At 56.9% G+C, this 112673-nt stretch carries 114 protein-coding genes and 15 pseudogenes (2 of these 129 cut by a window edge); 72 read left to right on the forward strand and 57 right to left on the reverse strand.

Features of this window, described 5'->3' with window-relative positions; translation table 11 throughout:
- The 4 genes in view from HYG81_RS40505 to HYG81_RS40520 are tightly spaced (at most 27 nt apart) and all read left to right on the forward strand, a layout consistent with a single transcriptional unit that may run on beyond the window.
- Window positions 1–257 carry the end of a single stranded DNA-binding domain-containing protein gene (locus HYG81_RS40505; protein ID WP_226778226.1) on the forward strand. 310 nt of this gene lie to the left of the window's left edge, so 257 of the gene's 567 nt are visible here — the last part of the coding sequence; its start codon lies beyond the left edge, outside the window; the stop codon is at window positions 255–257.
- A complete protein-coding gene (locus HYG81_RS40510; protein WP_226778227.1) occupies window positions 254–1321 on the forward strand; it encodes a TIGR00341 family protein in 1068 nt (355 codons plus the stop codon). Before HYG81_RS40505 ends, HYG81_RS40510 begins: the two co-directional genes overlap by 4 nt.
- Window positions 1322–1348: 27 nt before the next feature.
- The gene (locus tag HYG81_RS40515) at window positions 1349–2824 is read left to right on the forward strand and encodes a cbb3-type cytochrome c oxidase subunit I (RefSeq protein WP_226778228.1); all 1476 of its coding nucleotides are present in this window, start codon (window positions 1349–1351) and stop codon (window positions 2822–2824) included.
- On the forward strand, window positions 2821–3792 hold the full coding sequence (locus tag HYG81_RS40520) for a WD40/YVTN/BNR-like repeat-containing protein (protein WP_226778229.1): 972 nt from the start codon (window positions 2821–2823) through the stop codon (window positions 3790–3792). Before HYG81_RS40515 ends, HYG81_RS40520 begins: the two co-directional genes overlap by 4 nt.
- A 307-nt stretch (window positions 3793–4099) precedes the next feature.
- Here the strand turns inward: HYG81_RS40520 and HYG81_RS40525 are convergent, their stop codons facing one another.
- Window positions 4100–4396 carry a hypothetical protein gene (locus HYG81_RS40525; protein ID WP_226778230.1) on the reverse strand — a complete coding sequence of 99 codons (297 nt, stop codon included), beginning with the start codon at window positions 4394–4396 and terminating at the stop codon, window positions 4100–4102.
- Window positions 4397–4637: 241 nt separating this feature from the next.
- Between HYG81_RS40525 and HYG81_RS40530 the strand changes: the two genes are divergently transcribed.
- Window positions 4638–5813 carry a beta propeller repeat protein gene (locus tag HYG81_RS40530; protein WP_226778231.1) on the forward strand — a complete coding sequence of 392 codons (1176 nt, stop codon included), beginning with the start codon at window positions 4638–4640 and terminating at the stop codon, window positions 5811–5813.
- Window positions 5814–5824: 11 nt separating this feature from the next.
- On the opposite strand, the gene HYG81_RS40535 is transcribed toward HYG81_RS40530, so the two are convergent.
- The 3 genes from HYG81_RS40535 to HYG81_RS45495 all read right to left on the reverse strand — a co-directional run bounded on the left by HYG81_RS40535 (window position 5825) and on the right by HYG81_RS45495 (window position 7514).
- A complete protein-coding gene (locus HYG81_RS40535) occupies window positions 5825–7048 on the reverse strand; it encodes an RNA-guided endonuclease InsQ/TnpB family protein (RefSeq protein WP_226778232.1) in 1224 nt (407 codons plus the stop codon).
- A 9-nt stretch (window positions 7049–7057) separates the two neighbouring features.
- Window positions 7058–7198: a DUF2080 family transposase-associated protein gene (locus HYG81_RS40540; protein WP_226778233.1), complete on the reverse strand. Its 141-nt coding sequence runs from the start codon at window positions 7196–7198 to the stop codon at window positions 7058–7060.
- Between the two features lie 190 nt (window positions 7199–7388).
- Window positions 7389–7514, reverse strand: a complete 126-nt coding sequence (locus tag HYG81_RS45495; RefSeq protein ID WP_255647797.1) for a hypothetical protein — start codon at window positions 7512–7514, stop codon at window positions 7389–7391.
- On the opposite strand from HYG81_RS45495, the pseudogene HYG81_RS40545 reads away from it, so the two are divergent.
- A pseudogene (locus HYG81_RS40545) lies at window positions 7483–8145 on the forward strand (nuclease/transposase family protein); the annotation flags it as partial. The gene HYG81_RS45495 and the pseudogene HYG81_RS40545 overlap by 32 nt on opposite strands.
- A gap of 54 nt (window positions 8146–8199) precedes the next feature.
- The gene (locus tag HYG81_RS40550) at window positions 8200–8376 is read left to right on the forward strand and encodes a hypothetical protein (RefSeq protein ID WP_226778234.1); all 177 of its coding nucleotides are present in this window, start codon (window positions 8200–8202) and stop codon (window positions 8374–8376) included.
- A 394-nt stretch (window positions 8377–8770) separates the two neighbouring features.
- Here the strand turns inward: HYG81_RS40550 and HYG81_RS40555 are convergent, their stop codons facing one another.
- From HYG81_RS40555 to HYG81_RS40575, 5 genes are all read right to left on the reverse strand, one after another.
- On the reverse strand, window positions 8771–9205 hold the full coding sequence (locus HYG81_RS40555; RefSeq protein ID WP_226778235.1) for a hypothetical protein: 435 nt from the start codon (window positions 9203–9205) through the stop codon (window positions 8771–8773).
- Between the two features lie 133 nt (window positions 9206–9338).
- A complete protein-coding gene (locus tag HYG81_RS40560) occupies window positions 9339–9497 on the reverse strand; it encodes a hypothetical protein (RefSeq protein WP_226778236.1) in 159 nt (52 codons plus the stop codon).
- A gap of 19 nt (window positions 9498–9516) precedes the next feature.
- Complete coding sequence (locus HYG81_RS40565) at window positions 9517–9741, reverse strand: hypothetical protein (protein WP_226778237.1); 225 nt, start codon at window positions 9739–9741, stop codon at window positions 9517–9519.
- Window positions 9742–9965: 224 nt separating this feature from the next.
- Window positions 9966–10286 carry a PadR family transcriptional regulator gene (locus tag HYG81_RS40570; protein ID WP_226778238.1) on the reverse strand — a complete coding sequence of 107 codons (321 nt, stop codon included), beginning with the start codon at window positions 10284–10286 and terminating at the stop codon, window positions 9966–9968.
- Window positions 10287–11007: 721 nt separating this feature from the next.
- Complete coding sequence (locus tag HYG81_RS40575) at window positions 11008–11634, reverse strand: helix-turn-helix domain-containing protein (RefSeq protein ID WP_226778239.1); 627 nt, start codon at window positions 11632–11634, stop codon at window positions 11008–11010.
- A gap of 159 nt (window positions 11635–11793) precedes the next feature.
- Between HYG81_RS40575 and HYG81_RS40580 the strand changes: the two genes are divergently transcribed.
- Together HYG81_RS40580 and HYG81_RS40585 are read left to right on the forward strand one after the other, a co-directional pair.
- Entirely contained in the window at window positions 11794–12321 is a 528-nt protein-coding gene (locus HYG81_RS40580; RefSeq protein WP_226778240.1) for a cupin domain-containing protein, read from the forward strand.
- Window positions 12322–12575: 254 nt separating this feature from the next.
- Complete coding sequence (locus HYG81_RS40585; RefSeq protein WP_226778241.1) at window positions 12576–13448, forward strand: NmrA/HSCARG family protein; 873 nt, start codon at window positions 12576–12578, stop codon at window positions 13446–13448.
- Between the two features lie 327 nt (window positions 13449–13775).
- Here HYG81_RS40585 and HYG81_RS45895 read toward each other — a convergent pair whose 3' ends face one another.
- The 3 genes and pseudogenes from HYG81_RS45895 to HYG81_RS40595 form a co-directional block, all read right to left on the reverse strand.
- Complete coding sequence (locus HYG81_RS45895) at window positions 13776–14087, reverse strand: DUF7511 domain-containing protein (RefSeq protein ID WP_425607571.1); 312 nt, start codon at window positions 14085–14087, stop codon at window positions 13776–13778.
- 807 nt (window positions 14088–14894) lie between these two features.
- Window positions 14895–15596 carry a TVP38/TMEM64 family protein gene (locus HYG81_RS40590; protein ID WP_226778242.1) on the reverse strand — a complete coding sequence of 234 codons (702 nt, stop codon included), beginning with the start codon at window positions 15594–15596 and terminating at the stop codon, window positions 14895–14897.
- Between the two features lie 210 nt (window positions 15597–15806).
- A pseudogene (locus HYG81_RS40595) lies at window positions 15807–16246 on the reverse strand (response regulator).
- A 1215-nt stretch (window positions 16247–17461) separates the two neighbouring features.
- Between HYG81_RS40595 and HYG81_RS40600 the strand changes: the two are divergent.
- Window positions 17462–18673: an MFS transporter gene (locus tag HYG81_RS40600; protein ID WP_226778243.1), complete on the forward strand. Its 1212-nt coding sequence runs from the start codon at window positions 17462–17464 to the stop codon at window positions 18671–18673.
- Here the strand turns inward: HYG81_RS40600 and HYG81_RS40605 are convergent.
- Window positions 18670–19758: a TrmB family transcriptional regulator gene (locus tag HYG81_RS40605; protein WP_226778244.1), complete on the reverse strand. Its 1089-nt coding sequence runs from the start codon at window positions 19756–19758 to the stop codon at window positions 18670–18672. The two genes, HYG81_RS40600 and HYG81_RS40605, sit on opposite strands and share 4 nt — an antisense overlap.
- A gap of 152 nt (window positions 19759–19910) precedes the next feature.
- On the reverse strand, window positions 19911–20243 hold the full coding sequence (locus HYG81_RS40610; protein ID WP_226778245.1) for a hypothetical protein: 333 nt from the start codon (window positions 20241–20243) through the stop codon (window positions 19911–19913).
- Between the two features lie 1248 nt (window positions 20244–21491).
- Between HYG81_RS40610 and HYG81_RS40615 the strand changes: the two genes are divergently transcribed.
- From HYG81_RS40615 to HYG81_RS40625, 3 genes are all read left to right on the forward strand, one after another.
- Window positions 21492–22364 carry a M14 family zinc carboxypeptidase gene (locus tag HYG81_RS40615; protein WP_226778246.1) on the forward strand — a complete coding sequence of 291 codons (873 nt, stop codon included), beginning with the start codon at window positions 21492–21494 and terminating at the stop codon, window positions 22362–22364.
- Between the two features lie 525 nt (window positions 22365–22889).
- Window positions 22890–23264, forward strand: a complete 375-nt coding sequence (locus tag HYG81_RS40620; protein WP_226778247.1) for an HTH domain-containing protein — start codon at window positions 22890–22892, stop codon at window positions 23262–23264.
- Window positions 23261–23647 (forward strand): PIN domain-containing protein, encoded by a 387-nt coding sequence (locus tag HYG81_RS40625; protein WP_226778248.1) that lies wholly within the window; start codon window positions 23261–23263, stop codon window positions 23645–23647. The genes HYG81_RS40620 and HYG81_RS40625 overlap by 4 nt, the downstream gene beginning before the upstream one ends.
- A 213-nt stretch (window positions 23648–23860) precedes the next feature.
- On the opposite strand, the gene HYG81_RS40630 is transcribed toward HYG81_RS40625, so the two are convergent.
- Window positions 23861–25024 carry a M14 family zinc carboxypeptidase gene (locus tag HYG81_RS40630; RefSeq protein WP_226778249.1) on the reverse strand — a complete coding sequence of 388 codons (1164 nt, stop codon included), beginning with the start codon at window positions 25022–25024 and terminating at the stop codon, window positions 23861–23863.
- Between the two features lie 487 nt (window positions 25025–25511).
- On the reverse strand, window positions 25512–27113 hold the full coding sequence (locus HYG81_RS40635; RefSeq protein WP_226778250.1) for a hypothetical protein: 1602 nt from the start codon (window positions 27111–27113) through the stop codon (window positions 25512–25514).
- A gap of 291 nt (window positions 27114–27404) precedes the next feature.
- Between HYG81_RS40635 and HYG81_RS40640 the strand changes: the two genes are divergently transcribed.
- Window positions 27405–27716 carry an MTH1187 family thiamine-binding protein gene (locus HYG81_RS40640; RefSeq protein ID WP_226778251.1) on the forward strand — a complete coding sequence of 104 codons (312 nt, stop codon included), beginning with the start codon at window positions 27405–27407 and terminating at the stop codon, window positions 27714–27716.
- A 216-nt stretch (window positions 27717–27932) separates the two neighbouring features.
- On the opposite strand, the gene HYG81_RS40645 is transcribed toward HYG81_RS40640, so the two are convergent.
- Entirely contained in the window at window positions 27933–29003 is a 1071-nt protein-coding gene (locus tag HYG81_RS40645) for a YihY/virulence factor BrkB family protein (protein ID WP_226778252.1), read from the reverse strand.
- Window positions 29004–29141: 138 nt separating this feature from the next.
- On the opposite strand from HYG81_RS40645, the gene HYG81_RS40650 reads away from it, so the two are divergent.
- Window positions 29142–29672 carry a hypothetical protein gene (locus tag HYG81_RS40650; protein WP_226778253.1) on the forward strand — a complete coding sequence of 177 codons (531 nt, stop codon included), beginning with the start codon at window positions 29142–29144 and terminating at the stop codon, window positions 29670–29672.
- A gap of 1029 nt (window positions 29673–30701) precedes the next feature.
- On the opposite strand, the gene HYG81_RS40655 is transcribed toward HYG81_RS40650, so the two are convergent.
- The gene (locus HYG81_RS40655; RefSeq protein ID WP_226778254.1) at window positions 30702–33401 is read right to left on the reverse strand and encodes an efflux RND transporter permease subunit; all 2700 of its coding nucleotides are present in this window, start codon (window positions 33399–33401) and stop codon (window positions 30702–30704) included.
- Between the two features lie 731 nt (window positions 33402–34132).
- On the opposite strand from HYG81_RS40655, the gene HYG81_RS40660 reads away from it, so the two are divergent.
- The gene (locus tag HYG81_RS40660) at window positions 34133–34741 is read left to right on the forward strand and encodes a TetR/AcrR family transcriptional regulator (RefSeq protein WP_226778255.1); all 609 of its coding nucleotides are present in this window, start codon (window positions 34133–34135) and stop codon (window positions 34739–34741) included.
- Between the two features lie 189 nt (window positions 34742–34930).
- Here the strand turns inward: HYG81_RS40660 and HYG81_RS40665 are convergent, their stop codons facing one another.
- Window positions 34931–35968, reverse strand: coding sequence for a sodium:calcium antiporter (locus HYG81_RS40665; RefSeq protein WP_226778256.1), 1038 nt, complete (start codon window positions 35966–35968; stop codon window positions 34931–34933).
- Window positions 35969–36236: 268 nt separating this feature from the next.
- Here HYG81_RS40665 and HYG81_RS40670 point away from each other — a divergent pair, with 268 nt between their 5' ends.
- The gene (locus tag HYG81_RS40670) at window positions 36237–36662 is read left to right on the forward strand and encodes a DUF7575 domain-containing protein (RefSeq protein WP_226778257.1); all 426 of its coding nucleotides are present in this window, start codon (window positions 36237–36239) and stop codon (window positions 36660–36662) included.
- 42 nt (window positions 36663–36704) lie between these two features.
- On the opposite strand, the gene HYG81_RS40675 is transcribed toward HYG81_RS40670, so the two are convergent.
- A complete protein-coding gene (locus tag HYG81_RS40675) occupies window positions 36705–37286 on the reverse strand; it encodes a TetR/AcrR family transcriptional regulator (RefSeq protein ID WP_226778258.1) in 582 nt (193 codons plus the stop codon).
- A 131-nt stretch (window positions 37287–37417) separates the two neighbouring features.
- Here HYG81_RS40675 and HYG81_RS40680 point away from each other — a divergent pair, with 131 nt between their 5' ends.
- The 3 genes from HYG81_RS40680 (at window position 37418) to HYG81_RS40690 (ending at window position 40310) form a co-directional block, all read left to right on the forward strand.
- Entirely contained in the window at window positions 37418–38017 is a 600-nt protein-coding gene (locus HYG81_RS40680) for a TetR/AcrR family transcriptional regulator (protein WP_226778259.1), read from the forward strand.
- Complete coding sequence (locus HYG81_RS40685; protein ID WP_226778260.1) at window positions 38014–39486, forward strand: MATE family efflux transporter; 1473 nt, start codon at window positions 38014–38016, stop codon at window positions 39484–39486. The genes HYG81_RS40680 and HYG81_RS40685 overlap by 4 nt, the downstream gene beginning before the upstream one ends.
- A gap of 170 nt (window positions 39487–39656) precedes the next feature.
- Window positions 39657–40310, forward strand: coding sequence for a polyprenyl synthetase family protein (locus HYG81_RS40690; protein WP_226778261.1), 654 nt, complete (start codon window positions 39657–39659; stop codon window positions 40308–40310).
- 591 nt (window positions 40311–40901) lie between these two features.
- Here HYG81_RS40690 and HYG81_RS40695 read toward each other — a convergent pair.
- Window positions 40902–41738: a transcription initiation factor IIB family protein gene (locus tag HYG81_RS40695; protein WP_226778262.1), complete on the reverse strand. Its 837-nt coding sequence runs from the start codon at window positions 41736–41738 to the stop codon at window positions 40902–40904.
- A 232-nt stretch (window positions 41739–41970) separates the two neighbouring features.
- Window positions 41971–44115 (reverse strand): ATP-dependent protease LonB, encoded by a 2145-nt coding sequence (lonB, locus tag HYG81_RS40700; RefSeq protein WP_226778263.1) that lies wholly within the window; start codon window positions 44113–44115, stop codon window positions 41971–41973.
- Window positions 44116–44432: 317 nt separating this feature from the next.
- On the opposite strand from lonB, the gene HYG81_RS40705 reads away from it, so the two are divergent.
- Window positions 44433–45461 (forward strand): LLM class flavin-dependent oxidoreductase, encoded by a 1029-nt coding sequence (locus tag HYG81_RS40705; RefSeq protein ID WP_226778264.1) that lies wholly within the window; start codon window positions 44433–44435, stop codon window positions 45459–45461.
- Window positions 45462–45677: 216 nt separating this feature from the next.
- On the opposite strand, the gene HYG81_RS40710 is transcribed toward HYG81_RS40705, so the two are convergent.
- Window positions 45678–46277, reverse strand: a complete 600-nt coding sequence (locus HYG81_RS40710) for a TetR/AcrR family transcriptional regulator (protein ID WP_226778265.1) — start codon at window positions 46275–46277, stop codon at window positions 45678–45680.
- 1718 nt (window positions 46278–47995) lie between these two features.
- Between HYG81_RS40710 and HYG81_RS40720 the strand changes: the two genes are divergently transcribed.
- From HYG81_RS40720 to HYG81_RS40735, 4 genes and pseudogenes are all read left to right on the forward strand, one after another.
- Window positions 47996–48271 carry a PadR family transcriptional regulator gene (locus tag HYG81_RS40720; RefSeq protein WP_222914171.1) on the forward strand — a complete coding sequence of 92 codons (276 nt, stop codon included), beginning with the start codon at window positions 47996–47998 and terminating at the stop codon, window positions 48269–48271.
- 93 nt (window positions 48272–48364) lie between these two features.
- Window positions 48365–48670, forward strand: coding sequence for a hypothetical protein (locus HYG81_RS40725; protein ID WP_226778266.1), 306 nt, complete (start codon window positions 48365–48367; stop codon window positions 48668–48670).
- 277 nt (window positions 48671–48947) lie between these two features.
- Window positions 48948–49413 (forward strand): annotated as a pseudogene (locus tag HYG81_RS40730) (glutamine amidotransferase-related protein); the annotation flags it as partial.
- Window positions 49414–49905: a DeoR family transcriptional regulator gene (locus tag HYG81_RS40735; RefSeq protein ID WP_226778386.1), complete on the forward strand. Its 492-nt coding sequence runs from the start codon at window positions 49414–49416 to the stop codon at window positions 49903–49905. It begins immediately after the preceding pseudogene.
- Window positions 49906–50056: 151 nt separating this feature from the next.
- Here the strand turns inward: HYG81_RS40735 and HYG81_RS40740 are convergent, their stop codons facing one another.
- The 4 genes and pseudogenes from HYG81_RS40740 to HYG81_RS45900 all read right to left on the reverse strand — a co-directional run.
- A complete protein-coding gene (locus HYG81_RS40740) occupies window positions 50057–50227 on the reverse strand; it encodes a hypothetical protein (protein WP_226778267.1) in 171 nt (56 codons plus the stop codon).
- A gap of 314 nt (window positions 50228–50541) precedes the next feature.
- Window positions 50542–50727 (reverse strand): hypothetical protein, encoded by a 186-nt coding sequence (locus HYG81_RS40745; protein ID WP_226778268.1) that lies wholly within the window; start codon window positions 50725–50727, stop codon window positions 50542–50544.
- 118 nt (window positions 50728–50845) lie between these two features.
- A complete protein-coding gene (locus HYG81_RS40750) occupies window positions 50846–51121 on the reverse strand; it encodes a helix-turn-helix domain-containing protein (RefSeq protein ID WP_425607572.1) in 276 nt (91 codons plus the stop codon).
- A 3-nt stretch (window positions 51122–51124) separates the two neighbouring features.
- Window positions 51125–51407: pseudogene (locus HYG81_RS45900) on the reverse strand (helix-turn-helix domain-containing protein); the annotation flags it as partial.
- A 238-nt stretch (window positions 51408–51645) separates the two neighbouring features.
- On the opposite strand from HYG81_RS45900, the gene HYG81_RS40760 reads away from it, so the two are divergent.
- From HYG81_RS40760 to HYG81_RS40770, 3 genes and pseudogenes are all read left to right on the forward strand, one after another.
- On the forward strand, window positions 51646–52410 hold the full coding sequence (locus tag HYG81_RS40760) for an SDR family NAD(P)-dependent oxidoreductase (protein ID WP_226778271.1): 765 nt from the start codon (window positions 51646–51648) through the stop codon (window positions 52408–52410).
- 123 nt (window positions 52411–52533) lie between these two features.
- A pseudogene (locus tag HYG81_RS40765) lies at window positions 52534–53163 on the forward strand (glycosyltransferase); the annotation flags it as partial.
- A 638-nt stretch (window positions 53164–53801) separates the two neighbouring features.
- The gene (locus tag HYG81_RS40770; protein WP_226778272.1) at window positions 53802–54146 is read left to right on the forward strand and encodes a DUF5789 family protein; all 345 of its coding nucleotides are present in this window, start codon (window positions 53802–53804) and stop codon (window positions 54144–54146) included.
- Between the two features lie 273 nt (window positions 54147–54419).
- Here HYG81_RS40770 and HYG81_RS40775 read toward each other — a convergent pair.
- Window positions 54420–54705 (reverse strand): annotated as a pseudogene (locus HYG81_RS40775) (helix-turn-helix transcriptional regulator).
- Between the two features lie 153 nt (window positions 54706–54858).
- On the opposite strand from HYG81_RS40775, the gene HYG81_RS40780 reads away from it, so the two are divergent.
- A complete protein-coding gene (locus tag HYG81_RS40780; protein WP_226778273.1) occupies window positions 54859–55389 on the forward strand; it encodes a hypothetical protein in 531 nt (176 codons plus the stop codon).
- 1219 nt (window positions 55390–56608) lie between these two features.
- Here the strand turns inward: HYG81_RS40780 and HYG81_RS40785 are convergent.
- The 4 genes from HYG81_RS40785 to HYG81_RS40800 all read right to left on the reverse strand — a co-directional run bounded on the left by HYG81_RS40785 (window position 56609) and on the right by HYG81_RS40800 (window position 58283).
- Window positions 56609–56908: a HalOD1 output domain-containing protein gene (locus HYG81_RS40785; RefSeq protein ID WP_226778274.1), complete on the reverse strand. Its 300-nt coding sequence runs from the start codon at window positions 56906–56908 to the stop codon at window positions 56609–56611.
- 26 nt (window positions 56909–56934) lie between these two features.
- Window positions 56935–57273 (reverse strand): DUF7344 domain-containing protein, encoded by a 339-nt coding sequence (locus HYG81_RS40790; protein ID WP_226778275.1) that lies wholly within the window; start codon window positions 57271–57273, stop codon window positions 56935–56937.
- 68 nt (window positions 57274–57341) lie between these two features.
- The gene (locus HYG81_RS40795; RefSeq protein WP_226778276.1) at window positions 57342–57704 is read right to left on the reverse strand and encodes a HalOD1 output domain-containing protein; all 363 of its coding nucleotides are present in this window, start codon (window positions 57702–57704) and stop codon (window positions 57342–57344) included.
- Window positions 57705–57809: 105 nt separating this feature from the next.
- The gene (locus HYG81_RS40800) at window positions 57810–58283 is read right to left on the reverse strand and encodes an Lrp/AsnC family transcriptional regulator (protein WP_226778277.1); all 474 of its coding nucleotides are present in this window, start codon (window positions 58281–58283) and stop codon (window positions 57810–57812) included.
- A 403-nt stretch (window positions 58284–58686) separates the two neighbouring features.
- Here HYG81_RS40800 and HYG81_RS40805 point away from each other — a divergent pair, with 403 nt between their 5' ends.
- Window positions 58687–59121 carry a DUF2267 domain-containing protein gene (locus tag HYG81_RS40805; protein WP_226778278.1) on the forward strand — a complete coding sequence of 145 codons (435 nt, stop codon included), beginning with the start codon at window positions 58687–58689 and terminating at the stop codon, window positions 59119–59121.
- A 133-nt stretch (window positions 59122–59254) separates the two neighbouring features.
- On the opposite strand, the gene HYG81_RS40810 is transcribed toward HYG81_RS40805, so the two are convergent.
- From HYG81_RS40810 to HYG81_RS40820, 3 genes are all read right to left on the reverse strand, one after another.
- The gene (locus HYG81_RS40810) at window positions 59255–59464 is read right to left on the reverse strand and encodes a dodecin family protein (RefSeq protein ID WP_226778279.1); all 210 of its coding nucleotides are present in this window, start codon (window positions 59462–59464) and stop codon (window positions 59255–59257) included.
- 360 nt (window positions 59465–59824) lie between these two features.
- Window positions 59825–60367 carry a DUF6789 family protein gene (locus tag HYG81_RS40815; protein ID WP_226778280.1) on the reverse strand — a complete coding sequence of 181 codons (543 nt, stop codon included), beginning with the start codon at window positions 60365–60367 and terminating at the stop codon, window positions 59825–59827.
- Window positions 60368–60543: 176 nt separating this feature from the next.
- Complete coding sequence (locus HYG81_RS40820; protein WP_226778281.1) at window positions 60544–60705, reverse strand: DUF7576 family protein; 162 nt, start codon at window positions 60703–60705, stop codon at window positions 60544–60546.
- Window positions 60706–61378: 673 nt separating this feature from the next.
- On the opposite strand from HYG81_RS40820, the gene HYG81_RS40825 reads away from it, so the two are divergent.
- Window positions 61379–61777: a recombinase family protein gene (locus HYG81_RS40825; RefSeq protein WP_226778282.1), complete on the forward strand. Its 399-nt coding sequence runs from the start codon at window positions 61379–61381 to the stop codon at window positions 61775–61777.
- The gene (locus HYG81_RS40830; protein WP_226778406.1) at window positions 61735–62028 is read left to right on the forward strand and encodes a serine integrase family protein; all 294 of its coding nucleotides are present in this window, start codon (window positions 61735–61737) and stop codon (window positions 62026–62028) included. Before HYG81_RS40825 ends, HYG81_RS40830 begins: the two co-directional genes overlap by 43 nt.
- A 165-nt stretch (window positions 62029–62193) precedes the next feature.
- Here HYG81_RS40830 and HYG81_RS45905 read toward each other — a convergent pair whose 3' ends face one another.
- Complete coding sequence (locus tag HYG81_RS45905) at window positions 62194–62397, reverse strand: DUF7344 domain-containing protein (protein WP_425607567.1); 204 nt, start codon at window positions 62395–62397, stop codon at window positions 62194–62196.
- Between HYG81_RS45905 and HYG81_RS46120 the strand changes: the two genes are divergently transcribed.
- From HYG81_RS46120 to HYG81_RS40855, 5 genes and pseudogenes are all read left to right on the forward strand, one after another.
- Window positions 62391–62561, forward strand: a complete 171-nt coding sequence (locus tag HYG81_RS46120; RefSeq protein ID WP_486641987.1) for a DUF8012 family protein — start codon at window positions 62391–62393, stop codon at window positions 62559–62561. The two genes, HYG81_RS45905 and HYG81_RS46120, sit on opposite strands and share 7 nt — an antisense overlap.
- Window positions 62562–62713: 152 nt before the next feature.
- Window positions 62714–62992 (forward strand): annotated as a pseudogene (locus HYG81_RS40840) (transposase domain-containing protein); the annotation flags it as partial.
- A 562-nt stretch (window positions 62993–63554) separates the two neighbouring features.
- Window positions 63555–64778 (forward strand): sulfotransferase, encoded by a 1224-nt coding sequence (locus HYG81_RS40845; protein ID WP_226778283.1) that lies wholly within the window; start codon window positions 63555–63557, stop codon window positions 64776–64778.
- A 33-nt stretch (window positions 64779–64811) separates the two neighbouring features.
- Window positions 64812–65882 (forward strand): adenylyl-sulfate kinase, encoded by a 1071-nt coding sequence (cysC, locus tag HYG81_RS40850; protein WP_226778284.1) that lies wholly within the window; start codon window positions 64812–64814, stop codon window positions 65880–65882.
- Window positions 65883–65907: 25 nt separating this feature from the next.
- Window positions 65908–66657 (forward strand): YqcI/YcgG family protein, encoded by a 750-nt coding sequence (locus HYG81_RS40855; RefSeq protein WP_226778285.1) that lies wholly within the window; start codon window positions 65908–65910, stop codon window positions 66655–66657.
- 1334 nt (window positions 66658–67991) lie between these two features.
- On the opposite strand, the gene HYG81_RS40860 is transcribed toward HYG81_RS40855, so the two are convergent.
- Entirely contained in the window at window positions 67992–68630 is a 639-nt protein-coding gene (locus tag HYG81_RS40860) for a phosphoribosyltransferase (protein WP_226778286.1), read from the reverse strand.
- Between the two features lie 208 nt (window positions 68631–68838).
- On the opposite strand from HYG81_RS40860, the gene HYG81_RS40865 reads away from it, so the two are divergent.
- Window positions 68839–69273, forward strand: a complete 435-nt coding sequence (locus HYG81_RS40865) for a universal stress protein (RefSeq protein ID WP_226778287.1) — start codon at window positions 68839–68841, stop codon at window positions 69271–69273.
- Between the two features lie 57 nt (window positions 69274–69330).
- Here the strand turns inward: HYG81_RS40865 and HYG81_RS46125 are convergent, their stop codons facing one another.
- Window positions 69331–69645, reverse strand: a complete 315-nt coding sequence (locus HYG81_RS46125; RefSeq protein WP_486641988.1) for a DUF7972 family membrane protein — start codon at window positions 69643–69645, stop codon at window positions 69331–69333.
- Between the two features lie 249 nt (window positions 69646–69894).
- Here HYG81_RS46125 and HYG81_RS40870 point away from each other — a divergent pair, with 249 nt between their 5' ends.
- The 4 genes from HYG81_RS40870 to HYG81_RS40885 all read left to right on the forward strand — a co-directional run bounded on the left by HYG81_RS40870 (window position 69895) and on the right by HYG81_RS40885 (window position 71901).
- The gene (locus HYG81_RS40870; protein WP_226778288.1) at window positions 69895–70653 is read left to right on the forward strand and encodes an SDR family NAD(P)-dependent oxidoreductase; all 759 of its coding nucleotides are present in this window, start codon (window positions 69895–69897) and stop codon (window positions 70651–70653) included.
- Between the two features lie 323 nt (window positions 70654–70976).
- Entirely contained in the window at window positions 70977–71270 is a 294-nt protein-coding gene (locus HYG81_RS40875) for a hypothetical protein (protein ID WP_226778289.1), read from the forward strand.
- Window positions 71267–71509: a hypothetical protein gene (locus HYG81_RS40880; protein WP_226778290.1), complete on the forward strand. Its 243-nt coding sequence runs from the start codon at window positions 71267–71269 to the stop codon at window positions 71507–71509. The genes HYG81_RS40875 and HYG81_RS40880 overlap by 4 nt, the downstream gene beginning before the upstream one ends.
- Complete coding sequence (locus tag HYG81_RS40885) at window positions 71506–71901, forward strand: hypothetical protein (protein ID WP_226778291.1); 396 nt, start codon at window positions 71506–71508, stop codon at window positions 71899–71901. Before HYG81_RS40880 ends, HYG81_RS40885 begins: the two co-directional genes overlap by 4 nt.
- Window positions 71902–72244: 343 nt before the next feature.
- Here HYG81_RS40885 and HYG81_RS40890 read toward each other — a convergent pair whose 3' ends face one another.
- On the reverse strand, window positions 72245–72454 hold the full coding sequence (locus HYG81_RS40890) for a hypothetical protein (RefSeq protein ID WP_226778292.1): 210 nt from the start codon (window positions 72452–72454) through the stop codon (window positions 72245–72247).
- Between the two features lie 136 nt (window positions 72455–72590).
- Between HYG81_RS40890 and HYG81_RS40895 the strand changes: the two genes are divergently transcribed.
- The 3 genes from HYG81_RS40895 to HYG81_RS40905 are packed head-to-tail and all read left to right on the forward strand — an operon-like array spanning window position 72591 to window position 73256.
- Window positions 72591–72797 (forward strand): ribbon-helix-helix domain-containing protein, encoded by a 207-nt coding sequence (locus HYG81_RS40895; protein ID WP_226778293.1) that lies wholly within the window; start codon window positions 72591–72593, stop codon window positions 72795–72797.
- On the forward strand, window positions 72790–73053 hold the full coding sequence (locus HYG81_RS40900) for a hypothetical protein (protein WP_226778294.1): 264 nt from the start codon (window positions 72790–72792) through the stop codon (window positions 73051–73053). The genes HYG81_RS40895 and HYG81_RS40900 overlap by 8 nt, the downstream gene beginning before the upstream one ends.
- Window positions 73050–73256, forward strand: coding sequence for a hypothetical protein (locus HYG81_RS40905; protein WP_226778295.1), 207 nt, complete (start codon window positions 73050–73052; stop codon window positions 73254–73256). Before HYG81_RS40900 ends, HYG81_RS40905 begins: the two co-directional genes overlap by 4 nt.
- Window positions 73257–73374: 118 nt before the next feature.
- Here HYG81_RS40905 and HYG81_RS40910 read toward each other — a convergent pair whose 3' ends face one another.
- From HYG81_RS40910 to HYG81_RS40920, 3 genes are read right to left on the reverse strand one after another with little or no spacing between them, the layout of a single operon-like run.
- Window positions 73375–74871, reverse strand: coding sequence for a tripartite tricarboxylate transporter permease (locus tag HYG81_RS40910; protein ID WP_226778296.1), 1497 nt, complete (start codon window positions 74869–74871; stop codon window positions 73375–73377).
- Window positions 74868–75404 (reverse strand): tripartite tricarboxylate transporter TctB family protein, encoded by a 537-nt coding sequence (locus HYG81_RS40915; protein ID WP_226778297.1) that lies wholly within the window; start codon window positions 75402–75404, stop codon window positions 74868–74870. The genes HYG81_RS40910 and HYG81_RS40915 overlap by 4 nt, the downstream gene beginning before the upstream one ends.
- Window positions 75405–75409: 5 nt before the next feature.
- Window positions 75410–76381: a Bug family tripartite tricarboxylate transporter substrate binding protein gene (locus HYG81_RS40920; protein ID WP_226778298.1), complete on the reverse strand. Its 972-nt coding sequence runs from the start codon at window positions 76379–76381 to the stop codon at window positions 75410–75412.
- A 469-nt stretch (window positions 76382–76850) separates the two neighbouring features.
- Here HYG81_RS40920 and HYG81_RS40925 point away from each other — a divergent pair.
- Window positions 76851–77834, forward strand: a pseudogene (locus HYG81_RS40925) (aldo/keto reductase).
- 395 nt (window positions 77835–78229) lie between these two features.
- On the opposite strand, the gene HYG81_RS40930 reads toward HYG81_RS40925, so the two are convergent.
- The 3 genes from HYG81_RS40930 to HYG81_RS40940 form a co-directional block, all read right to left on the reverse strand.
- Window positions 78230–78436 (reverse strand): hypothetical protein, encoded by a 207-nt coding sequence (locus HYG81_RS40930; protein ID WP_226778299.1) that lies wholly within the window; start codon window positions 78434–78436, stop codon window positions 78230–78232.
- Between the two features lie 240 nt (window positions 78437–78676).
- Window positions 78677–79054, reverse strand: coding sequence for a hypothetical protein (locus tag HYG81_RS40935; protein WP_226778300.1), 378 nt, complete (start codon window positions 79052–79054; stop codon window positions 78677–78679).
- Window positions 79055–79093: 39 nt separating this feature from the next.
- Window positions 79094–79798: a phosphoadenosine phosphosulfate reductase family protein gene (locus HYG81_RS40940; RefSeq protein WP_226778301.1), complete on the reverse strand. Its 705-nt coding sequence runs from the start codon at window positions 79796–79798 to the stop codon at window positions 79094–79096.
- A gap of 68 nt (window positions 79799–79866) precedes the next feature.
- Between HYG81_RS40940 and HYG81_RS40945 the strand changes: the two genes are divergently transcribed.
- The 4 genes and pseudogenes from HYG81_RS40945 to HYG81_RS40960 form a co-directional block, all read left to right on the forward strand.
- Complete coding sequence (locus HYG81_RS40945) at window positions 79867–80244, forward strand: hypothetical protein (protein WP_226778302.1); 378 nt, start codon at window positions 79867–79869, stop codon at window positions 80242–80244.
- A 536-nt stretch (window positions 80245–80780) separates the two neighbouring features.
- Window positions 80781–81016: pseudogene (locus HYG81_RS45605) on the forward strand (zinc ribbon domain-containing protein); the annotation flags it as partial.
- Between the two features lie 152 nt (window positions 81017–81168).
- On the forward strand, window positions 81169–82365 hold the full coding sequence (locus HYG81_RS40955; protein ID WP_226778304.1) for an MFS transporter: 1197 nt from the start codon (window positions 81169–81171) through the stop codon (window positions 82363–82365).
- Between the two features lie 12 nt (window positions 82366–82377).
- Window positions 82378–82617, forward strand: a pseudogene (locus HYG81_RS40960) (hypothetical protein); the annotation flags it as partial.
- A 659-nt stretch (window positions 82618–83276) separates the two neighbouring features.
- On the opposite strand, the gene HYG81_RS40970 reads toward HYG81_RS40960, so the two are convergent.
- The 7 genes and pseudogenes from HYG81_RS40970 to HYG81_RS41000 all read right to left on the reverse strand — a co-directional run bounded on the left by HYG81_RS40970 (window position 83277) and on the right by HYG81_RS41000 (window position 89300).
- Entirely contained in the window at window positions 83277–84233 is a 957-nt protein-coding gene (locus tag HYG81_RS40970) for a TIGR03557 family F420-dependent LLM class oxidoreductase (protein WP_226778305.1), read from the reverse strand.
- A 26-nt stretch (window positions 84234–84259) separates the two neighbouring features.
- On the reverse strand, window positions 84260–84826 hold the full coding sequence (locus HYG81_RS40975) for a type 1 glutamine amidotransferase domain-containing protein (protein WP_226043059.1): 567 nt from the start codon (window positions 84824–84826) through the stop codon (window positions 84260–84262).
- Window positions 84827–85005: 179 nt separating this feature from the next.
- A complete protein-coding gene (locus tag HYG81_RS40980; protein WP_226778306.1) occupies window positions 85006–86724 on the reverse strand; it encodes a thiamine pyrophosphate-binding protein in 1719 nt (572 codons plus the stop codon).
- Between the two features lie 318 nt (window positions 86725–87042).
- Window positions 87043–87149: pseudogene (locus HYG81_RS40985) on the reverse strand (IS6 family transposase); the annotation flags it as partial.
- Between the two features lie 129 nt (window positions 87150–87278).
- Complete coding sequence (locus HYG81_RS40990) at window positions 87279–87629, reverse strand: hypothetical protein (protein ID WP_226778408.1); 351 nt, start codon at window positions 87627–87629, stop codon at window positions 87279–87281.
- Window positions 87626–87994: a DUF8102 family protein gene (locus HYG81_RS40995; RefSeq protein WP_226778307.1), complete on the reverse strand. Its 369-nt coding sequence runs from the start codon at window positions 87992–87994 to the stop codon at window positions 87626–87628. Before HYG81_RS40995 ends, HYG81_RS40990 begins: the two co-directional genes overlap by 4 nt.
- A gap of 445 nt (window positions 87995–88439) precedes the next feature.
- Window positions 88440–89300, reverse strand: coding sequence for a hypothetical protein (locus HYG81_RS41000; protein ID WP_226778308.1), 861 nt, complete (start codon window positions 89298–89300; stop codon window positions 88440–88442).
- Window positions 89301–89476: 176 nt separating this feature from the next.
- Between HYG81_RS41000 and HYG81_RS41005 the strand changes: the two are divergent.
- Window positions 89477–89599, forward strand: a pseudogene (locus tag HYG81_RS41005) (ISH3 family transposase); the annotation flags it as partial.
- 198 nt (window positions 89600–89797) lie between these two features.
- On the opposite strand, the pseudogene HYG81_RS41010 reads toward HYG81_RS41005, so the two are convergent.
- Window positions 89798–90151: pseudogene (locus HYG81_RS41010) on the reverse strand (HAD family hydrolase); the annotation flags it as partial.
- Between the two features lie 61 nt (window positions 90152–90212).
- Here HYG81_RS41010 and HYG81_RS45910 point away from each other — a divergent pair.
- The 17 genes and pseudogenes from HYG81_RS45910 to HYG81_RS41080 all read left to right on the forward strand — a co-directional run bounded on the left by HYG81_RS45910 (window position 90213) and on the right by HYG81_RS41080 (window position 100213).
- Window positions 90213–90362 (forward strand): DUF7567 family protein, encoded by a 150-nt coding sequence (locus tag HYG81_RS45910; RefSeq protein ID WP_425607573.1) that lies wholly within the window; start codon window positions 90213–90215, stop codon window positions 90360–90362.
- A 100-nt stretch (window positions 90363–90462) separates the two neighbouring features.
- A complete protein-coding gene (locus tag HYG81_RS41015; RefSeq protein ID WP_226778310.1) occupies window positions 90463–90786 on the forward strand; it encodes a DUF8118 domain-containing protein in 324 nt (107 codons plus the stop codon).
- A complete protein-coding gene (locus tag HYG81_RS41020; protein ID WP_226778311.1) occupies window positions 90783–90968 on the forward strand; it encodes a hypothetical protein in 186 nt (61 codons plus the stop codon). Before HYG81_RS41015 ends, HYG81_RS41020 begins: the two co-directional genes overlap by 4 nt.
- Window positions 90961–91125 carry a DUF7563 family protein gene (locus HYG81_RS45915; protein ID WP_425607568.1) on the forward strand — a complete coding sequence of 55 codons (165 nt, stop codon included), beginning with the start codon at window positions 90961–90963 and terminating at the stop codon, window positions 91123–91125. The genes HYG81_RS41020 and HYG81_RS45915 overlap by 8 nt, the downstream gene beginning before the upstream one ends.
- Window positions 91115–91369, forward strand: coding sequence for a HalOD1 output domain-containing protein (locus tag HYG81_RS41025; RefSeq protein ID WP_226778312.1), 255 nt, complete (start codon window positions 91115–91117; stop codon window positions 91367–91369). Before HYG81_RS45915 ends, HYG81_RS41025 begins: the two co-directional genes overlap by 11 nt.
- Before the next feature lie 240 nt (window positions 91370–91609).
- On the forward strand, window positions 91610–92038 hold the full coding sequence (locus HYG81_RS41030) for a response regulator (protein WP_226778313.1): 429 nt from the start codon (window positions 91610–91612) through the stop codon (window positions 92036–92038).
- Between the two features lie 211 nt (window positions 92039–92249).
- On the forward strand, window positions 92250–92393 hold the full coding sequence (locus HYG81_RS41035; RefSeq protein WP_226778314.1) for a hypothetical protein: 144 nt from the start codon (window positions 92250–92252) through the stop codon (window positions 92391–92393).
- A gap of 155 nt (window positions 92394–92548) precedes the next feature.
- Window positions 92549–93085 carry a DUF7342 family protein gene (locus HYG81_RS41040; protein WP_226778315.1) on the forward strand — a complete coding sequence of 179 codons (537 nt, stop codon included), beginning with the start codon at window positions 92549–92551 and terminating at the stop codon, window positions 93083–93085.
- A gap of 95 nt (window positions 93086–93180) precedes the next feature.
- Complete coding sequence (locus tag HYG81_RS41045) at window positions 93181–93411, forward strand: DUF7317 family protein (protein WP_226778316.1); 231 nt, start codon at window positions 93181–93183, stop codon at window positions 93409–93411.
- Window positions 93408–93941: a PIN domain-containing protein gene (locus HYG81_RS41050; protein WP_226778317.1), complete on the forward strand. Its 534-nt coding sequence runs from the start codon at window positions 93408–93410 to the stop codon at window positions 93939–93941. Before HYG81_RS41045 ends, HYG81_RS41050 begins: the two co-directional genes overlap by 4 nt.
- Window positions 93942–94970: 1029 nt before the next feature.
- Window positions 94971–96410 carry a hypothetical protein gene (locus tag HYG81_RS41055; RefSeq protein WP_226778318.1) on the forward strand — a complete coding sequence of 480 codons (1440 nt, stop codon included), beginning with the start codon at window positions 94971–94973 and terminating at the stop codon, window positions 96408–96410.
- Between the two features lie 220 nt (window positions 96411–96630).
- Window positions 96631–97215: pseudogene (locus HYG81_RS45610) on the forward strand (transcription initiation factor IIB); the annotation flags it as partial.
- A gap of 9 nt (window positions 97216–97224) precedes the next feature.
- On the forward strand, window positions 97225–97533 hold the full coding sequence (locus HYG81_RS45615) for a transcription initiation factor IIB family protein (RefSeq protein ID WP_340674451.1): 309 nt from the start codon (window positions 97225–97227) through the stop codon (window positions 97531–97533).
- Window positions 97534–97651: 118 nt separating this feature from the next.
- Window positions 97652–98590: an ArdC-like ssDNA-binding domain-containing protein gene (locus HYG81_RS41065; RefSeq protein WP_226778320.1), complete on the forward strand. Its 939-nt coding sequence runs from the start codon at window positions 97652–97654 to the stop codon at window positions 98588–98590.
- Window positions 98583–98795 carry a HalOD1 output domain-containing protein gene (locus tag HYG81_RS41070; RefSeq protein ID WP_226778321.1) on the forward strand — a complete coding sequence of 71 codons (213 nt, stop codon included), beginning with the start codon at window positions 98583–98585 and terminating at the stop codon, window positions 98793–98795. Before HYG81_RS41065 ends, HYG81_RS41070 begins: the two co-directional genes overlap by 8 nt.
- 152 nt (window positions 98796–98947) lie before the next feature.
- On the forward strand, window positions 98948–99583 hold the full coding sequence (locus HYG81_RS41075) for an IS6 family transposase (RefSeq protein WP_226778322.1): 636 nt from the start codon (window positions 98948–98950) through the stop codon (window positions 99581–99583).
- Window positions 99570–100213: pseudogene (locus tag HYG81_RS41080) on the forward strand (IS6 family transposase). Before HYG81_RS41075 ends, HYG81_RS41080 begins: the two are co-directional and overlap by 14 nt.
- 106 nt (window positions 100214–100319) lie before the next feature.
- Here the strand turns inward: HYG81_RS41080 and HYG81_RS41085 are convergent.
- A complete protein-coding gene (locus HYG81_RS41085) occupies window positions 100320–100691 on the reverse strand; it encodes a hypothetical protein (protein WP_226778323.1) in 372 nt (123 codons plus the stop codon).
- Between the two features lie 133 nt (window positions 100692–100824).
- On the opposite strand from HYG81_RS41085, the gene HYG81_RS41090 reads away from it, so the two are divergent.
- A complete protein-coding gene (locus HYG81_RS41090; protein WP_226778324.1) occupies window positions 100825–101403 on the forward strand; it encodes a hypothetical protein in 579 nt (192 codons plus the stop codon).
- Between the two features lie 127 nt (window positions 101404–101530).
- Window positions 101531–102559 carry a zinc-binding dehydrogenase gene (locus HYG81_RS41095; protein WP_226778325.1) on the forward strand — a complete coding sequence of 343 codons (1029 nt, stop codon included), beginning with the start codon at window positions 101531–101533 and terminating at the stop codon, window positions 102557–102559.
- A gap of 144 nt (window positions 102560–102703) precedes the next feature.
- Here the strand turns inward: HYG81_RS41095 and HYG81_RS41100 are convergent, their stop codons facing one another.
- The 3 genes from HYG81_RS41100 to HYG81_RS41110 form a co-directional block, all read right to left on the reverse strand.
- Complete coding sequence (locus HYG81_RS41100) at window positions 102704–103597, reverse strand: MBL fold metallo-hydrolase (RefSeq protein ID WP_226778326.1); 894 nt, start codon at window positions 103595–103597, stop codon at window positions 102704–102706.
- Between the two features lie 391 nt (window positions 103598–103988).
- Window positions 103989–104369: a Zn-ribbon domain-containing OB-fold protein gene (locus HYG81_RS41105; protein WP_226778327.1), complete on the reverse strand. Its 381-nt coding sequence runs from the start codon at window positions 104367–104369 to the stop codon at window positions 103989–103991.
- Entirely contained in the window at window positions 104366–105535 is a 1170-nt protein-coding gene (locus HYG81_RS41110; RefSeq protein ID WP_226778328.1) for a thiolase C-terminal domain-containing protein, read from the reverse strand. Before HYG81_RS41110 ends, HYG81_RS41105 begins: the two co-directional genes overlap by 4 nt.
- Before the next feature lie 377 nt (window positions 105536–105912).
- On the opposite strand from HYG81_RS41110, the gene HYG81_RS41115 reads away from it, so the two are divergent.
- Both HYG81_RS41115 and HYG81_RS41120 read left to right on the forward strand, forming a co-directional pair.
- Window positions 105913–111366, forward strand: a complete 5454-nt coding sequence (locus HYG81_RS41115; protein WP_226778329.1) for an AMP-binding protein — start codon at window positions 105913–105915, stop codon at window positions 111364–111366.
- 973 nt (window positions 111367–112339) lie between these two features.
- Window positions 112340–112673 carry the beginning of an IclR family transcriptional regulator gene (locus tag HYG81_RS41120; protein WP_226778330.1) on the forward strand. It continues 425 nt past the right edge of the window, so the window shows 334 of its 759 coding nt (coding positions 1–334); it begins with the start codon at window positions 112340–112342; its stop codon lies off the right edge, out of view.

The raw sequence follows: 112673 nt of genomic DNA on the forward strand, positions 1-112673 counted from the left end.
CGCTGGGCGAACGGCTCGCTCGCGACGGGTTCGACGTGAACTGGATGGCGGCCCACGCCGAACCGCGGTGTCCGGAGTGTCACGGTCGGTTGACCTATGTGCCAGGGGTTGACGGGCTACTCGGCCGTTGTGGCGGCTCCTGTCGTGGCACCCGTGAGGACCGACTCGACACCATTCGGGAAACCGTCCGCTCGCTGTTCGCCCGAACCTTTCCCGATGATCCAACCCCTGACACCGATGCACTCGAGCTACTGTGACCGATCGCGACGGGTATCGCGGGTCCGCTCGAGCCACGGAAACGTCGAACATGCGCCTACTGACGGTGCTTACCGCTTCGCAGTCGAGTACCGACGAGGTCACGGCCGTGATCGAACGCCACGACCTCGAGTACAGCCTCACCGACCACACCGACGGCGAGAGCCGGACGATCACGGTCCCAGCGCCGGCGCACGCGGTCGAACCGGTGGAGGACGATCTCGCGTCGGTCGACGGCGACGTCGCCGTGGTCGTCGAAGAACCGATGGCGATCGTCGGAAACGACTGGGAGGGCTCGCCGCCCGACGGGCGACGCGAGTGGCTCTCGTTCGAGCGCATCTCCCGGAGCGAACTGCGTTCGAAAGCCCAGTCGCAGCTCCCCTCGCTCGTCATCTTCACCGCGATGACGGCGATCAGCGGTATCGTCGCCACTACCGGCGTCCTGCTGGATTCGCTGGCGGTGCTTGTCGGTGCGATGGTGATCGCTCCCCTGCTGGGGCCGGCGATGGCCTCGAGCGCCGCGACCGTCCTCGACGAGCGCCGGCTGTTCGTCCGCGGCGTCAAGCTCCAGCTCGTCGGCATCGGCGTCGCCATGACGAGCGCGCTCGCGTTCGCGGCGTTCGCACGGACCTCACGGGTCGTCGCGGCCGCGGTCGACCTCCAGGCGAGCCTGGGGCTCGGCAGTCACGGATTGCCGCCATCGTTGCTCGTGACCGTCGCGGTCTGTTCGGGTATCGCTGCGGGACTCGGAATGGCGACAACCGGCATCACGGACCTCATCGGCGTGATGATTGCGGCCGCGATCATGCCCCCCATCGGCGTCGTCGGCGTCGGCGTTGCCTGGGGCGAGCCTGCAGCCGTCCTCGGCTCGCTCGTCGTCGTCGCGGTCAACGTCATCGCGATCAACGTCGGTGCGATCGCGACCCTCTGGACCGTCGGCTTTCACCCCTCCGATCGCTCCCGAATCAGGACCACCAGAGGAGCCATCCTCCGACGCATCCTCCTGCTGACGGCGTTACTGCTGGTCGCGATTCGACTCCTCGAGGCTCTCTCCAACGGTCTCTGAGCCGTCCCGACACCACCTTGCCCTCCAATGACTGATGATCCTGCACGATCCGCGTCCGACGACGGCGATCAGGCACGCGCCGAGACTGCCAACATCGACGACGGGTCAGCAACCGTTGCGGATCCCAGTACCGACACTCATAGCCACACTGACGCCGAGCCGGAACCAGCCGAGCGGGCCGGTGCCGGCGATCGAACTGACAGCAACGACCGTGACGACGGCGACGAAGCGTCGCTCGGCCTCTCCCTCGTCAGCTACGCGCTTCGATTGACGGTCGCCGCGCTGACGGCCGGCGTCCGACTCCTCCGGGCTATCGGCCGGATCGGCGCGCAGTATCTCACCGACACGCCCTCGCGCCGGCGGGCCCAGCGCTGGCTCCTGCTCGAGGGCGACCGGCTGGTGATCGTCGGCTGGTTCGTCGCAGGGATCTTCGCCATCGCGTTGCTCCTCGGCGTCAGCGACGTTATCGGCGTCCGAGAGAGCCGGTTCGTCACGACGATGTTCAGTACGATGATCGCAGGGCTGTTCTCGTTCATCCCGATCGTCGTCGCGGTCAACCAGCTGATCATTTCGCGCCTGTTCGGCACGCCGGATCGGCTCACGGATCGGATTGACGGCGTCCAAGCGTTCCGCAGTCGCGTCGAGGCACAGACCGAGGGCAACGGCGTCAGCCCTACCAATCCGGCCCCGTTCCTGGCCCGATTGGCCGGCACGCTCGGCAGTCGCGCCGACGAACTCGCGACCGTGTGCGACGACGCCTCGAGCGCGGGCGAGGGCCGCTCGGACGATAGCAGCGAGCGCAGCCGAGTGGCCGACGCCGTCGACGATACCCCGATCTCCGCCCTCGAGTCGATCTGTCGCTTCGCCCTGCGAACGCGCGAGCACACGAGCCATCTCTCCTCGCGACTCACCGGCGGGACCGAGTCGGTGTTCGCCGTCGTCTTGCCGACGATCGATCACGACTACGCCGGCGCAGCGAACGAAGCGCGGCGGCTCGAGCACAGATTCGACGAGGAGCTGTCCGCTCGAGCGTCGTCGCTGCTCTCGGAGCTCCGAGAGCTGTTCGTCACCGCGGACGCAACGCGGCAGTACTTCACGACGATCTACCTCCAGCGGGAACTCGCGCGGCTGTCGCGGTTGATCACCTACAGCGGCACCGCCGCGATCTTGCTCTCGACGCTGGTCATCATGATCTACGCGAGCGGCTACCCGCCGGTCGCCTTCGAGGGATGGCTGCTCGTGCTCGTGAGCGCCGTGCTCGCGGTCGCGTTCAGCCCGCTCGCGGTCCTGTTCGCGTACGTCGTTCGAATTTCGGCGATCCTCAAGCGGACCTCCGCACCGGGTGCGTTCACGCCGCCCGGTGAGTTCCACCGCTCCTACGAGGCTCGCGGTGCCGTCCGTCCGGCGGATTCGGCGGGTGTCACGGAGCCGACCGACGCCGAGTTCGGAAGTGAGGCTGAGTCCGCGAGCGACGCCGAGTCCGCGAGCGAGGACGGCCAGTGACCGGGCGTCGCTGCTCCCGGCGCGCCGTCCTCGCAGCAGTCGGGACGGCGGCCGGATCGCTGTCACTCGCGGGCTGTGTCGACACCGACAGCGAGTGGATCGCCGCTGACGTCCCCACTGACGCGGCCCTATATGATGTGGTGCAGACTGCAACGGGAGCCTACGCCGTCGGCGAGGACGGAGTCGTTCTCGCCCGCGATGGCAGCGACTGGACCGTTCGCCTCGAGCGCGGGCTCTCGGATGCGGGCGACGGCCTTCGCTCCGCGGCGGTCACGAGTAACGGGCAGGCACTGTGGGTCGCCGGCGATAGCGGTGCACTCGGACTGTACGACGTCGTCGCTGACCGGGTCGTGGATTACTCGGCCCCGAAGGAAAAGACGACCTCCTGGACGGCGATCGCGGCCGCCGGGCTTGCCGGCGACGAACGGCTCACGGCCATCAACAGCTCCGGGGAACTCCTTCGGGGTCGGCGCGACGGCACGGAAATCGTGTGGGGCGACGTGAGCGAGCCCGGCAGCGGCTCGAGCGTCACCGATATCGACCTCACGCCGCTGGCGTACGGCTACGTCGTCGACACCGACGGCGGTGTCTTCGAGTCTCGAGACGGCGGCGTCTCGTGGAGCCACATCGGGCTCGAGGGGGCGGGAGTCGACTTTGCAGCGGTCGCGGCGACGGATAGCGGCCACGTCTCGGTCGCCGGCGGCAACGGCATCGTCTACACGTACAACGGCGTCGACTGGTCGCGAACGACGCTGGGCGAGCAACCAATCGTGACGCTCGCACGGAATCGCGACACCGCGCTGGCTGTCTCGTCGGCGGGAGTGATCTACGAGCGCAGCTTCGACGGCTGGACCGAACTCGCCCGACTCCATCCGGGCAACGAACTGCGTTCGGTCGCGCTCGGCACCGTCCGATCGCCGCAACTGGTCGTCGGCGAGTCGGGAACGGTGTTCGAACGACGGTACTGAGTGGTGGTAGATAGTGCCCTGTTGAATAGCTTTTCTGCACCCCATCAAAGAGGGAAACTGTAGCGTAGCACGGTTCGTTTAGCAGCTGTGGATAGCGTACGTATCTGGCTTAGTGGCAAGAAAGAAGAGCGATTTCTGAGATGTTGTCCGTCGACCTCTCGTTGATGACTATAGCACACCTACCCCGACGCCGTACCCCTATTCAACAGAGCACTCGGATCGCCTCTCACAGTTCACCAGTCATTCGATTGTGTGGTGTGTTAGCAGGGGCAGGTATAAACCTTCTCTGAGAACTATTTACTTAGAACTATTCTATATAATTACTGTCGGCGACGTACTCCTCGATAGCGATCAGCAGTCCCTTCGAGCCGGAAGGAATGACGCTCGAGCAGCTTCCTCCGTTCGAAGAGTGTCGCACACCGTCCGCGTCGCTCGATGCGAGAACGGTCCTACTCTGACGTAGCGCCGACGCCGGCGGGGTTCGAAGCCGTGGCGCTCGAGCAGCCGTCGGGAAGGGCTGTTGTCGAGCGCGACGAGCGCGGTGGCGCGCCGGGCTCTTGGTGCCGAAGGCGGCTCCCTCGAGCGTCGCAACGTACTCGATCATCACCGTCACCGTGATTCCCATTTGTGTGAGTGCGTCGTAGGCGGTTCGACCGTACTGATTTCGGGTCAGCCGCCAAAGTTGTGGCAGCGGTCGACCTATTTCGGCGCCGTTGGAATAAATATCTGGAGTTAAAACCGAGTTTTCATCCGCAGCTATGTCGATTTGCGCTCGTGTTTGTTGTAACTATATAGAATATCGAATGGAGTTATAGGCGCTCGAGCGCTACCCCGGATCGCGATTCATGTCCGAACAAACAAGACGCGATGTGCTTCGGCTCGCGACCGCAACGACCGCTGCCGGCGTTCTCACGCTCGGCTCGGCGGCGACCGCACAGTCGAACGAAACCGGGTGGCAACAGGTCGAATCACCGACCGGGAAGGCGCTAAACGACGCCGTCGACACCGCTTCAGGGCCGTTCGCCGCCGGTGCTGACGGCAACGTTCTCGCCCGACACGAGGACGGCTGGCGAACGGTCGTCGCGTACGGGCCGCAAGCCCGGAGTCGGCGGCTGACCGGGATCGACGCGACGGACGACGGCAAAGCGGTCTGGTTCGTCGGCGGGAGCGGCGTCATCGGCGAGTACGACGTCGAGACGCGAACACTGACGAACTACTCCGCGCCGAAGGGAAAGACGAGCACCTGGGAGGACTGCGCCGTGCGGGGAACCGCCGGCGAGAACGAGCGCGTGTACTTCGTCAACGGCTCCGGCGAACTCCTCGTCGGCGTTCGACAGGACAGCGGCGCAATGCAGTACCAAGAGGTGATCAAACCCGGCGGCGGGTCGACAATCCCCGGTATCGACTTCCACGCGCGAGAGGCGGGCCACGTCTGCACCACGAGCCAGTTCGTCGGGGAAACAGTCGACGGCGGCGGGACGTGGGACCAGATCGGCATCGACTTCGCGGGCGGCGCGTTCTTCGACATCGCGAGTCAGGGCGCGCGGGACGTGAACGTTGCCGCCGGCTCCGGGATCGTCTACCGGTACGACGGCTTCCGGTGGACGCCCCACGTCGTCGACGACGAGCGACGCGCCATCCGCGCGATCGACCGCGGCGGGGCCGACGGACTCGCGGCCGGCGACGGCGGGATGATTCTCGAGCGCCAGTCGGCGGGTCAGTGGCAGCAGTACGAAACCGGGATCGAATCGAAACTGGATGGCGTCGTAAAAGGGTCGTCGTACGACGTCGCGGTCGGTGACGGCGGCACGATCCTCGAGCGTCGGGTTGGAGACACTGATACCACCGATGGAATCAGCACCGACACCGGCGACGGCAACAGCACTGACACCGGTGACGATAACAGTACAAATTCGACGGCGCTCGAAACGGCGACCCGCTCAGCGATCGTGCCCACCGCCGAACCGCTATCCGTCGACCACTACGTCGAGGGTGAGTGGGTCGCGCCGCCGGAGCAGTGAACTACCCCACCCTAGCGCTCGCCTGACGGCTCGCGCTTGAGGGCGGGGCTTCCTGTTTCCACGACGCGCTTTGCATCCACAACGGAGGACACAGGGAGCACAGTCTCCACAGGCGTTGATTCGGAGCGTCCCGCTCCTAATCGCTTTGTGATACCGCGAGAAAGGATGTTCCACGCCGCGTTCGCATCTCTATCCGCTTCAAACCCACACGCCGGACACGAGTGTTCGCGGACCCACAGCGGTTTTTCGGTCGAAACGCCGCAGGAGGCACACTCTTTCGTCGTCCCTCGCGGGTTCACGTCGACGAAGTGCGTCCCCTCGCGTTCGCACTTGTATTCGAGCATCCGCAGGAACGTTCCCCACGCCGCCCCCGCTCGGTTCCGCGAGTTGCCCGGTAGCTCGACCAACCCATTCGCGTCGAGGTCTTCGACTGCTACGAGGTCGTACTTCCGAGCGTAGTACGCTGAGAGCTTGTGGAGGAAGTCACGACGCTTGTTCTTCAAGTCGGCGTGGCGTTCGGCCACGATGAGACGTTGTTTCTCCCAATTAGCAGACCCGTGCTGTTTCCGCGAGAGGTTGCGTTGGGCGCGTTCCAGTCGCTCACGTTCGCCGGACAGGTCGAGCGATTCGACGGCGGTTCCGTCCGTGTCGTGAGCGTACTTGAGAATTCCCACGTCGATGCCAACGCACTTCTCGGGATTTTCTGGCGTCTCCGGCGGGTCGTCGGGCGTCTCGACGCCGAGGATAGCGTACCACTTGCCGGTGGGTTCCTGCTTGACCGTGACGGTCTTAATGTCGGCGTCGTCGGGAAGGTCGCGGTGGAATGTGATAGGTATCTCACCGAGTTTCGAGAGCCACAGTCGCGTCCGATCGCTCGTGTTCTTGAGCTTGAAGCCGGATTGACTGTAGGTGAAACTTCGGTACTCGCCCGGTGCCTTCCACTTGAGCACCCCCACGCAGTGGCCGTTCTCTTTGCACCCGCGAAGCGTCGAAAGGTTGTCGTACAGACGTTGAACGACTTTCTGAAGAACCTTCGAGTGAACGTCTTTCAGATCGTTCCACCACTTCTTGAGACTCGGCAGGATTTTCTGCTCGGAGTACGCCGAGGTGTCGTCGCTCCGGTTGAGTCGGTGGAGAAAGTGGTTGTAGACCTGCCTACAGGTATCGACAGTCCACGCTAACTGCTCTTCGAGCACGTTGGACGGGTGGAGTCGATACCTGTAGTTGTAGTTCATCGAGTGGTGCTACTCGTCGGGTTCGGTGGTTCGGACGACTTTCACGTCCGCGCCACGCCAGTCCTTCGGGACGAGAACATGAGCGCCGTTGCCGGTGGCTTTGACTGTCCCGTCAATGACTTCGTGGCCTTCTATTTCGTGCCTATCCATTACCTGTGTTTACACTATGTTTCAACATAAAGGTAGCGGTGGGCCTGTGGACCGAGCGTTGAACGTGTTTGAGAACTGTGCGGCGCTGTATCCCCTCCCTACTCGCTCCCTTCAGTCGCTCGTTGAGGAAGGGGCCTTAGCGCCCCAATTCAGGTAAAACCGTCACGGCCGGCTCAGCCTCCCGCTCGACTCACTCGAGCGTGTACCAGTTGAAGCGCTCGATCGCGTAGCGATAGGCAACGAACGGCACGAACAGATTCGACTCGTCGTCGGCGAGTTGCGATTTGAACCGCTCGAGACGTGTGACGAAGACCAATAAACGGCAAGTACGGGACACGCTCTACTCCGAACTTCGAGAGAAAACGGAGTTACAGGCACAACTCGTCCAAGCCGCGATTCGTCGAGCCGTCGAAGCCGTCAAAGGCGTTGTCGAACGGTGGAAGAAGGGACAGCGCGTCTCTTATCCGACGTTCACCGCCGAAACGATGGACTACGACATGCGGAGCGCAATCTTCTACCAACGCAAAGCGTCGCTGGCAACCGTTGAGGGTCGGGTCGAATGTCCGTTCGTTCTCCCGGCAGACAGCCCGACCCCCTACGAGCGGTATGTTCTCTCCGAGGGCTACGAGTTCCGCGAGAGTACGCTCCGATACGACGCGGCAACCGACGAATTCTACCTCAACATCTCGACGCGGCGGTGCGAGTCGGATGGCGTTGACGAGACGCAACGCGTCTCGTTCGCACACCAGAACGCTCCGCGTTCTGGGGACGACGACACAGAGGTTTCGGCAGATACCGGGCACCCCGACCAAACGGTCCTCGGTATCGATCTCGGCGTCAACTCACTCGCCGTCTCCTCAACCGGGCGCTTCTGGCAAGGTGACGACTACGACCACTGGTGCCGCGAGTTCGAGAAGCGACGTGGTGAGATGCAACAGCGCGACACGATCGTTTCGTGGACGATTCCCTGATCGATCCCCGATATCGAGACGTTTTCGTTTATGATTCTGACGAACGGGACCGGTATCGGCATCGCCATTCCGATCGTCATCGCGCTACGAAGCGTCGCTGCCGGCCGATTCATCGAGACGGGATCGATCGAGATGGGGTGTACGCGAGTAGGCGAGGAAAGCAGCCCGAGCATGGACACAGCGTGGCGCAGCATCTGCATTATCTGACGGCCAGTAAGCAACCTCCGAGCAACCGGCAGACGCGACGGCCAGCGCTGTCTTTCAACTAGCAGATCAAAGCCATTGTGGTGACAGGCCCACCCACCAATATCTGTTGGCGTTGGACTCAACAGGATCGCATCCCTGAATTCATCTGTCGCGTCATCCCCCAGTACGCGACGCGCCCGCCGATCCCCGGTCATCTACCGGTGGGCGGTTTTCGAGATACCGAGCTGCGAGTGACATCCATCAGGCCAGAGAGTACTTATCCCAGGTCGTGATAGGCCCGACTGTCGCGTGCGAGGCACGCGCGACGCTTCGATCATCCCGCTCGGCGTCAGTTGTTGCCAGACGCTTACGCCGGGCTCAGGGCTTCGACTTTGAGGTGTATTATCTGTCCGGGCTATTCCTCAGGGGTTTCGACCGAGCGGTAGACTTGTGAGCGTAATTCAGATGCTCGGTCTTCCTCAATTATCTCCTTATTCTCAAGTTCGTCGATAATCCCGGCTATCGCTTCACAGAGTTGCTCTGGGTGGTCAATTCCGGTTTTAGATTGGTCTTCCATATGGGGCCTCCCACATCGAGTGTATTCAACAAAAGGGGTGCAAAAGTCGTTCAGCAGGTTCGTCACTATCGTCTGGATAGTAGCCCTCCGAGACGACGTATCGTATGTCGTAGTCCTCGCAAGCACTGTTCGACGGTGGGCGTTTGCGTGCTCGACGGCGTCGGCGATCGCATGGACGTAGTCTCGCGAGACGAGCGGGGCGCTCGAGTGGTCGACTACGATCGGGTCGTCGCAAATCGGGCACTCGCTGCTGGCTTGCTCGAGATCGGTCACAAGACCGTCACCTGGATTTCGTGTTCGGTGATTTCCTTGAGACACTCCCGATTCAAAATTCTAGGGTCCCACTGGTATTCGCCGTCTGGGTAGCGTTGATGCTCGAGTTGATTCGGGCCTTCGGCAACCATCGTCACCCAGATATCCGAATCGGGTGCTCGATCGCCTCGAGTAGCGCGGCCTTGCACGCCTCACTATCAGCCTGCGTAATTTCGTCTTGCTTGAGTGTCTGTTCCATGAGGTCGTAGGCCTCTGCAACGAGTTCGTGGGCCGGGTTCGGGTCGTCACTCATTCCGACTCACGTTCCCGAACTAACTCATCCGCCACCCGCTCGGACAGTGTGAGACTGTCAACGTCCCTTGGTCCGTCGCCTGTGTGATATGCACGCCGCCATCTTCGAGTAGCACCACGGTCGTCTCACAGGCGACCTGCTCGCCGTGAAAGTCGAACGTCTCGTCGGCGGTGAACTCGCCGGCTACGCCGTCGTCGGTCGCGCCGGTCATGTGCTCGAGTTCGGTGTCGATGTGGATACTCATCGGCGACCACCTGTTCGCTGTTGTTCTTCGCGTCGACGGCCAGCGCGTAGTTGGCGATCGCTTCCGCTGGGGCGAATCCGTGGGCCTCGAGTGTCGCGTCAGCTTGCGTGGCGATGAACTGTTTGCCGTCCCCAAAGACGGCGATTGTATAGCACGACTCGGCGTCGTGCATGTCGCGGTCAGCCTGACGGTCAACGTGTTCGAAGTCTTCGGGTTGTTTGGTTTCACTCATTGGAATCACAGTCTCGCACTTGGTCGGCTTCATTCGCCAGCGCCTGCTCGAGCTTCCCAGCTTCCCACTCTCGGCGCTGCTCAAGTAGTGCCTCGCCGCTCGTCGTGAGTGATTCGTTGGTTCGTCGGTCGCGCTGGCCTTTCTCGACGAGGCCAGCGTTGACCAACGTGTCGAGATTTGGATACAGCCGGCCGTGGTTGACTTCGAACCTGTAGTAGTCCTCAATCTTATCCTTGATTGTCACGCCTTTCGCGGGTTCTGCAGCAGCGATTTCATACAGCAGGTCACGTTGGAATCCGGTCAGTTCTGTCACCGTTTTCGTGGCATCGTGTAATCATAATTATATTTCAAATTACTTGGTGATACAGTATAAACGTACCCTCAACAGGTGGATTCGCTGCTCTACTAGAATGGTAAGTCAGCTATTCTTTCATTAAGACAAGAGGTCCGTGATCATGCCATCGCTGGTCGAACACCTATCGAATCAGTCGTCGGACAGAGCGTATGGCCGACCAAGGACTCACACCGGAGGAGAGCGCCACACTACAGGCGTTACTCGTAAAGAATCAGCGCGTCGGGGCGAAGAAGGGCGACAACGAGCCCTAGGAACGAGGGACGGCTATCGCGCGTCGGCTAGATCCACGAATGACGTGCCGTCCACGACGAGTTATACACCGTCGACTCTGATGAGTTGCCAGTAAGTGATAGGGACAAAAGTAAGAGACAACATTATCTCCATGCCAGCCCTGCACTGTATAGGAATTGGGGCAGCAATTCCGGACTTGACCATGACCCCTCCCTCCCCTACTGATACAACAGATACATTCGAAGATAATCTTGCAGACCTAATCATGACGGCCTTTGGGACGTCTGGACCTCACCAAATGCTCTCGCTGATTGAGGTTTGAGGCACGTACGCGCTCACACTCACTGAGCGAATATTCCGAACATATGTAATCAGAATCCGAAGATAGATTCCAAAGAGATGGAGCAGGACGTTCTGGTTTGTGCGGCATCGACCGGATCCACGGGACTCAGATCGGCGGCTTACCGAGGAAGCGCTTGATGATCCGTCGTTCGGCGCGGTGGAGGATTCCGCTCGCAGCGCCCTTGCTCACGCCGAACGATTCGGCGAGTTCTGTGAGCGTACACTGGCGCGGACTCTCATAGTACCCGCGCTCAACCGCCTCGACAATAAACTCCAGCTGGCGATCGGTCAGCAGTGCGGTCTCGTCAGTTGATTGCTGGATGGCGGAGAGGTCGTACGCGACTTCAGCGGCATCGAACGCGTCTCCGAGTTGAGACAAGCGCTCCTGTGAGGTCGTCAGATCAGCGCTGGCCCATCCTCCCCGGATCGGAAGTGGGAACTGAATGAGATTCCCCGACTTGAGGATTGCGCGGTGTGGCGCGGGAACATACGATATCTCGTACTGGATGACCGTTCGCTGATCGTCAGCGTGCAGGACTTCGTATTGGGGCAGTAGCTCCTCCTCGTCAAGCGCCTGTGTGATCGAACGCTTCGGTGCTCCGATGTCGAGGATCACGATCAGTCCGTTTTCCGTCGGGAAATTAGAGACGATTCGAAACTCAGTCTCTGGGCGGGCTGTCGAGAGCGCGCCAAGTTCCCCGGGGACCTCGAATGTAAACTGTGCTCTGGGCATTCGTCTCCTCCCGATGCTCCCCGTACGGCAGCGATGCTATACATGTTTACGGTCACGGTTACCGTCGGTCGCGTCGTCTCAGCAAGTGTAACGGGCTCGAATCAATCGGCGAGTGAGGATCCGAGCCGAGTGATGAAAACCCAGAGAGAGAACATGACAATGACTGAAAATTCAACCACGCTCCCTGTCGACGACTCGAACCGCGATGCCACCCTTGTGGATCCGAACGATCCAGACGCCCCGCACCTGTTCCTCGTTGGCGATACGTATACTGTCCTCCTGTCGGGCGAAGACACCGCTGGGAAGATGTGTCTCATCTACATGCACGTTCCGCCGGGTGGCGGACCCGGTCCACATCGCCACGATTTCGAAGAAACGTTCGTGGTCCTCGAAGGCGAGATCGAAGTGACGTTCCGCAGTGAATCCATCACTGCGAAGGCGGGTCAGACGATTCACGTTCCAGCGAATGCACCGCACCAGTTCACGAATGCGACGGGCCAACCGTCACAGATGCTGTGCACCTGTGAACCGGCCGGTCAGGACAAGTTCTTCCGCGCCGTCGGCGTCCCAGTTGACGGGCCAACGACGGTCGCCAATCAAAGTGAGGAGGATGAGCGAGCACAGCTAGAGAAAATCAAAGCACTCGCGCCGCAGTACGACACGGAGCTGCTGGCGGACACGGAGTGACGGAGCGCTGTTTTCCCCCGTTGGTCGTGAACGGGACGAACGAACGCGGGTGTCGAGACGAGGTCATCACCTCACCACCGATTGACCGTGTCGACCAGTCCTTTGACGGGTTACACTACCCTGAACATGTTTACGATAACCCCCATCGGTTGGTCGCTCGTATCTATGAATGCAATGGAACGAGATCAGCGAGAGCAGCACGACCAATGGGCGGACGGGCCGAAAAGACCGACAACCGGCGGGTGGGGTAGCCGATGAGCTCGCGTAGCGTACTCGTCGTCGGCGCGACGGGTAAGCAGGGCGGCGCAGTGGTCGATCACCTGCTGTCCGGCGAACACGGCGAGTTCGACGTCCACGCACTGACACGTAGCCCTGACGGAGAGGCCGCACAATCGCTTGCGAACCGCGGTGCGACGATCGTCGCCGGCGACTCGAAGAATGGGGACAGCTATCGGGACGCCATGGACGCGGTCGACGCGGTGTACAGCATGACGCACTTCGCCGAGGGGTACAACAGTGAAGTCGAACAGGGAACGACCGTCGCCGAAGTCGCTGCTGATGTCGGCGTCGAACACTTCGTGTTCAGTTCTGTCGGTGGGGCCGAACGAGAGACGGGTGTGCCTCATTTCGAATCGAAGTGGGCGGTCGAGCAGCGCATCCGCGAACTCGACCTCCCGGCGACGGTTGTTCGACCGGTGTTCTTCATGCAGAACTTCGAGATGCAGCGCGAGATGATTCACGATGGCACCGTCGCGTTCCCGCTTGCGGAAGGGAATCCAGTCCAGATGGTCGACGTCGACGATATCGGGGCGTTTGCGGCCATTACGCTCGCGAACCCGGATCGGTATATCGGCGAGGCGATCGAGCTAGCCGGCGACAAGCGAACGCTCGCAGCAGTGGCCGAGGCTTTCTCCGTCGCTCTCGGTCGTCGGGTTGAGGCACGACACGTCCCGATCGAGCAGGCACGGGAACGGATGGGCGAGGATCAGGCGCTGATGTTCGAGTGGATCAACGAACACGGCTACGAGGCCGACATCGCGGGGCTTCGGCGCGACGCTGGTCTCGATCTCACTGACTTCGAGACGTATCTCGCCGAGAACGGGTGGACGAGCGAGACTGCCCGGTAGAACGGCGATACTCTGCTAGGAGGTCTCATCGTATCCTCCTATAGAGCGCGTCGGTTTCGTCCGCTACTGTATCCCTGACAACATTGTAAGTAAGCCACGCATCAAACTCATCCTCCGAGGTTGTGAAGCACTTGCCCCATCTCTGTAATGTCGGTCTCGTCGACTATGAGGCGGAAACGGAACTCATAGAACTAGCAGTCGACCGCGATATAGTTTCGCCATACCTGGAACTTACTGAACACGCCGGATAAGCGCCAGATCACCGTCTCTGCCCTTTTAGGACAGAAGAAGGCAAGGACAGTAAGTTGAAACAGGTGATGCCGGCCGTTACCGCACGTTGGCCAGATCCACGAATGATCCGTCTTCAGCGACCATCCACCGTTTGAACGATCCGTTTTCGACCTTGCGCGGGTAGACGCCGAGTTCATCCGGGCGATCGTCGTGCTCGACGACCGTGTGCTCGAGCGTATCCGGCGTGGGGTTGATGACTCGAGGCCGCTCTGTGGTGATTGCCGAGGACTGCTCGAGAGAGGATGCCCACGGCTCTCGAGGATTGCGACTTGCTGTGTGCCTCGCCTCACTACGTTCGGCTTTGTGCTTGTGTTGTCTCGCACCTCGAGAACCGTCGCCCCCTTTCAGTCACACCCACAGTGGACTAAGCAGGCTGCTCTCGAGAGAGATCGGGCCTAATTAGGAGAACTAGCGCAGCAGTTGGCAGTTACTATAATGAAGTGGATCACCCTCGAGACCGCTGTTCCAAGAGCAAGATAGCCACGCCAGACTCGGAATGAACTATACGATGGAGTGGGCGAGGACCACACTACCGCTTTCGAAAAGGCCTCTCCCTGTCAATCTAACCGTTTTATCATCTCTATATTTATTCAGTGATAGCCTCATTGTCTATCTGACGGGGAGGGGGGATTTCCGTTCCCATCCCAGTTCCGTGACACTGCAGCCACCCCGTCACCAACAGGGGTCGTTCCACTGTCATATCGTTCCGACAATCGATCTCTGTTTCACCCCTACCCATTGACACACCACCTTTCGAGTAGGGGTCCGACGCTAGCCTCAAGCTGGCGGCTTTGATTTAGTACGGTTTCTTTATTCAGAGTTTGATGTGAAACTCACGGTCAGTATAGGCGGAGGCGTTACCGCTGCGGTCGGGCTGCGAGCGATGCACCCGCGAGCGACCGACGGGAGCGAGCGGCCTTTTTAGCGTAGATTTTTGGAGGAGCGGTGAGCGAGCGACGCGAGCAAACCCGACGAGAAAAAGGTACGTCTGCATCTGTAGTGGCCGCTCGGTACAGTTGAACGATGTAGCACTATGGGTTGCAATCTACCACGCAGTCATAATGTGGAGATACAGTGGCCGAGTTCACACGGACAGACGCTGAGCAGCAGCCTTATCGAGTAGTCGGGCGGTAGCTCTTTTCAGGAACACGAAAATCAGGACGAAGTGCGCTCCCGCAGGCTGCCTACCAAGTCCCGTATCGCTTCGCGTTTGTAGTAACCGACAGCCGAGGCGACGATCACGGTCCCGATAATTACCGCCCCTTCGGTGAACTCACCGCTTGCCAGTTCGCCGCCGGCGTAGACGGTGAGAACGTACGCCGGGAGGCGTCCGACGGTGATGGCGACCATGAACGTTCGGAGCTTCCACTTAGTGAGTCCGGCGAGAAAGCAAATAGCGTCGTCCGGAAGCCCAGGGATGAGGACGAACGCGACGAGGCCCGGAAATCCGACCCGATCAACGAACTCGTCAAAGCGAGCTACGACGTCCTCGTGGAGTATGTCTTCGACGAATGTACGACCGTATCGGTCTGCGAGCAAGAACGCGATTACACTCCCGATGAGAACGCCGGTGATGCTGTAGACCGTGCCGGCCACCGAACCGAAGAGGTAGCCGGCGACGAGCGCAACAACCTGCCCCGGGACTGGCGCGACAACCACCTGACTGATCTGGACGAACATGAAGGCGGCCGGTGCGAGAACGCCGAATTGGTCTATCCACGTTTGGAGTTCGTCAGGATGGAAAATGAACGGTGCGTATCGTCGAAGTGATAGGTAGAGGAGAACAAACACAGCCAACAAGAGAACGGTAACGAGGATCCCACGCTTCCGAGCATCAGCCGACGAGAATACCTGCATCTCAAGTCGGACCGTATGGGCTTGAGTATTATTCCTTCAACCCCGGAGCACCAATGCTTTGACTCGTTTGACTGACCTGCTTCATACGCGTTCTCTGTTCGGCACTGTTCTACCAGTATAACCGATAGCTGGCAGAAAGGGCCACGCTAAGTCCGCATCTGTAGTTGCCGGTCAGTACAGGTGAAGGAGTTACCGTAGGACTGGTACTCGTCAATCCTCTTGTATAATTGCTAATCGGAACTGTTCGAACGACCGAATTACCTCAACAAACTCGCCGGGGTCAACCGGTTTTTCGAGGACCGCGTCTTCATCTGCGTCATCATCAAGGTCACGGGATTCAATCAGGTCATCATCCAGTCCGGTCAGGACAATCACCAGAGTATCATCCAGTTCAGGGTGTTGTTTAATTTCGTGTAGAACGTCTTCACCGTCCACTTTCGGAAGATTCAGGTCAAGCAGTACAATGTCCGGTCGACGAGCATTCTCGTACTCTCCGCGTTGATAGATGAAGCAAGTGCGGCTTGGCCATCGTTGACGATGTTGAGTGTATTTCCGATGTTGCCGTCCGAGAAGGCTTCTTCAATAAGACGAATATCACCGGGGTTGTCTTCTACTAGTAGTATTACCGCCTCCGATGACTCGACACTCATAGTGTGACAATGTGTGTGACTATGTATAAGACTTCGTGGGCTGTCTTGTAAACAGACTTTCAAGCCTTCAGCATCGGCTATTGCTGCAATCAGTACTCAGTGAGCACACGTAGTCACTGTTCAGTACAGATGATACGGCTGCTATAGCTACCATGGTTCGTTTAGTTCAAAATTCCCGGGTCTCCCGTTTGGTACTATATTCGACGAAACGGACTGTGATTCTGGCACACTATGGATTGGTTTGTCACCCATTTCCTCACAGATTTCTTTTACAGCGTGAGAATCTTTAATAGTGAAGATGGAGAAATAATGTGTGGAGAGTGCCAAGTGCCCAAGCTGCGGGAAGGACAACTTCAGCACCTTACTTGAACCAGGAGGTGAAGTTGAACTCGAATGTACCGACTGTAACCAGAGGTGGGTTACTGAATATTAGTCACTATCGCCTTTACCGGAATACTATATTTCTCTGGCCGTTGGTGAAGTGCTGTTCGCAGCTGTAGTTACCGAAAACGCTGCGTCCGAGATCACAAACAGAACCGGACAGTCAATTGTGCTTAGCGGTCAGTACAGGAGATATAGTTACTAATGCACTCGTCTACTTTTGGGTCTACATATTTACATCTTCAAGAACAGACCCATCGTTGCTGAGGATGCGGAGATCGCCATCGCCACATGTGCAAGTATCAGCCTGTCCACCCCCAATTGGCCGTATTTCACTGTCAGGCCCGAGACGCACTGCATGAGCAGTCCCACAGTTTTCACACACTGCTGCTGCCCGCTGTTTCTCATCTTCCGTAGCCATCTCTACAGTGCTTTTTGTGATTATCCGGGTTAACTGTTTCTTGTCAATGGAAATAAGGTATAGTGATGGAACGTTCGCAGCTGTAGTTACCGAATCACCCGATTCAGTTTTAGTGATAGTTCTGAATAAAGAAACTGCGCTACTATCTACTATTAGAGCTCTTTTATGTGAACAGGGCGGAGAACATCTGTCTCGGCCTGAACGCAAGTAACTACGACTTTGGAAGAGTCTGTATTCGGTTGACCTACTAGTCAAAATTATGATTTCTCAAGGATCTCAACAGAGCCACTCTCGGAAAGCACTACGCTAGTAACGCGATCTCTGCTACATGCTCGGAGTCCACGGTTGCTACAACACCTGTTGTAACTATATCAAAGAACTGTTATATGCGAGCAGATTGTTCCGTTCTTGCTGTGAACAACCGACTGTCGAATATTTTCCACTCCTCTGAAAGCATCCCACGTGAAGTCCGGACAGCACGCGTCGCGAACAGTATTGCGTTCGTCATCCTCGGTGCTATCTTCGCGACGTGGGCGGTCCGCATCCCAGCCATCGAGACACTCTTCCACCTCACGAAGACGGACATCAGTATCGCGCTGCTTGGACTCGCTGTTGGAAGCATTCTCGGCCTTATCGCCAGCAGTGCCCTCGTCGCCCGCTACAGTGCCAAGGCGGTTGTCCGCCTCGCGATCATCACCTACTGTCTTCTCCTCCCAGTCATCTCCTTCTCGGGAGGCCTGTCTACCCTCCTCATCACTCTGGTCGGATTCGGATTCGGAAAGGGTCTCCTCGACGTCGCTGCAAACACGCAAGCGCTTCACATCGAACAGGCCTATCCCCGACAGATTATGGGTGGCTTCCATGCGCTCTACAGCGCCGGTGCACTACTCGGTTCGCTCATCGGTGCTCTCTTCACTAGCCTCGGACTATCACCACAGGTTCACTTTCTTATCCTCGCTGCCACGTTCCTCAGTATCGGTCTCACGGCAAGCGTATGGCTCCTCCCCCCAGAAGAAGATGAGATCGAGGACACGAATACCGAACTCGCACTTCCTTCCAGAGAGATACTCGGGTTCTGCCTCATCGGGTTCTGCGCGCTGCTTATCGAAGGGATCGCAAACGACTGGAGTGCCGTCTTCTTGAAGGGGGCAGCCGGTGCACGCCCAGCGGTCGCAGCACTCGGATTCGCCGCGTTCGCGCTGGCGATGACGCTCGGTCGGTTCGCCGCCGACCGTGCCGTCGATATGGTCGGTCCTCGGCGATTCATTCAGCTGACGGCAGCTATCGCCGCCCTTGGAGTCATCGTTACGCTCGTCCCGATCCCACCCGTCACGCTTTTCGGCTTCGGGATCCTCGGCTTTGGGATCGGTGGCGTTGCCCCAGTCAATATCAGTCTCGTCGGCCAGGCCGACCTCAACCGGTCACCGGAATCAGCCGTCGCTGCCGTCTCGACCTCGAGCTACGCTGGCTTCGCGGCCGGCCCAGTCGCAATCGGACTACTAGCGGATGCCACCTCACTCCGAGTCGCCTTCCTCCCGGCAATCGGCGTCGCCGCCGTCATCGCGACACTGACGTTCACACTCCCCACGAGAGGCAACACAGCCTCAGCAGTCAGCTCGGACTAGGAGGGACGGATATCCATCGGCTCGGAGAGCGCTTCGATGTTGATGCGGTCGGCCGCGATATCCTCGATTGCCGCACCAGGCCCCCCGACGGTGTATTGGGTACCGTTGGCTTCGAAGACGACGGTGGCCTTCGCTGCGAGTTCGAGCAGCGTCGCCGGTGTCTCGTCGCGTGCACCCGTGTACTCGACGGCGACGAACTCACCGGAAAGTGAGACTCGCTGTCCGTCCGCTCTCGACGTCCCGATTACGTGGCCCCGGATCGTCGCGCCGGCATCGAGCGCGGGTTCGATGCCACGTACGCAGTCGGTTATTTCGACGAACGTGAACGGGGCGTCAGAACTGCGAGCATCGTATATAATGTCGTAGACCTCACGGAGCCGAGTGAGGAAGTACCAGTGGAAAACGTAGGCTGTCGCGTAGTCGTCGACGAGGACACCGTATTCGTTCGTTTGACGGCCGCGAGTCGAGTAACACGCTTGCTGACGGTCCGCCAATAGGAGAAACGGACCAGGGAGTGTCCGTCGCCGAACCTCGTGACAGAGCCCCTGAAGCTCCGCGGGAGCCGGCGGTGTCTCATCGGGCGGAACGAACAGGGATAGATGGATTCGGACGTCGCGCTCGTAGGCCGCTCGAAGCATGGAGCGGAGACGCTCGACCTGTGTGTACGTCGCAGCGAGCTGCAGGTGGTTCTCGGCGTCCGAGATGACCGTTCGGGCGTGATCGAAGACGGTGCGAAATCGTCGAACGACACTTACCTCGCCCTCTATTTCGTCGGGGGCTTCATAGCGATCCTCGATGGCGGTAATCGCGTTCTCGAACCGACTGACGGTCGACCGAAGTGAGGAGAGCGCGTCGCTTGGATCGACGGGATGAGCGGTGAGGGTATCCTGATCGTAGAGCGTCACGTAGCCCTCGTCCTCGAGGGATCGCAGAACGTCGTAAATACGCGCCCGTGGCACAGTGCTGGCCGTCGCGAGTTCACTCGCTGACGACGGTCCCATCTCCAATAGCATGACGTACGCGTCAGCCTCGTATGGCGAAAACTCAGCTTTTTGCAATATTGTGCGAAGCTCATCTGACTCCATTCACGCTGCATTCCGTTGTCCAGTCGCCTAACTCTTGGTGACATCCTCCCCGGCCTACACGCGGGGCTTCCCACGCCCATCAATGGGCGATTCGTCGAATAAGAAGCATCTCGCGAAACCCAGTCCAATCGAATCGGAGGTATGTGATCGTCTCACTCATCCCCGTTTCGCGTATCGAGAACACGGTATTGACGCGGTTGTTCGCCTTCCGGATAGATCTGAACGTATCCGGTTGGACAATACGGCCGCGTCACGAAATCGGGAACATTCGGAAAGGTATTCGCGAGTCTTGTGTTTTCATCGATTCCTCCAATATCAGTCACCAGTTTGAGATGTGACGGCAGTTTCACAACGAGACTTCCTTCGTATCCGATGAACTCCGCTGGTGTCTCGAGTCCATCTTCATCGAACGTAAGCTCACCAGCATCGATGACTTCGGTTGTTTCGTTTTCACTGGTCGCCCCCCTATTGAATAATCCCCTCATTGTAGTGTGCCTATGGTATCAACCTCACAATGTGTTGAATATCTTGTGGTCTTAGTACATTGTCGTATTGTGGTCGTAATCGGCAGTCTCCGTCGAGAGACCTATGCCTGACCAACCCCACAGACGGTGGCACTTGCACTTCCAGACGACGTCCTCCGGACACTCCACCGCGTGTTACTCGAGCGGCTCGAGGCGGAACGGAAAAAGTACGTCGACGAGCTGGCCGAGAGTCTGATTTGAGCTACAGGCTCACCTCTCGAATGGGAGGCCACAACCGCTCGAGGCTGGCAGAGACAGGTCCCGGGACTATTGTGATTCACAGCGTCAAAGTTGGCCTGCGGGGGGAGACACTGCATCGCGTCTCAAACATCCCTCCCCCTGCTCCGTGACACGCCACCGCGAAAGCTACCTCGGATTCCCTAACTCGACGTAGCTTTCAGTGCTATCGACCACTCGAGGAACACCGTTCTGCCCACACCTGACTTGTTAGGGGCATAGCTTTATCACCACTGGTGATAATGAATGGTAATGCGGCAGGGACCCATCAGACGGAAAGCCCCCACGCATTGTCCTGCCACCCCTGCCGTCACCCCACCCCTTCGATACGATGGATTCCGCTCGAGAAACCAGGTTCTCCTATTTCTGGAACTCTGTTGCCGGTTGACCAGTGTTTATTGATAGCGGGACTCACTGTATGAGTGCAGGGGCTTGTTAGACAAACACATCCGTGACTCCCTGCTAGTGACAAGAGGCTGCGGCCGTCCCCCTTCGGCCGTTTACGTTGAAACAGGCGCAAAGCTTCGCCCTTTAGGGCGGGGATACGCGCCGTGATTCTCGTTAATTTTCCGCCGTCGAAAGCACGACCGACAATCGCGACGACGATCAAGACGAGACCGAATTCGGAGTTCGTGAAATTGTTCTATCCTCCTCGTACAGGTCTGGGAAACTTTTCGACGATATTACGTTCGGAGTAGTCAAGGTGGCCATTAAGCTGAGTTCGAACAAGAGCAGTGAGATAACCCATCCCATCGACGGGAAACATGTGGTTGAAATACATATAAAGAAAACAAATAGATTTAACTATAAGATGATTGGTTAACACATTGTTGTATGAAACGACGTAACACACTCAAATTGATCAGTGGAATGGCAGGTATAGGTACCTTTGGAACGAGTATAGTAAGTGCAGACGAAACGTGGCCGCGAGAAGAGAAACGATCACAACGGTGGTTTTCACACCCTGAGCTCATGGACCAGTTGGATAACATCCAACAGCGAGCTAGAGCGAACGTTACACTTGAAGAAATTGGCGAGAGCATCGAAGGTCGCGAACTCGTGGTTACAACAGTCGGGAGCGGTGATACCGATATCTTCATCGTGACCGAGCAGCACGGTGGCGAGCCACATGGAACGAACGCAATGGTCGAGGAACTGCAGCATCTAGCGACGAGTGGTAAAGAGTACGCCGAAAAGGTGCGCAATGAACTGACTGTCCATATTCTGCCCCAGGCTAACCCTGATGGCGCAATGCGGAATCAACGTGGAAACGCCGAGGGGATCGACATGAATCGCCAGCATCACTACCCAGTAGGGGCCACCAACAATCCCTCGCCAGAGGCCCAAGCGATGATCGACTATGTTACGGATTTGAACCCTTTATGGGTCACAGATATTCATTGTCAAGGCGGGGCTTTCTCCGGTGAAAAGGACAATCCCGGACATTATTACACATCGTCTATCTACTGGCCAACCAACCCAGAGGCGGATCCGGAGGCTGTTGAACTCTCACGGCAACTGAATGTAGCAATGTGGGACCAAGTAGATGGCTACGCAAACGCACAACTTTCAAGATATCCTGGCGGAACAGGTGCAGAAATTGCTCGAAACGCGTACGGAATCCGAGGTTATGGTAGCGTCCTAATGGAGATGACTGCAACCCACGAACACCCGGCACTGTCCGGGCAAATGATCAATCAATGCCGAAAGCAAATAGAAGTCATGCTTGAGGACACCGTTGACGACGTCCTCTTCGATCGAGACCCGGACAGAGCCGACAATATTCCGGACCGTCCGGCAAGAACAGCATGGAAATTCGCGTGGGATCAACCGCCCCACGAGTGACTTCCTCCCCGTGCTAAAGGACGGGCTTCCCGAGGTTCTGATGTTACTCCCGTCGATTCGGATGGTCTTGTTCGCGATCACCGACTCGGTCACTGCTTTCTTCGAAAGGTCATTGAACTGCTCGGCGACAGTCACGATCCACTCCTTGCAACCGTCGGCCGACTTGCCAGAGAGAGGTGAAATTTCTGCTGGGGATTTTTACCTCTGCCGTCTTGCGATTCTCGATCATCGGTCGACTCGGCCGCGTCGTCTTCGCTTGGGGAAACGTCTCCTGCGACGACCTCGAGGACGTCGATAGCACTGAAAGAGCGTGACTCCATGAGAATCTCGCTGAAATACCTGGAGCGTAAAGTATGCCATGGAGCCCCGACGGTCGATTCAGAATTTCCTGAGAAGCGGGTCTGTCTCTAACCGGTCTTACGTGAGTGCAGAAATAACGGTATGCATGGAGACCATCAGCCGCGATCCTGGCATAAACCGACTCACGTAGGAACACTTTTGGTACTCACGTGCGTACGGTCCTGTATGAGCAAACCAGGTCCAGCCCCAGAGGTCACCACCGACGACGTACTCAATGTATTTGCCGAGCGCGATGACACCGCCGAGCCGCTTACCGCACCAGAGATTGCCGAGCATCTCGGCTGCACTCGCCGGACAGTCCAGAAGCGCCTCAATGAGCTCGAGGAGCAGGGGGCTATCACGCGCAAGAAAGTCGGCGGACGTGCCGTTGTGTGGTGGCCCTCAAGCGACAAGGACGCTGAGGACACCCCGGACTTCGAGGCAGGATATGGTGCCCTCGCCGGCAGCAACTTCGCCGATGAGGTCGAAGCGGTCGGCGACGAACTCGACCGTGACTTTCGTGAGAGTGAGCGCGAACTGTTCGCTGACGACGACGCATGAAGGTTCTCGAGACGAGCTTTCTCGTCGATTATCTCAACGAGCAGCCATACACAATCGAGTATCTCGAGGCGAATCCGCAGTCCCAGTACGTCGTCTCGACGATCACACTGTACGAGTTGTACGCTGGGGCGCTCCGATCAAACGACGTCGAAACGATTAGCACAGTCACCGACGCCCTCGAGTGGGCCGACCCTATTGCGTTCGATGACGACGCGGCTCGCGAAGCGGCCGAGGTCCGATCAGGGTTGCTCGACCAGGGCGAGCCTATCCCGGCACCAGACACACTGATTGTCGGTGTGGCTCGCGCCCTCGAGTCCGAACTCATCGCCACCGATAAGCACTTTTCTCGGGTCTCTGGCATCGACGTCTATAACCCTCGGTGATCATCAGGGCGAAATGAACCAGTGGGTGAACGAACTTGAGGAGAACGGCGTTACAACGAAATTCCGGTGTGGTCGATGTGACGATCCCACCGAAGCTATGGCACTACCTGAGGAAGACTTCAGAATTCATTGCAACCTCCTGCTTCACAGAGACGGTCGGGTTCTCAGAAACGGTGAGAGATATGCCAACTGCTATAATTTATTTGACTTGTATTACTCTGCGTATGCCTCATGTTCCGGGTTCCACTCCTCTCGCGGGAGTTCCTTCCAGAAGTAATCCCCACGAGGTGGAATATCGTCAGCGGCGGCGGGATCGACCTCATACAGGTCACCAGACGCGATTCCATCAAGGACTTCGTTCATAATCGTGTTGATGACAGTCACGAGCCTCCCATTTGCCGCGTTCCCAAGATCGCTCGCCTGTCCACGGAACTCGAAGAGAACACTCCCGCGACCCAGAACGCCGTGGGCGTTTCGAGCGATATTGGCGGTGGTCCCGCCAGGGTAGGTGTCCCAAGTTGTGTGTCCGAGATCCTTCGTCTCTTGGTAAGCATGCGCAGCGATCTGCCGAGAGAGGTTTACTGCCGCTTCGGGTGCTGCCTCATTAAGTGGCCATCTGGTCGATGCATTGATCAGTTCGCAATCATCATTCCGAAGGGTGAACTGATGATGCCAGTCACAAACGATGTCAGCGTCAACCTCATCAGCCTTGTCGAGCATCGCCTGGGTTTCGGGCGAGGGGTTCTCGTCTGGGATCTGGTCGGGATCGATGCCATCAGCCTCGGCAAGGATATCCGGATCAATGCCGAAATAGTGTTGCCGGTTTGGATCGACTGAGCCACACTGATTTTGTCCGAAGTATGGACCGTCGTGACACACGTCCTCTGGCCGCCTGTTTTCCCGCTGCGGTGTCTCGTTGTCGTCCGCCGGCGCCCAGCCATCGGGGTTGTGGCGTGGAATGACGTGGAGCGTTACCTCATCTAGGATTTCGTCGACTTGACGCCCTCCAGCAGCGAACTTCTGAAGGAGTTGTAGGGCGGCCTCCGTCGTGTGTTGCTCATCGCCATGCTGCTGGGTCACGTAGAAGACATCGGTCTCACCACCGTCGATACGCACGTAGGGGATAGGGCGTCCCTCCCACGTCTCGCCGATGGATTCATACTCGAGGTTACTCTGGGTGTCGAGTTTTTCGAGTGTCTGATAGAGTTTCTCATTGGTCGTGAATGAATTGTAATTGATATTTGCTGTTTCTGGGGGGAACGGCCCACCCGGTTTTATAAAACCCCCCTGACAATTGTCAGCACTGACGATACCCGTTCCGAGAGTTCCTACTCCTGCGATACCACCGAGAGTTTTGAGCATGTTACGCCGTCTCATTATCCGATTAACTTCTATAACACCATTACTAATAAGTATTTCTTACAGGTATGGATTGCAGGAGTTTCGCCGACCCTTCACTCTTGTATGGGCGCGTATCGTTGCATCGCCAGAATCTCAACAGGAGGAGGAGCGCCCGCGTCATCGTCAGCGTCAACCTGGCCACCCTTGAGATCGCCAGCTGCGATAACGTCATCGATGCGCAGGAGCATGACGGCTGCCTCGGTTGCAGACTCAACACCTCACGATTCGTAGCAGGCGCTTCCGGGCGTATCGTAGCCCGATTTTTTTGCCGTCGCAAAGTCACGTAGCGACTTTGCTGCCTGTCGGATGTAATCCGACGACCGCGTTGTAGTCCGCGTTCACCTCGTACCCGCACTTTTCGCAGTTCTCGAGCGAGTTCGTCACTGTTGGCCGGGACCGCTACGGTGAGTTTTCTGTCCAACCCACTGTTGGCTTCTCTCTTCGAAACTAGAGAGGAGTTGCGCTACGAACCACCGATCTCTTCGACGTCTTCTGCATGAATCTCGAAACCATACGTGAGGTCACCAACAGAAACCGAGCGCTTCCATCCTGTAAGTGCAAAGTCAGCTGTGTCGCCCGGTTCGAGGTCGACAGTCTTCATCCGATGCTCACCGTCCGGTCCTCTCACAGTGAGCCGATAGTCCGCAGTAACGTTCTTCACTGTCGCGGACCTGCTACTGTATTCGTTGTCATAGACTGGCGCATACTCAGTACCACCGAGCTCGAAGGAGATCGAGGAATCTATCACTTCAAGTTTCCCTTCGAGCTCAGGGTCCAGATCAAAGTCAGGCTCAAGTTCATCGATCGGGACGGAAACGCTAACACGCCGAACATCAATTTCATACTCGGCTGCCCCCTCACAGTTTTCTAAGCTCATACTCGAGTAGATTCGGCTCTCCCCTTTTTCAATACGCTCTCTGCCTGTACCCGGTCCGCCAGGGGTACCTATCCCCGTAATTTCTTCCCCATCATCCGAATAGACACTCACCTCAGCTCCGAAGGAGAGGAGGTACGTTTCGGCAGTGGTTTTCTCGACCTCTATGCGGGCCTCACACTCGTCCGACCCATTCCGTATGAGTGCGTGATCCTGAACCTCCAGATGCTCTGCAGCTTTCTCGGAGAGTGTTACTTCCCCCTCTGCATCGATCTCCTCGTTGTGGTCGTTGACCAGTTCAGCTTCTTCGATCTCATAGTCCGACGTCCCAATCTGAACGAGATAACTCTCGACGTCCTCGGTACAGGATCCCTCAATTTCCTTTTCATCTGATTCGCCTGGCTCAAGGTTAGTGAACCCACGGTCGAGATCATCGCTATTCACGGTCGCACTGACGACGTAATCGTGAGTGACGTTTGTGACACCGATAGTGACCCGACACTGGCCGCTTCCAGGTTCGTCCACCCAGTTGAACCCGTGGTCGACTTCGATCTTGTCCTCGAGTTCGGGATGGATGTCGACGTCAGCCTCTATCGCGTCGGCAGAGATGATAGCACTAAAATTCACGACCTCGAGCGTATATTGGTCAGTCCCTTCGCAGTCATTGAAACTGACCGTGTAGAATCGATTCTCGTCCTCACCGAGCTCGCCCCTCTCAACACTTGGTCCAGATTTTTCTGCGATCGTCTCACCGCCGTCAGAATAGAGCGTTACCTTCGTCTCAAAGGAGACGTGGTACTCGTCGTCGCTGCTGATTCGTTCGAGTTCCGCGGCAAACTCACACCCGGCCCCGTCCGAGTCGAGTGCGTGATTGAGAACGTCCAGATGCTCTTCTGCTTTATCAGGAAGGATTACATCTGGTTGCTCTTCTGGTTCGGCGTCCTCATCGTCTTCAGTGTCGTCCTGATCTTGATCCTGCTTTTCCTGCTCCTCTTCGCCCTGGATTTCGTATTCCTCTTGATCGGTATCGTTAGTATTGTTGTTCCCATTCAGGCCATCGTTTTCGTCTTGATCCTCATCTTCGATGTCACCACTAGTTCCCTCTTCAGGCTCGTCCTCAACCCCGGAACAGCCAGCGAGTGTAGTAGAGAATATGATTCCAGTACCCGCTAAGACCGATCGTCTATCCATACTGATATTTTTGAGAGCTTATTAATAATATTGGCGGAAATGTTGTGTGTATGTATTATTTTATAATCGTTCTGTGCATCCTCCCCGCTGTGAACAGCGGGGCTTCCCGTCCCGGGCAGTCGCGGTGGCGTCCGGGACGTGGGACCACCGCTCACCAAGACGGCCGCTGTGTCCGCGTGTGGGTTCCGCTGGACGGGTGCGACTGCAGCCCGAAGTACTATGTTCTTTGTTCACACATCCCCTCCCGGTAGTGGGCGATCGCACCCACGACAGCGAATACAGGTGAGTTTCATGACAGTGATTGCCAGATTCGAGGTGATTCCGATCCATGACGGGAGCCTCTCCGACGATATTGCCCAGGCGGTCGACGCGCTCGACGAGTTCGATATCGCGTATGAACTGACCGCGACGGATACCATCATCGAAGCCGACGATGTCGACGAAGTGTTTGAGGCCGTCCAGGCGGCCCATACCGCGGTCGAAAGCGATCGGATCATCACATCGCTCGAGATTGACGATTACACCAATCGTGACCAAGACGCCACCGATCGTATCGAATCGGTCGCCAGTACCCTCGGTCGCGAGCCGAAACGCGAGCGGTGAGTGGTGCCACCGAGACAGCGGATCGCGGCACCATAGTAGAGCCACAGACACGGTCGCTCCCGTGCGTCTCTGCCTCGAGCAGTCGATAGCTCCCCGCGTGAGTCACTCTCTACGGGAGCAGCAGAAGCGATCCTGAGACGGCCCGTCGTCCAGTGGGCGTCGTCGATATGAGTCCATTGCTCCTATAACTCAAGGGCGACCTGACTGAATTCTCTGTCAATCTCCGCGATTGCTGCCCGAGCGCCATCGCAGGCGCACCTCATGGGTCACCCCGTCCTCATCCTCTCGAGTCCCCTCGGTTACGGAGATGGGCTCCTGTGGCGAGTTGCGCTCGGCGACGGTGTTCTCGTTCATCGGATCCATTCCCTCGGCGTTCGTTAGAGACGTCCCCTCGGAGTGGTCGGTAAGATCCTTGCGGAGCTGAGAGAGGTACGCCGCCACCTCGTCGCGGCTCATGTCTTTATCCAGCACCGAGGGCTCGATCCGCGTCTCGACAACCTCGCTGGCACGACCGATGACGACCGCGTTGACCACCGCGCCCAGCAGCAGGATGACGCCGCTGAAATACAGCCAGGTGACTAATAGGATGATGCTCGCGATAAGATTTCCCCCACCTCCACTCAGGGATGCATACACCTGGAACAACACCTGCAGGACCGCCCAGCCGACGGCCCCGACAATCGTCCCTGGGAGCACGTCCCGTGGCTTGACGTCGATCTCTGGGAACAGGTAGTACATCGGGAAGAACGCGATAACGAGCCCGGCAACGAGCAGCAGGGGGACCGCAAACTCGATGAACGGGACAAACGAGAAGAACGCGACCACGCTGGTGGCGACGACCATCGCGACGATCCCCAGCGTGAGTGTGATAAGCATCAGCAGACCGTTTTTGATCTGGCCGACGAACGACTCCTGCGTGGTCGTCTCGTAGATCTCCGAGAAGGCGGTGTCGATCCCGCGGAACACCTTGAGCGCCCCCCAGACGAGCGTGAGAATCCCGATGATGGACGCGCCGACGGTCGATCCGGCGCCGGCGCCCGACTGTTGTTCGATCATCACCTCGATAACCCCGCCGACCGACTGAGAGACGTTGCTGGTAGCGAGCTCGATGACCCGCTGCTGCAGTCCGGGATCGACGAACGATACCGCGAGGAGGAAGAACAAGACCAGCGGAACGAGCGAGATGAACGCGCTGTAGGCGATACTCCCGGCAAGGAAGGTGATGTTCTTCTCGCTGAAAACGGTCTTGACTGCCTTCGCCTGCGACACAGCCGACTCGGTATTCATGGTTTCCGTATTTCGTCCGGACAATTAGTCGATGGGCCTGACACAGTCTACGAGCGAACAGCGTCAGCCGTGAGCGAGTAGGATAGGGTAATTCACGTAGTGAACAGTATTATCAGAGAGGACACGTTCACACAGTATATGAATCGAAGAGAGCTACTGCTTGGTTCAGGGGTTACAGTGGCGACCGCTCTTGCTGGCTGTTCCGGCAGTAATACCAGCAGTGGCGATACTGAGCCACAATATCACGAAGACGACCACGAAGCGATGCTCCTCTCGATCGATGACTTCCCCGACGGTTGGACACGTGATGACGAAGTCAGCGACGATTTTGATGCTGCGTTCCTGAACGAGGATGAAACAATCACCGTGCTCCCACTCGTCGAGATCGAAGCAGACGAAACTGCAGCTCAGGACACTTTCGAGGACTCGAAGTCGAGTACTCGAGATTACAGCATTGAGGATGAAGCGGTCTGTCCGGTTGATTACAACATTGGTGATGAAGCGAGCTGGGATACACGCAACGACGAAATGGCAATAACGCTGTTCAGGCACTCAAACGCCGTCGGACAAGTAGCGGCAACGCGACAATATAGGACAGAGGTTCAGCCGGATCAAGCCCACTCACAAACGTATACGACGACCATGTTCGAAGGGTGGAAAAACGTCTAGACACTGCCCTGTCTGACGGTTCGGTATTCTGAACTCGCTCGGAATCAGTTCTCTCCAGTCAGCTCCCCACATTTGGACGCTACTCAGTGAGGATCATTCGGCTTCTCGAGAGTTCTGTGAAATTATCTGCTGTGTGGCGTCTCCAACAGCAAGCGTGTCGTGGACGAGGCAAGTCAACGCCGCATGACGATTCACTACGGCCGTGGTTACGAAGGCCTTGCCCGATCGAGTCGCCCGGTCTGGGGCGGTCACTGCTGTTCGAACGGAGTGTGGACTCAAGCGGTGGGCGGTCGATGCTCGACTACGAGTGTGCTGTCTCCTCGGCCGGCGGTCAGGTGGGCCAGCCGACTGGCGCAGCCTCACTCCATTGTCAGTCAAGACCACCGCTGGCCGGCGAGCACCGCCGTCTGGACTAGCCTGTTGCAGGTCATGTGGGTTACTATCAATACGTATCACCGTGACAATGGATAATCTCCGTCGAGAGACCTATTCTGGATTTAGGGCTCTGTTAAAGTCTCCTTCTTCAGACATCAGATCACGTGAAACTACTGGACACTATACGTGCAAACGTACCTTTTTGCTGCGGGTTGCTGAGAAATCGGAGATTTCTCGCATCACAAAACGGCAGAGCCGTTTTGACCGACCTCGCTCCCTTCGGTCGCTCGAACCGCTTGCAAAAATCTACGCTAAAAAGGCCGCCTCTGGGGACTTCGCCCGCTTCGGCGGTGAACTGCTCACTTCGTTCGCAGATGCTCATCCAGTAACGTCTTCACCTATACTGATCGTTAGATAGCTCGGTGGAGATCGAGGCGATGGGGCTCCACTAACACTCTCAGAAGATACGCGGTCTGCAGGAATGGGGCGTCTATCAAATGTGGAACCTATCTGGCGAACGTGATACGATATGACTGTTCGAATGGGATCATAGTACGACATAACCTGAGTCCTACTTTGCTGAAAGGATAGAGTGGTAGCTGGACGAGATCCCTATCGAAAGAGAGGACGAGAGCGATCTATAGGCAGTCTGGTTCAGTCCTCCCTTCTACGGTTCGGCTGGTCCGCTGGCTGTCCGCCATCACTGGCTGTGGGCGTGGTCGATCTGCTATCCGGAGCGTCGAAGGACGCGTCCGGTCCGAGATACTTCGTCCAGACCACGAGTAGACTCGGAAGGACGAACACGCTCGCGAGGAACGCGTAGATGATCGTCATCCCGGTAATGATCCCGAACTGCTGTAGCGGTGGAAGGATGGCAAACGCGAGGACACCGAAGCCGCCGACGGTCGTTGCAGCACTGCCCAGCAACGCGCCGCCAGTGCCGGTGACCGTCCGAGACATCGCTTCCCAGACCGAACCGGTTCGTTCCAGTTCCAGACTGTAGCGCTCGCTCATGTGGATGCTGTAGGCGACGCCCAGTCCGACAGTGAGGCTCGTGATCATCCCCGTCATGACGTTGAACGGAATCTCGAGCAGGTACATCGTCCCGAGGATCCACGAGACGCTGAACACGACCGGAAGCAGCGTCACCGCGCCGAGCGTCGCGCTGCCCTTCGTGAGCCGATACGCGACCATCAGGAAGGCGAACACGGCTACGAGTGTGATCAACAGGCTCTCGATGACCGTGTCCATCAGCTGCTCCTGAATGATGTCGAACAGGATCATCTGGCCGGTCGCGGTGGCCTCGAGCCCGTTCCCGTCAATCCCGGCCGCGATGGATCGCATCTCAGTCGTGACGTCGCTCATGGCGGCCGTCCCGCTGGTCGAGATGACCATCCGAACGGCCTCGTAGTCACCGTCATCAGTCTGATGAATGACGGCGGCCGCTTCGTCGGGGGCCACCTCGAACAGTTCGTCGTACACCTGTTCGAGGTTCCGATTGGGCACTCCGTCGCCGTCCGTATCGGCCGCGGTGAACGTCGCGTTGAACGACTCGTTCTCGGCGGCGACCTGTCGCATCGTCCGAAGGGGACTCTGGACGTCGGCCTCGCCGCTCGAGAGGGTGACTGCGACATCGCTGTTAGCGGTCTCGTTCTCGGCGTCCGAGACCCGCTGTAACGTCTCAGTATCGGGATCAGTCACGTTGCCCTCGACGAGGATTTGCGCTTGGGAATCCTCCCGGACGAAGTTTTTATTGACGAACTCGAGGTTCTCCTTCATCGAGTAGTCGCCCGGCTCCATCGGTCCGGGGAGGTTGCTCGTCCACGCCGGCGGGTCCTCTGCGATGAAGTCCTCCTGGCTGAAGCTGGTGTCGACCTGCGTCGCGCCGTACGCACCGCCCGCACTCACGAGGAGCGCGACGAGGATGATGATGAACGGCATCCGTCGTGCCGCCGTCGAGCCGATCGAGAGCACCTGGCTGAATCGGCCACCGCCCGTCCCGAACGCGCGCTTTTTCCGATCGAACCCGCGGTTCTCGAGGAACTCGTCGAGTTCGGCCTTGAGCGCTGGAACCAAGGTGCCGAACACGAGCAGGGCGACCGTAATGCCGACCGCGCTCACGACGCCGAAGTCCTGAATCGGCGGGACCGGGCTCGTGAGGTTCGAGAGGAATCCAATGGCCGTCGTCGCAGTCACCAGCACGAGCGCGATGCCGACGCCGGCCAGCGCCACTCGCATCGATCCTTGAGCGTCATCGTCGCCGTATGCACCACCGCTCTGGCGCTGCTCGCGGTGGCGCATGAATATGTGTATCGCGTAGTCGATAGAGAGCCCGATTAGCAGAACCGGGACCGCGATGAACATCTGGTTGAAGTCGATACCGGCCCACCCCATGAAGCCGAACGTCCAGACGAGGACGGCGGCGATTCCGAACAGGCCGAGCAGGATATCCAACACGTCGCGGTACGCGACGATCAGGGCGATGACGACGAACAACAGCGCGAGCGGACCGACGATCGCGAGGCTATCGCCCATCGAGTTGTTGATCTCTTCGCCCATGATCCCGCCGCCGAAGACGATGACCTCCGATCCGCTCGCTTCGACGTTGTCGTTCGCGATGGACTGCATCGCCAGCTGTGCGTCGACGATCGCGTCGGATACCATTCCGCCTTGGCCGCCGCCGCCCTCAGTCTGGTGCGTGACCAGCAGCATCGTCGCGTTCGCGCTCGTCGATCCGGCCTCGTAGTTCGTCGGCATGAACGCCAGTCCGTTCATCTGGCCGGACGAATCCTCGCTCAACACGGCACCGAGTGCGCGTTCGTACTCCGTGGCGTTCATCGACTCGAGCGCGTCGATCTGGTCCTGCAGCGTGGGCGACGCGGGGGCCTCCTGGGTCGCTTGCTGTTGGCTGGTGCCGTTCTCCTGGGCCGCTTGCTGCTGACTCGAGCCGTTCTCTTGGGCCGCCTGTTGCCCCCCGGAGAGCGACGCAAGCGCGACGAGGTTCGCCGTGCCGACCGTCGGCTGTTCGTCGACGAGCGTTCGGTTGATCGTCTCGTTCTCTCGGAACGACTGTTGCAATCGGAGTTGTTCGACCATCGACTCCTGTGAGAGGACGTTTTCACCCCTGACAATCACTTGCGCCGACGTCGTGTTTTCCTGTCCGGTCGTGAAGTTCTCCTCGACGTAGCTCAGTTTCTGCGCTTCCGTCGAATCGCTCTGGAACTGGTCGAGTGACGAGGACTGCTCGATCATACCGGCACCGGCGCCCACGACGACCGTGAGAACGAGCATGACGGCGATCACGGCCCGACTGTGAGCCATGATCGCCTCGGAGAAGCGGTCGATCCAGCTCATGCGTCGAACCAGCCCCCGTGAGCCGCGTCTCCGACCGTGTTATTCGAACTGAATGCGAGTCGTTCGCGGAGTCGATGGGGCGGTACCACGACCGATAACCGTCGGGTCTGCACCGGGCTCATTGCCACCCACTCCGTCGAGAGTCGGATTCGAATCGACGGTACTGGGGAGCGATTCGCGCTCGTCCTGATACGACTCCCTGCAGTGGGCGCGAGGATCCCGCGGTGTTACACGCCGGGTACCTCGTTTCGGTCGCCCGTCTCAGTTCTTTGCTCATCTCATGACTGAATATTCAGTCAGTTCATATCAACCTTCTCACTGCAGGTCGCTGCACAACGGCTGACACGGGGGTGAGGATCACCCAAATACGGAACTGACCATTCAATCAATATTTATGGGTGGCGATAGTATACCGTCTTCAGAATGGGAACTGCTACAGAACTGAATCGGAGTCGATGTCGCTCCGAAATCGCCACGGACGGTGTGACCGTGGGCATCCCCGTCGCCTCTCTGAAACGAGTGGAGTGCATGCAACGCGGAGATATCGCACCCGCTCGGACAGACGACACGTCACGTCCCCCACGCAATCTACATGGCCCTACCCACGAATTCGGCACCGCGCCACGGGCCTCAATTCCGTCAGATTGGCGGGCCGTTGTCAGCGGGACCCCGGGATCCGTCCGGCGTCCCACGCTGGAAACCGCACGCCGCGGCGCGAGGAGGATGCCGATATGACGCAACCACCACCGTTCCTCGAGGAACCGGACGATACTCGGGACGCGATCATGAAAGCGACGTACGTCGCGCTCTGTAAACACGGGTACAGCGACCTCACGATCCAGCGGATCGGGGACGAGTTCTCGAAGAGCAAGTCGCTGTTGTACCACCACTACGACAGCAAGGACGACCTCCTCCTCGATTTCCTCGAGTTCATGCTGGACCAGCTCGAGGAACAGCTGCCAACATACCGAGAGGGGGGAGCCGGCGACTACATCGAAGAGATCGTCGATAGCACGTTCTCGTTCGGCGACGGCAGACCGGACACCGATTTCACGCAAGCGCTCGTCGAACTCCGAACACAGGCCGCACACGACGAGGACTACCGCGAGTATTTCACCCGGAGCGATCAGTTCGTCAGAAAACACATCGTCCACACGATCCGCTCGGGTATCGAACAGGGCGTCTTCCAAGAGGTGGATCCGCAGGAAACGGCAGCGCTCTTCCAGATCGTGTTCTCCGGAACGATGACCCAGCGCGTAACCAGTGACGACGACATCTTTGCCGACGCCCGCGCTGAGTTCGAGCGATACGTGCGAGACTGTCTCCTCGCTGCGGAGTGAGACGGCGAGCAAACGACCGGATTCGCCGCAGGCTCCCCGAGACGTTCACACGTGACGCGCCGACGGAATCGCTACCGACTCACCGCGTGATCAAAACCCACAGTGGTGGCCGTTCGCGTTGCCGACCGCCCTCGAGGAATTTGGTCTGTGTCATTTCCGACCTACAAGCCGAGATATTCCGGTCGCTCGTTACGTTCCCTTGAGGAGATGTGTCACACCGACGGTTTCGGCGACGACCCACGTTACGAACAGGCCGTAGGCCAGGAGTAGCACGACGGACTCCCGCTTCGTGACCGAGAGATCGGTCCGTAAAAACGTGAATAAGAGAACGGTGGCCAAGGTAAGGACTCCGAGCATCGGGACGGCCACCGCGAAATCGACGGATACGCTACCGACGATGAGAACGCCGATCGGAATCGCTACCAGGAGGTCGAACGTGTTCGATCCGAGCACGTTCCCGAGACTCGTGATCCCCTTGTCTGCCTTGGCAGACCGGACGCTCACGAGCGTGTCAGGAAGGCTCGTGGACGCCGCGATGATGGTGACACCGGCGAGAAACTCGGGGATACCGAACGTCTGGCTGAGCGACTCGACGCCACCGACCAGCTGTTCGACGGCCACGAGGATGACGAGTAAGCCGACAGCGAGTTTTCCCCACTCGCGGCCGACGGAAACTCCAGTCGGTGCGTCTTCGGCCTCGTAGTCGCTGACGTCTTGCCACTGGATGAAGAGATACAACCCATAGAGGAGGAGGGGGAGCAACGCCAACGGACGCGTGAGCCGTCCGGCAAGTTCGGGTCCGTCAGGGACGGGAACGTAAATCACGGCGAGTGCGAGGGTGATGATCAGTGCGGCAACGGCGATCATGTAGAACTGGGCTTCCTTGTACACGATGGTTCGGTTCGTTTCCAGGTCACCGTCCGTCGCGATCCCAGAGAGTGCGGGGATGACGAGAATGTTGAAGATAGCAGAACCGACGATTGCGCCGATGCCCATGTTGAACGTTCCGGCAAGCGCCGTGAAGACGACGCTCGACAACTCGGGAAAGCTCGAGCCGATAGCGACGACGATTGACCCCTGGACGACCGCCGGCAATCCGTAGTATGCCGAGAGGTGTTCCGCCGAGTCTTCGAGCCAGCCACTGCCGAACCAGATGAGGCCAGTTGCAACGACGATGACAAGCCCGTTGACGACGGGCACGTCAGGGAGTATCCCACCGAGGACCATTGCCCGTCGATACCGACTCGAGTCCTTTTAATTATTCTATGGATCGATAGCCTGAATCCGGGATCTCTCGTGAACCGCCTCGGGGGGCGTTTCTCGCTGCAGGTGGACTCGAGATCGTGATCGCCATCCACGCGTCTCGAGCGGTCCGGCGAATCGTATCCGAGGGGGACGACGCTTCGCTGGGAGTCGTCAACGATTGAGCGTAGCCGTCCGATGGAGGGCATCGAGGGGGAGAAGGCTTTTTGCTGACTAACCGGTTAGTGAACACATGGGTCAGTCACTACCGCAGAAACGGCCATGGCTCGCAGCACTCCTCGCAGCACTTGTGACTGGGTTCGGCCACCTCTACCTTCGCCGGGTAGGTCGCGCGATCGGATGGCTCGTTACCTCGCTGGGTGTGAGTGTACTCTTCGTCGATCCGTCGGCGTACGACGCATTTCTGGCTGGAACCTGGACTGTCGGAACGTTGCTGGCGGTCGCACCGATGTTCCTCGTCGTGGGACTCAGCGTCGTCGACGCCTATCGGCTCGCGCAGAGACAGAACGCTGCCGCCCGCCCGTCCGACGATCCCGACGACGATGCGGTCGCCTGTCCCCACTGTGGAAACGACCTTGATCCAGAACTCGAGTTCTGTCACTGGTGTACGAATTCCGTCGAGGACGTCGATCGGGAGCGACCGGAAGAGACAGAATAGTAGTGAAGAGTTGCACACGCTCACCGCGTGATGACCGATATGCTACTGCCGTTCGTTCACTAGCACGTTCGTCACGTACTCGTCTGCGGTCCGCCGTGCCGTCGTCAGCGCGCACTCTTCGTCTAACACGACCGCTCGAGTTCGAGCGCCGTCGACGATCGTCATCAGTGCTCGTGCCTCGTGTTTGGTGTCGACAGCTACAAATACGCCTTCCTCGACCCCGTGGTTGATCACCGTCTCGAGCAGAGACCGGATGTGCTCGTCGTTCTGCCGGAACCGTTCACGGAACCGTTCTTTGTACGGTGACTGACTGCGCATTTCCAGTATCGCGACGAATAGGTCCAGATGGTCCTCGGGATCGGCGAGTAGTTTGTCGAGTAGCAACTCCAGTCGCCGCTCGGAGCCCGTCGTTTCCACCTCGTGGACCGTCTCCGTGAATTGCTCGAGGATGTAGTCCAGAAACGCCGCGAGCAGGTCTCCCTTCGTCTCGTAGTGATAATGGATCGCAGCGGTCGACTTCCCGTACTCGTCGGCAATCCGTTTGATCGTGAGATCGGCGTACCCGTGCTCCCGAAGCGTACGGATAGTTACGCAAGCGGGGGATAACAGTGTTGACCGACCCATCAGAATCAGCGTTCCAATAGTATATCGACTACAGATGGCTGAGCAAACACAGAACGAAACGATAGTGGTGGGACGATCCTGTTTCCAAATCCTTTTGACTAATCAGTCAGTAAGTGCCTCTATCGACCGACATGAATGACGAATCACCTACTGAGATTCTGAATGCAACATATCGGACCCTCTGCAAGCATGGATACGCTGACCTGACGCTACAGGATATTGCCGCCGAATCAGAGATGAGCAAAGCATCGATTCACTACTACTACGAGAGCAAGAACGAGCTGTTCGTTGTCTTTCTCGAGTTTCTATACGACCGGTATACGACCCTGATAGATTCAACCGATAGCGTCTGTTCTCGAGAGCATCTCCGCTCACTCCTCAGGATGTTCCTCACTGATGAGGAGGGCAGGTCTGAGAAGGAGTTCCGCACTGCGATGCTCGAGATGAAGGCACAGGCTCCGTACGACGACGAAATCCAGACTCGACTCGTCGAATTCGACGAGTATCTCTTCAAGCGAATACGAGAGATTATCTCGACCGGAGTCGACGCCGGCGAATTCACCGAAAGCGTTGCTCCGGAACGTATTGCCGAGATACTTACGACGATAATTACGGGATCTCACACGCGTCAAGTTGCGATTGATCACTCCGTGGATCGGCTCTACGAAACCATTACGACGAACGTCGAGACGCAGTTACTGACCAGCGCGGTAGCGGAGGAAGCGCAATGACGGATATTCGACGTCGTATCAGTTCGCTCTTCAAGGGGCGTGAGGAGTTCGATCTCACATCAGGCGGCATCGGGAAACCGCTCTTCTTCCTCTCGATGCCGATCGTCGTCACGAACCTCTTTCAGACCGCGTACAATCTCGCGGACACGTTCTGGCTCGGTCAGTATAGCACGGACGCGCTGGCGGCGATTAGTTTCGCGTTCCCGATGGTGTTCCTTCTGATCTCGCTGGGAATGGGAATTTCGGTCGCCGGCAGCGTTCTCGTCGCCCAGTATACAGGTGCCGGCGAGGAACGGGAGGCCGAGTATGCCGCGTCACAGACGATGACCTTCGCCGGCATCGCGTCGGTCGTCCTCGGCGTCGTCGGCTACCTCTTCGTCGGGGATTTCCTCGATATTATGGGTGCGTCTCCGGACGTCCTGCCGATGGCCTCGAGTTACATGGAGGTCATCTCGCTGGGCCTCCTGTTCATGTTCGGATTCGCCGTGTTCGTCGCGCTCATGCGAGGCTACGGCGACACGATCACACCGATGCTGGTCATGTTTGGCTCGGTGGTTCTCAATATTATCATCGACCCGTTCCTGATCTTCGGGTGGACGGTCGTCGAGAACGCACCGTTCGTCGGCACGATCGCCTTTCCCGAACTCGGAATCGAAGGTGCCGCAATCGCGACAGTGTTCTCACGCGCGCTGGCACTGGTCGTCGGCCTCGCGATCATGTTTCGCGGCAAGCGTGGCGTCCAGATCAATCTCCGAGATATGGTGCCAAATTTCACCTATCTTCGCCGTCTCGCGCGGATCGGCATCCCCGCCTCTATCGAGGGGACGGGACGAGCGGTGTCGATGAACCTGCTGTTGTTCATCGTCGCGTTCTTCCCGGATACGGTCGTCGCTGCGTACGGGATCGGGACACGGGTCTTCTCGGTCGTCTTCTTACCTGCGATTGCGGTCGCCCGCGGTGTCGAGACGATGACCGGGCAAAATATCGGTGCGGACAAGCCCGATCGAGCCGAGCAGGCAACGGCGCTCGCAGCGAAGGTCCTCTTTGCTATCCTCACAGGGGCAGGGATTCTCATCTGGTTCGGTGCAGCCCCCATCGCTGATCTGTTCACGACGGATTCCGAAGTGGTCGATATCTCCGCAGAGTTCCTGCGTTACGTCGCGCTGACGTTCGGATTCATCGGTATCATGCGCGCATACACCGGCAGTTTCCGCGGTGCCGGGAAGACGCTCACTGCAGCGGCGATCTCCGTGCTGATGCTCGGGGTCATCCGCTTCCCGATCGCATGGGTTTTCGCCAGTTCGATCGGTGAGTCGGGCATCTGGCTTTCGTTTGCCATCTCTAACGTCGCCGGCGCAGCGATCGCGTACGCGTGGTATCAACGCGGGACGTGGCGGAAGGGCGATCTCACCGAGTCAAACGTCGATATCGACGAGACCAATATCGAGGTCCCGGCAACGGACGACTAATACCAATGTCTCGCGAGCTTTCACTCACTGAACGACGGACCCAGATCGACGGCCGACTCGAGCGGGCGCTCAGCTCTGCAGATAGTGGCCGGTTAGCTCCTGCCCGGACGACGATTTTAGAACGTGATAACAGGTGGTACGGCCAACTGTTAGCTATTTCACACAATTCCGTGGCAACGACACCGGCGAGGCCGGCGGCCCTTTCCGCAGCGACAGCGATCGAGTTGCTCCGTGGATACGTCCGGCTTCGCGAGCAGTTGATACACCAACTCGGAAATGAGGTCACTGACTCACTGCAGTGGGAGGTGACGCCCGCACTGCTTGCCTCGGACTACCTCTATACGTCGGCATATTCAACGCTTGGATCTCTTACTGATGATCATATAGCTGAGTGCCTCGAAGAATTCACTGCCGTCTCGAAGTCGATTATCGAGACGTTGGGACGCAACTATATCCAATCAACACCGTCACCGACCAAGTACTGTTCGTTTATCGATGATACTGCCGGCGCACTCGGTCGAGGGGCAGCCGTTATCGGTGCAACGCTGGCGGATGTCGATGAACCACACCGAGACCACTTTGCGACACTGGGGCGCGGATTTGGCACGATCTATCGGATACAGCATCTCCTTGCGTCCGATGGTGCTTCGATCAAGACGGACTCATCTCTCACTGATCGACGACTCCGTCAGCATGCGAAACAGCGCCTCCAAGAAACTGATCGCGCACTCCAACAGCTTTCGTCCACCCTTGACGTGACCTCCTTGCGAACGTTCGTTACAGGAGCTATTTCGGAGAGTACAGTAGATAATATCTTAGACTGATACGTCTCCCTGTCCATTCCTCGAGCCGGCGACAGCGAAATACGACGATTCTCAGCTACACCAGCGATTTCCTCATTGAACAGTAATCTTTATACGTGTACTGATTAACTATTCAATAAGGGACAGTGTACACTTTAATTACACCCATACGGGCGTAAATGTTTGGTATCTGATATCCTGCCGCGTTCGAACGCCGCGATAGCATTGACTAGACCCTAAACCGTCCTCGAGAGACGAGTCAAACGGTGATGAGAATACGATACCCACATGGTACATCACTGAAAGCAGATAAACGCAGTATCAGGCCCTGATCTCTCAGTAGCGCGGCTCGAGGGAATTCCTGCTACTCTTCGACAGTGCGAGTCGCGTCGAATACACGCACACTGAGAAGAAGGAGCGAAATGGCTTTGGCTTCGGCTTCGATCCAGGATCCAACGTGGCGATATGTAGGATCTAATTTCGCTGCATCCGTCTCGAAAACCGCGTTTGGAAAATCACCGTGCGCGTTGCAGAACCACTGGGCCTCACCGTAGCACAAAATCGAATCTATTGTTCTCCCACAAACAGGACAACTGGCTCGCCCAAGGGCACTCAGATCTGATCAGCGGGAGAGATGGCAGTATCGACGTAGTCGACGAACTCCTCATAGCGAGCGCGAATAGTGGGTTCACTGACTCCCGTAATAGTCGCCAATTCCGTTGCACTCGTGTTTATCTCGGCGGCGTTTGCGACGTACAACCATGCGCCGCCGAGGATTCCCAAACTCCGTTTGTTCTGCGCCCAATCGCTCGTTCGTGCCCCGGCCAAGAGTTCATCGACGAGCGACACCGCCTCGGACCGCGCATCGGGAAACTGAATCTCGAATAACCGGCTTCCTGTCGCCGCAAGAATATCGTCTCGCCGATTGCGAAGGGTGGCGGTCGAAACATCGAAATGCGATGCGATATCGGCCTGTGAAAGGTCGACGTCGGTCGGCGAACAGACGACGTAGAGGATTGCGGCAGTATAGGTATACGGGGAAACACCGCTCGTCACACTAGCATCATCACCGAGCTGAGCGAGACGGACGGCTCGCTCTCGAACAATCTCTGGCAAGCCGAGTTCGTCACAGCTCTTCTCGATGAGTATCTCCGGATCGGCAAGTGGGACCGTAATCTCGAGTGCCTGGGAAAGGCGCTGCATCTCACTGAGGATCTGCTCCTTCGAGAAGGGTGTCTGATCGGCTATAACGGTAACTCGCACCGGTTCCTCACGGAGTCGACAGGCGGCAAGCAAACACGCGGCAGCAGTACGTTGTGATGATGAGATCCGAGTTTCTTGGTGCTGCAATTCGTCGGCGATCACCGTTGCATACTGTCGGATCGAATCGCCGAAATCGAGTTCCGTCGCTATCGCCGAGATCTCCGCTGAAACTGATTCATCTGTCATTTCTATTTATTCCGGATTCGGTCGTTCATGGCTAATCATCCCGGTTACTATTCCTTCGGATCGATCACAATTTCCGTATGGGTATCTCATTGCCATCAGTCCTTATGAACCTTCCCTCGCTTCCGTGTCCGCTCGAGAACGAACACAGGTGTCCGTATCACGTTGATATCTCTCAGACGTCGGTTACGGGCGTTCGAGGAGAAAGCCCTACCCCTTCAGGGCGAGGAGGCTGTCAATGGAGACTTGGGTTGGAGCCGACGGTACCCTGATCGAACGTCGTGTCGGTGATCGATTTGAGTCGCTTGACTAGCGATTCTTTCTTCGGTTCGCCCATGAGGGCGACGTCCAGGACTTCGCTGATGTTCGCACAGGGGATGATCTCGACCATCTCCTCGTACTCGTCTTCGATCATCACGTCCTGCTCGTTGGCTTCGGGAATGATGATTTTTGTACAACCAGCTTTCGCGGCGGCTTCGATCTTGTGGGTGACCCCGCCGACCGGGAGTACGTCGCCGCGCACGGAGAGCGAGCCGGTCATGGCGACCGACTGATCGACCGGGATGTTCTCGAGTGCGCTGATGACGGCGGTCGCCACCGTGATGGAGGCGGAGTCGCCGTCGACACCCTGCTGGCCGGCCTGAACGAACTGGATGTGGACGTCCTTCTCCGAGAGGTCGACGTCGGAGAACTTCTTGATGATCGCGGAGACGTTCTGGACCGACTCCTCGGCCATCTCCTGAAGTTTTCCGGTGGCGATCACTGTTCCACCAGCCTGTGCGGGCGCGATTTCGGCCATGACGGGAAGCATGATACCGGAGTCCTCGCCCATGACCGCGAGACCGTTGACACGGCCCTCGACGCCGCCGTCGTTGACCTGCAGCTCGTAGTCCTTGCGGCGCTCGATGTAGTCGTCGGCGAGCTGTTGCTCAATCGAGCGCGAGCGGTCTTTAGCTCGCAGCACGTCATCTCGAGTAGTGTATTCACGATCCTCGGCGCGGGCGATGTCGCCCGCGACGCGGACCAGCCCACCGAGGGTACGGAAGTGCAGCGTGAGGTGGTTCTTCCGGCCCGAGCGGCGTTTCGCCTCGAGGAGGAGTTCCTCGACGGCGTCGTCGGTGAAGTGGGGGAGGCGGCCGTCACGTTCGACCTCCTGGGCGACGAAGCGGGCGTACTTGCGCCGCATCTCGGGCGTGTCCTCGATGGTGTCATCCATGTAGACCTCGTAGCCGTACCCCTTGATTCGGTTCCGGAGCGCAGGATGCATATTCTCCATGGCGTCAAGGTTACCCGCAGCGACCATGATGAAGTCACAGGGGACGGGTTCGGTCTGGACCATCGCACCCGAGGAGCGCTCGGACTGGCCCGTAATGGAGAACTCGCCCTCCTGGATCGCGGTCATTAGCTTCTGCTGGGTCTGGATGTCGAGCGTGTTGATCTCGTCGAGGAACAACACGCCTTTGTTGGACTGGTGGATCGAGCCGGGTTCGACCCGTTCGTGGCTCGGCGTCCCCATACCGCCGGACTGGAAGGGGTCGTGGCGGACGTCGCCCAGCAGCGCACCGGCGTGGGCACCGGTCGCGTCCTCGAAGGGGGCGACGCGTTGCTCGCCGTTGTTGACGAGCAGGTTCGGCACCATCGCGTCCGTTCCTTGGCCCATACTCCGGAAGATAAACCAGATGACCCCCGCCGCGAGGAAACCGAGCAGGAGGGGACCCACGATGATAGCGTATCCGATGATGGCCGCGATGATGATCCACATCAGGATCGAGCGCTTCCGGTTGTGCTTGTTGGCTTGCTCCCTGTGAGCGTCGACGATTTGATCTCCTTTTCCGGCAGGGACGGTCCGTACTTTCGGTTCGTTGTCGTCGTCCGGGTTGGGGTAGACTAAGACGTCCTGCAGGTCCTCCTGGGGAAGGAGCTGACTCATTGCCTTCGCCAGCATCGACTTCCCGGTCCCCGGAGAACCGATCATCATAACGTGGCGTCGCTGCTTCGCCGCTTTGATAATTATGTCTCGGGCTTCATCCTGGCCGATGACCTGATCGACGAGTCGATCGGGGACTTCGATGTCCTCCGTCGAGTCGATCTTCAGACCGCCCAATAGATCGTCTTCGTCGATCTCCTCGTCGATTTCGACGCCAGGGTCGACTTCGACCGTGCTGCCGAGATCATTGACCGTCTCGATATCGTCCTCTGTCTCGTCGGACGACGGTTCGGAGTCATCAATCGGATCGTCGACGTCGTTGCGACGGTCACCGTCATCCTCGAGCGACGACTGAGCTCCCTGACGCTCGGGCTGCTCGGCGGGGTCGTCCCCGTCGGGAGCAGCGTCCGGGACGTCTTCGAGAGAGTCGTCACCGTCTGTATTATTACTCATAGAACTCGATTCAGTACCAAATCGGAAGGGATTGCGACAGATATACTTTCTCCATGTGGTGGATCGTCGCAGTTGCTGTTACGGGGAGAGACAACGGTTGCTGCCGGAAGAGAGGCCAGTAACGGCTGCTATTTGATCTAGCCGTGAACGAGCGTTCGCCGGACCGGCCGGGCGAACAGACAAGCGCACCACAGCGCGAGAACCGTGGCAGGGATACGAACGATTGCTAGAAGAGTACTGCGGAGTGGGAGATTCCGGTGAGAGCACAGCCCTTCTGCTAACCGAACCGTTATCCCTCGAAGTCACTGAGCACGGATATGGAACTCTCTGCCGTTGACCTCTCTCCGGTTCCCGACGACGGCACCGCGACCGATGCTTACGCAAACACTGTCGAGGCCGCACAACAAGCCGAGCAACTCGGTTACTCGCGGTTCTGGGTCGCTGAGCATCACGGAATGGCGAGTAGGATCGCGGGCACCGCGCCCGAAGTATTGCTCGGGCACCTCGCTGCCGAGACCGACTCGATCCGCCTCGGCTCCGGAGCAGTATTGCTCAACCACTATAGCCCGTTCAAAGTCGCCGAACAGTTCGGCGCGCTGGACGCACTCGCACCGGGTCGCATCGACGCGGGTCTCGGGCGGGCGAACGGGTCACCGGCCGCCGACCGCGCCCTCGGGACGGACCGACGCGTTCAAAATCCCGACGACGACCACGCCGAGAAAATTGAGGCCGTCATCGATCACCTCTATGACGACTATCCCGAGGGACACGCTTACAGTGACCTCGAGATTCCACGCTCCGGTAAGGACGAGCCCGTGCCGTGGGTGCTCGGATCGAGTCCCTCCAGCGCGGCTATCGCGGGCGAACTCGGCTTACGATATTGTTTTGCGGCGTTCATTCGGCCGCAACTTGCCACGAATTCGTTCGAGACGTATCGCGAACACTTCCAGTCTTCCCGGTTGGCCGACGGCATGGATGATCCACAGGGAATGCTCGCGGTGAATGCGGTCTGTGCCGAGACCGACGAGGAGGCGGCACGGGTGCGAGCGGTGGCCGAAGCATCCTTCAAGCGGATGCAACGCGGGGTCGTCGGCTCCACGCCGTCTATCGAGGAGGCCATCGACGAACTCGGTGGTGTCCCCGAGCCAACGCCTGCAACGCTCGATTCCGACGAGTGGCCACGTGCGATTTCCGGGAGTCCGGAAACGCTCGCAGACCTATTGGAGCAACTCTCCGACCGTGTCGACGTCAACGAAGTGATGATCCAACACGTCGTCGCCGACCACGATGACACGCTCCGTTCTCATGAATTGCTGGCCGATGGCGTCGGCCTCACGGCTCGTTGAGGTGTCCCCTCGCGAGCAGCAGTCCGATCAAACCTAACCGCAGCAGGCGATTCTCAAACGATCAGAGACGGAGACGATTAATTTCCCTCACTGAGAAAACGAACTCGATTCGGTCCTCGAGTGCTGCCACTGGTGTACGGGATCCGCCAAGCACATCGATTGAGAACGGAAAATGGACGACACCTGACATCGATTTCTCGGTGGTTCGATTGGCTCCTACTCTTTCCGCAGTAGGATGTTCGTCACGTATTCATCGGCCGTCTGTCTCGCCGTTATGAGCGCACGGTCTTCGTCCAACACGACCGCTCTAGTGCGGGCGCCGTCGATAATCGTCATGAGTGCACGTGCCACGTGTTCGGTATCGACATCATTGAAAATCCCGCTCTGGATCCCTTGGTCGATTACCGTGCTAAGCAGATATCGAACGTATTCGTCGTTCTGTCGAAACCGATCACTGAACCGCTCCTTGTATGGTGCCTGGCTTCGCATCTCCAGTATGGCGACAAGGAGGTCCTGATGATCTTTGGGCTCGACGAGCAGTTTGTCGAGCAGTAACTCGAGTCGCTGTTCGGGATCCGTCGTTTCGACCTCGTGGACGGTGTCCTTGAACCGATCGAGGATGTAGTCAAGAAGGGCCGCGAGCAGGTCTTCTTTCGTATCGTAGTGATAATGGATCGCAGCGGTCGACTTCCCGTACTCGTCGGCGATCCGTTGAATCGTGAGCTCGGCATATCCATGTTCGCGAAGCGCACGGTATGTCGCACGCATAATCTCCTCGTTCGGATCGGAGACGGTCTCGGTTGGCGGATCTGCCATTATTTGGCTGTCGTGTTGCCGGCAGATAACGGTTTTGACCGACCCGTTAGCCCGTAGCGGTTCATGTCGGCTGTGCCACTGGAGAACCAGTGAAACCAGGGTTACAATGGCCGTCTCGAGCCGATATCATTCTTCGATACCATTGATTGACCAGTCAATAGGTGGTTCACTGAACGACATGAGACTCGAGATTTCGCGCGCTACGCATCGAACGTTGTGCAGGTTCGATAACAGCGATCTCACTTCTCTCCGTTTCAAGCGAGAACGTACACGTCTGGATCGATGTGCTCGAGTATCGGTTCTCTCCTTACCCTTCACGTTGTTACCGCGACACCATGGAATGTGTGGCACTGTCTAGTTTGGCACCTCTGCCGCTATCTGTCCGTTGAATGGCTAATAGTCGCGTTACGTGCCATAATACTGTGAGTGTTCCACAATTCATTCTCCAACGCTTGCCCGGCTAACAATCCACGAATTGTGGAAGTAGTAAACGTTTATTTTGAAGTTCTAAACCACTTTTCGATACAGTTTCGGTCAAATAGTCGAGCTAATCGCTTAATCCGGGTCGTGAAAGGACAATCAGATAACCATAGTTGTCAACGAGAAATACGGCCTCGGAAAATAGCGTGTATCGGCCAATCAATGCAGAGATGCGGCAGTTAATCGGTGTCTCACTATCCAAAGATTGCGACAGCAAGAATAAGCCGTGATCCCTATTATAGTGTATTATATGCCCAATATTGTTCTCCGAAGATCATAACAGAAATGATATTAATAGTGGCCTGCGACAGCTGTGCCGTCCTCAGAAACCAACGGTTTCTGATGAGTTGCACGAAAGGAGTCTCTTGCTGAAGGTCGTTCGGCTGTGAGCTGTTCGCTCGTTCCGAATCTGCACTGTACTCCGCAAGCAGTTGTCGAACTTCCGTTCGGAGACGCTCTACTGAGTTGCTGAACTCTCGCCGTGATGGTGTTGGGGGACATGAACAACTGAAGTCTCCCGCTTCAAGACCTTCGATTTAGCGAACCATTCCGTCGTCGTTTAGTGATTCAACACAGCCCATAAAAGAGTATAATAGGGTAGATTTCAACCCACTATTTGTACACTTGTGCTGTCTATTCAGCACGGCTTCTCAAAGACCTCTATTAGCTGATGGAAACAATCGTGTTAGGTTCGCATATGTAGTGCCGTTCAGTACAGGAAGGCTATGTAACAACGTCAGCAACATAATTCCATTAGTCAGAACTTGTAGTGAGCAATCTCAGTCGTTCCACAGCGGGGACACCTCTCAGTGTCTTCCCCGATTTTCTCCCCACAATTTCGGCACTCATGCAGGCTTCTACTCTCATTGCCCACGCATTCACGAATTGCTTTGAGTACCCCCATTTTCCCGAGGTAGCATATCCATACGTATTAACCCTGTTACCGGCATCAGCCTGTGTAAAAGAGAGGAGAGAAAGGGGTTAGCTTCTGCCGCATCCTGGACTGGATAGTATACTGTTCGCAAGTGTAGTGAACGGATAGTTCGCTCCAGATTCGGTGAAAAGAACGTCATGCGGATCATTCGATGACACCCTCGAACCGGCCTCTGCCACAGTTTTTACAATTTGATTGAGTGTGAAAAATCAAACAGAGTGCAATATTCTACTTTCACAGCGCGGAAACATACAATTCTCCGTGAAAAGAAGTCAAATGCAGCATCGTTGAATACTCTCGTAAGATGGATGACCTCACCGGCTTCCAACGAGACCTCCTGTACGTGATCGCAGGCGCCGACCGCCCATCCGGTCAAGATGTCAAGGAGGAGATAGAGGAGTACTATGAGAGTGAAATCAATCACGGCCGGCTGTACCCAAACCTCGACACGCTTGTCAACAAGGAGTTGGTCGAGAAGGGTGAACTCGATCGGCGGACGAACTATTACGCGATCAGCGACGCAGGAGAGCAAGCGATCCAGGATAGACGAGAGTGGGAAGATCAGTACGTCGAGTTGTAGAGCATCCCATATTCGTTCGTTCGAGATCGTTGGAAATTCCGACCGTTTTGCCAATGAGAAGGCTTATACTGGCAAAATTGAGTCTACCACTGTATGCCAAGTGAGAGAACGATGACAAATATCGTTACAGTAATCGGTCGTGGAGTGCCATCCAACTACGAAATTAGCGTCGATGGTGATATCGAACCAGTTGAGGCTGACTCGCTCGAGAAAACCACAGTGGTCTCTGAACATGCTGTCGAGGGGACGATCGAGACTGGGGTCCAACGGTTCCGGTTTTCTGGAGAACTGGCAAACGTGCATGTTCTCGATTGGAACGGAACCGCTGCAGCCGAATCACCGAGCACACCGGAAGTCCACATCGATTACAACGTCCCCGGCCGGAAGAACAATAGCTAGTAATCCTACGGAATTGTATGAGAAAGCGCTTGCTGCTCGAGCGGTGGGCCCATTTGCACGGCCTGATTGTTCCCGGTAGGTCCTATTGCTGTGAGCACAGCTGCTAATCACAGCCACGGACCAACTCGCTGGTGATTGAGTAATCGCTGGGGGTCCGGCGGCCAGAACAGTACGCTGCCTAGTGGGTCGTCGGGATCATTGTATCGCTCTGGCGGGAGGATTGTCTCGAGCAATGCGTCAGCGGCTCCTCTTTGACGGTCCCATCGGCGCCCTCGAGTCGCTCGAGGCCGTGCGCGCCGTTGATCCCGACGCAATCGTCATCAGTCCGGACCCGACCACCCGAAGAACGACCGCGACATCGGCGTCACGATGGATGTCCTCGAGGAGATTACGCCCGACGTGCCGACGCTCGGGGTCTGTCTCGGCCTCGAGGCCGCCATCTACGCGTACGGCGGGAGCGTCGGTCGGGCCCCGAACCGATCCACGGGAAGGCCTCCGCGGTTGACCACGACGGCGAGGGCGTCTTTGACAGCCTCGAGCAGGGCTTTCGCGCCGGTCGGTATTACTCGCTAATCGCGACCGACGTTCCCGACTGTTTCGAGGTGTCGGCGACCGCGGAACACGGCGAACACACGCTCGTCATGAGTGTACGCCACCGCGAGTATCCCTTCGAGTGCGTTCAGTTTCATCCAGAGAGCGTGCTTACGGCCGTCGGACACGACGTGATCGAGAACTCCCTCGCGATGTTCGAGAAAGCCCGCGACCTCATCGACGAGGACAGACGCGTCCCCAAGCACCTCGGGAACGTCGTTGAGGTCCACCTCTCGAACTTCAACATCTCCGTCGGCATTACCGACGGCTTCATGGAAGCGGTCCAGAACGACGAGGAGTACTCCTTCACCAACCCGCGCACCGAGGCGCCCCACATCGCCACCGAGGAGACCAAGGAGATGTACAGCCGGTACGACCTCGGCGAGCACGTCGACGCGGTCCGCGAAGATCTGCGGTGTCCTCGTCCGGGCTGTCGGGCGGGTGACCACCGTATCCGCGGTCGTATGTCGGATCGGATCGTCCGCGAGACGGGGCCAGCACTCGAGTCGACGACGACCGGAGAGGTGGCCAAGGAACTCGACTGTCACCGGAACACCGCCCGTCGGAATCTGAACAATCTCGCTGAGAGTGGCAAACTGAAAAAGACGAAACGGTCTCGTTCATTCCTCTGGCAGACAGTTTGAGCTTACTTTCACTCACAGCCGCTATTGGGGCAGCGGCAGTGACCGCAGGTTCGCCTCCCGAATTTTCTGCATCGCGTGCTTAAATGCGCCCACAACATCCTCGTCGGAAAAGTAGCTTGGCAGTGAATATTACGTTTATTTTGGGGCCGTATTAACTGTTCTGACGGGCGTTCTGCGCTGTCTCCAGCGCCTCGATAGGCTGATCATTTTTGAGGAGAGTGGTGACGGATTCGACAGCCTGTTCCGGGATCATCTCTTTCTCGAGATACTCTCCTACGATCATCGCCGCTTCTTCTTCTATGGGCGTTCCTTTCAGTTCCATCGTAGTCTTGAGGTCACCCAATACATTCGCAGGCTATGAAGCTATTGGCCATGTCTAACAGCGATAATAGATTCTTTTGAGAAGCTAGGGTCGATACCCAACTCGTAACTGAAGGCATCCAGCAACCGTCTCAACAGTTACAGACAGTCGGTGACGCTCGAGGAGAAGAAACGATCGACGATATTTACCGACGAAGAGCTGTACGTCCACTTTCGAGAGGAGTACAGTACGTACGGGTTCGTGCTCGAAGCCCTCCTCGAACGGGCCGGGTTCGAGATTCTCGAATCGACGTACGAAGACGACTTCTACGCCGCTTACACCTGTCGGTGGCAGGGTTTTCTGAGTGAGTACGAGACGTTCTCGAAAAATCCCTCGAAGCTCCCGCCAGGTTCGCCAGCGTCGTACGTGTCTTCGAACGTCTCTAACCAATCGATGCCGCCGTCGTCCTCGGCGATGTATCCGTCGAGGGTAGCGGCAATGTAGAGGATGACCTGGCTCATACGCGAAACTGGCTTGCTCGCAGTTTACCCGTTCCGACTCGATGGTCTGTACCGTTCTCGCGGTTGCAAGCGAAAACGCAGCTGACTGAGCCGGAGTTTTCCGAGACAGCTAGTCACCTCAGCGATCGGTGGCGCCGACGTGGAGCGACGAGAACACGGCCGCCTCGATCTTCCGGAGGTGCTTGCCGACGGTCGTCTCGGAGAGTTCTGTCGCTGCCGCGATCTCGGCGTGGATCGCCTCGCGGGGCTCCTGGTAGTACCCGAGGTTGACCGCTTCCCGGAGCACCTCGCGCTGGCGCTCGGTCAGCCGGGAGACGACGTGGCGGGGGCCGGGTGTGTACGGGCCGGTTCGCTCGATTTCGGTCCTGATCCCTTCAGGCTGCTCGGCGAGCACGTCGACGAACGCCGCCTCCGTCCCGATGTAGGTCACCCGGAGACCGCCATCGTCGGTGTACTCGACCGGCATGTCGATCAGGTACGACGACCTCGGGCGACTCCGACAGGATTCCGCGGAGCGCCTCGACGTCGCCGCGACCCTCGGCGAACATCGCCACCGTGTCGTCGTCGAGGAGTTCCATGCGGTGGATGGCCCGGTATACGAGGCCGAGCTCGTTGACTCGTCGGTCGAGCCGGTTGATTCCTTCCTCGTCAGGGTAGGCCACGACGGTGACGTAACGCATGCACTCACCATGGCGCGCCACCGCAAAAGTCGTTGACTATAAGCGTCCATGGATCGCCGGCAGCGCCCTCATCACGCCCGGAATAAGAGAGATACCTGATGGATATCATAAATTCAATTGCTGAGACAGGGAGCTTTGATCTCAACACCGGAGATGAGAGAACAATTTCTCTCGGAACCCACCAGCGGGCTTCCAATCGTGAACGGTTTCCTCACACTGGGGACCTACGCGGCAGAATATGACTGCGTCGAACAACGAGATGGTCGTCGTCCTCACCGGCGCGAACGCAGGTATCGGCTACCACATGCTGGGAGCCCTGGCCGAGGACAGGTACCGGATTGCAGCCCTCGATATCACTGGTGACGACGTTCGTGACGTTCGAGACGACTATCCCGGCCAGGTTCGATACTACGAATGCGACGTCACTGACGCCGAGGACGTGGACACGGCGGTGAGCGACGTCGTCGACGAGTGGGACCGAATCGATATCCTCGTCAACAACGCGGGTGTCGCCCGATTCGCTCCGTTTCAGGAGCGCTCGATGGCTGACACCCATCGCGAGTTCGAGGTAAACTTCTTTGGCTACCAACGACTGATTCGGGCAGTTCTCCCGCACATGCTAGACCATGGGACCGGTATTATCCACAACTTGGGCTCCGGGACAGCGGACACCGGGCATCCTGGCCTGTCCGGGTATTCCGCAACCAAAGGTGCGATCAAGGGGTTCACCCGCTCACTCCAGCTCGAACTCCGACACACCGATGTCTCCTGTACGTTGATGATTCCGCCTTCCACGAACACGCAGATGACCGCGGATATCGATTACCCGGCGTGGATGACCGTCGAAGCCGAGGAGGTCGGCCGCAAGCTCGCTTCCAAGATTCATTCGACCCAGTCGGTGATCACGCCCGACTGGAAAACGACGGTCGGTTTATCGCTTACCCGATGGTTTCCCTCGATCTGGCGAAGAATGACGGCCGGGATCGTCGAAAAACCAGAATAGTGACGCAAATCGCTCCATGTCGACCCCTGTTGATGGGGAACACCACCCTCACATCGTTCACATAAGCGTCCATGGATCACCAGCAGTGGGCTCATCGCCTCCAAACGAGAAGGGGTAATCGCCATGTCCGAGCGGCCGCCGACGAGTATTCTCCTGCCGGCGACGAGGTGGACCGACGCGTGCGCGGAGCTGGCTATCCAGCTCGAAGATGGCGACGAGTTGTTGGTCGTACACGACGGCCCGGACGACCCCGTTTTCGGGTGAGAGGACTATCCCGACGGTGTTCGACTCGTCGCCGCCGGTGAGCCAGCGGGCTGTTCGGGGAAGGCAAACGCCATCGCCGCTGGGATGGAGGTTGCGTGCCACGACCGCCTCGTTTGGACGGACGACGACTACCACCATCCCCCGGACTGGTTGGCGACCATCAGCGCGGACTACGAAGACCACGGGTCGGTGTCGGAGGTGCCGTACTTCGTTGGGCGGGACCCCCTGTCAGTGCTGCTCGAACCGTTGTACGCCTCCGCCGGCTCGCTAGGTCTCTACCTCGGTAACCAGATCTGGGGCGGGTCGGTCGTGTTCGAGCGCGACGATATCGACGAGGCCGCGTTTCTCGACGAACTCCGGCGGACCGTCAGCGACGACGGCCTCCTCATGGAGTACCTCCAGGTGACGACGGTCGGCCGGACGCGCATCGTCCTCATCGGAGGGACCATCCGTGAGTCGGTTGAGCGCCCGGTCCGGTGGACGCAGATCTCCGCTGGCATTTCCCTGGTGCTATCGCTGGGACGACGTGTTGCGAAGATAGGGAATAATGCACAGGTCTGACAACGATCACTCGCAGGACTGAGTGGCCTCGCGTACCCCTGCTCACAAGTGGATAGCCCGATTTTATCAGAACAATGGGAGAATTTGTTTCCGCTATCAGGGCTCTGTTGAAATCCTCTTCTTTAGAGTAATTGTTCGCGTGAATCTACTGCACACTACACGTGCGCACTGATCATCGTATTTATATCAAGTTTTAATTATGTTCGCCGGATCGTGCTGAATACATAGCGCGAATGTCGCACGGCACTCCACAGAAATTGTGGCGGGCCGAATCGCTTAGTACAGAGGAAGGAGTTACCATTGAATCGGTCGCCATCAGTCCACTATCATAACTGCAAACCAGAACTTCTTGAATGGCCGAATTACCTCGACGAACTCGCCGGGATCAACCGGCTTTCGAGGATTGCATCTTCGTCAGATCGTCATTGAGATCACGGGATTCGATGAAGTCTCTACTCATTCCAGACAGAACGATCACTGGAACGTGAGTGCGCGTCTTGTATCGTTCGCGTCGGCGCGCACTTGCAAGGTGGGATAGTATTCCATCGGGCGGCGACCATCTACCCATGAGCGACCGCAGCCGCGAGCAGGGTGTCGATCTGGGCGACCTCCATGAAAAGCTCGAAACTCACGATTACCCGGCGAGCAAGGAGGACCTGCTCAAGGCCTACAGGGATCACGAACTCAAGTTCGGCGACGGACGGGCGACGTTCGCCGACCTCCTCGAACCGACCAATCAGGGCACCTACGACTCCGAGATGGAAGTCAAACAGACGATCATGAACATGGTCGGAGACGAGGCGATCGGACGCAAGAACTACAGCGACCGAACGCCGCCCGCCCCCGGCGAGGACCGCCAGGACGAAGGTGCACCCGATCAGGAGGGTATGCGCCACCAAGAGTCGTTCTAAACCGTCCGCGAGGCTGGCGAAAGGGTTAGATTCGTACGTTTAGTGAGCGGGTGATGCGCCGCTTTCGGCGTGAAACAAACGGAGTCGTTCTGCTGCACATATGCTCTGTATTTAGCAGGTTGTTTCTGATATTTATCAGAGATGTGGGTGGCCGCTCCGGTAACGCCTTCGCCTATACAGACCATGATTATCACACCAAGCTCTGAATAAAGAAACCGTACTACCAACTACTGATAGAAGAATGTCCGAAGGTGTCCGATGTTTCGCTAGTCGTTACTCGCCGAGTAGCTCGCCGACGTACTGGTTTTCCCATTCCCGCCGCGCTTCGATCTCGCGGCGACCTCGACTGATGAGCGTATAGACGTTCGTCCGTCGGTCGGCTTCGCCCTTTTCGACGAGGCCTTTGTCGACGACCGTATCGAGATTTGGATAGAACCGCCCGTGTGGATTTCCTTCTCATAGTAGGCCCGAGTTCGTCTTTGATTGCGAGGCCGTGGGGTTCGTCTTGGCCGGCGATCGTGTACAGCAGGTCACGCTGGAAGCCTGTTAAATCGTACATATCTGTTCTACCTTCTATCAGAATAAAAGGGTGTGGAGAACAGGATACGGAGCACAGAAGATTCGGATTTCTTTTCTAACAGCCCAGACGTGAGTTCCTCACGATTAACTCGTCCACGAACCTTTTCCCAAGCAAGGTGTATACTCTGCCAAGATGGTCGGTCAAAGACCCAGCCCGGTCGACTATGGATTTCGAGGGCGCTTAAACTGGGCGATCAGCGGGGCGTTGAGCGGCATCGCCGGTGCAATGGCGTTTGGAGCCTTCCTTGGACTCATCTACCCAAACGTTATTTCCTTGACGATTCCCTCACTATACGGACTTGAGGCGATGCGGGAAATGGGCTGGGCGCTGCATATGCTGCACGGGCTTGTCCTCGGCATCATCTTCGGTTTTGTCGTCACCCGCAAGCCGGTGCTTCGAACGCTTATCATGAACCCCGAACCGCGTCATTTCGAACAGCAGGGGCCCACTGTTCGACTCACCGTCGTTGGGATGTGTTATGGCTCGCTCGTCTGGCTCTGTATCCCACTCGTCGCGCTCCCGATCTGGGTCTCCCTCTCGGGGAGCGCTGACCCCGATTTTCCAGCCGCAACCGTCGAGAGCCTAGCTGGTCACCTGATCTTCGGTGGGATGCTCGGGTTCATCTTCGCCAATTCTATTAATATCTCTGCGAGTGGTGAGTAAATAATTGTAGTTACCGAATCGTGTTTTCTAGTTTCGAATCTGGTTCCGAATAGAGAACCATATTGCTAACTATTGCTACAGTGGATGGTTCAGGCAGGACAGAGTACCTCTGTTGAAATCCTATTCTTCAGATATCTTCTCGTCCGAAATAGCTGGTCACTGAAGACTGCGAATTAATCATTGGGGAAGTATCAACTCAATTGTATTTCCAGCCAACCGTGCAAGATACAGGGCGCGAATGTCGCACGAGATTCGGCTCGATTTACGAAGATGGTGATCGCTCAGTACAGGCCAAGCACACATCGCTCAGTACAGGTGAACAAGGTAACGAACGGCGTTATCTGCTTAGTCAATCTCCCGCTCTGGTCGCTTCTCGTCGAATTGAGGGCCTTTCGTCACGACGTGTTCATCTCTGTTCCAGTTAACTAATCCCTCTTGCTCTAATTCCAAAAGGGAGAAGTTAGACAGTTGGAGACGGAGTTTCGCCACCTCCTCGTCAGCAGAGGGTGGATCATTACGTGAGCTGTTTTTAGGGTGCTTGCGCATTGGCTATGTAAAGGTCCCGCGACCCTTATTTTCCCGACATTTTCACTGAGACCATGTGTTTTGATTAACCGAGAAACAAACCTGGATCAGATGGTCAGTTCGCAACGCAATTGCCGTTCAGTACAGATGACTCACGTATCGTTCAAGGAAAGAATTAGAGTTGTGTTATTCCTATGCACACCTTTAACCGTCTGAGGTATCTTTATCTAATACGGAATAACGATTCATATCGTGTGTTCGTGCTCCAACGATGAAGGGGCCGCTTGAACCAGCTTCCCGTTCTATCGCGGAACGCACCTTGTTCTCTTCACGTCGCTGTCACGTGTGGCACATTATAGTGGAAACGAATTCCATCACACCTGACACCCATGACCAAAGACCAGAAGACCCAGACAGGCGGAGCCGCACAAATCTTACAGAAAGAACGTATCGTGTGTACTGAGTGCGCTTTCTCAAAATTGGTGTCAAAGGCAGGCCAAAAGTCCTCAGAAGTGATTATTGAACATGGACGGGAAACTGGTCATAAACTCACTGCTGAAGAACTTGACGACGAGAAGTAAGCATCTGTAGTGAACAGATCGCCGTCGTTCATTCCGTATAACATTTTTTGAATATGACGGTAAGTACAGATGAAGTATCCATCACTCAAACCCTCCTCTCTCTTCCTGACTATCTATTCGACTGTCCGGTTTTCCACTCTAATCTCGACCCCTCCGTCCCCCCAGAGTTCAACCCGCACATCGTCAGTCATAAACGCCACTCTCGTCCGCGGATTTGCATCGTGGCGAAAGAGATTATTGATAGCATCCGGGTTGATATCCTCGTAGAGGGCGAAGTCAGTCCGTAGTAAGTCCGACCCCTTGCATTTCTCGATGGCATCAAGGACTGCCTCGGTTAATGTCCGATCCTGGTCCGGAGTGTATGTGCCTCGCACTGCATCATCTCGCTTGTCTTCATTGTTGTCTTGTTTCATAATTTATCTCCTCAATTGAGTAATAATTATTGTGTGATAGACACTAGAAATGGTTCCAGTTGTTCGGCGTTCTTCGACAGCGCAACTACATTTTGCTCTTGGTCATACTCGACAACGTCTGCGTCTGTCAGTTTCGGAATGTGTACGTGGTATAGCGACGTAGCGACGCGCTCAACTTCCACCTCCGAAATGTCCATGTGGTTGGTTTCGTTCCCCCATCTCGCTATTTCGTCCGCTACATCAGTCAAAGCCATCCGATCTTCGAACTTTTGCAGGCAGCGGAGGACGTATCGACGGCACTGATTGGCGAGGATGTCGAAAACTACGTCAAACGATTGCTTGTCCGGGCCACCGCACTCCGCCACACCCGATTTTGGGGAATACCCAGTCATATATACTATGAGGGCCCCTATGGGGAAGGATACTGCGGAAGCTACACCTTCAAGCGCTCGGGATTAAGCAGCATACAGTCTAGAAGTGGGTGAATCCACAGTCCACAGTTACGCTCGATCAGTCGTCTACTAACTCTTTCCTCGATGACTCGTCCGTTTTCGCTCCGGTGGCTGCTCGTCGATGATAATCCTCCCGCTCCCGTCGACGGTACTACGTACCCGTAGTACGTAAACTCTACACGGAGGTTTGCTTGTAGCTGCTGAACACTAGTGCCATTCGTGAGGGCTTCGAGTGCATCCGAGTCGATTATGTCGTACAGTCGAACGCCGAGGTCGGCCGGGTCAACGCCTTCACGCGCAGCGATCTGCTCGACAATCTCGGTTCCGACCAGTGTTGACTCCACTACCCTCCCTTGTCGATGAATCGGGCTAACGATACGGAATATTGCACTTTTACCGAATATATATGTTCATTCCACAGTATATATGGGGATGTTTGCATCGAACGGTCAATCCTCGACCACGTCCGCACCGAAGTGGTTGAACGGTTGGACGTGGAGGTCATTGATGATCTGTGTGGAGACGATTTCAAGATTATCGAGGTTCTCGATTCCCGCGCGGGTCTCATCAGCTGCGTCGGTATCGACGGCCACCGCCTCGATGTGGATGTTGTGGGAGCCGGTTGTCAGTTCGCGGACGTTGATCACGCCGGACAGTTCTAACGCTTCTTTCGCCAACTCGGTTCGTTTTGCAGTTGGCGCTCGACACACGATGAACAGGTGGAGGTCGAACCCAGCCGCCTCGTAATTGAGTTCAGGATGGTAGCCACAAATCACGTTCTCCTCAAGGTAGTCGATGCGGTTTCGGACAGTGCTGGCTGAGGTCCCGACCATGTCGCCCATGTCTGCGGCAGTCACCTCCCGTGCGTTCCCCTGAAGAGCGTGAAGAATACCGCGGTCAACGTCGTCAAGGTTATGAACCATATTGTCGATAACGGGCTGCTGGCAAAAAGACTACTGTCGTGATACAGCATCCGATCAGTTCGCATGTGTAGTGAACAGACGGTTCACCAGTTTCGGCGTGAAACAAACGAAGTCGTCGTGCTGAACCTAACCTCTATATTCAGCGGCCACTCTTGACGACATCTGGAGAGACCGAAACCTGTTTCGATAACTCTACTACCTGTACTGACCGCTAATCACAATTGACTGTCCGGCTCTGTCTGTATTCTCGGACGTAGCGCTTTCGGCAACTACAGCTGCTTACTGAACGCTACTTTCCTACAAGACGGAGCGGAAATATCCGGTGTTAGTGTTCTGAGCAGAGACGATGCTATCCCTAAATCAGGCAGAACACCTATTGAAATCCATCTCCATAAATGTTAACATGGACTATAATACCTTCCTTGGCGAAGTGCAGAACCGAGGGCAACTCTCATCGAGTGAGGATGCCGTGACGGCGACTCGGATCACGCTTGAGACACTCAGCCAGCGTATCGAGCCGGGTCAGGCAGAGAACCTCGCGGCGCAACTCCCCAGAGAAATTGGGATATTTCTCACAGACGTAGACACTGTCGAGAGATTTGAGTGGGACGAGTTCATCGACCGGATCGTCGAGAAGGGAAACTACAGCCCCGAGGATGAGCAAGCAGATGCTGTCCATCATACGCGGGTCGTGATGGATGTCGTGGACGACGCGGTCACCGACAATGCAATCGAGAACCTCCGTGATCAGATCTCCTCCGCTGACGACTGGAACGAGCTTTTTGTACTAGTCGATCAAGAGGAGGAGACCGTTACCGAAGAACAACGGTCAGAGTAACCTTAAGAGCCTTGATTCGGAGTGCAAATATGATATTTTTGAGATGAATAATAGCTCGAAATAGACTGGAACGAGATGGGGTCTCTCCGTTAGATCGTTATGTGAGTGAACAGTTATCCAAGATCTATCGATTTCACCGATCTTCTAGTGCAAAGGATACATGAACGGTCGTTTTGTATCGTTCTATTTGCCCACTTTCCACGTCCGCCGTTTGTGACTCGATCTCGATTCCACTCAGGCTCTCAAGTGACTCATCTGCATCGTTAAGTGCATTCTGAGCGGCGTCTTCCCACGATTCAGTTGAGTTACCAACTAGTTCAATAACTTTGACTGTGTCTCCCATGATCCATGAAAACGGATATTGCCTGCCAATTTAATAGTTGGGCGTGATGTTCCGTTCTTCACCTATACTGAGCATACCGAAGCGGTAAGTCATTCAAGCGTGTCATACAATGGTTCTCAACAGGAATCATTCGCGGTCTCGGTCCCGATTATAACCCATAACTGACGAAACTCAGAGGGTTACACGCGAATTGGGAGTTGTATAATCACCAGGTAGAGGGTATGAGACGTATTCTATGACACGCTGTCATTCACCTATACTTATCGCGAGTTTCACAGACAATTCTGATAAAGAATCCGTACTGTCATCTACTATTAAAAAAGGCAACAATTCGATTAAAACAGTTAGATAGATAATAAATTATCCACCAAATTTCTCCGGAATTCTGACAAGGATTGAGAAAAGAAAGCCGAGAGTCACACCAAAGATAAAGTGCCCAGCTAAACTCCCGACTGTAGCTGTCGGAAACGCAGGATCAGTACTTCCGGTTATGGATGTCCATACCGGCAGTGCAAGAAGTGGGATGGCAATCCAGACAGCCAGTCCGTAAATGGCTCCGGCGAGAATGAGCCGGGTATTCGGCCCAAGATTGGAAGCCGAATTAGTATTCAAAACGAGAATACGTAGGACTAGCTCACGGGTAACCACGAAGGCGTAGATAACACCAAGGATAAGACCATGAAGCAGATGAAGCCAGAATCCTAAACTACCTCCTGGCTCAAGTCCGTATAACGAGGGGATAGTCACGGAAATGACGTTCGGATAAAATAGTCCGAGAATGGCACCAAATGCCATTGACCCAGCAATACCGCTGATTATACCGCTAACCACCCAGCCCACATGTCCTCCGAAGCCATAATCAACTGGACTTGGTTTCTGATTCGCCATTATCAGTAGGTCCATGTCAGCGAATGGAACGACCCCGTAGAGGGAACACCCTCAAGCAAAGAAGTGGTAAATAGGCAACATATATCGAGCACTAGTAGGAACAATTCTTCAAAGCGACGCACTTCCGCTTCTGTTGGGATTTTATTCGCATTGGAGTACTTCCATTGAGCCAGCACTATACACTTACTCAATCATGTGTAATCTTCAGACCCAGTGTATTCGCCCGGTTGTTCTTCAAACTCGTCTCGATGATCAGTTGAACAGAAGTGGTAGGTCTGACCCTGATATTGGGTAACGATCTGTTCGTCTCGGTTCTCGTAGAGTTCTTCACCACAGACTGGACATTTATGCATTGGAATAGCGTTACACACTTATCTGTGCACTAGGACAAGGAATCTTCTCCCTGCGCTCACAAGGACTCTCCACTAGTCGGTGAGTCTGCACATAGGCGGTAGAGTGACTACAGCCTATCGACAATGTCTTGAATGAAGGTGGAAAAGCGGCCCAAAGCAGGAAAGGACCGCTAGCCCACCGTGGACCTCCAGTATGGCGTTCGTATTATCGACAAAAGTAGCGGCCACCACGGTAGTATCTTCTACTGTCCAGAGTGCGATAGTAAGGTGTTACGTGGATGACAGAGTGTAAGTGCTGAGCGAGCGTCTCGGACACCCTCGCGAACTTCAACCGGACCGGACATTCCATTTGTCCATCTTGTGGGGTCGATCTATGAACGTTCACCAGCACGATCCGACGATCATAGAGTTCAACGAGTGCGGCTGTCACTTCGATCTCGATCGGCAACCATACACTACGGGCTGCTGCCCACACTGTCTCGAGGATGAACTATGACCGACTGCGCAGACTGTGATAAACATATCTCCCTCGAGACTGTCCGAACCTACATCGATCCGAACGGGACCTTTGTGAACGTCTCTGTCAATCATACCAGACGGACTACCCGCGAAGCCGACAGTACAGACCGAGTAGTCTACCGAAGCAGTCGACCTATACGCTCAAGGCCGAACTATGATCGGCTGCTACTGTCGTGTTTCGACGACCAATCAGAACCTCGAGCGCCAGCTATCGAGCACGACCGATTATGCGAGCGACGATCTCGAGGGAGAGCCCGCCGAGATCGACGTGTACCGAGACAAGAGCAATGGAACCAACACGCAACGGGATGGCTATCTCGACCTTCTGGACGACGTAGAGGCCGACATAATCGACACTGTGGTCGTCCATGAGATTAGCCGGCTCGTTCGATTATTGCAGGATCTTGAGCGCACTATCTCGATGATCATCGATCATGGAGCGGAGGTTCACTTTGTCCGTGACTGGCTTTCGTTTGGAACCGGCGACGACGATCCAATGAGTCGCCTAAAATGCAAATGCTCGGCGCGATCGCCGAATGGGAAGCTCGAGTAAAGCGCCTCAATACGAAAGAGGGAATCGCGGCTCGTCAGGTCAATGAGGACTACCATCATGGCCGTGTCCCTCTCGGATTTCACAAAGACGACGGTCGCTTGATCCCCGCCGGGAAATACGACCAAGTGATTGCCGTCCCCGATATGGTTCTCAAAGACGAACTAAGTAAACGCAAGGCAGCACAAGAACTCGATACCTCCCGAAAAACGATCGATCGATCCTTTGGGCGAGCCGACCTCTACGGTCTCTAACGGATTTCATAGATGGGTTACACCATCCAGCTTCCCGATCCGACATATCTCTATTTGCTGGCTCTGAGCCAAGTACATTGACCCACATGTGGTACAAGACGGAAGAATATGGCTGGTCGTCACTACCAGCAGTTAACCTCAGTCAATCGTGAGAAAACCCTGATACTACTCGATACATTTAACGTGTTTCGTGAGTGTGACGGTATCCCGCTCTTGCTTGTAGTGAACGAGATCTGCCTCTTCCAATTTCGGGATATGAGTATGATAGAGTGGCATATAGATGCGCTTTACCTCCTCGGCTGGAATATCAGTAATAGAAGTTTCCTTCTCTCGAGCAGCGATTTCATCAGCCAGATCAGCGAGTGCCATTGGATTTTCATACTGCTGTAACTTGCGGAGGGCATACCGACGACGATGAATTGGATTCCGCCGATCGAGAGCGAATCGACACAGCGGTGACGCTTCTGGAGCAGGTAAGTCTCCTTACTCGACCAGCTGCCATGGAGGATGCCGGTGTCCACGGAGAATCTTGATACACGACCCTCAAATAGCGGTTTCTTGATCTGCCTTGAGGGAGAGTTTGTTATTCTCCGGAAGGGCGAGGGCTCCAAGCCGCGACGACGTCGACCGGCACCGTCTAGTTAGCGCGGTTTAAGAAGCGAGCAGGTCGTAGAGTTGGTTTGGCATGCAGCTCGTAGACCTGCTCAACGAGTGCTACGCGGCGGAATCTGATGAATATTGGGAACGTGAGTGGACGGCAACGCCCGTCAGGGTGTTCGCCGTCCGCCTCCACGCGACTGGTTGTTCGCTTCGAGAGACACAAAAGATTCTTCGCTTGCTCGGCGTTGAACGGTCTCATCAAACAATTTGGCACTGAGTACATCGGCTGGCTGACAGCGTTCCAGACCCGCCGACAGCGAAGCCGTCGCAGGTCGCCATTGATGAGACCGCTGTCAAGATTAACGTATATCGTCACTGCATTGTAGCTCGAGAAGTTACAATTGAGCTAGAATGACCGACAGTCACGGTTCTGATTCCACGTCTCAGCTATACGATTGAGTCCTCGAGTGACTGTATGAGACCTCTCAACCGCTCAGGGTTCGACTCCCAGTTCGCCGTCAGAATGGGAACCGTCGCGGTGCGAACGACCTGTTCGGAGATATTCCAAGGAGGTGTTCGTAGAGTCCCGTCCGGCCGTGCGTGCCCATCACGATGAGATCAATTCTGTTCCCGTCAGGTTGCTTGGCCACAACTCAGCAAGTGGATTTCCCCACTAACGGCCTTGTGAAATACCCTTGTTCCCCCGCATATGAAGGCACCGTTCATTTCTCGATTCATGGTGAGCGTACACCTACTTGTCGATTGCGTCTGGCAGCAACCGAGCCTACAACAGGGAAGCTGCAGCCGCTGCCAGGGTAATGGTCGACGAATAACCAAATTATGACAGCACGACTACGATCGATGAAACCGAACCGTCGGTTTCAACTATGGATGAATTCAGTAGATACATTGGAAGGTGGTGGCTGGTGAGTCTTGAAGAACCGCCAAGCGATCACCGAGATCAGGCCAAACAGAATTACGAATATATAAAAAACAAGGTTATCTCGGAGGAGAAACAATCGATTCTATCGAAATATCAAGTTGACGACTTTGACAGCGTGCTGTTTATCACGTCGGCTCCGAGAGGGGGTAGTAGTCTCCTTTTTGATATCCTTCGACACCATGAAGGAACATGTAGTCTTGATGGCGAACACGACCGATGGTACACTCTGAACGGGATCTGTCACCCGGCGTTCGAGTCCGACATCGTTCCAGCTGATTTCCAGTCATTCGATAGGGAAAAACTCCTAACGGATCTTCTCGCCGAAGTCGGTACAACCGAACGATCCGGCGACCGAATGCATCGTGTAGACAACACGCTCATCCGGCTTCCATTGCAATTCCCTAATCGAGAGCTCCCATACAAGCAGATCCGCGAAAAATTGCTTGAGGGAGTGTCGCTTAATAAGATACTTGAGGAGTTCGGAATCTCGCCATTGCAGTACGATGAATATGCAGAGCGAGACGCAAACAGTCCGTTCGAAATCGAAACTATCGAGGACCGGCCGTTCGTCTCCTCGCACGGTTACAAGCGCGGTCTCACAGCCGACGATTTCGAGCGGACGCTCATCCTAAAAGCGAGCGGCGACGCATACCGACTTCCATGGATTCGTGAGCAGCTATTTCCCGAGACCGATAGCAAAGTCGTTCACCTCACACGAAACCCAGCAGCGTCGATCAACGGCCTCTACGACGGGTGGCAGTTGAACAGGGGGTTCCAGACATATGATGTAGGCGATCTCGATTTCGAAGGATACGATGGCTCGCTGTGGTGCTACGATCTCCCACCAGGCTGGGTTAGCAAAGGAAAACTCATCGATATCTGCCTGATGCAGTGGACCCAAGCTCACCGCCATATTCTTGCTGGCCGCGACGCGTTTGAGGACGTCCTTCGAGTCCGATTCGAGAATGTTCTCACCGATACCGGCTCCGTCATCAAGGAGATCGTCGAATTCGCGGATCTCGGCGAGTCGGCGCTGCTTTCCGAAAACGTCGAAAATCCCAATAAAGTGATGACGACGAAGGAACCGAGACGCGCTCGGTGGCGAGACAGGGAGGACCTCGTCAAGAGTGCACTCGATCGAGCCGACGAGACGTATACCGAGGTGGTCGAGGAACTGGAATACACGGAGGAGTCGGAATGGATCTGAGCGGAGCAGCAAAAGAAACGGATAGTGACAGCGGTGAGACGACTCACATCGATCGTCGATGGCAAGGCGTCGATCGACGAGATCGACGACGGCGAACTTCACGATCATGACAGACAAAACAATTCTCATGTTCAACAATACGCTGAATGCGGAGTCGAAACTGGTCGAGACGTATACCGCCGAAATCACTACTGTGGATGTGATTTGGAAAGGGGTAAATGGACTCACTTGGCTTACGGGGGGGACCGATTAATGTCGGGAGAAACCATATGGCTCTTCGGACTGCCATGTTCCGGAAAGACGACGCTCGCCGAAGGGTTGATCGGCCCGAGTACGGTCCATCTGGACGGTGATTATCTCCGGAACACCCTCAATTCCGATCTCGGGTTTTCGAAGGAGGATCGAACCGAGAATCTCAGACGAGCTGCTGGAGTTGCACAAGCCTTGAACGAACAGGGATTCGATGTCGTCGCATCGTTCATCACTCCGTATCGTTCTCAGCGGGAACTGATCGCCGAGAAAATCGAGGACGTCTCGTTCATATATGTCAACGCACCCGTCGAAGTGTGCGAAGAACGTGACGTAAAGGGAATGTACGAGCAGGCTCACAACGGAGAGATCGATGGCTTTACTGGCGTTGATGCTCCGTTCGAGGAACCAGAGGAAATCGGACTCGAAGTTCGGACGGCGACGCACTCGAAGGAAAAGAGCGTCGAGAAGATTAACACAGAATTGGATCTCAAGTTCGACCCAAGCCACATTTTCATCGGTCGTTGGCAACCACTCCACGATGGCCACCGGACGATCATCGATTCAGCCGCCGATAATGGAAAGGACGTCGTCATTGCCATCCGCGACACCGAACTCAGCGAGAAAAATCCACTCACTGCACAGGAACGTCGAGAGCTAATCGAGGACGTCTACGAGGACCATCCGAACGTCGAGACGATGATCGTTCCGGATGTCGATACTGTCGCTATTGGACGGGATGTCGGATACTCGGTCGTCTCAGTCCCCGAGGAGATTGCAGAGATCAGCGGAACCGAGACGCGTAAGGAGTATGGGAAGAGCGAACTCCTCGCGGGACGGCACTTCGAGGACTGAGTAGTTCTCCAATGACATCTCAACCATGAAGGAGACAGGGTTACTATTTGATCAATCTGAAGTGCGAGACGCAATAGAAACGGGAGAGCTACTCACGTGGAAGAAAAAGAGATATATCGAGTTCAGAGAGACGATGCGGAGCACTCGCTACCCCTGCCACTTCGCGGTAAACGCTGAGCGTAACGATACCGCTCGTTACCTCTTCATTGGAGATGTTCGTGATCGCGATGCACTCCTCAAAGTGAGAGAAGGGTTGCGACAATATCTGGACCAGTATCAGTCGATAGCCGAACGAACGACCTTGGTGATATTTTTCAAACCTCCTAACGAAGATCAAAGTGAACAGAAATATCGCGATCAATTCTGGAGAGTTCTCGAATTCCTAAACGAACGAGATCCGGAACCATGGCCCAGCGACATTCCTGAGGACCCAAATGATCCAGAGTGGGAATTCTGCTTCTCTGGAGAATCAATGTTTATCGTCGGGCGCGCTCCATTCTATACGGATCGAAAGAGTAGGTATACGCAATATGGACTAGAAATAACAGTCCAGCCACGGAGAATCCTTGATGATGTTAGTGGAGATACGATGGAAGGCCAACATGCTCGCTCGGTAATCAGAGATCGGTTAAAGGACTATGATGATGTTACACCTCATCCTGACATTGGTGATTATGGTGATCCCAATACTCGGGAATGGGAACAATATCTACTTCCAACATCGAATAAGGATAGTTTGGAAGAATTTCCATTTAAAATAGATGCAGAAAGATAATAGAATATATCATGTTCTTGTAGTGAAAATTATTGGTGAGTCATAACACAGATTTGAAGAAGATTTTGAGGTCTTTCTTCTGGATTTTCGATAGTCACGACGACAGGGTTGGAATGCATAGAAGTACAATATGAGTTTGTCCTCGGAGATACCTCAGTGTGGCGAGAACTAGGATCACGCGAGCAATCCATGGCTTTCGCCGGTATTGATGTGCACGTTCCTTCAAGGCGAGATCGTCACCTCTGGCCAGTTGTAAGAGCCTAGCACTGGTGTTAATAAACTCTCGCTCAAACACGATTTAAGTGAAGACTCTGGCGAAGTCCTCACTCGGATGGGCTGTTAGCTTTCGTTTCAAACACCGAAGGCGGACACAATAGGGTTGTTGCGGCACGGCAAACCTGCCGTGCCTCGGTGGCTGCGACCATACTTCTCGTACGAGGTCACCGGATAAGTCTGTCTCTCAGGTGCTTCGGCAACTACTGCTCCGGGTGAGGGGTGGTTAATCCAGATCATGCTCCGGCAGACCACTATTCGCGGGCGTGTTGAGAACACCACCGTCACAGTCGAACCGAGAACCGTGACATGGTCAGTCCCAAGATTCATCGTCGCCGTTCCAATGGACGAAACACCCCATAGGTATAGATTGCCGAGATAGCGTGAACTGCTCTGTCCTCGTCTCGAGAGACTGCTACGGGTTCATCCAGTTGTAGCACTTTGCCCTCGCTTCTGTCGATCGACTGAGCGTCTTCTTCCTGAAGGTGCTCTCTACAGTTTAATACTATCGGTAGAGGAATGGTACCTACTCGGTATTTGTCGAACTACTGAGCGAATCGAACATCGTCGTCAGTGACCAGTTCTTCCGATCGCTAACGACGGTACCCTGCTCTCGGTTAGACTCGTCCGACCATGGCCACTCTACTGGCGGGACAAACGGAGCGATAGATACAGTATACTGAAAATCATCGCAATACGAGGCTCTACGCCATCAGCAAGACTAACGGAGATGATATTAGGTCGATACATATTACTACCTCAAGTGGATATGGTGTAAGGACCGCTAGCGAGTTCGTTTCATAGAGGAGCGGAACGAGCAAGATGACGATTACCGCTGGAGTTCGACGAAGATGAAATACTGCGATAGTGGGCGAGTTCCTGATGGAGCGCGATCATTTTGAAGTGTTGTCTGAACACGGTGAGTATGCCAAAGAGATCAACGATTCTACTGACTGATTCCGCATCGAAGGTCGAATCAACCAGGGAAGTTGCGGTCGAGTTCCCTCCAGCGGGCTACGCTATTCTTCATCCAAGACGGGTAACGTCCTCCGCCAACGGGATTACTCCCCCATTGTTTCCTTATCAAGGTATGCCATCGCTTCCTCGTCGCTTACCTGCCCGAAGTCCTGGTAGTACTCCCCAACCGCTCGGAAGTCTCGAGGCATCTCGAGAGCGGCGACAGCGTCGGCTTCCGCCTCGAGTTCTGTGAGCGACTCCGGGGAGCCGACCGGCACTGCGAGTGTGATCCGAGCCACGTCGGCCTCCTTGACTTGCTGAAGGCACGCCATCGCTGTTGCCCCAGTCGCCACGCCATCGTCGACAATGACGACATGTTTGCCACGCAGTTCCGGAAGTCGTCCATCTTCCCGATATTGGGTGGCCTTTTCGTGGGCGTTCTCCGCCTCGGCTTCACGCTCTTCCTCGATGAAGTCCTCGGAGACCTGCAATTGATCGACAAGATCGTCGTTCAACCAGAGGCTTCCATCACTGGCAACAGCACCGATTGCAAGCTCTGCATTTCCTGGTGCCCCGAGCTTCGATGCGACGACGATATCAAGGGGGACATCAAGTTCATCCGCAACTGGCCGCGCAACTGGCAATGCTCCTCGCGGAATGCCGAGAACGATGTCGGCGTTGATACCATCTTTCGCTATTCGTTCGCCGAGTTGGCCACCTGCATCCGTGCGATCTTGAAACATGGTTCCTCAATACAGCTACTGGATCTGTGTGTTTGTGACTGTCGTCTATGCTAAATCCAAACAATAGATATTTCCAACATAATTCCTCCACTTTGTTCTTCTCAGAGAAACAATCGAATATCTGCTGATCTGGTTGGATTGAATACCGATTCAACCTCGGCGTATGCTTGTTGGGTATTTTTCCCACATCGTAGCGGAAAACCACGTAATGCCATCTCACATTCTCGTCCCAATTGATGAGTCTGAACAGTCCGATGCTGCGCTAAAGTTTGCACTTTCAGAGTATCCTGAGATACCAATTACAGCGTTACATATAATCGATCCCGCCGACATTCAGGGAGGCGTCGCCCTTGAATCGGTCAGTCCTGAGTCCTATGAGAACCTTCAAGCGCAGCAGGAAGATGCTGCAGAACAGATCCTTGCAGATGCCATGAAACAAGCTGATCAACACGAACGGACAATCGATACAGAACAGATGATTGGGACTGTTACACACTCGATTATTGAGTTTGCAGATGGGCATGATGCTGATCAGATTATAATTGGGAGCCACGGCCGAACTGGAGCGAGTCGCATTCTGCTAGGGAGCGTTGCTGAAAAGGTGACTCGCCGCTCGCCGGTGCCGGTGACGATCGTTCACTGATTGCGGATATTGCGGTAGACGACGCTTCTCGATGAGACGGTCACCCGATTTACGCCGTCATGATTCCTGATCCAAGGCTTCAAAGAGAACCGTCGCAGCGTTGCGTTCAGTAACAGTCACTGTGCGAAGAATGAACGAACTAAGAACGGCAAGTGGGATGAATCCGATCGTGAGTGATACCGGAAGGGCGAGAGACAATTCGTGGAGGGTTGTCGAATCTTCGGTCGGGACAGTTAACGTGAGAAGGCATGCGGTTGCGATAGCTTCTGCGGGAAGACCGGCATATAGAAGGGCGCTCGCGGTGCTCTCGTTGTCCCAACACTCAAGCGGATTCGGTTCCAGAGAGACGGTGAACAGTTCTTGGGCGGCCATAGCATCCGTCTCTAAGAACTGTTCGCCTTTGGCTAGACAGTACCGTGGAAATGATGATGTCGGCCATATAATGGCCAATATGATCTAGAAAAGTTCATCTCTTGACTGTTAGTTGGACTCATCCGCGTCAACTTTTGCTCTGCTCTTTGGTGGAGTAGCCGGTCTATATCTCCCTTCTAATTTACGGAATCATGCGGGCCTTACTATGACAGGCTTGTAGCTTTTCAACTGTGGTAGGGGAATTAACGTATGGTCTCAGTTGCTGACAGCATTGTCGTTGTTACCGGTGGCGCATCAGGGATGGGTCGGTCGATGACACATGAGTTCGCCGACAAGGGGGCATCTGTCGTTGTCGTCGACGTCGACGAAGACGGCCTTGAGGAAGTCACGAGCGAGATTTCAGACAACGGTGGCGAGGCAATTGGCGTTGTCGGCGATGTCTCTGATCACGACAGCGTCAAGAATATTGTCGAGCAGGCGACTGACGAGTATGGTACGATCGACGTGCTCTGTAACAACGCGGGTATTCTCGACGATTACACGCCAGCTGGGGAAACATCCGAAGAGCTGTGGGATAGGGTCATTGATATCAATCTCAAAGGAGTCTTTCTCCTCACGAAAGCAGCGTTGCCTGCGCTCACTGAGGGCGACGAGGAAGGCGTCGTGATTAATACCGCCTCGGTCGCTGGCAAGGTCGCTGGCGGTGGCGGTGCTGCCTACACGTCCTCGAAGCACGGCGTGATCGGGTTTACCAAGCAGTTGTCACACGACTATGGCCCCGATATTCGTGCGAATGCTATCTGTCCAGGTTTCATCAAAACAGGGATGACCGAGGATATGATCGAAGAGACACCCGACGAGATCAACGATATCGTCCAATCAACGCCGGCTGAGCGCTATGCCGACCCAGAAGAGGTCGCACAAGTCGTAACCTTTCTCGCAAGCGACGACGCTTCCTTCATGCATGGGACCGCTGTCGACGTTGACGGCGGCTGGCTCGTTGATTGATTCGCAGTTTAGGCAGGTCTGAGGGGTTCACGTACCCCACTGAACTTCGAGGGAGCGAGCGGGCGCAACTGGAGGACGTGTATGGGGTTGGGGACGAGACGACTGGGGCTGTGCTTGAGCGGGTTCGGGAATAGTCACACTCACATACAGGCAGAATGCCACCTGTTGCCACCAAGAAACTCGCAAAATGCCGTTCCAGAACCAACTATAACGGCGACTACGATAACAGAGACGAGCAGCGCTACTCCTGCGGCGATAGCGATTTCCCGAATGGTCACTGGCCGCTCGCACACACGAGGCGACCGGAATCGGAGCCTCCAGACATGAGAACGGAACAGAAATCAGCACGACCGATCGACGTCGAACAGGCACAGCCAACCGACCCGCTGGCAGGGCTCGCGAGTACCGAGGTCCTCCGGTGTCACAACCCCGAGACCGGGTGGGTGTGGTTCTACGCACGCGAGGAGGGTGTGGTGCGGAAGTTCCACGCCTACCACGACTTCTCGCCGGAGTTGGTCTCGCGGACCGAAGTGGCCGATACCGTCGGGCTCGAGGCGGTCGAATCGGAGCGGGTTGGGCTCGGCGAACTCGAGTGGGAGCGGGGTGTGGGTCGATGAGTAGCGACGATCGCCGCTGTACGAACTGTGGTAAGTCCGTCGGGGACGAGAGTTACCTGTTCTGGGCGTTCAAGACCTGTCGCTCGTGTGCGGCGGATGCGAGCCCGGATCGGTGGGGCGACGGGCGGAGTGTCGGCGTCGGAACCTACCGGAAGTGGCGGTACTTCCCGCGCTGGCATATGACCCGGCACCCGGCGCTCCCCGAGCACGTCCGCGTCCGTCACGAGGTGACAGCATGAGCGACCCACTCGCCGGCCCGTTCCATTACACCGGCCCGGAGGGCTTCGAGGCGTGGGGCTACCGCTTCCCGTCGGGCTTTCTCGTCCTCGAATGGATACCCGAAAGCGTCCCCGAAGACGAGCAGACGATCTACAACGGCCACCAGTCGCTCTATCACTCATTCGCGGACTTCCGGGCGACGTGTACCGGCGATCTCGAATGGGGCCGAACGCCGCTCGAGGACGACTCACACGAGATTACAGAGCGCCAGCGCGAGCGCTTCGAGCGGGTCCGCGACGAGTGCACGGACGGCGACCTGCCAGAACCGACCGACTACCAGATCATGAAGAGCCTGATCGATACGTGGGACGCGGTCGCCGACGGGCACTATTCGGGTGATTCGGATGAGTAGATCCGATAACGGCCCGGACGGTACTGAACACTGTCCGAACTGTGGAAATGATCCACTCGAAGATTCTCAAAACGTGGACGTGACACTCTCAGACGGGGGCACGATCAAAGCGTATCTTTGTGGGGGGTGCGGGATAATTTTCGTCGTTGGCCCTTATGAGACGGCACGGGTTGCCAGAACAAGGGCGGATAGGGTCCACGATTGCGAGTTAGATCCGGGAGAGATCGGCGGACCGAGTTGTGCCTCTCCTGTCCCCGAGAACCGGCAACAAGACTCGGTAACGGAGCGTGTCCCTACTGCGGAGGGGATCTCCGATGACCGGTAACGAATCGAACAGGACTGGTCAGGTTGAATTCCACTCGACCTTCACAAGTTCGGCTACGAAAATGACTAGACTTCCCAGAAAGAGCAGGCCAAGTGCGACGAAGATCAGAGCTTCTCCCTGCCTAACCAGATCAGCCTCTATTAGACCGATTGTCCACCCGATAAGCAAGCCTGCGAGGACAGTAGCTGTGAAACCCAGACCCACAAGGCGACGCTTACTCCCGACCATGTCATCATTTTGTAATTTGTGTGGGATAAGTACCCAACCTGAAGTCGCCGGGCTGTACTTTGTCCGCCGGAGTGATTTGATCTCAGAACGGCGATCACTACAACCGGGCACCGAACCCGCTGGAGGTGTTGAGTAGATGTCCACCCAGTGCGAGACCGGCGACCACGACCGAGAGACGCCCGCGACGGCGGGCGAGCGCGTCACGTTCCGGGATATCGACGGGCAACTCGAGGCGATCGACGCCCTGGTCGAATCGGGCGTGTATGCGAATCGGTCCGAAGCGATCCGCGCGGCGCTGGCGCAGTTCGTGTCTGCGGAACCGTGGGGTGAGAACGATGAGTAGCGACCCACTCCATGATCGGACCGGAGCGGCGTTCGCCCTCGGGATTGTCGGGGCGGCCTTCGGTGGGTCGGCGGTCGGTGCGGCCCTTGTCGGGCTTGGGTTCTACGACGTTCCTAACCCGTATTTCACCGCCGCCGCCGGTGGCGCGTCGATCGTCTTCGTGGCCCTGTTGGCCGGGTGGTATCTCCCGTCGGCGAGCGAGGTCGCCCGACAGTGGGAAGAACGGCAAGCGCTCGAGGAGCGTGATTCCGAATGACCGACGAGAACACCGTCCCGACGCCCGGCGAAAGCGAACTGACCGGTACGCTCGAGACGGTCGCCGAAACCGAGACGGACCACTGTCAGCTCTGTGACGAGCCCGTAATCGCCGGGGCCGACGACTGGGGCGAAGTGCTCGAGGCGCTGTACGAACACGGCGTCGACGACGTCCGCCGTCTCGGATTCCGACTCGACCCGTGAAACGTTCATTTTCTTACCGGACTTGGTCGATTCCCGCGGATAGCTGTGTTGCCGGCATGGTCGATTCCCGCGGATAGCTGTGTTGCCGGCATGCTACACACCGGCAGTTCTAGCCGTTTCAGCCCTTGACGACGGTGACGATCAGCGAGAGTGCGATGAGGATCAACAGACCGATCGCGATGTAGCTGTTAAAGAGGAAGGCCGTGACACTCTCGCCGGTCAACAGCCAGCCGGTGACGAAGCCGGACTCGGCGATGTCTCCCAGAATGACACCCAACACGAGGCTGACGAGCGGATAGTCGTACTTGATAAACAGGATGCCGATCAGTCCGAAGATCAGCACGATATACAGATCGACGGTCGCGTTTCGCACCGCGAAGCCGCCGACGATAGCGAGTACTGCCACCGCGGGGATGATGTAGCGAATCGGAATATACGCGAGCTTTCCGAAGTAACGCGACCCGGAAATCCCGTAAACCAGAATCAGGACGTTCCCGAGGAACAGCGAGAGGATCATCGCGTAGACGATATCGCTCGACGCGTCGAACAGCCCGGGACCCGGATTCAGTCCGTGGAGTGCAATCGCACCCAACAGCGCCGCCGTCGAGCCGCTTCCCGGAATACCGAGGGTCAGCGTCGGGATCAGCGCACCGCCCTGCGTCGCGTTGTTGCTCGAGTCGGCCGCGATGACGCCTTCGATGACGCCGGTGCCGAACCGGTCGGACAATTCGTCGCTGGCCCACCGCCTGGCCTCGTTGTACGAGACGAAGTTCGCCACGTCCGCGCCCGCGCCGGGCAGCGAGCCGACGAAGGTACCGATGAGAGCCCCTCGAAGGAACCCGACCGGGCGAGAAGCGACGGCTCGGGCGGCCTCGTACACCTCCGACATACCGCCCTCGACGTTTTCGTCGGCGGTGATGGTGGCGCCGCGGTGGGCGAGCCGGAACACTTCCGCGAGGACGAACAGTCCGATGAGCACAACGACGAAGTCGACGCCCTGAAGCAGCGTCGTCTGGCCGAATGTGGCCCGCGGCTGGGAGAGTTGCGGATCGTTACCGATCGTTCCGATCAGTAGTCCGAACAGGCCGGCCAAAAGTGCCTTTGAGAGCGACGCTCCCTTCGCGGCCGGGATAATCGTCAGGGCGAACACCGCGAGCAAAAACATCTCTGGCGGCCCGAAATTGAGGGCGAATTCGGAAATCGGCGGGGCGAAAACGAGGAGGAAGGTGGCCGCGATCAGCCCCGCGAGCCCGGAGACGATCGCGGAGACTGCCAGCGCGTAGACGGCCCGCCCCTGTTTCGTGAGTTCGTAACCGTCCCAGCAGGTGACGACTGATCCTGGCGCGCCGGGCGTATTAATGAGGATCGCCGGAATCGAACCGCCGTACACCGCGCCGCCGTAGGCTGAGACCAGGAAGATCAACGCCGTCGTCGACTCGAACGGAATCGTAATCGGTGTAAACAGGATAATCGTCATCGTCGCAGAGAACCCGGGAATCGCGCCGAAAACGACGCCGATTGCGGTCCCCAGGAGAATCGCGAGGAGAACGTACGGGTTCGCGAGTACGCCGAGTCCGTCCGCTATCGTCGTGGGGAAGAGAAACGCCTCGATCATACCGGCACCCCCAGCCACTCGATGAACACGAACCAGAGAAGAAACGTGAACCCGATCGAATAGAGCGTCAGGACAAACAGGCTCTCCTCGCCGAACAGGTATAGCGTGACCGCCAGATACCCGGTGGTGGTGATGATGAACCCGATCGGCTCGAGAGCGACGATATAGACGGTCGTCAGTGCGACCAGTAACACTGCGTTACGTACAGTGAATATCCGGTCGTTTGACGTCGTCTCAGCTGCTGTATCGGGAGCGGGAGCGACCATTGCTATTTCGAGCCCAGACTCGCCTTGGTCTCCGGACCCGTCGACTGAGACGGCCTGCTGGAAGACAGTCACGACGGCAAGCGCTGCCGTCATATACAGCAACGGGCCCGCGTACAGCATTGAGAGATCCGGCAATGTGTGAGTATCCCAGTAGTAAAACAGGCAAAACGCCAGTACGAGTCCCGGAAACAACAGTTCCCCTGTATCGATCTCGAGCGTTCGTGAGCCGGCTGAGACGTTGACGACTGGCGGCGTAATATCCGTCATGCCTGCTATTGGTCGTAGATGAAGTTCTCGATCACGTCGGCGTACTCTTCCATGAACTGAGCGGTGGCCTCAACTTCTCGCTCCGTCTCGTCGGGACCGCGGTAGTCGATAATCTCGTTGAGGCCGCCCTGTTCTTCGGTTCGGGCCTGAAACGCATCGTCCTCGAATACTGCGGCGTAGGTCTCCGATAGCTCCTCGAACCGGTCGGGATGTCGATCGCGGACGCCGCCGGGTAACACGACGAGCTTCCACTGACCAAGACCCTCGTTGACCAGCGGAATCTCTTCCAGACCGAGATCACCGAAGGACGGCGCGGACGGCCACAGTTCCTGTTGCTCGGACGTATGAGAGCCCAGAGCGGTCACGTCGTCGGCGTAGTCTGGGTTGAACGCCCACGGCTGGTTGACGCCGGCATCGATGTCGTCGGCGAGGACGGCCTGTCGGACGCCCGATCCGCCCTCCATATTGATGATCGTCAGATCGAGCCCGTAGGTCTCTTCGACGAGCAGCGCCGACAGCGCCGTATTCCCGATTGCTGCAGTGATTCCGACAGTCGCCTCGTTTTCGCGGGCGTACTCGATAAACCCCTCGAGGTCGTCGTACGGACTGTCGGGCGGCGCAAACCACATCGTCGGATCCCAGTGATGGGTTCCGAGATAGTCGAAGTCCCCGCTTCTGTACGGGGCGTTCTGGAACAACCACGTCGCCTGCATTTGGGGCATGTTCCACATCGCAAGCGTGGACCCGTCGGCGTCTGCGTTGTACAGCTCTTCGCCCCCGACCTGTGTCGAACCGCCCGGGTGATTTTCGACGACAAACTCAGTGCCCAGTAGTTCGGACCACGTCGGCGTCGTAACACGCATCGATCGGTCGGTACCGCCGCCCTGCGACCACGGAACGATCGCCCTGATCTGCGTTTCGTCGGACGTTCCCAGAACACCCCGCGCCTGGGCGGTGTACGCCGCTGCGCCCGCCAATCCAACTGTTCCTGCCGCGATAAATTCTCGTCTACTAGTATCTTTTAGTGTCATCGTTTGATAGTGAAGCCGCCTTGGTCTGTTCCAGCCCGAAACCAGTTGTGGATGCGATTCGTCGCATCCCCGTCTCGAGCTGGTCGTTCGATTCATCGATCCGCAGACACCACCGCTCTGCTACAATTGAGGTCATTGGAATATCACCGGCGATTAAACGTCGAATCGAGTGTCGCGTTCATCGATTCGGTTGTCGAAAGTATCACTATGTATTATACCACAATCCATTTGGGGTTTCCTATTTGGCTTGCAACTGCAGCCGGCACCGTCGAATCACACCTATTTAGCTAGGTGGTGTGACTGTTCCAGTCGCATAGAGCTTCGCAGTCCGATAATACACTGCACAATTGAGGTCTGACGAGCGTATTTCAAATGTAATCCGAGTTTCTTTGCTCACACTAGCCACAGTTACCCAATGGAGTACACGACGCTCGGATCGACAGGAATGCGCGCCAGTCGGCTCTGTCTCGGTTGCATGAGTTTCGGCGATCCCGACTGGCACGACTGGGTTCTCGAGGAAGACAAAGGAAAGGAGATTATCGACCGGGCCATCGTCCTCGGGATCAACTTCTTCGACACGGCGAACATGTATTCGCGGGGCGAGTCCGAGCGGATTCTCGGGAAAGCGCTCGAGGGGTACGACTCCGACTGGCCCGTCGTCGCCACGAAGGCGTACATGGAGATGAATGAGGACAATTCGAACGCCAGTGGACTATCGCGGAAAGCGATCGAACAAGAACTCGCGAACAGCCTCGGGCGGCTCGGAATGGAGACGGTCGACCTCTACCAGATCCACCGGTGGGATTACGATACGCCGATCGAGGAGACGATGAGAGCGCTCGACGACGCCGTCTGTCGCGGGCAGGTCCGCTATCTCGGCGCTCCTCGATGTGGGCCCACCAGTTCGCCAAGGCTCTCCATACGAGCGATCGACTGGGACTCGACCGGTTCGTTACCATGTAGAACCACTACAATCTCGTCTACCGGGAGGAGGAACGCGAGATGCTGCCGCTCTGTGAAAAGGAAGGGATCGGCGTGATGTCGTGGAGTCCGCTCGCCCGTGGCTATCTCGCTCGGCCTGCTGAGGATATCGACGCGACGGCTCGAGGCGAAACGGGTGAGGAACTGTACGAACACCCGTATCGTGACGGTGGCGGCCGTGAGATTAACGAGCGAGTCGAGGAAATCGCTGAGGAGAAGGGGGATAATGGCACAAATCTCGTTGACCTGGCTATTACACAAAGATTGGGTAGACGCGCCGATAATCGGAACAACGAGCATTGAACATCTCGAATAGGCTGTCGAAGCACTCGATATTTCGTTGTCCGAGAATAATATTGAGTATCTCGAGGCACCATATGAACCATCACCAGTATCAGGTCACATATTGGTGAGTTAGAAGTCTGAACCAAAATTATACTGACAAGCCGTTCTCAGATCTCCGGTTTGCATTTCAGATCTCTCCTAGTGGTTTCCACTCCTTCCCCAGTATCTATCTTATAGGTGGCTCTGAAGAGCGCACCCAAATACAATTAGAATGGGATGGGAGGGTTGCTCAGATACGTTACTTAATCAGTAACGATCGTTCTCAGCTCAATATCCAATTGTTCTGCTACCGCTTCGAGCGCATGTTGGTGACCTACACTCCAGGCGGTAAAGAAACGGGGTATATCATTTAGGACCCCCAGAAGAGGGCCTCGGCACAGGATTGCCAGCAACCGTAATGCGAGTGAGTAGTACAGGGCAACCGGTTATTGGTCAGCACGAAGTTCGCCTGTACCTACGCCTGAGCACTCAACGGTATCCAGCCACGATGAGAAGGAGTCCGTACAGGACGCCGAGGACGATAAACGCCCTGCCGCTGGTCCCATCGAGCTCCCCCGTGGTATCCTCGAACTGGTTGCCGTACCTCATGATCCCCGCAGATACCAACAGCGTTAGTCCTAATCCAGTGAAAACAGTTGCAACGTCGAACCCGAAGGGGTTTCCAATATCAGTCACATCTCACACTACCACGTCCAGCTTGGTTAAACTCATTATTCGCAGAACTAATCAAGCGAACGATAAATACGCGCAGTGTGTGCGTGTTTCACACTGAAATGTGTCTGAAGTGTCATTTCAACCGAGCCAATAAACTCTAGCTCAATCCAGGCACTACAACCGTAAAACGGCGTTTTTGGGGAGGGAAACCTACAAATCGCACCACCTCATCCTTCGCCCTTATTTGAACATCGTCGGCACTCAGGCGTCGATTGCTTTTATGTCGCGAGACAACGTCAGTTCCCCGAACTCCTTGGCGTCGTCGCCGTCATCCGACACGACCTCGCGGAACTCGACTCGAGATCGGTTCCACGATCCGTTGTCGACCTCCTCCGCAGCAATCACCCCCTCTCGATCGGGTAGGTCGAACTGTTCGATCGCCTCCTCGTTCGCCTCGACGGCGTATCGCAAGCTGCCGCCTTCGACATTTTCGTTGACCGACTTCGGAAGATGAAGCGGTCGTCGGATGGAGACCGGCAGTTCCGTGTCGTCGTCCAAGTAGAGCACGAGTTCGTCGCCATCGATCTTGTCGAGCAGTTCCTCCGCGATTTCGTTGGGATCCTGTGAATCGTGCGTCATCGTAGTTGCTATCGGTGGCAGTGATGGCTATGATCGGCCTCAGTCGTCCGTGTCGATCTCTCCCTCGCCGACGTCCTCCATGCTGTCGACGGCGAAGATCACCTCGCCATCAAGCGTGCACTGCTTACAGCCCGTGCAGTCGAACCCCTCGTCATACATCTCATTGTACGGGAGGTCACGGCGGTCGTGGTACTCCCAGACGTCATCGTCCGTCCAGTGGACGATCGGGTTGATGTGGGTGATCTCTTCTTTCTCCTCGAAGAAATCGAGGTTGCTGCGCCAGTCGTAGCTCGCCTCGCCTTCGTCGTCTTGTCCTTCAGCGATACGGTACCCGGTGATCCAGCCGTCGTGGCCGTCGACCATCCGCTCTATCGGCTTCGATTTGAGCGTCTCACAGCAGAGGTCGGGCTTCCGCTGGTTCACGCGGGGACCGTGTTCTTCGACGAGTTCCTCGTAGCTTGACTCGGGGCGGTACGTGTCGAACGTGACGCCGTAGCGGTCCTCGAGTTCCTCCTTCAACCGCAGGGTATCCTCGAAGTGGTTGCCGTGGTCGCAGAAGCCGAGGGCTGTCTGGGTCGTGATGTCGGCCGTCGACCTGTCGAGCAGGTCGAGAACGGTGTTCGAGTCCTTCCCGAAACTACAAGTGAATATCGGATCGTCAAAGCGGTCCCAGGTCTCTTCGAGCACGTCGAGTGACTGCTCGATCTTTTCCTCGAGGGTGGCTGATTCGATTTCTACGGACATGATTGAAGCGGGGATCGCGCGCGGTTGGGCTCGTCACGTTCAACCGGTCGTCGGTCGGCTCCGAGCACGTGCGTGACAAGAATGACCGACGTGAAAAAGATACGCCCTACCATCTCTGGAATGTTAAAGTTCTGAACTATCAGGCAGATGTCTGCATCCTGAGGCGGGGCTTTGGGAAGTCGACGCGACCGCCCGCGCCCCCGAAACAACAGAGCGAGCGGTCTGAGAACATCCTGGAACTGGTCATGCGCCTCTTCGAAGATCCGTCTCTTGATGTGAATACGGCAGCCGAGTGGCTGAATGTCGAGTACAGTACAGCCAACCGACTGATTGGACAGCTTGAAGATGACGGAATACTCGAAGAGCTGACTGGGAAAGAGCGGAATCGGTTCTACCGGGCGAGCGAACTCTTCAAGATAATCAACAAGCCAATCGACCGACTCTGAAGTACTGAGCAGACGGGGATTGAGTCGTATGCGTTGAGAGCGCCGGTCTCAACCTCTGTGGGTGGTTGAGTTGCTACACAACCTCGGTGGCTGGAATCGTTGTGTGTCTTTAATTTACCCTATCCAATATCAGAATATCTGTTAAGTAGCTACTCCGAACCTTTCACGACTGTCTGTTTAGACGCACTGCGCGCAGGAAGAGCCCATCGCCACCCCGCCCTAGATGAGTGCCATCACATTGTTCGGGAGCGGTGTGATGGTGTCAGTCAGCACCCTATCCCGTACACAATCGCCAGTACCCCAACCCCGAGTTCCACCCACTACGGGATGCGGGCAAGCAAGCGACGGGCCGAGCCCGGCGTATCGTTCGACATCATTCTGAGTAGGCTATGTCGGTGTATAGCGATTCGGGACCAACTAAATCATGGAGGACCTGTATCACATCGGTTCGAAGTGGCTCTTCGAGACGCTGGTCGGCAAACACTGTCTAGGAGAGTTCGGCAACCGTGGCACAGAGTCAATTGACTTCACCATAGCGCTGCTCCCGGGGATGTGGGTTTACCCACGAGATGATCGGTCTGGAAAGGCGTTCGAGTGTTAAATGTGTGGGCACAAGAACCACGCCGACTACAACACCTCGAAGAACATCGGTTTGCAGTATCTCCGTTGCAGGCAAAACGCAGGCGACGGAGGCGCGCCCGTAGATGTGCGCTTGAATCGCGGGATGTTGAACAGGAGTGGGGAGTACGCCCTCGCCTCTATTGAGGCATAGAACGGGAGTCCACGCGAAAGCCTCGGGGACGTTCGGAAGATCTTGGATCTTCCGTAATGACGAGATGCCGAAGGCGTCTCGAACTACTTGACCCCGAGGCGATTTACCGTACAAATAATAAGACTGAATACTGCGACCGAAAACCCACCACTGTGCGCTACATTCCGGCAGTGAAACGCGCGGTTGGTGAACTCTGGAGTGGTGGACGCGGGAAGATTCTACTCGCCGTTGCCTTCGGCTGGTTCCTATCGATCAGCGTTCGGATGATCTACCCGGCGGTGTTACCACATATTCGCGGCACGTACGATCTTACACTGACGACATCTGGGTTCCTCTTGACGGTCCTCTGGATCGCGTATGCGTCTGGCCAACTTCCTGGTGGAATCCTCGCTGACTGGATAGGAGAGCGCCCACTATTGATCACCAGTTCGCTCCTCGCCGCGGCGATGCTCGCGCTCGTTATCGTCGCGGACTCGGCGGTCATTCTGTTTTCAGCGACAGCGTTGTTCGGTGCAGGGACAGCACTGTACGGCGTCTCGAGGTTCACTATTTTGGGAAAGATCTATTCCGAGCAACTTGGCACAGCGACGGGTGCGACGATGGCTGCTGGCGATATCGGGAACGCGGTGATGCCACCCGCTGCCGGATTCATTGCGACCGCAATGGCCTGGCAGTACGGATTCGGGCTCGCCGTTCCGCTTTTCCTGCTCGCTGCAGTTGGTCTCTGGGCGACGCTTCCAAAACGGATGTCAGCAGCGACATCACTCCGCGAGTCTATCGCGCTCGGAGATATTCTCTCAACGTTGTCTCAACCGATTGTGCTGCGAGGAACCGTCTTACTCGTACTCTGGGCCGTAATCATTCAGGCATTCATGGGCTTCTATCCGACGTATTTGATCGACGTGAAGGGGCTCTCAGCACGGATCGCAACCGCTCTGTTCGGCTTCTTTTTCGCGCTCGGTATCTTGATGAAGCCCGTTGCGGGTCGGGCCTACGATAGTATCGGCGTTCGAATTCCGCTGTTAGCACTCATGAGTGTGGCAAGTCTGGCTCTTGCCGCGCTTCCGTTCGTCGAAGCAGCGTGGCTGTTCGTCCCCGTGACTGTGCTAGCGAGTAGTCTTCTGGGATTCGAAACAATCGTGATATCAGATCTTACTCGGCGACTTCCGGAGGGAACACAGGGAACGAATTTAGGTGCGCTTCGGACAGTCTATCTCGCGCTCGGCGCGTTGAGTCCGGTCCTCTTCGGGGCGATCGCCGAGCAAGGATACTTCGACGAGGCATTCCTCGGCATCGCCGGTCTGGCTGCTATCGTCGCCCTCACTGTGTTCGCTTCGATCGATTATTGATTGACCAGGTCGGAGTACATCGAAGAGACCGCCGACAGCGAGATGTTTCAGGAACTCGTCGCGACGAAGTACTACGACGACCAACTCGAGTTTGAGACCGTCAAGCAGCTGGTCGGCGCTGAGACCGCGCAACGACTCCGCCTGCTCAAGACGGACCTCGAGGATGAACCACTCGATATCTCCGCTCCCGACGACGTCGACATCTACGACGGGGATGCGACGGCGGTCGACACCGCAGACGACGATCGATGAGCGGCTGCCCGCAGCTCCGAAGGTCGTGGCCGATACTATCGCACTCGTTAGCCTTGCCGTCCCCGTGCCGACGCGGCCTACGCCACCGATTCCGTCCCGTATCCGCTTCAGTACCTCCTCACGTCATGGAAAGTGTTCGTGCCGCCGGAGATGGTCCGGGCCGGCCTCGGCGAACGAGACGTCCTCAAGTCCTAACTGGACCATCGGCCAGATGTAGTCGGCCTACGTGGTGCTGGGAGAAAGGCACGCATCACTCCCATCCTCCGAGGTTGTGACTAAATAGCGCGGAACCGAAAGGGCGGAGCGGAGATCACCTACATTTGTGTCTCCTGCATCAACGGTCCACGCGGATACTATCCGATCGTAAATACTCTACCCTGAAGTAATGCTCGCAGAATTTGACCTCCACCTGCGAAATAATATTTCATCAGAAATGTGGTTGGGAGGCGGTCACCCCTCCCCCGCCTACAAGCGAAACCTGCGTATTACCCTCGGTGTGCCAATGGAGCAACGAACGGTATCATCCCCGGCTACCGTGAATGGACGTTTCACAACGAAGGGTGAAAAACTCTCTTTCATATCTTTTCCGAAGTTCAGACCGATGGTAACGCGAGCGCGTCCGACTCAGTCACGGACAGCCTCGGAATCTCTGAGGCCGCTCACGAGAACGACGGAAGGACTTCTTCTCGGTACATCTCCAGGAGGGCGTCCTGGTCGTCCCCGATCTGCATTACGTAGACGTGATCGTACCCAGTGTCGATCGCCTCCTGAATCGCGTCGATGTGTTGTTGGGCGTCCGGTCCGGTCATGATGCTGCTCTCCGCGATATCCTCTTCCGAAACCATCTGTGTCGCCTGCTCGAAGTGTTTCGGCGTCGGCAAGACGGAGTTCAGTTCCCCTTTCAGACCCGCTATCGGCCACTGTTCATGTGCGGTGGAGACGGCCCCGTCCTTGCTGTCGGCGACGCAGGCTTGGAGTTGGCAGAAACGGGGACCCTCCCCGCCGTGTTGTTCCCACGTCTCGACGACGTCTTGGGGGCCGACCGACCAGAACCCGTCGCCGAAATCGGCTGCCGCTTTCGCGGCGCGCTCGCCGTACGCCGACACGCAGATCGGCGGCCGTTCCTCAGGGAGCGTGAACAGTTTCGCGTTCTCGACAGTGTAATGTTCGCCGCGGTGACTGACCTGCTGGCCCGTCCAGAGCTCGTCGATCACCTCAACCGCCTCCTCGAGCATCTCCAGGCGGACTTCGTGCTCTGGCCAGTGATCGCCGATGACATGCTCGTTGAGCAGTTCGCCCGTCCCGACGCCGGCGAAGAACTGCCGACCGTCGAACATCGCCGCCGTCGTCGCGGCCGCCTGCGCGTAGATCGCCGGGTGGATGCGTACGATCGGCGCCGAGACGCCCACGCCGACATCGATCTCGTCGGTCGCTGCAGCGACACCGCCGAGCGTCGACCAGACGAACGGCGCGTCGCCTTGCGCGCTGATCCACGGGTGGAAGTGGTCCGAGATCGAGAGGAAATCGAAGCCGATCGCTTCGGCCCGCGTCGCGTACTCGACCAGATCGTTCGGGTGGTGCTCTTCGCTCGAAAGGGTAAATCCGATTTCGGTCATGTCTGTGAAGTTCAGGCGTCACGCGGTTACTCGGAGGCCGCTGCAAACTCCTCGACGATCGCATCCGTAAACGCGTCCAGATCGTCGGGGTTGCGGCTCGTCACGACGCCGTCGTCGACGACGACCTCCTGATCGGTCCATTCGCCTCCCGCGTTCTCGACGTCCGTCCGTAGACTGGCGTAGGAAGTCAGCTCGCGATTATCGACGACGCCGGCTTCGACCAGCGTCCACGGACCGTGACAGATCGACCCGATCGGCTTGTTCTCTGCTCGATGCTGTTTTATTAAATCAACCCCATCTTCGTCGGCGCGAAGATTGTCCGCACCGACGGTCCCGCCGGGAACGATCAGCGCATCGTACTCGTCGGCGGACACCTCGGAGAAGCGTTTGTCGACACTGTACGCATCCGCTTCGTCGAGATCGTTGTTGACGGTCTGGGCGTCGCCGGTGTCGCTACTGAGAACGACGACGTCGGCACCGGCGTCCGAAACGGTCTCTTTTGGTTCGGTGAACTCGACTTCTTCAGTGCCTTCCTGCGCGACGAGAATTCCGACGCTCACTCCGTCGAGGGGTTGCCGGTCGGTTGTGCTCATGCAGGTGTATTCGCTACCGGTATACGGTTAAAGATTTTTCTCACGTCGAGGTAAGTATCAAACTATTAGTTATATAAGTTATAAGTATTTTTCCCGGAATTAGCGCTAATCGGAGGGCTGGCCAGCCGGCGCGGCCAGTGAACGTGTGGCGCCGTCGCCGCGAGCGGAACTCGTACAGTTCAATCGTGCACCAGCACGTCGAGCACGTCGACGCCGTCACGGGCGAGTGCGTCCTCGAGCGCTCGTTCGATCTCATCGGGATCCTCCACGAGTTCTGCGCGCCCCCCGTGGCTCTCGGCGTTCTGTACGATGTCGACCCGCGGGTCGAAGTCCATGCCGACGAACTCGTGGTCTTCCTCGTCACCGCCTAGTAGGTCGAGCGTGTTGTCCTTCAGGATCCGGTAGTTGCGGTTGTCGGCAACGACGACGGTGAGATCGAGGTCGTAGCGCGCCGCGCTGTAGATCGCGTTCGGGTAGTAGAGGTAGGACCCGTCGCCGACGAAACCGATCACCTCGCGCGGATTGTCTCGCTGGCGTTCGGCGATCGCCCCGCCGATCGACGCGGGGAGGCCGTAGCCGAGGCCGCCACCTTTGTTGGTGACGTACTGTTCCGGATCGAAGTCCCAGCGCGTTTTGATGGGAAACATCGACGTGACGCTCTCGTCGACGACGTAGGCGCCGTCCGCGACCCGTTTCATCGTGTCGATGAGCTGTGCTTTCGACGGGCGGGGATCGTCCTCGGCGTCCCCCTCGCCGACGCCGGCTAACCTGTCGTCGGCCGTCTCTTTGATATCGCGCACCGTTTCGAGTCGCGCCGCGACCGTCTCCTCGGAGATGTTCGGCCGGATGCGTTCGATGAGTTCCTGCAGGACCAACCCGAGGTCGCCGACGACCGCCGCGTCGGCGGGATGGTTCTTGCCCACTTCCCAGGCGTCGTCCCCGACGTGAACGCAGGTCGTGTCGGGATCGACCAGCGGTTGTTCGTGACGCGTCAGTGTCGTGTTCGTCGATGTCCCGGCGAACAAGATCGTGTCGGCGTCCAGCAGCTCCGCCGCACGCTCTTCGTCCGGCGGAACGTACGAGATCCACTGCTCGTGATCGGTCGCAAAGTCGATCTCACTTGCGTGGATTTCGCCGTAGACGTGGGCGCCTGTTGACTCCGCGAGTTCGACCGCAGCGGCGACGGCTTCCTCACCGGAGCGAGCGATCTGATCGCCGACGACGATCGCTACGTCGTCGCTGTCGGCGTCGACGAGCAGGTCGGCGGCGCGCTCAAGTTGCGCCGGGTCGCCGCTCCCCGCGTTGGGAATCTCGCCCAGACGCTCGGGGTCGGCGTCCGTCTCCGCCATCATCACGTCCAGCGGCAGGCCGAGAAAGACCGGGCCGGTCGGCGGCGTTAGCGCGACCCGGAACGCTCGCCGGAGCATCGTCGGCAACGCTTCGACGTCGAGCACTTCGTCGGACCACTTGCAGAACTGGTCGGCTAGATCAGCAAGTTCCCCCGCTAGGGCCGGTTCCTCGTGACGGAAATCGGTGCTCTGGTTGCCGGCAGTGACGACGACGGGTGCGCCCGCCCGCTTGGCGGCGTAGATGTTTCCCAGACCGTGCGCCAGTCCGGGCGCGATGTGCAGGTTTACGACGCCGACGGGGTTGACCGAGTCGTCGTGATGCGCGTGGTATCGCCGCGTTTGCGCGTATCCCGATGCCATCCCAACCGCGACGTCTTCGTGGGCCCCTAGCACGTACTCGAGATCAGTCTGTCCGATCGCCTCCAGTACCGGGAGCTCTGTCGTACCTGGGTTCCCGAACACGTAGTCGACGTCGTAGGACTCGAGCGCGTCGACGAAGAGGTCGGCGCCTGTGTACTCTCCCTCGTCTTCGACCGTTCTATCCGCCATAGGTCATCACCAGCGCCCAGTTAATTAAACCCCGTGCCTGACGGTGATAACCTTTCTCACAGTCACGTAGTTGGAACCTCCACTAGTAGAGGTACGTATCAAACGAGGTTTACTACTCTCAAACGAGATCGGTACTAATTCTTGCCGTGCTTGACTTCCGGTGATTTAGAAGTCAAGCACGCCAGAAATAATCGCTTGGATTACGCTGACGCTCTCGAAATAGCACTTGGACTCGATCGTAATTAGGGCATCGAGATGGTTCGATATACCCATCTGCGGACGTACGACAGTGATGGAAATCCGATCCAAGACGGTCACGATCTTGACAGCAGTCTCGTCAACAGCGACCCGCGACGGCGACGCCGTCAGTGGGTCATGTCCGCTGTCAGCCAGCCGATGCACTAATTCCAGACCGCTCCATGCGAGGAGGGATTACTAACCGTCTATACAGACGGATTTCGAGCCTACGTCTCGCTAGAAGACGATGAGAACATCCGCCGGGAAGGATCCCCGGAGTCGGGGCAATAGAGGGGCACGCATCGGGCGCGAACGCTTCAGGGTGCGAACACGGACCGAACGCAACCGTCCTCTTTCTCCCGGAACATCTCGTAGCCGCGGGGGGAGTCCTCCAGCGAGAACTGGTGCGTCGCCAGATACGACGGGTCGACGTCGTGCGTGGCAATCACGCCGAAAGCCTCTCGAAGATCCTCTTCTTCGTCCTCGTCGTCCCAGCCGGCAACTTGATAGGGACCGTAGGGAAGCCAGTTCGATTCGTATTCGACGCCGAAGTAGTGGTGCCACTGTCGGACGAGGTAGAACGCGTCCGCTCGACCGTCGGCCTCTCGAACGTTCCAAATCTTCGGGTTCGGTCGTGTCGTCTCGTCTGCTGTTCGGGGTGATATCATCGATCTGCCTCCGTACTGTCGGCCTGTTCCATCTTTTCGAGTTCCGAGTTATCCTGCCGACCGAGAGTCGTCACCATTCGCTCGCGTTTTCTCTCGGCCTCTCGTGCCGCCTCCAGGTACTCGGCGAAAGCGACGATACTCTCGACGTCGTCCTCGTCAAGCCGCTTGAGGACCTGCTCGAGATCACGGCCTTCGAGCTCACGGAGCACGAGATCTAGGTCGCGGAGACCGTTGAACACGCGCTCTCGAATCCGGTATCGGGCGTCACGTTCAGACTGTTCGTTTGCGTAGTCAGTCCCACCGAACAGATACCGCCGGTCTGTATCCGTGAGGATCCCTCGAGGTCGATCAGTTTCGCTGTTCATGGATTCGTAGTCACCTCTGGATCGGGGCGATCAGTTTCCGGCTGTAGTGAGCAGGTTGGCCTGTGGATTGCCGAGAGTTTTATCGGTCCCGAAAGCGTTGAACGTCTGTGTTCCCCCACATTGACTGATAACGACGATATCCGTCGGGTACCGATCGAGTGTGCAAAGTGCGGAGCAATCTTGCCTGCGCGGATCAAGCCAGACGGATCAGTCGAACCCCTCGGACAGAAGACCGTGTGCGACTGCGATGAGTCGGATTTCCAGATCGTCGATAAGGACGATCCCGCTGACGAGTGGGAAGCGAGCTGATGACAAGAGACTGGATAATCCTCTCCCTTTTCCGGACAAGGAACCTCAATGTTACTGTGGGCACTGGATTGTTGGCCCAACCATGATTCAGTAACCCACATCTATTCATCACCACCATTGCGTTTAGTTCCGCCCGTCATGTTCCCACCTCGAAGGTTTCTCGCTCACAGCCAGGACACTCGTATTTCCACGTCTCGCCGATGCTGGGTCCTCCTGAGAGGTGTCGAACGTCCCACTCGTCTTCGTCCCACGGCTCGCCGCAGTTGTGACACTCCGCTTCATCGAGTTCGTGATCGGCCGGGAGCGGCCTGGTCACAACGCAATCCACCATCACATCGCCTAGGCTGGGGACCTCGGATCGGTCACCGCTCGAGTCCGTCCCGCCGTCAGTGACGAGCCGTTCGCCGCTGAAACTCGAGAGGTCAGCCTGGTGTTCGGCACGGCCGACGATCTCGAACGCCGGCGCTCCGAGATAGGACTTACCGTAGCGACAGTATGCGTCGCCGTTGCGAGCGATCAACTCGTTCTTCCCGCGCCAATCCGGATCGTCGTCGATGAGGTCGACGCCTGGATCACAGAACGTCACCGTCCACGTCGGCAGGCCGAGTGCTCTCTGTTCGGTCACGGCAACGACCATCTGTTCGCGATCGCCCGGCAGTCGGATCAGATCACCGCGGGCGACGAGCTCGGAAACGTCGCCAGTCGTCCGCGGGAACGTCGGCCGCTCGGACTGGATCGGCGTCAGTCGGCTTCGATCGGAATCGAGACACTGTGCTCGAGTGTCGTCGACGAGGAAGACAATCGCGTACGATGACGGCCCATAGTGACAGCGGTCGTAGTGGGTCCCGACCGCGTCGTCGGCGAGCGTGCCGTCAGGAAAGAGTCCCTGCCACTGACAGTCGAAACAACTCGCGAGATAGCCCGTCTTGGTCGTTCGGATCGTTTCTCGAGGGAGCGGACAACTGATCTGGATGTTCTCGGAATCGGTGATGTGCATCTACCGGTCACCCCCCGGCTGTAGTGTTCGAATTCCGATTGTAGTTTGAGAGAGTTGTCTATACAACGCCGTCACATAACCGACTACAGACTCTCTCGTAGAGTGGCGGTCATCAACCGTTTCACTGGCCCAACCACGAGACGGATCGATGACCGCCACTTCTTCATCAGCAAGAGCGCCGCCTCTGGGAGTGGTCGTTCACGGGGTTCTGTGAGATGGTGATTCGTGCTGCCTGGACAGCCCTCGGTGTGCGCAGAGCTGTCCCAGCGAATCAACCACTCGACGACCGGTTCTTCCGATACCTGTCCCTGAATTGGGGCAGCGCTCGTGAGTGGCTACACTGTCGCGTCGGCGGCGATCCGCCGCCGACAGCGACTGACCGACGTCAGACATCACCATCATCATCACCATCGTTCTAATGGCTATCCAGACATCATAGACGTAGATTCAGTGCCTACTGGTGGAGATCGTGAGTCTCTCGATGTGATCGACTGAGTCTATACCCACGGTGGCGCACGCAGGCCACACATTGATTCGATGCTGTACTCCGGGGTTATTGTTTCTACTGTCTTCTTCTCGCGTGCCAGCCAGACAGCCGTTATGCCTGCGGCCTGCGCACCAACGACGTCCGACTGCAGCGAGTTCCCGATGTGTACCGCTTCGTCGAGAGTCGCCGAAAGAGTGTCGAGTGTCCGGCAAAACGGGTTGGGATCGGGTTTCACACTGCGGCCCGGTTCGGCGTACGTCGTAACATCGAAATATACGTGGATATCTAGCGTGTCGAGTTTCGCGCGCTGGTACACCCGGTCCCTGTTGGTCACGAGCCTAAGACGATAGTTCGAGGCAAGTTGCTCAAGGCTCCAGCGAGCGGGGGCCGATCAAGTACTATTTAGACTGAGTAAAATCGTAATTATTGCCGGCGCGTCGGGCAAGTGGCTTGGGACCGAGTCTCGTGGCTACGATCGCTACTGGTTTTCGGCGTATGCAGACCACATTGACGGACACGAGAACGAATGGGAGCCAGCATGGGACCGAGAGACAGTGACCGCAGAAGCTGACTAGAGCTCAATCAGACACGAAGACACCCAGCGACAGCACTGGACGCCCACCTTGGCGTTCGGTGGTGTTGTTGCACCCTCGAGAGGGGTGGAGGATTTGACAGATGAGCCGATTCAGAGAGCTGAAACAGATTGTACAGCGATCCGAATACTATGAAACCGACACGGGCCGAAAGCTGCGCCTGCGTGCGGAAGCCGAGGTGATTGCTCGTACAGAGTGGTTGGTTCCCGACGGCGGGACCGTAACCGCCGAGGCTACTCAGAGTGAGTCCGAGAAACCGACGTACACGCGGCATGTCGAACCGCCGGAACAGGGCGGGAAGGCGTACGTCCGATGTACGTACTGCGAACGCGAACTGCTGGTCGAACTCGGTGGACAGGACAACCTGTCGCATGCGCCCGGCTGCCCGGAGCGTGAGTCGCGATGAGCGAGTCCACCGACAGCTGGTCTGACGAACGAGTGCAAGCCGAACTCGAAGCAGTTCTGGCCGATCTGCAAACGCTCGAGGAGCACCTGGCCGAGCCGTTGACTCTCTCAGGTGCGATCACTGAGCTCGAGACGACGATCACCATGTACGAGCAGACGGACATGGGGCCTGATAATGCCTGAGTGTTCGAACTGTGGCGCGCACGTCATAGAACAATACAAGCGTGTGTTTGCGGACAACACCGGAACGCTCCACGCCTGTCCGAACTGCCGATCCCAGCGCGAGCGATTTTCAGGAGCAGGGGCCGGGCTAGCGGAGGAGGTCAATCATGGCAACTAAGCAAGTTGAATACGAGTGGTCGGAAACGCCGCCGAGCATTGCAATTATCGAAGCGATCACGAGTCTCGAAAACTGCCCGTCAACCGAGCTGGGACCAACCTACGGGATCGTCTTGTCCGACACGATCGACCCTGAGGCGCTCGATAGACTCGTTACAACCGGCGAATCGGTGTCGGTCACGTTCTCGGTCGGTGAGTATGACGTCAAACTCACCGAGAAGATGCTGCTCGTTCGTGCCACCTGAACCACGAACGCTCGATCAGCAGTGAGTCGTGCGAACTGTAGACTCTGTCTTAGTCTCGATTGGCTCTGTTGAAATCATATTCTTCATATGCATTTTAGCGTGAAACGCATGCTCACTACACGTGCAAACTGAGCATTCGACTTATCATTATTCACGGCTCGTCAGCCTAATTCTGAGGCGTAAGCAATCAAGGAGGCTGAAGGCCAAATGCTTATTAGTCACTGAGACTGTAATATAATAGTGACTGGGGCAAAGTATGTTGGGGAAATCCTTTTAGTTGAGGACAATCCGGGGGATGTCCGTCTTACAAAGGAGATGTTTAAAGAAGTAGGATTTTATGGCACCTATCACGTTGCTACCGATGGTGTTGAGGTATTAGACTTCCTCTATCAGCGTGGCAACTATGTTAACGTATCTCTCCCAGATGTCATCTTTCTTGATTGGCATTTTCCTAAGAAGAGCGGGAAAGAGGTGCTCACGGAGCTAAAGAATGATGAGAATCTTAAACAAATCCCAGTAGTTGTTCTGACGGCAACAGAACCAGAGTTAAATGATCTCAAATCGGAAAATCCTCGAGCAGATGCGTACGTCCTGAAACCATTTGAACCAGAAGACCTTATCAGAATTGTTGAAGAATTTTCTTTGGAGCAAGACATCGTACAATCATAACCCACTATCGATATATACATCACTTGTACTTACGGCAGAGGGTGCCAACCCTATCATGTTCTAAGGATTTCAACAGAGCCTCTCAATCGTACCACTTGGGTTCTCTGTAGCCCTCTGCGCTTCCGACGCGATCGACTGTGGTGTTGCTCACCCCCTCAGAGGGGTGGAGGGAGCGTGTACAAGCAACACACGCTCTCCAAGACTGATCATCATGCCACTCCTAGACGTATACGAACACACGTTCGACGAAGACGTCCCCCTCTCTCGACAGCCGCCCGTCGGAGACGGGGACAGCGAGGAACAGATACTGCCCTACGACGGACTCAGCGCAGACAGCAACACCAAGGAGGATTGATCCTCACCATGACGATCGAGATCCAGAACAGGATGGCGTGGGTGGCGGCGAGCGTGGAGTCGAAGACGGTTGGGGTGCACGGCGAGTGCCTATGACTTTGAGCGATATATTTTGCCCAGAGGAGAAATATGTGTGTCAATCTCGTTGGTAGGAGTATGACAGACGATGTCCGTCACGATGGCCCGCCCCCGTTCGATAGACCCTTCGAAGGCGAAGACACAAAGCAGCGCGTGTACGGTGCGGTGTTACACGCCCGGGAGCCAATGACGGCCGCCGAGATCGCCGAGCGAGCAGACTGCTCGGCGGAGTCGGCACGGACACACCTGTCCTTCTATGCCGACCTCAGCATCGTCATTCGGCATGAAGGCCGGCCAGTCAGGTACGAGCGCAACGATGACTATTTCGAGTGGCGGCGGGTCAACAAGCTGGCGCGGGAGAACACTGTCGACGAGTTGCAGGCCCGCATGTCGGAATTGACCGACCGGATCGAGGAGTACTGCGGCGAATATGGGGTCGACTCGCCCGCCGAAGTCGATGCCCTCGAGTTCGACGCGGAGCGGATCGACGACGTGTACGTGGAGCTCGGTAATTGGGCCACCCTCATCGAGGAACGTCACCTACACGAACGCGCCAGGAGAAAGGCCACCGGCTCGACGGCCCGTCGCATAGCTGAATGGAGACGAGTGGACTAGCAACTCATGCTCTGGTAGGAAAGCAGAACTGCATTCGACGACGTTAGACGAGGACACATTAATGACGCTGCCGCTCGAGTATTTAGCTAGAACCCATGGCAACTGATCGCCACAATCCCCATGCCGATCGCACTGAGGAGCTCGCGACCACGATCGGGCTCTACGTGCTCGGTGAAATCTCCCTTGGGAAGGCTGCAGAGCGGGCTGACGTCACCCGCTGGGAGATGACAGAGATTCTCACTGAGGCCGGTGTTGAGGTTCGCCTTGGCCCACAGACCATGGACGATCTCGAGAATGAGGTCGAGACAGCACTCGACATCGAATGAGCGAGTCGTTTTCGCCGCCGGTTGTTCTTGATGCAACAGTGTTGAGCAACTTCGCGAGCACTGAGTCGGTAACATGGCTTACGTCGGTACTCGAGAATCTAACGACTGTTCCTGCCGTTGAACGGGAACTCCAACGCGGTACCGAGAACGGGTATCCGTATCTTGAGAACGCACTCAAGGCTATCGAGACTGGACACATTCCTCTCGAGGAGAGTGCACCAGAGCAACTCGAGCAAGCGTATCCAACGATTCGAGACCAACTCGACCTTGGTGAGGCAGAAGCATTCGTTGTTGCCGATAGAACTGGTGGTACACTCGTGACCGATGACGGTGCAGCCCGAGACCTTGCTTCTACATACGAGATCGATCTTACGGGTTCTATTGGGATACTCGTTCGTGGTGTTGTTCGAGAGAAACTCACTGTCGAAACAGCTGACAGTTGGCTCACAACCTGGATTGATGAATGCAGTTACTATGCACCAGTTGAGAGTGTCAGTGATGTCCTTCCTGACGAGTATACTCCAGAATAGTTTCTGTACGGGGACCAGTATCGACTTGCGCTGGGTGACAGCAACGGTAGCGGGTCTGCGTAACGCACGACGTCAAACCAGTCGAAACAGAAGAGCGATTCGTCGGTGTCGTCCAGTGTGAGTACTGTGAGATCCCACCGGCAAGCGACGCGCCGAAGTTTCGCTACGAAGTCTTGCCGGATTCGCCCGATCTGACTCCAAGATTCACAGACGGGTGGTTGGACCCGGACTGACGGAACTCCAGCGAGCGTATCTAACCGAATTGGCGGTTGGCGAGGACGAAGAACTGCCGTCCCGCAAAGAGATAGAAGGGCGGATCGGCGTCGAAGAGATGCAGTTCCAAACCTCACTCGCTCTCGAAGATAGGAGGCTTCTCGTAAAACACTCCACCAGTAATTACGAGATCACGCAGGCAGGGGCGACGAGTACTGAACCGTGACCAGTAGCTGATAGCCGACACTACAAGTCGTGGATATACGTTGGACGGTTAGCTGCCGGATGCCCGCTTGGGCATCTGCAGGCCTCTAGGGACGATAGTCGACGGTGATACCAGCTGTTGACGGGTTCGAGTCTGCCAGGCCGTTCCTGGAATGCGGATCCAGGTGGCTATCTCACCGGCATCAAGATACTCTTTCACTCCATTACAGCCCTAATGCCAGAGGTCGCCACGCGAGTTGGACACCCCATCGCGGACGCTTCACTCCATCTCTGCTCTGACTGCGCCGACGAATGGGAACGTATCGCGACTGACGTGGTTCGCGAACCTACAGTTTGCTGTGCATGCGACCGTCTGGAGGATGGCCACGTGTGGAAGTGTGCCGAGGTCGTCCCCGCAACTGTGGCTCGGGCACTTCGGCACCCTGATGTGGATGATGAGATGGTACCCGTCTGCCTAGACTGCTACGAGTGGATTCGAAGTCTCCCATCTACGAGTGTTGAAACATCGGTCGCGGATGCTCCGACGTGGGAACAGGTAGTGTGATAGCTTTGTCAGCGACCTATGTGAGTACTTATTATATTCTGTTCTAGATGATAGTCATGGACACTAATCTAAACTCACGTCGTCACTTTATTTGTGCTGGTGCAATCGGTCTCAGCACCAGTCTCGCTGGCTGTGTCTTTAACCAATCTGAGGACCCCGCTAAATATGACCCTGACTACGACAGAGAAAACCCCGACTACGAACCCGACGGGCCGACCAACGAATACCCCGGAGAACCGCCCGTCCTCTTCAATACCTCTAAGCGAGGGAAGTTCGACCACCAAGACCTCTTCCTCTTTCTCCCAGACAAAGACCTCCCTCTCGATGCACCAGACATCGGCGGTATAATCGAACACGAAGACAATTCAATAGTCCGTATCGAAATCCTCGATGCAGACACCGCAAAGGCAACCTTCACCAACACGGACGTGCGCCGAGACACCAAACTCTACCTCCGCATCCGCGACGCAGACAACAACTGGGAAAAAGTCGAAGCCATCCTGTTCTCCACCCCCGAAAACGCCTACGACACCCACGAAGTCAAATTCGACATCTCCGAGGTTAACCTCCCAACGAGTACAGGCGGCATCTGCATCCTGACAGGAAACGACACCCACGCGAGTGATGCCTCGGAAATGAGTTACAAAATACACCAGTTCGTTGGAATCCCATACAACAACGGCATCAAGTGGATGAACAGCGAGAACTTCAACTACACTCGGTGGCGAACCGAAACTGGCATCGCTCGGAAAGAAGCCCCGAAAGGAGTGAACGGAAGCAAAGTCGAAGAACCTGCCGGACTTGTTGACGACATCGACACAGACGATGAACGCATCGTCTTCCTTGCCAGCCGCACCAATACTACGGAAGAAGTCATCGGCGTCTCTGCCCACATCGACCACAAGCCCGCCCGTGACTACAAGAACGGAAGTGAACGGCACCAGTACCGCTACGGAATCAAGTACGAAGCTCACTACGCGACTGACATCAGCCACTTCCAAGAACTCGCTGAGAAAACCGCCAGCGTCATCGACGCCCTCGGCATCACCGATAAGCGCCGCCGCCTCGAAGCCCTTGGCGACCTCATCCAGACCATCCCCTACCTCCGGCAAGGCAACGACCCTTCCCCTACCGTTGTCGCCTACGACATGGCAGGAGACTGCTCCTCAAAGAGCATCCTGATGTCCTGCATCCTTCAGAACGACCCGTGGAACATGATGCCCGCCTTCCTCGATTCCGAAATCCAAGGAGTCGGTCACTGGACAATTGGCATCAACGTAGACGACCTCGGTAACGCAGACACGTCCAACATGTTCACCATCGAATCCGACGAATCTGACCTTGATGCAGAGTACGCCTTCTTCGATATGACCATCGACTCCTATATCGGACGGAAAACCCCGGGCATCGAACAAGAAGAATTCTTCGACCTCGGAGACTTCACGTACTACCCCGGTCGCCGCGCTAACGACCCGCCGAACTACTGAGGCCGCTCCCCCGCCGGCCAGAGACCGGCGTTAGAGCCCCCAACCCTCAAGTGGTGTGTCAATTGGGGGGAAGCTGCCTGAAATTTGGCACCGATACCACGGGCCCTTCTACTGAGTTCTGGAATCAACTAGTGGTGTTTATCGCCCCAGTAGCGGTGAAGGGGCTGATCAGTTGTCCTCTTCGGAGTTATCGATGGCAACGAGAGACATCTACACGACTATGTTTGGCAAAGGCGTTCAGACGACTACAACTAACTGTCCAGACTGTGGCAGCAGCGTTCGAACGACTGACTGCGAGACGATTTGTGAGGACTGTGGACTGATCCTTGAAGACAACCAACTAGACCGAGGACCAGACTGGGGTCGACATGACGGGCAGGGATCCAAGAGACGGACCGGCGCCCCGCTGACACCGACACGCCACGATCGAGGCCTCTCTACCGAAATCGGGTACAAGCAAGACGGACATGGAAACACTCTCTCGAGCACGAAGCGCCGACAATTGAACCGGCTGCGTCGCGAACAGTCCCGTGCCCGGTGGCAGTCAAAAGCTGAACGGAACCTCGCCTATGGACTCGGTGAAATCCGTCGAATCGTCGCTAGTCTCGGCCTCGCACAGAGTATCCGGGATCAGGCGTGTTCGCTGTTCCGAACTGCACAGTCTGAACAGCTCTGTCGCGGACGATCGCTCGAGGCGGTAGCTGCAGCTAGTGTCTACGCAACAACTCGGTGTAATGGACTCGGACGATCACGGGCAGAAGTCGCAGCCTGTGCACGCTGTGATCAGCAGAGACTCACCAACGCCTACACCGCGATGAACGTCGAACTCGAGTTACCGACACAGCCGATTACAGCAACAGATCGGATTCCCAGGCTTGCGACAGAACTCGAGGTTCTGGACCACGTGTGTCGACGAGCACTCAAGCTCGCACAGACGGCACGCGAACGCGGAATGACGATCGGCCGCCGGCCGAGTGGCGTCGCAGCGGGCTGTCTCTATCTCGCTGCCCAGCGAGTCGGATTCTGTCTCTCTCAGCAGCAGATCGCCGATGTGGCAGGAACATCACCGAACACGCTCCGCAGTCGGCGAGACGAGTTACTCGAGATTGAAGCCGAAACCTGATCGTCGCAACCCAGATGAGACACTTGTAACGGAGCCGCTCGAGCGCTCCCTCGAGTGTGTTTTTCTTCCCCCAAGGGGTGAGGGGCGTTCCAGAACGGAGCGTCCGTCGTCAAGAACGATGACTACGAGTGACTGTTCGCAGGTGTCCTTCGATGATTCGGACACCAGACGTGAGGAGATGCACAGCACGATGGAAACCTGGGTCGAAGACCTCGTCGACGAGGTTGATGACGCAGTCTCGAGTGAGCAGTTCCAAGAGTGGCTCGACGTGCAGAGTCACTTCCATGACTACTCCTATCGGAATACACTGCTAATCACTCGTCAGTGTCCGCACGCGACTCACGTCGCCGGCTATCGAACGTGGCAAAACGAATTCGACCGGCATGTGAAAGAGGGCGAAAGTGCGATCTGGATCTGGGCACCGATCATCGCAAAGCAGTGTCCCAAGTGTGAGAACTCACCGTCGTATCACGATCGAAGTGACTGTGAATATGACGGAACATCACCCGAAGATTGGTCGAAAGGACTTGTTGGCTTTCGGCCAGCGCCAGTCTTCGACATTTCTCAGACAGAGGGAGAGCCACTGCCCGAACTCGAGACCGAGGCGACCGGGGAGGCCGATGAACTAGTGCCAGTGCTTCTCGAGGGAGCTTCAATGCTTGAAGTGGAAGTGGAGGTCGTTTCTCCAGCAGAATGGACTCACGGAAATGCCAGAGGTGTGTGTCAGTACCGCTCTCCTGCGGAGCGACCACTAATCGAGGTTCGCGATCGAGAGAACAGTGCCGACCTTGCCGTAACGACCGTCCACGAGTACGCCCACGCACTCTTGCACGGTGATGTCGACGACGAGACCGAGCGCTCGAAACGCGAACTCGAGGCGGAAGCTGTCGGCTACATCGTCGGTCGGTATTTTAGGCTGGACACGAGTGGGTCGGCGTTCTACCTCGCTGCATGGGAGGGCGAAGAGTCGGAGGCCATCCTCGATCGACTCGAGCGGATCAGTTCGACCGCTGCGGAGATTATCGATGTCGTCGACGAGGTGATCACAGATGAGTGATCGGCACCTCCTCTTCGGAATCGTCGACGCGCTCGAAACGGAGGGACTCGGTCGTGATGAGTACCAACTGCAACGGGTGATCGACGTCGAAGCACTCGAGCAACTCGTGGACTCGGCGAACGATGATCTCGAGGTTAGATTCTCGGTCGGAGAGGTTCGTGTCCTCGTCACACGGTCCGATATACAGATTCTCACGAATCCGTAGATTGGCTCTGTTGGAATCCTTAACCTTTGATAGTTTCTACACCACCGATCGCTCAGTATGCTACGTGGCGGAATTTGATGAATGTTGGGAGCGTGAGCGGGGCGCTGTTTCGTTAAGCGTGAAAAGTGAGGCGGCACGATTTTATGGTGACCATGCCAAAAATCGACCGCCTCAGCGGGTGTAGCGACTGGATCGATTTGAGTTTTGTGGAGCGAGAGCGGACACCGCGTCAGCTGATGGAGCTCGGTATTCGACTCCATCTTGCTGGCCTCTCGCTTTCGAATACCGTTCGAGAGTTAGAGAAGTTCGGTGTCGAACGCAGTCGCAAGGCAGTCCACGATTGGGTTCACAAGTGTGATCTACAGCCGACAGATGATGCGAGTCCGAATCACGTTGCGCTCGACGAGACAGTGATTCAACTTGACGAACATCGCTATTGGCTGTACACTGCTGTCGATCCAGAAACGAACAAAGTCCTCCATATACGGCTGTACTCGACGACTACGACTGCGTTGACAGAACGATTCCTGCACGAACTCACTGAGAAACATGATCTTGATGATGCCGTGTTTCTCGTCGATGGAGCAAAACATCTCCAGACCGCACTCCGTCGAGCTGGGCTCCGATTTCGATACGAAAAACATGGAAATCGAAACGCTGCTGAACGTGTCTTCCGCGAGATAAAACGACGCACCTCTTCGTTCTCAAACTGTTTTAGCCACGCACGACCATCAACAGCCGAATCCTGGCTCCAAGCCTTCGCCGTCTGCCACAATGCTACAAACTAAACACGACCGTGAGCGGACGGCGAACGCCCTGACGGGCGTCGCCGTCCGGCTCCACGCGACCGGTTGTTCGCTTCGAGAGACATAAGCAATTCTTCGCCTGATTGGCGTAGAACGCACTCATCAAGCAATCTGGCACTGGGTACATCGGCTAGCTGATAGTGTCTCAGACCCGTCGACGTCCACGAGAGCAAAGCTCTCGTGCGGCCCATCAGAACGCGAAGCGTTCTGAGGACGGTGAAGCCGTCACAGGTCGCCATTGATGAGACTGCTGTCAAGATTAACGGCGACTGGTCTTGGTCGTACGCCGCAATAGGCTTAGACTCGCGGCTCATTCTCGATGTCGCAGTCTTCGGACAACGAGGCACCGATCCAGCCGCTACGTTTCTCCATCGATTGACCGTGAAACACGATCTCTCCGACACCATGTTTCTCGTTGATGGCTATGGTTATCTGACTGCCCTCTCTCGATTAGGATTGAGCGGTCAGCTCGACTATGTTGAGCGAAACCTGCTCGAAAAATGGTTTCATACCCTGAAGATGCGTGTTGACCGCTTTCACAATTCGTGGGTGGGCAGTTGGGCGAGCGTGAGAAACTGGCTTGAACAGTTCGTACTCTATTATAACACATAGCGACTGCACCAGTCACTCAACGGACAGACGCCAGCGGAGGTGCTAAACAGACAGTGCCCTGCAGTATATTTAGTCATCTAAATCATGAATATGTTTCATAATATAGCTACATTTCAAATAGATCTGATTCTAAGTTCTGTATTGATAATCTATCTGACCCGAACACCTCATCTGCCTTAATGTGGTTCAAACTAATTTCTCCACTGATGGTAATATTTTCCACCAAAGTCTCATCATCCACTTCAAGGTAGCCTGATACAATTACCTTTTCAGCCTTTAATACGCCTGAAATCCGAAGTGATCCTGAAACAGTTACGATTGGCGAAATGACGTCTCCCTCTACTACTGCACTTCCCGAAATATCCAGAGAGGTAACTCGGATGTTTTGATCCACAGTTAGTGCTCCGACGACACTAAGATTTTCACAATTGATTTTGTCCATGTTTCTGCTTCCAGTTATTTGCATATCATCATCCATACTTCTAGTAGTGTGCCAAACCCTAAGAAGATTAATGTTAGTACTGTGCATTCCAAACCGAAATAATAGAATGGACGCTCTCTCTACACCATACTTTAATATACTACTGTGTTTTCGTTGTATATGGGCTACCATGTCAAAGGGAAAGTCAGAACCGGAAAGCTCCTTATGGCTTCGACCAAAGATAGAAGAACCTGCTACTGTCCTCCTCATCGGTGCTGGAAACAATGAGTATACCAGGAATGTTTGTCAGAAGCTGTTAACTACAGTATCATACCGACAAGAAAGTATATTGGCCATCGGATACGGAGAAAGAAAAAGGACATGGTTAGACAATCTTGAGTACGAACCAGCAAATTTAACAATAAAATGGTTGTCTTCTGACCAAGTGGATTATGATGAAATAGGTGGATTACAGGAACTGGAAAATGGTTTTCAGCCATTATCAATTGATCACCACCGCATCGTATATTTCGATAATGCATCAAGTATGTTTAAGGACAGCGATGATTTCGTAACTTCCTATAAAAAGTTCCAACATACTATCAGTCGCCTCTCAACTATGGCTACTATTTTGTTTTCACGCATTGATCCTACAATACATACTTCCTATGAGATAGAAACTATATCTAAGCAATTTGATTATGTAGCTACTTTAGACGAGAATACCGGGAATTGGGAGATAAAAGAATCGATTCTAGCTGATAACTAAGACTTCAACCCAATAATGAGTTAATATATGAAGGGTATAGAAGTTTCCCTCCGAATTTATTCTGTTTGATTTTTTAACCAGATCCTCTATCAGTACTATCTTATATACGATTATCATTGGTACGGATATGCAGGCAGTCCAATTCGCGGAACACGGCGACAGGGACGTCATCGAGTACGGCGAGTATCCCGATCCTGAGATCGATCGGGACGAGGTACTGGTCGACATCAAGGCGGCCGCGCTCAACCACTTGGACATCTGGACGCGACGGGGGATGCCGGGGATCGACCTCGAGATGCCACACATTCCGGGCAGCGACGGGGCCGGTGTCGTCGAGGAAGTCGGCGAGGACGTCACCCGCTTCGAGGAGGGCGATCACGTCGCGCTCTCGGCCGGCGTCGGCGACCTGCGGATGGACGATCCGACGCTCGATCCGCGCTTCCACATCATCGGCGAGCACGTCACGGGCGTCCACTCCGAGTACGCCGCGATTCCCGAGGACAACCTGATCCCCGTCCCCGACCACGTCGACTGGGCGGTCGCCGGTTCGAGCAGTCTGGTCTTCCAGACCGCCTGGCGGATGCTCATCGAACGCGCCGACCTCGAGGCTGGCGAGTCGGTGCTCGTGCTGGGTGCCAGCGGCGGAGTCGGCCACGCCGCGCTCCAGATCGCCGACTATGCGGGCGCGGAGGTGTACGCGACCGGGAGTACCGAGGAGAAGCTCGAGTACGCCGAGGAACGCGGTGCGGACCACGTTTGTAACTACGAGGAGGAGGACTTCGCGGACTGGGTCCTCGAGGAGACGGGCGGTCGCGGCGTCGACGTCGTCGTCGAGCACGTCGGTGCGCCCACCTGGCAAAACTCGCTCAAGAGCCTGACCAAGGGCGGGCGGCTCGTCACCTGCGGCGGTACCGGCGGCGGCAACCCGGAGACGGACATCCCACGCATCTTCTGGAACCAGCTCCAGATCATCGGCTCGACGATGGCCACGCCCGATCAGGTCGACGACGTGATGGAACTCGTCTGGGACGGCACCTTCGAGCCCGCGATCCGCGAGGAGTTGCCGATGAGCGAGACCGCACGTGCCCACGAGATCATCGAGAACCGGGAAGGGTTCGGCAAGGTCGTCGTCCGGCCCGACAGCGAATTAGAGTAACTAATTCGGTGCCATCTCGATTGTGTGATTGGGAACACTACCGTTGACGTGCATTCGCGTTTTGTCACTGTTCTTAATCGATTCACGTTCAGCCGGCCACCTAACACGCCGCTATAGCACAAGATATGAACGAAATACGACTGCTCAGATGATATCGTGATACTTGAGGTAGCCGTCCGTGAGGAGTGTCGAGAAGAACGATTCGACGACCGGGTCATACGGCGGTGAAAGGTCGAGCAATTCTCGCGCGACGGCCTCTTTTGTTCGGTCACGCGATTCTGTATCGCGGTAGCGCTCGAGAATCCACTCATCGTACCGGTGGAGTTCCGTTTCGGCCATTTCAAACGCCTCGTCCGAATCGTACGGCCACTCGCCGAAGTGAGGGAATACGATCCGATCGGGGTCGAGCGTCTCGAGTTTCTCGATGTTCTCGGCGACTTCGTCGACGTCGAAATTGGGGAGGGTAGCCGGCGGGAGCAACTGGTCCGCCTCTTTGAGGTAGAGGCCGAGACACTCAGCGGCGAACAGGAGCTTCCGTTCGGGGTTCCAGACCGCGAAGTGGTCCGGAGAATGTCCCGGCGCATAGATCAGCTCAAGTCTGTTCGATCCAAGATCGATCACCGTTCCTCCGTTTCCGATTCCAACGACGTTTTCTTCGGGAACTGATCCCTGTTTGCCCATCAGATCGAAGTGGTCACCCATCGCTCGCTTGCTGCTTTCGATGAGTCCACTCGGGTTTACTAGATGAGGAGCGGTTGATTCATGGATGTATACGTCGAGGTTGGGAATCGCATCGACGAGTTCGCTCGCAGCACCGGTGTGGTCAACGTGGATATGCGATAGGACGAGGTTCGATAGCTCCGATGGTGATAGTCCACATGCCTCGATGCCATCCGTAATTTTCTGCGCGGTGGTGGCAATGCCCGCATCGACGAGCGTCGGTTCGTCGTCGTCGAAAAGATAGACGGACGCGACGCCGGAATCGAACATTTCGACATCAATCCCGTATACTCCATCAACCACCTCGAATGCGGTCATGAGAATCTGTGTACCGTCGAGTACCAAATCTGTTGTGGGTGTTGAAGCCGCGAGCAGCACTACTGTTATTTCGGAATTCTGATGGCTCCAGATACTTGGTCGCCGGCGCGTTCACTCGAGTTTTCGACCTAGATTGTGTCAGTAGTAGTGTCTTGAGCGGCTATCGAGATTCGGCGGGCCGTTCGGAAGCGAGTGGATACCCGCGTCGTTGATTGACCCTCGTGATACCAGTTTACGTGTCGCGTTGTCGAACGGCAATGCGTCGCATTCGTGACTCTACTCGGAGGGCAGTGCCGACTCGAACTCTTCGCCGACAAAAACGAGCGATATGTTCATCCGTGTCGGTATTACTCCGTTTGCCAGTGATTCTGGCGGATTGACATGGTGATGCTTACGGTTGGAACGTGATCGTTCGTTCGTCGGCCGTTTCGTCCCGTTCGATCGCGACTGTCACTTCTCGACCGATCTCGACGTTCTCCTGATCGATTCCTCGTACGATCCCCGTTAACCTAATCGGACCGAACATCGCGATCGCTGTAACGTACGGTGCCTCGTCTTTGAACTGGGGCGTCGGAACGGTAACGAGAGTATGGGTAACTATCTCTCCCGTCGACGGAAGTATCGCCGTGGCTAGTTCGCGATCACCGCAATGTGGACAGGCTCGGCGGGGCGGCAGCGTTCCATGGCCATTTGAACACTCGTAGTAGTATCCTTCGTCAGCCTCGAGTGCATCGAGGAAGGCATCGTAGCCGTCTTCGCGAGTGTCCGTCATGTCATTACCTCCAGCACATGAACGGACGCGCTGGCGACCGTTCCGCCGGCGTTATGTGCGAGCCCGACGGTCACGTCATCGTCCACGGCGTCGGAACGAGGATGCGTCCCGTTCAGTAGCGTTCGGACGGCCGTGATCTGAGCCGCCCCGGTCGCACCGACGGGATGACCTTTCGCCTTGAGGCCGCCCGAGAGGTTCACCGGAAGCTCTCCGCCGCGTTGTGTCTCGCCCCGTTGGGCCGCGCCGAGAGCTTCGCCGTAACCGTACACGCCGAGTCCCTCGAGCGCAAGCACCTCCGCAATCGTGAAACAGTCGTGAACTTCCACGAGACCGATGTCCGTCGGATCGATTCCGGCATCAGCGTACGCCTCGTTGGCGGCCTCGCGCGTAGCCGGCGTCTTCGCCAACGACCGCCGATCTTGCAGCGCCATCGTGTCGCCACCGTGACCGGATCCGGTGATGACGACGCCGGTATCGAGTCCGTGTTCGGCGGCGTACGATGGCGACAGCAACACGATCGCAGCCGCCCCGTCGCTAATGGGACAGGCGTCGTACAGCCCCAACGGGGCCGCGATCTTGGGCGCGTCGAGGACATCGTCGACCGTGATCTCCTCTCGGAGGTGCGCGTGGTCGTTGACAAGTGCATGGTCGTGGTTCTTGACAGCAATGTGTGCGAGATCTTTGCGGTCGCCACCGAAGGTATCGAAGTATGCCCGCGCCATCAGCGCGTAGGCTGCCGGAAAAGTGACGCCGGCTTGAATCTCGAAGAGATCGTCGGCCGCACGGGCCAGACCGTCGGTCGCACCGGCGGTTCCCATGTTGCTCATCCGTTCCATGCCTCCGGCCACGACGACGTCGGCCTCGCCGGACCGAACGGCTCGGACTGCATCCCGGATTGCCAGTCCACTCGAAGCGCACGCGCTCTCGACGCGCTTAGCTGGAGCGGTTGTCCCTACTGCCTCTGCGACGAGGGGCCCCTGATGGCCCTGGTTCTCCGAGACCGTGCCGACGAAGTTACCGTAAAACACTTCGTCAATCTCCTCGGGTTCGAGGTCGGCATCCTTAATCGCGGCGAGTCCGGCCTCTGCAAATATGTCTCGACCCGTTCGCCCGGGATGTGTTCCGAACGCTGTCATACCTGTTCCGGCGATGAATGCCTTTGACATTCGATATCATTGATTCATTGAAGGAGCATGACTATATGCATATCGACCGCCACACTGTGGCGACCCTCGATGATCGACCCGAGACGTCGGAACGGGGATTACGGGGCAAAGGACTATCGACACCGCCGATGACGCCGCTTGAGCGTTATGGTAACGCATGGATCGTCGTAGACGGCCGGAAGTTCGCGGTTCGCGTATCGTCGAAGACGTGACTGCCGCACCCGCTGCGGGTCGTCCCTCCTGTTCACTTCTCGTCGCGTTCGCGCTTGTGGGGCCCGACGGTGAGTCACGTAAAATTTTACAGACATCATGTTTATGTGGTTTGGAAACAAGTTTCGAGACGAAGGTTAGCACGCAGCACATAGAGGGAAATACGAATGAAGGAATCTGATTCCGCCGGAGAGACCGTGAGGAACAATCCGATTCGAACGCGAGAAGACTGGAAGAATGACCGGGCGAGGGCCGTGGAGGATCCCGGTGGATTTCACGGGGGGATCGCCAAACAAGAACTCCACTGGTACATTCCGGAAGAGGACGGATGGATCTCGTGGGAGGACGGCGCCAAAACGTGGAGAGGATTCGATCGCGACGGCGAACGGATCGAACCTGACCGTACGGAATCGTTTGAACCATGGGATATCGCATTCGACGATTCGAACGCGCCGCTGTACGAGTGGTTCTCGGGCGGTCTCACCAACGCCTGCTTCAACGAGGTCGATCGACACGTTCTGTCCGGTCACGGCGAGGAAGCGGCGTTTCATTTCGAGGGCGATCAGTGGGACCAATCCGAAGGGGACGGTCGAGGCGGGCCGGTCACCTCCGAAACGATCACGAGACGGGAGTTACTGGTAAACGTCGTCACCGCCGCGCAGGTGCTTCGCGATCTCGGCCTTGAGAAGGGAGACCGAATCGCACTGAACATGCCGAACCTGCTGGAGCAGATTTACTACACCGAGGCAGCGAAGCGGTTGGGTATCGTTTACACGCCTGTGTTCGGGGGATTCAGCGATAAGACCCTTTCCGATCGGATCGCCAAGCTGGGAGCGGACGTTCTCATCACCGCCGACGGGGGGTATCGAAACGCGGAGGTTGTCCCCTACAAGGAACAGTACGCCGATCCGGCGCTGGATGACTACCTCCCCGTCGATCGCGTCCACGAAATCGTCAACGAGACCCTCTCGGAACTGGACGTTCCAGCCGATCTCGGCGCGTCCATCCGCGAACATATCTCCGAGGCCATCGCTGGGGAGATTACCGTTGAGCGCGCGGACGCGATGCGCGGTGTCGGGAACGCGCTCGCCGCGGAGTCCCACCTCGACCCCGATCGGACGTCCGAGATACGGACCGAAATCGCACGCACGCTCGTCGACGTCGGGGACCGCCTCGAGCGCGTCGTCGTCGTTGAACACACCGGTCAAGACATCCAGATGCATGACCGGGATGCGTGGTCGGCGGATCTCATGTCGCGAGCACGCGAGGGCGTTCTTGAGGCCGCTCGCGAGGCCGGCTTCAAGCTCGATTCAATCGGTGATCTCTACGATCTCTCGGACCGCGATCTCGTGCGTGCGTGTCACGCGGCGAATGCGCCGGAACCGGTCGACGCTGAGTACCCGCTGTTCGTTATCTTCACGAGCGGATCGACCGGGAAGCCGAAAGGAGTCGTCCACGTTCACGGGGGATATACGGCTGGCATTGCTCACACGATGAAGATCTCGTTCGACATCGTCCCGGGAGAGGACACCATTTTCGTCGTCGGGGATCCCGGCTGGATCACCGGTCAGTCGTATCTCATTAGCGCTTCACTGTCGACCCGTACGACGAGCGTCGTCGCCGAGGGATCGCCGCTGTACCCCGACGCCGGACGGTTCACATCCATCATCGAACGCTACGGCGTCACCGTGTTCAAGGCCGGTGTCACGTTCTTGAAAACGGTGATGGAAGACGAGGAAAACGTCAGCGATATGCAGGCGTGGTCGACGGACTCCCTTCGGGTCGCAACGTTCTGTGCCGAGCCCGTAAATCCGACCGTTCAGGAGTTCGGCATGGAAGAGGTCTGCGAGCGGTACATCAACTCCTACTGGGCGACCGAACACGGCGGAATCGTCTGGACCCACTTCTTCGGAAACGAGGAGTTCGAACTGCGACCGGACGCGCACACCTACCCGCTACCGTGGGTGTTCGGCGACGTCTGGCGCAAAGAAGAGACTGAGAGCGGCGCGGAGTTCGAGGCGGCCGGATACGGCGAGCGCGGCGAGATCATGATCACCGAGCCGTATCCGTATCTGATGCGGTATGTCTGGGGCGATCTCGAAAACTGGGATCCCGAAACGTGGACGGACCAGTGGTCCGGGAACGACGAGCGCTTCGTCGACACCTACTGGGTCCAGAAGGACGGGGAGTGGGCCTATCTCCAGGGCGACGTCGCACAGAAGTATGAGGATGGATCGTTTTCCCTCCACGGACGGTCCGACGAGGTGATCAACGTCAGCGGTCATCGGATGGGGACCGAGGAACTCGAGGCCGCGATCCTCAAGGACAAGCAGCTCAATCCGGACTCCCCAGTCGCGAACGCCGTGGTCGTCGGGGCATCGCACCACGAAAAGGGACTGACGCCGGTCGCGTTCGTCCAGACCAAGCCCGACGAAGAACTGACGACGGACGTCGAGCGTCGTCTCGCAGATCATGTCCGCGACGAGAAGGGCTCGATCGCGGTCCCGGAGGACTTCATCGAGGTCGACGGGTTCCCCGAGACCCGATCGGGGAAGTATATGCGACGGATGCTCGCAGCGATGCTCGAAGGGGACGATATCGGCGACACGACGACGCTGAAGAATCCGGCAGTCCTCGAGGAGATCCGTCCGAAAGCGGAGCGCTGGCAGCGCCGCCAGCGGCTCCAGCGCGAACAGGACGTTCTCGAGCAGTACCGGTTTTTCACCGTCCAGTACAACGCGGTTCGCGGAGCGGACGCGAAGCTCGCGACCATCGTCGTGGACAACCCGCCGGTCAACGCTCTGACGGAGCGAGCGCTGGACGAACTCAACACCATCGCCGGTCACCTCGACCGTCGCGAGGACGTCGGCGCGGTGGTGGTTACCGGCGAGGGAAGCGCCTTCGTCGCCGGCGCCGACATTGAACAGTTTCTAGAGGAGGTACACGAGACGGTGAGCGCCCGGACACTGTCGAAGAAGGCCCACGAGGCGTTCCGCAAGCTCGAGGCGCTCTCAAAGCCTGTCGTCGCCGCGGTCAATGGGGTCGCGCTCGGCGGTGGAAACGAGCTTCAACTCGCGACCCACTATACGGTAGCCGACAAACACGCGGAGTTCGGGCAACCGGAACTCAGGCTCAATCTCATTCCCGGATACGGCGGTACGCAGCGTTTGTCGAGGGTGCTAGCCGACGAACGGGGACGCGAAGGGCTGCGAGACGCCCTCACGCTGATCACGAACGGTCGGTCGGTTGAGGCGCACGAAGCGTTCGAGATGGGATTCGTCGACGAAGTAGCGACTAGTGAAACCGCTCGTGTCCGTGCTGCGGAACTTGCGCGCGAATACGTCCGAACGGCCGACGGACCACTGGCCGACGCGCACAAGGAGCGTCTGTCCGCCGTCGAGTCGTGGCGCGAACCGGGTACGTTTGACGACTCAGTCCTTGAGGAACTGTCCGTCGAGCGCAATCAACGTCAGTGTGAAAATACGAGCGCCGGCCGCGCAAAAGCGTTCGACCGCGCGGTGGCGTCGATCCGAGCCGGACTCGAGCGAGGCATCGACGCGGGATACGAGACGGAGGCCGACAACTTCGCCGAGGCGATCGTTGACCCCGAGGGAGGGAAGACGGGCATCGAAAAATTCCTCGACGGACGGCCCGAACCGCTCCCAACTCGACCGCGGGAGACGCCTGACCTTCGGGAAGCCGACCGGCTTTGCAACGCGGGCGAGCTGTTACCGGTTGGAGCACCGTTCTACCCCGGCATCGACGAAATACCCAACTATCAGTTCGGCTGGGCCGCTGAGACGGACCACGAAACCGGCGAGCCCGCTCACGGCGACCCCGAAGATGCGGAAGTCGAGGGGATCTATCCCGTCGAGGAGCCAGGGCCGAACGAGGTCCTGTTGTACGTGCTGGCGAGCGAGGTGAATTTCAACGACATCTGGGCAATCACCGGGATCCCGGTCAGCCAGTTCGAGAATCACGATCAGGACTACCACATCACCGGCAGCGGCGGCGTCGCGCTCGTCGTAGAGATGGGCGAAGCAGTCCGCGATGAAGGGCGAGTCAGCATCGGCGACCTAGTGACGATCTACTCCGGGCAGAGCGACCTCCTCTCGCCACGGATGGGACTCGACCCAATGTACGCCGGGTTCAGTATTCAGGGGTACGAGGGACCGAACGGGAGCCACCAGCAGTTCATGCTTGCACAGAGCCCGCAGGTCCATCCGATCCCGGTCGACGCGACGCTCGAAGAGGCAGGATCGTACGTGCTCGCGCTGGGCACCGTCTACCGGGCGCTGTTCACGACGCTCGGGATCGAGCCCGGGACGACGATGTTTGTCGAAGGTGCGGCGACGGGCACCGGCTGGGAATCGGCCCGGTCGGCGACACAAAACGGCGTCGCCGTCACCGGACTCTGCTCGACGGACGAGCGCGCCAAACGGATCGAGTCGTTGGGAAGCGACGTCGGCGCGATAAACCGCAAAGCCGACCAGTTCGCCGACATCTGGGGACCAATCCCCGCCGATCCGACGAAGTGGGATGAGTGGAAGGAAGCAGGCGGGGAATTCGTTCGGGCGTTCCGCGAGCAACACGGCGGGCGCGGCGCCGACTACGTCGTCAGTCACGCCGGCGAACAGTCGTTCGCCCGATCGTTCCAACTACTCGACGAGGGCGGGAAACTGACGTTCTGGGGCGCGTCGACTGGATACCACCTGACCTTCCTCGGCAAGGACGGCCGGAGCACTCCGTCCGAAATGTTCGATCGCGTCGACCTTCGAGCCGACGACGGCATCCTCGTCTACTACGGCACCGACACCGGCCCCGACGACATTGTCGACGAGACCGGCCTCCTGGCGATCGAGGCGGCCCGTGACGCGGACGCGCGGATCGTCGTCGTCGCGTACACGGAAGAACAACGAGAATTCGTCGAAAGCCTCGGATATGGGGACGCAGTGGTCGGATCACTAAGCATCGAGGGACTGGAGCGGCGGGACGACGACTTCGTATGGCCGGAGACGATGCCCGACTTGCCACACCCGCAACGGGAGCCGGAGGCGTTCAAACGGACCGTCCAGGAGTACACGGATACCGCGTTCAAACCCCTCGGTAAGGAGATCGGCCAACACCTCCGTAACCGAAACAACCCGCGAGGAAACCCCGACGTAGTGTTCGAACGGGCGGGTCACGATGGCCTCGGCGTCTCGACGATGCTAGTCCGGCCGCACACCGGTCGCATCGTCTACAGCGAAGACATGGGCGACGAACGGTACTCGTTCTATGCACCGCAGGTCTGGATGCGACAGCGGACGGTCCACATGCCGACCACCGAAATCCTCGGTTCACACCTGAGCAACGCGTACGAGGTCGAACAGATGAACGCGGCTATCGACGGCGGCTCACTCGAACTGACCGAGCCCGAACTTATCGACTGGGACAACCTTCCGACGGCTCACCAGCGAATGTGGGACAACGAGCACACCGCCGAAGCCTACGTCGCCAATCACGCGCTTCCCCTCGAAGGGCTCCAAACGAAGGAGGAGCTCTATCAGGCATGGGGGCAGCACAGGACTGCTGCCGGTACTACCGATGGAGCTCGGTCCGAATCCGATGACGGACAGTGACCTAGAGGGCGCGGTGATCGGCGTCCCCGCTGCCGGTTGAGGCAATGATCTGAATTCGCGGGGCGGTCCGCTTTAGGTCGATTCGGATCGACCGATATTAGTTCCGTCCAGAGGGACGGCCGGACGAATGAACTGAACGCGGGATACCGGAGAAGCACAACTCGCTCGACTATATCGACAATATCGATATAGGTCAAGATGATACTTGAGCGAATCGGCGGACACGACGGCGATATATGACTCCATCGATTATATCGATGGATCTGCGGCAGAACGGTAGAACGACTGGATCCTGCGACACCAACTGGTGTCCGCTCGAACGGCTGCTTCAACCGGCCGTCGGCCGCTACTGGGTCAGCGATCTTCGTACTCCTGAATGAGGACTGAACCGTACGTCGGTATGTCTCTATACGTTCTCCGCGGACTAGCCAGGCCGTTTTGGTCGGCCGTCCCCATGTCGGATCTCCTCATTACTGCTCGCCCACGGCGCCTCTCTATCGTTCCGAGATCGTCGATCCGCCTGCGAAAGACGCCTAACCGTTAACTCGTATCGGTGAGTGGAATCATGCCATTCGAGTGATAGATTACAACCCTATGCCTGTAAAGTAATATTATCGTACCATTCGAATTGACATTCGAGTGGTAGATTACGACCATACTCCTGTAAAATCATAATATCATGTCATCCGAATCGCGAGAGGGAGACATAGTACGGTTTCGGTCGAGCCGACACCGACCGACTGCGCGTTCGGCTGGGACGAGCAGGGAAGCTACTCGTCCGGGAAGCTCGATAAAGATAGCGCAAACGGCTCGAAACGGCCGTAAATTCTCCGTGTCATATCGAATGGTCCGATAATGTCGATAGCGCTCGTACAACGCTGTATTCACCCGTTTGGAACCGATCCACGAGAGGTAGAAAACGACAATACCGGATAGAGTTAAGTGGATGAGCTCCGATCGTATGACTACGAACATGAACGATCGCGTTCCGATCAAAACCACGAAAACGACCTTCGAACTGCTCGAAACGCTTGTCAAGGAGGGTAACGCGTCGTTGCCGGAGCTGGCCTCTCATCTGGAGAAACCGACGAGTACGGTACACGATCACCTCATCAGCCTGCGAAAACTTGGGTACGTGGTGAAGGAGGGGAAGACCTATCGAGTGAGCACGAGGCTGCTGGACATGGGTGAGTCGGCTCGGCGGCGGATGGACATTTTCCCCCCCGCAAAGCAGGAAGTCGACGAGCTCGCGACGCAGACTGGAGAGCACGCGTCCCTCGCGATAGAGGAGAACGGGCAAACGGTGC

It is taken from the genome of Natrinema zhouii (genome assembly GCF_013456555.2).
Classification (GTDB): Archaea; Halobacteriota; Halobacteria; order Halobacteriales; family Natrialbaceae; genus Natrinema; species Natrinema zhouii.

What these genes read in the sequence shown, in the direction of transcription:
- HYG81_RS40515 (WP_226778228.1), top strand. Translation starts at nt 1,349, where the DNA reads ATGACTGATGATCCTGCACGATCCGCGTCCGACGACGGCGATCAGGCA.
- HYG81_RS40525 (WP_226778230.1), bottom strand. Translation starts at nt 4,396, where the DNA reads ATGATCGAGTACGTTGCGACGCTCGAGGGAGCCGCCTTCGGCACCAAG.
- HYG81_RS40530 (WP_226778231.1), top strand. Translation starts at nt 4,638, where the DNA reads ATGTCCGAACAAACAAGACGCGATGTGCTTCGGCTCGCGACCGCAACG.
- HYG81_RS40535 (WP_226778232.1), bottom strand. Translation starts at nt 7,048, where the DNA reads ATGAACTACAACTACAGGTATCGACTCCACCCGTCCAACGTGCTCGAA.
- HYG81_RS40540 (WP_226778233.1), bottom strand. Translation starts at nt 7,198, where the DNA reads ATGGATAGGCACGAAATAGAAGGCCACGAAGTCATTGACGGGACAGTC.
- HYG81_RS40550 (WP_226778234.1), top strand. Translation starts at nt 8,200, where the DNA reads ATGATTCTGACGAACGGGACCGGTATCGGCATCGCCATTCCGATCGTC.
- HYG81_RS40560 (WP_226778236.1), bottom strand. Translation starts at nt 9,497, where the DNA reads ATGAGTGACGACCCGAACCCGGCCCACGAACTCGTTGCAGAGGCCTAC.
- HYG81_RS40565 (WP_226778237.1), bottom strand. Translation starts at nt 9,741, where the DNA reads ATGAGTATCCACATCGACACCGAACTCGAGCACATGACCGGCGCGACC.
- HYG81_RS40575 (WP_226778239.1), bottom strand. Translation starts at nt 11,634, where the DNA reads ATGCCCAGAGCACAGTTTACATTCGAGGTCCCCGGGGAACTTGGCGCG.
- HYG81_RS40580 (WP_226778240.1), top strand. Translation starts at nt 11,794, where the DNA reads ATGACTGAAAATTCAACCACGCTCCCTGTCGACGACTCGAACCGCGAT.
- HYG81_RS40585 (WP_226778241.1), top strand. Translation starts at nt 12,576, where the DNA reads ATGAGCTCGCGTAGCGTACTCGTCGTCGGCGCGACGGGTAAGCAGGGC.
- HYG81_RS40590 (WP_226778242.1), bottom strand. Translation starts at nt 15,596, where the DNA reads ATGCAGGTATTCTCGTCGGCTGATGCTCGGAAGCGTGGGATCCTCGTT.
- HYG81_RS40605 (WP_226778244.1), bottom strand. Translation starts at nt 19,758, where the DNA reads ATGGAGTCAGATGAGCTTCGCACAATATTGCAAAAAGCTGAGTTTTCG.
- HYG81_RS40610 (WP_226778245.1), bottom strand. Translation starts at nt 20,243, where the DNA reads ATGAGGGGATTATTCAATAGGGGGGCGACCAGTGAAAACGAAACAACC.
- HYG81_RS40615 (WP_226778246.1), top strand. Translation starts at nt 21,492, where the DNA reads ATGGACCAGTTGGATAACATCCAACAGCGAGCTAGAGCGAACGTTACA.
- HYG81_RS40620 (WP_226778247.1), top strand. Translation starts at nt 22,890, where the DNA reads ATGAGCAAACCAGGTCCAGCCCCAGAGGTCACCACCGACGACGTACTC.
- HYG81_RS40625 (WP_226778248.1), top strand. Translation starts at nt 23,261, where the DNA reads ATGAAGGTTCTCGAGACGAGCTTTCTCGTCGATTATCTCAACGAGCAG.
- HYG81_RS40630 (WP_226778249.1), bottom strand. Translation starts at nt 25,024, where the DNA reads ATGAGACGGCGTAACATGCTCAAAACTCTCGGTGGTATCGCAGGAGTA.
- HYG81_RS40635 (WP_226778250.1), bottom strand. Translation starts at nt 27,113, where the DNA reads ATGGATAGACGATCGGTCTTAGCGGGTACTGGAATCATATTCTCTACT.
- HYG81_RS40640 (WP_226778251.1), top strand. Translation starts at nt 27,405, where the DNA reads ATGACAGTGATTGCCAGATTCGAGGTGATTCCGATCCATGACGGGAGC.
- HYG81_RS40645 (WP_226778252.1), bottom strand. Translation starts at nt 29,003, where the DNA reads ATGAATACCGAGTCGGCTGTGTCGCAGGCGAAGGCAGTCAAGACCGTT.
- HYG81_RS40650 (WP_226778253.1), top strand. Translation starts at nt 29,142, where the DNA reads ATGAATCGAAGAGAGCTACTGCTTGGTTCAGGGGTTACAGTGGCGACC.
- HYG81_RS40655 (WP_226778254.1), bottom strand. Translation starts at nt 33,401, where the DNA reads ATGAGCTGGATCGACCGCTTCTCCGAGGCGATCATGGCTCACAGTCGG.
- HYG81_RS40660 (WP_226778255.1), top strand. Translation starts at nt 34,133, where the DNA reads ATGACGCAACCACCACCGTTCCTCGAGGAACCGGACGATACTCGGGAC.
- HYG81_RS40665 (WP_226778256.1), bottom strand. Translation starts at nt 35,968, where the DNA reads ATGGTCCTCGGTGGGATACTCCCTGACGTGCCCGTCGTCAACGGGCTT.
- HYG81_RS40670 (WP_226778257.1), top strand. Translation starts at nt 36,237, where the DNA reads ATGGGTCAGTCACTACCGCAGAAACGGCCATGGCTCGCAGCACTCCTC.
- HYG81_RS40675 (WP_226778258.1), bottom strand. Translation starts at nt 37,286, where the DNA reads ATGGGTCGGTCAACACTGTTATCCCCCGCTTGCGTAACTATCCGTACG.
- HYG81_RS40680 (WP_226778259.1), top strand. Translation starts at nt 37,418, where the DNA reads ATGAATGACGAATCACCTACTGAGATTCTGAATGCAACATATCGGACC.
- HYG81_RS40685 (WP_226778260.1), top strand. Translation starts at nt 38,014, where the DNA reads ATGACGGATATTCGACGTCGTATCAGTTCGCTCTTCAAGGGGCGTGAG.
- HYG81_RS40695 (WP_226778262.1), bottom strand. Translation starts at nt 41,738, where the DNA reads ATGACAGATGAATCAGTTTCAGCGGAGATCTCGGCGATAGCGACGGAA.
- lonB (WP_226778263.1), bottom strand. Translation starts at nt 44,115, where the DNA reads ATGAGTAATAATACAGACGGTGACGACTCTCTCGAAGACGTCCCGGAC.
- HYG81_RS40705 (WP_226778264.1), top strand. Translation starts at nt 44,433, where the DNA reads ATGGAACTCTCTGCCGTTGACCTCTCTCCGGTTCCCGACGACGGCACC.
- HYG81_RS40710 (WP_226778265.1), bottom strand. Translation starts at nt 46,277, where the DNA reads ATGGCAGATCCGCCAACCGAGACCGTCTCCGATCCGAACGAGGAGATT.
- HYG81_RS40720 (WP_222914171.1), top strand. Translation starts at nt 47,996, where the DNA reads ATGGATGACCTCACCGGCTTCCAACGAGACCTCCTGTACGTGATCGCA.
- HYG81_RS40725 (WP_226778266.1), top strand. Translation starts at nt 48,365, where the DNA reads ATGCCAAGTGAGAGAACGATGACAAATATCGTTACAGTAATCGGTCGT.
- HYG81_RS40735 (WP_226778386.1), top strand. Translation starts at nt 49,414, where the DNA reads ATGTTCGAGAAAGCCCGCGACCTCATCGACGAGGACAGACGCGTCCCC.
- HYG81_RS40740 (WP_226778267.1), bottom strand. Translation starts at nt 50,227, where the DNA reads ATGGAACTGAAAGGAACGCCCATAGAAGAAGAAGCGGCGATGATCGTA.
- HYG81_RS40745 (WP_226778268.1), bottom strand. Translation starts at nt 50,727, where the DNA reads ATGAGCCAGGTCATCCTCTACATTGCCGCTACCCTCGACGGATACATC.
- HYG81_RS40760 (WP_226778271.1), top strand. Translation starts at nt 51,646, where the DNA reads ATGACTGCGTCGAACAACGAGATGGTCGTCGTCCTCACCGGCGCGAAC.
- HYG81_RS40770 (WP_226778272.1), top strand. Translation starts at nt 53,802, where the DNA reads ATGAGCGACCGCAGCCGCGAGCAGGGTGTCGATCTGGGCGACCTCCAT.
- HYG81_RS40780 (WP_226778273.1), top strand. Translation starts at nt 54,859, where the DNA reads ATGGTCGGTCAAAGACCCAGCCCGGTCGACTATGGATTTCGAGGGCGC.
- HYG81_RS40785 (WP_226778274.1), bottom strand. Translation starts at nt 56,908, where the DNA reads ATGAAACAAGACAACAATGAAGACAAGCGAGATGATGCAGTGCGAGGC.
- HYG81_RS40800 (WP_226778277.1), bottom strand. Translation starts at nt 58,283, where the DNA reads ATGGTTCATAACCTTGACGACGTTGACCGCGGTATTCTTCACGCTCTT.
- HYG81_RS40805 (WP_226778278.1), top strand. Translation starts at nt 58,687, where the DNA reads ATGGACTATAATACCTTCCTTGGCGAAGTGCAGAACCGAGGGCAACTC.
- HYG81_RS40810 (WP_226778279.1), bottom strand. Translation starts at nt 59,464, where the DNA reads ATGGGAGACACAGTCAAAGTTATTGAACTAGTTGGTAACTCAACTGAA.
- HYG81_RS40815 (WP_226778280.1), bottom strand. Translation starts at nt 60,367, where the DNA reads ATGGACCTACTGATAATGGCGAATCAGAAACCAAGTCCAGTTGATTAT.
- HYG81_RS40820 (WP_226778281.1), bottom strand. Translation starts at nt 60,705, where the DNA reads ATGCATAAATGTCCAGTCTGTGGTGAAGAACTCTACGAGAACCGAGAC.
- HYG81_RS40825 (WP_226778282.1), top strand. Translation starts at nt 61,379, where the DNA reads ATGATCGGCTGCTACTGTCGTGTTTCGACGACCAATCAGAACCTCGAG.
- HYG81_RS40830 (WP_226778406.1), top strand. Translation starts at nt 61,735, where the DNA reads ATGCAAATGCTCGGCGCGATCGCCGAATGGGAAGCTCGAGTAAAGCGC.
- HYG81_RS45905 (WP_425607567.1), bottom strand. Translation starts at nt 62,397, where the DNA reads ATGGCACTCGCTGATCTGGCTGATGAAATCGCTGCTCGAGAGAAGGAA.
- HYG81_RS40855 (WP_226778285.1), top strand. Translation starts at nt 65,908, where the DNA reads ATGAAGGAGACAGGGTTACTATTTGATCAATCTGAAGTGCGAGACGCA.
- HYG81_RS40860 (WP_226778286.1), bottom strand. Translation starts at nt 68,630, where the DNA reads ATGTTTCAAGATCGCACGGATGCAGGTGGCCAACTCGGCGAACGAATA.
- HYG81_RS40865 (WP_226778287.1), top strand. Translation starts at nt 68,839, where the DNA reads ATGCCATCTCACATTCTCGTCCCAATTGATGAGTCTGAACAGTCCGAT.
- HYG81_RS46125 (WP_486641988.1), bottom strand. Translation starts at nt 69,645, where the DNA reads ATGGCCGCCCAAGAACTGTTCACCGTCTCTCTGGAACCGAATCCGCTT.
- HYG81_RS40870 (WP_226778288.1), top strand. Translation starts at nt 69,895, where the DNA reads ATGGTCTCAGTTGCTGACAGCATTGTCGTTGTTACCGGTGGCGCATCA.
- HYG81_RS40875 (WP_226778289.1), top strand. Translation starts at nt 70,977, where the DNA reads ATGAGAACGGAACAGAAATCAGCACGACCGATCGACGTCGAACAGGCA.
- HYG81_RS40880 (WP_226778290.1), top strand. Translation starts at nt 71,267, where the DNA reads ATGAGTAGCGACGATCGCCGCTGTACGAACTGTGGTAAGTCCGTCGGG.
- HYG81_RS40885 (WP_226778291.1), top strand. Translation starts at nt 71,506, where the DNA reads ATGAGCGACCCACTCGCCGGCCCGTTCCATTACACCGGCCCGGAGGGC.
- HYG81_RS40890 (WP_226778292.1), bottom strand. Translation starts at nt 72,454, where the DNA reads ATGGTCGGGAGTAAGCGTCGCCTTGTGGGTCTGGGTTTCACAGCTACT.
- HYG81_RS40895 (WP_226778293.1), top strand. Translation starts at nt 72,591, where the DNA reads ATGTCCACCCAGTGCGAGACCGGCGACCACGACCGAGAGACGCCCGCG.
- HYG81_RS40900 (WP_226778294.1), top strand. Translation starts at nt 72,790, where the DNA reads ATGAGTAGCGACCCACTCCATGATCGGACCGGAGCGGCGTTCGCCCTC.
- HYG81_RS40905 (WP_226778295.1), top strand. Translation starts at nt 73,050, where the DNA reads ATGACCGACGAGAACACCGTCCCGACGCCCGGCGAAAGCGAACTGACC.
- HYG81_RS40910 (WP_226778296.1), bottom strand. Translation starts at nt 74,871, where the DNA reads ATGATCGAGGCGTTTCTCTTCCCCACGACGATAGCGGACGGACTCGGC.
- HYG81_RS40915 (WP_226778297.1), bottom strand. Translation starts at nt 75,404, where the DNA reads ATGACGGATATTACGCCGCCAGTCGTCAACGTCTCAGCCGGCTCACGA.
- HYG81_RS40935 (WP_226778300.1), bottom strand. Translation starts at nt 79,054, where the DNA reads ATGACGCACGATTCACAGGATCCCAACGAAATCGCGGAGGAACTGCTC.
- HYG81_RS40940 (WP_226778301.1), bottom strand. Translation starts at nt 79,798, where the DNA reads ATGTCCGTAGAAATCGAATCAGCCACCCTCGAGGAAAAGATCGAGCAG.
- HYG81_RS40970 (WP_226778305.1), bottom strand. Translation starts at nt 84,233, where the DNA reads ATGACCGAAATCGGATTTACCCTTTCGAGCGAAGAGCACCACCCGAAC.
- HYG81_RS40975 (WP_226043059.1), bottom strand. Translation starts at nt 84,826, where the DNA reads ATGAGCACAACCGACCGGCAACCCCTCGACGGAGTGAGCGTCGGAATT.
- HYG81_RS40980 (WP_226778306.1), bottom strand. Translation starts at nt 86,724, where the DNA reads ATGGCGGATAGAACGGTCGAAGACGAGGGAGAGTACACAGGCGCCGAC.
- HYG81_RS40990 (WP_226778408.1), bottom strand. Translation starts at nt 87,629, where the DNA reads ATGATATCACCCCGAACAGCAGACGAGACGACACGACCGAACCCGAAG.
- HYG81_RS40995 (WP_226778307.1), bottom strand. Translation starts at nt 87,994, where the DNA reads ATGAACAGCGAAACTGATCGACCTCGAGGGATCCTCACGGATACAGAC.
- HYG81_RS41000 (WP_226778308.1), bottom strand. Translation starts at nt 89,300, where the DNA reads ATGCACATCACCGATTCCGAGAACATCCAGATCAGTTGTCCGCTCCCT.
- HYG81_RS41015 (WP_226778310.1), top strand. Translation starts at nt 90,463, where the DNA reads ATGAGCCGATTCAGAGAGCTGAAACAGATTGTACAGCGATCCGAATAC.
- HYG81_RS41020 (WP_226778311.1), top strand. Translation starts at nt 90,783, where the DNA reads ATGAGCGAGTCCACCGACAGCTGGTCTGACGAACGAGTGCAAGCCGAA.
- HYG81_RS45915 (WP_425607568.1), top strand. Translation starts at nt 90,961, where the DNA reads ATGCCTGAGTGTTCGAACTGTGGCGCGCACGTCATAGAACAATACAAG.
- HYG81_RS41025 (WP_226778312.1), top strand. Translation starts at nt 91,115, where the DNA reads ATGGCAACTAAGCAAGTTGAATACGAGTGGTCGGAAACGCCGCCGAGC.
- HYG81_RS41035 (WP_226778314.1), top strand. Translation starts at nt 92,250, where the DNA reads ATGCCACTCCTAGACGTATACGAACACACGTTCGACGAAGACGTCCCC.
- HYG81_RS41040 (WP_226778315.1), top strand. Translation starts at nt 92,549, where the DNA reads ATGACAGACGATGTCCGTCACGATGGCCCGCCCCCGTTCGATAGACCC.
- HYG81_RS41045 (WP_226778316.1), top strand. Translation starts at nt 93,181, where the DNA reads ATGGCAACTGATCGCCACAATCCCCATGCCGATCGCACTGAGGAGCTC.
- HYG81_RS41050 (WP_226778317.1), top strand. Translation starts at nt 93,408, where the DNA reads ATGAGCGAGTCGTTTTCGCCGCCGGTTGTTCTTGATGCAACAGTGTTG.
- HYG81_RS41055 (WP_226778318.1), top strand. Translation starts at nt 94,971, where the DNA reads ATGATAGTCATGGACACTAATCTAAACTCACGTCGTCACTTTATTTGT.
- HYG81_RS45615 (WP_340674451.1), top strand. Translation starts at nt 97,225, where the DNA reads ATGAACGTCGAACTCGAGTTACCGACACAGCCGATTACAGCAACAGAT.
- HYG81_RS41065 (WP_226778320.1), top strand. Translation starts at nt 97,652, where the DNA reads ATGACTACGAGTGACTGTTCGCAGGTGTCCTTCGATGATTCGGACACC.
- HYG81_RS41070 (WP_226778321.1), top strand. Translation starts at nt 98,583, where the DNA reads ATGAGTGATCGGCACCTCCTCTTCGGAATCGTCGACGCGCTCGAAACG.
- HYG81_RS41075 (WP_226778322.1), top strand. Translation starts at nt 98,948, where the DNA reads ATGCCAAAAATCGACCGCCTCAGCGGGTGTAGCGACTGGATCGATTTG.
- HYG81_RS41085 (WP_226778323.1), bottom strand. Translation starts at nt 100,691, where the DNA reads ATGGATGATGATATGCAAATAACTGGAAGCAGAAACATGGACAAAATC.
- HYG81_RS41090 (WP_226778324.1), top strand. Translation starts at nt 100,825, where the DNA reads ATGTCAAAGGGAAAGTCAGAACCGGAAAGCTCCTTATGGCTTCGACCA.
- HYG81_RS41095 (WP_226778325.1), top strand. Translation starts at nt 101,531, where the DNA reads ATGCAGGCAGTCCAATTCGCGGAACACGGCGACAGGGACGTCATCGAG.
- HYG81_RS41100 (WP_226778326.1), bottom strand. Translation starts at nt 103,597, where the DNA reads ATGACCGCATTCGAGGTGGTTGATGGAGTATACGGGATTGATGTCGAA.
- HYG81_RS41105 (WP_226778327.1), bottom strand. Translation starts at nt 104,369, where the DNA reads ATGACGGACACTCGCGAAGACGGCTACGATGCCTTCCTCGATGCACTC.
- HYG81_RS41110 (WP_226778328.1), bottom strand. Translation starts at nt 105,535, where the DNA reads ATGTCAAAGGCATTCATCGCCGGAACAGGTATGACAGCGTTCGGAACA.
- HYG81_RS41115 (WP_226778329.1), top strand. Translation starts at nt 105,913, where the DNA reads ATGAAGGAATCTGATTCCGCCGGAGAGACCGTGAGGAACAATCCGATT.